The sequence below is a fragment of the Chimaeribacter arupi genome, assembly GCF_002858805.1.
Classification (GTDB): Bacteria; Pseudomonadota; Gammaproteobacteria; order Enterobacterales; family Enterobacteriaceae; genus Chimaeribacter; species Chimaeribacter arupi.
In genome coordinates this window covers 57,672-173,014 of the sequence record NZ_PJZI01000002.1, presented here as the reverse complement: position 1 = coordinate 173,014, position 115,343 = coordinate 57,672, and the positions used below count along the sequence as shown (strand labels likewise).

106 protein-coding genes, 7 tRNA genes and 1 pseudogene (2 of these 114 cut by a window edge) are annotated in these 115,343 nt (G+C 57.5%); 31 read left to right on the top strand and 83 right to left on the bottom strand.

Features of this window, described 5'->3' with window-relative positions:
- The 7 genes from dnaX to CYR52_RS02350 form a co-directional block, all read left to right on the top strand.
- Positions 1–343: the 3' portion of a DNA polymerase III subunit gamma/tau gene (gene dnaX, locus CYR52_RS02380; protein WP_101827886.1), read on the top strand. It extends 1,694 nt beyond the left edge of the window; only the last 343 of its 2,037 coding nucleotides appear in the window; its start codon lies beyond the left edge, outside the window; its stop codon occupies positions 341–343.
- A 50-nt stretch (positions 344–393) separates the two neighbouring features.
- Positions 394–723: a YbaB/EbfC family nucleoid-associated protein gene (locus CYR52_RS02375; protein WP_072926450.1), complete on the top strand. Its 330-nt coding sequence runs from the start codon at positions 394–396 to the stop codon at positions 721–723.
- Positions 723–1,328 carry a recombination mediator RecR gene (recR, locus tag CYR52_RS02370; RefSeq protein ID WP_072926449.1) on the top strand — a complete coding sequence of 202 codons (606 nt, stop codon included), beginning with the start codon at positions 723–725 and terminating at the stop codon, positions 1,326–1,328. Before CYR52_RS02375 ends, recR begins: the two co-directional genes overlap by 1 nt.
- Positions 1,329–1,502: 174 nt before the next feature.
- Positions 1,503–3,383 carry a molecular chaperone HtpG gene (gene htpG / locus CYR52_RS02365; RefSeq protein WP_079205156.1) on the top strand — a complete coding sequence of 627 codons (1,881 nt, stop codon included), beginning with the start codon at positions 1,503–1,505 and terminating at the stop codon, positions 3,381–3,383.
- A gap of 188 nt (positions 3,384–3,571) precedes the next feature.
- Positions 3,572–4,216 carry an adenylate kinase gene (gene adk, locus CYR52_RS02360; protein WP_072926446.1) on the top strand — a complete coding sequence of 215 codons (645 nt, stop codon included), beginning with the start codon at positions 3,572–3,574 and terminating at the stop codon, positions 4,214–4,216.
- 201 nt (positions 4,217–4,417) lie between these two features.
- Complete coding sequence (gene hemH, locus CYR52_RS02355; protein WP_072926444.1) at positions 4,418–5,380, top strand: ferrochelatase; 963 nt, start codon at positions 4,418–4,420, stop codon at positions 5,378–5,380.
- Between the two features lie 139 nt (positions 5,381–5,519).
- Positions 5,520–6,824 carry an inosine/guanosine kinase gene (locus tag CYR52_RS02350; protein WP_072926442.1) on the top strand — a complete coding sequence of 435 codons (1,305 nt, stop codon included), beginning with the start codon at positions 5,520–5,522 and terminating at the stop codon, positions 6,822–6,824.
- A gap of 71 nt (positions 6,825–6,895) precedes the next feature.
- Here CYR52_RS02350 and ybaL read toward each other — a convergent pair whose 3' ends face one another.
- The gene (ybaL, locus tag CYR52_RS02345) at positions 6,896–8,587 is read right to left on the bottom strand and encodes a YbaL family putative K(+) efflux transporter (RefSeq protein WP_101827885.1); all 1,692 of its coding nucleotides are present in this window, start codon (positions 8,585–8,587) and stop codon (positions 6,896–6,898) included.
- 208 nt (positions 8,588–8,795) lie between these two features.
- The gene (locus tag CYR52_RS02340; protein WP_101827884.1) at positions 8,796–10,010 is read right to left on the bottom strand and encodes an MFS transporter; all 1,215 of its coding nucleotides are present in this window, start codon (positions 10,008–10,010) and stop codon (positions 8,796–8,798) included.
- A 266-nt stretch (positions 10,011–10,276) separates the two neighbouring features.
- On the opposite strand from CYR52_RS02340, the gene ushA reads away from it, so the two are divergent.
- The gene (gene ushA, locus CYR52_RS02335) at positions 10,277–11,914 is read left to right on the top strand and encodes a bifunctional UDP-sugar hydrolase/5'-nucleotidase UshA (protein ID WP_241522377.1); all 1,638 of its coding nucleotides are present in this window, start codon (positions 10,277–10,279) and stop codon (positions 11,912–11,914) included.
- A gap of 40 nt (positions 11,915–11,954) precedes the next feature.
- Here ushA and ybaK read toward each other — a convergent pair whose 3' ends face one another.
- The 3 genes from ybaK to copA form a co-directional block, all read right to left on the bottom strand.
- Positions 11,955–12,437 carry a Cys-tRNA(Pro)/Cys-tRNA(Cys) deacylase YbaK gene (ybaK, locus tag CYR52_RS02330; protein ID WP_072926436.1) on the bottom strand — a complete coding sequence of 161 codons (483 nt, stop codon included), beginning with the start codon at positions 12,435–12,437 and terminating at the stop codon, positions 11,955–11,957.
- A 260-nt stretch (positions 12,438–12,697) separates the two neighbouring features.
- Complete coding sequence (locus CYR52_RS02325; protein WP_072926435.1) at positions 12,698–13,513, bottom strand: TraB/GumN family protein; 816 nt, start codon at positions 13,511–13,513, stop codon at positions 12,698–12,700.
- 113 nt (positions 13,514–13,626) lie between these two features.
- Complete coding sequence (copA, locus tag CYR52_RS02320) at positions 13,627–16,389, bottom strand: copper-exporting P-type ATPase CopA (protein WP_101827882.1); 2,763 nt, start codon at positions 16,387–16,389, stop codon at positions 13,627–13,629.
- Between the two features lie 106 nt (positions 16,390–16,495).
- Between copA and cueR the strand changes: the two genes are divergently transcribed.
- Positions 16,496–16,927 carry a Cu(I)-responsive transcriptional regulator gene (cueR, locus tag CYR52_RS02315; RefSeq protein ID WP_072926431.1) on the top strand — a complete coding sequence of 144 codons (432 nt, stop codon included), beginning with the start codon at positions 16,496–16,498 and terminating at the stop codon, positions 16,925–16,927.
- 3 nt (positions 16,928–16,930) lie between these two features.
- On the opposite strand, the gene CYR52_RS02310 is transcribed toward cueR, so the two are convergent.
- The 5 genes from CYR52_RS02310 to tesA all read right to left on the bottom strand — a co-directional run bounded on the left by CYR52_RS02310 (position 16,931) and on the right by tesA (position 20,872).
- A complete protein-coding gene (locus tag CYR52_RS02310; protein WP_101827881.1) occupies positions 16,931–17,386 on the bottom strand; it encodes an NfeD family protein in 456 nt (151 codons plus the stop codon).
- A gap of 2 nt (positions 17,387–17,388) precedes the next feature.
- Positions 17,389–18,294 carry an SPFH domain-containing protein gene (locus tag CYR52_RS02305; protein WP_072926428.1) on the bottom strand — a complete coding sequence of 302 codons (906 nt, stop codon included), beginning with the start codon at positions 18,292–18,294 and terminating at the stop codon, positions 17,389–17,391.
- Positions 18,295–18,497: 203 nt separating this feature from the next.
- A complete protein-coding gene (locus CYR52_RS02300) occupies positions 18,498–19,355 on the bottom strand; it encodes a co-chaperone YbbN (protein ID WP_072926426.1) in 858 nt (285 codons plus the stop codon).
- Positions 19,356–19,428: 73 nt separating this feature from the next.
- Positions 19,429–20,208 (bottom strand): SDR family oxidoreductase, encoded by a 780-nt coding sequence (locus CYR52_RS02295; RefSeq protein WP_072926424.1) that lies wholly within the window; start codon positions 20,206–20,208, stop codon positions 19,429–19,431.
- Between the two features lie 28 nt (positions 20,209–20,236).
- Positions 20,237–20,872, bottom strand: coding sequence for a multifunctional acyl-CoA thioesterase I/protease I/lysophospholipase L1 (gene tesA, locus CYR52_RS02290; RefSeq protein WP_165698446.1), 636 nt, complete (start codon positions 20,870–20,872; stop codon positions 20,237–20,239).
- On the opposite strand from tesA, the gene ybbA reads away from it, so the two are divergent.
- Positions 20,843–21,529 (top strand): putative ABC transporter ATP-binding protein YbbA, encoded by a 687-nt coding sequence (gene ybbA / locus CYR52_RS02285; protein WP_072926415.1) that lies wholly within the window; start codon positions 20,843–20,845, stop codon positions 21,527–21,529. The two genes, tesA and ybbA, sit on opposite strands and share 30 nt — an antisense overlap.
- A complete protein-coding gene (gene ybbP, locus CYR52_RS02280; protein WP_101827880.1) occupies positions 21,526–23,958 on the top strand; it encodes a putative ABC transporter permease subunit YbbP in 2,433 nt (810 codons plus the stop codon). The genes ybbA and ybbP overlap by 4 nt, the downstream gene beginning before the upstream one ends.
- 90 nt (positions 23,959–24,048) lie before the next feature.
- Here ybbP and purK read toward each other — a convergent pair whose 3' ends face one another.
- Both purK and purE read right to left on the bottom strand, forming a co-directional pair.
- Positions 24,049–25,113, bottom strand: a complete 1,065-nt coding sequence (purK, locus tag CYR52_RS02275) for a 5-(carboxyamino)imidazole ribonucleotide synthase (RefSeq protein WP_101827879.1) — start codon at positions 25,111–25,113, stop codon at positions 24,049–24,051.
- Entirely contained in the window at positions 25,110–25,619 is a 510-nt protein-coding gene (purE, locus tag CYR52_RS02270; protein WP_072926410.1) for a 5-(carboxyamino)imidazole ribonucleotide mutase, read from the bottom strand. The genes purK and purE overlap by 4 nt, the downstream gene beginning before the upstream one ends.
- A gap of 177 nt (positions 25,620–25,796) precedes the next feature.
- On the opposite strand from purE, the gene CYR52_RS02265 reads away from it, so the two are divergent.
- The gene (locus CYR52_RS02265) at positions 25,797–26,408 is read left to right on the top strand and encodes a MiaE family protein (RefSeq protein WP_072926408.1); all 612 of its coding nucleotides are present in this window, start codon (positions 25,797–25,799) and stop codon (positions 26,406–26,408) included.
- 1 nt (position 26,409) lies between these two features.
- Here CYR52_RS02265 and lpxH read toward each other — a convergent pair whose 3' ends face one another.
- Positions 26,410–27,132 (bottom strand): UDP-2,3-diacylglucosamine diphosphatase, encoded by a 723-nt coding sequence (gene lpxH, locus CYR52_RS02260; RefSeq protein WP_101827878.1) that lies wholly within the window; start codon positions 27,130–27,132, stop codon positions 26,410–26,412.
- Between the two features lie 15 nt (positions 27,133–27,147).
- The gene (gene ppiB / locus CYR52_RS02255) at positions 27,148–27,642 is read right to left on the bottom strand and encodes a peptidylprolyl isomerase B (protein WP_072926405.1); all 495 of its coding nucleotides are present in this window, start codon (positions 27,640–27,642) and stop codon (positions 27,148–27,150) included.
- Between the two features lie 259 nt (positions 27,643–27,901).
- On the opposite strand from ppiB, the gene cysS reads away from it, so the two are divergent.
- The gene (gene cysS / locus CYR52_RS02250; protein WP_072926403.1) at positions 27,902–29,287 is read left to right on the top strand and encodes a cysteine--tRNA ligase; all 1,386 of its coding nucleotides are present in this window, start codon (positions 27,902–27,904) and stop codon (positions 29,285–29,287) included.
- 77 nt (positions 29,288–29,364) lie between these two features.
- On the opposite strand, the gene ybcJ is transcribed toward cysS, so the two are convergent.
- Together ybcJ and folD are read right to left on the bottom strand one after the other, a co-directional pair.
- On the bottom strand, positions 29,365–29,577 hold the full coding sequence (gene ybcJ / locus CYR52_RS02245) for a ribosome-associated protein YbcJ (protein ID WP_072926402.1): 213 nt from the start codon (positions 29,575–29,577) through the stop codon (positions 29,365–29,367).
- 74 nt (positions 29,578–29,651) lie between these two features.
- Positions 29,652–30,518 (bottom strand): bifunctional methylenetetrahydrofolate dehydrogenase/methenyltetrahydrofolate cyclohydrolase FolD, encoded by an 867-nt coding sequence (gene folD, locus CYR52_RS02240; RefSeq protein ID WP_072926400.1) that lies wholly within the window; start codon positions 30,516–30,518, stop codon positions 29,652–29,654.
- Between the two features lie 255 nt (positions 30,519–30,773).
- Between folD and CYR52_RS02235 the strand changes: the two genes are divergently transcribed.
- Positions 30,774–30,850: transfer RNA gene (locus tag CYR52_RS02235), tRNA-Arg, on the top strand.
- Positions 30,851–30,871: 21 nt separating this feature from the next.
- Here CYR52_RS02235 and CYR52_RS22850 read toward each other — a convergent pair.
- The 5 genes and pseudogenes from CYR52_RS22850 to CYR52_RS22315 all read right to left on the bottom strand — a co-directional run.
- Positions 30,872–31,036, bottom strand: a pseudogene (locus CYR52_RS22850) (integrase); the annotation flags it as partial.
- A 404-nt stretch (positions 31,037–31,440) separates the two neighbouring features.
- Entirely contained in the window at positions 31,441–32,667 is a 1,227-nt protein-coding gene (locus CYR52_RS02225) for a hypothetical protein (RefSeq protein WP_101827877.1), read from the bottom strand.
- Positions 32,651–33,007, bottom strand: coding sequence for a hypothetical protein (locus CYR52_RS02220; RefSeq protein WP_146001320.1), 357 nt, complete (start codon positions 33,005–33,007; stop codon positions 32,651–32,653). The genes CYR52_RS02225 and CYR52_RS02220 overlap by 17 nt, the downstream gene beginning before the upstream one ends.
- Positions 33,008–34,074: 1,067 nt before the next feature.
- Positions 34,075–35,298: a hypothetical protein gene (locus CYR52_RS02215; RefSeq protein WP_146001319.1), complete on the bottom strand. Its 1,224-nt coding sequence runs from the start codon at positions 35,296–35,298 to the stop codon at positions 34,075–34,077.
- Positions 35,273–35,752 carry a hypothetical protein gene (locus CYR52_RS22315; protein WP_146000785.1) on the bottom strand — a complete coding sequence of 160 codons (480 nt, stop codon included), beginning with the start codon at positions 35,750–35,752 and terminating at the stop codon, positions 35,273–35,275. The genes CYR52_RS02215 and CYR52_RS22315 overlap by 26 nt, the downstream gene beginning before the upstream one ends.
- A gap of 760 nt (positions 35,753–36,512) precedes the next feature.
- Between CYR52_RS22315 and CYR52_RS02210 the strand changes: the two genes are divergently transcribed.
- The gene (locus CYR52_RS02210) at positions 36,513–37,049 is read left to right on the top strand and encodes a sterol desaturase family protein (protein ID WP_101827874.1); all 537 of its coding nucleotides are present in this window, start codon (positions 36,513–36,515) and stop codon (positions 37,047–37,049) included.
- On the opposite strand, the gene crtB is transcribed toward CYR52_RS02210, so the two are convergent.
- The 7 genes from crtB to CYR52_RS02175 form a co-directional block, all read right to left on the bottom strand.
- On the bottom strand, positions 36,982–37,911 hold the full coding sequence (crtB, locus tag CYR52_RS02205; RefSeq protein WP_101827873.1) for a 15-cis-phytoene synthase CrtB: 930 nt from the start codon (positions 37,909–37,911) through the stop codon (positions 36,982–36,984). The genes CYR52_RS02210 and crtB overlap by 68 nt on opposite strands.
- Complete coding sequence (locus CYR52_RS02200; protein ID WP_101827872.1) at positions 37,908–39,389, bottom strand: phytoene desaturase; 1,482 nt, start codon at positions 39,387–39,389, stop codon at positions 37,908–37,910. Before CYR52_RS02200 ends, crtB begins: the two co-directional genes overlap by 4 nt.
- Positions 39,389–40,555: a lycopene beta-cyclase CrtY gene (gene crtY, locus CYR52_RS02195; RefSeq protein WP_101827871.1), complete on the bottom strand. Its 1,167-nt coding sequence runs from the start codon at positions 40,553–40,555 to the stop codon at positions 39,389–39,391. Before crtY ends, CYR52_RS02200 begins: the two co-directional genes overlap by 1 nt.
- Positions 40,552–41,835 (bottom strand): glycosyltransferase, encoded by a 1,284-nt coding sequence (locus CYR52_RS02190; protein ID WP_101827870.1) that lies wholly within the window; start codon positions 41,833–41,835, stop codon positions 40,552–40,554. Before CYR52_RS02190 ends, crtY begins: the two co-directional genes overlap by 4 nt.
- Positions 41,832–42,875 carry a type 2 isopentenyl-diphosphate Delta-isomerase gene (gene fni / locus CYR52_RS02185; protein WP_072926386.1) on the bottom strand — a complete coding sequence of 348 codons (1,044 nt, stop codon included), beginning with the start codon at positions 42,873–42,875 and terminating at the stop codon, positions 41,832–41,834. The genes CYR52_RS02190 and fni overlap by 4 nt, the downstream gene beginning before the upstream one ends.
- A gap of 93 nt (positions 42,876–42,968) precedes the next feature.
- Positions 42,969–43,874, bottom strand: a complete 906-nt coding sequence (locus CYR52_RS02180) for a polyprenyl synthetase family protein (protein WP_072926384.1) — start codon at positions 43,872–43,874, stop codon at positions 42,969–42,971.
- Between the two features lie 292 nt (positions 43,875–44,166).
- Positions 44,167–44,730, bottom strand: a complete 564-nt coding sequence (locus tag CYR52_RS02175; protein ID WP_072926382.1) for a YtfJ family protein — start codon at positions 44,728–44,730, stop codon at positions 44,167–44,169.
- A 292-nt stretch (positions 44,731–45,022) separates the two neighbouring features.
- Here CYR52_RS02175 and manD point away from each other — a divergent pair, with 292 nt between their 5' ends.
- The 3 genes from manD to CYR52_RS02160 all read left to right on the top strand — a co-directional run bounded on the left by manD (position 45,023) and on the right by CYR52_RS02160 (position 48,686).
- Positions 45,023–46,237, top strand: coding sequence for a D-mannonate dehydratase ManD (manD, locus tag CYR52_RS02170; protein ID WP_072926381.1), 1,215 nt, complete (start codon positions 45,023–45,025; stop codon positions 46,235–46,237).
- Positions 46,238–46,251: 14 nt separating this feature from the next.
- Positions 46,252–47,271: a Zn-dependent oxidoreductase gene (locus tag CYR52_RS02165; protein ID WP_101827901.1), complete on the top strand. Its 1,020-nt coding sequence runs from the start codon at positions 46,252–46,254 to the stop codon at positions 47,269–47,271.
- Positions 47,272–47,399: 128 nt separating this feature from the next.
- The gene (locus CYR52_RS02160) at positions 47,400–48,686 is read left to right on the top strand and encodes an MFS transporter (protein WP_072926379.1); all 1,287 of its coding nucleotides are present in this window, start codon (positions 47,400–47,402) and stop codon (positions 48,684–48,686) included.
- Between the two features lie 66 nt (positions 48,687–48,752).
- Here the strand turns inward: CYR52_RS02160 and CYR52_RS02155 are convergent, their stop codons facing one another.
- The 11 genes from CYR52_RS02155 to gatZ form a co-directional block, all read right to left on the bottom strand.
- On the bottom strand, positions 48,753–49,850 hold the full coding sequence (locus CYR52_RS02155; RefSeq protein ID WP_072926377.1) for an NADH:flavin oxidoreductase/NADH oxidase: 1,098 nt from the start codon (positions 49,848–49,850) through the stop codon (positions 48,753–48,755).
- A gap of 179 nt (positions 49,851–50,029) precedes the next feature.
- A complete protein-coding gene (locus CYR52_RS02150) occupies positions 50,030–50,182 on the bottom strand; it encodes a DUF2474 domain-containing protein (protein WP_072926376.1) in 153 nt (50 codons plus the stop codon).
- A gap of 34 nt (positions 50,183–50,216) precedes the next feature.
- Positions 50,217–51,224: a cytochrome d ubiquinol oxidase subunit II gene (gene cydB, locus CYR52_RS02145; RefSeq protein WP_072926374.1), complete on the bottom strand. Its 1,008-nt coding sequence runs from the start codon at positions 51,222–51,224 to the stop codon at positions 50,217–50,219.
- 1 nt (position 51,225) lies between these two features.
- Positions 51,226–52,650 carry a cytochrome ubiquinol oxidase subunit I gene (locus tag CYR52_RS02140; RefSeq protein WP_072926373.1) on the bottom strand — a complete coding sequence of 475 codons (1,425 nt, stop codon included), beginning with the start codon at positions 52,648–52,650 and terminating at the stop codon, positions 51,226–51,228.
- Positions 52,651–53,068: 418 nt separating this feature from the next.
- Positions 53,069–53,947: a LysR family transcriptional regulator gene (locus CYR52_RS02135; RefSeq protein WP_072926371.1), complete on the bottom strand. Its 879-nt coding sequence runs from the start codon at positions 53,945–53,947 to the stop codon at positions 53,069–53,071.
- Positions 53,948–54,698: 751 nt separating this feature from the next.
- Positions 54,699–55,553, bottom strand: a complete 855-nt coding sequence (locus CYR52_RS02130; RefSeq protein WP_072926369.1) for a tagatose bisphosphate family class II aldolase — start codon at positions 55,551–55,553, stop codon at positions 54,699–54,701.
- Between the two features lie 60 nt (positions 55,554–55,613).
- On the bottom strand, positions 55,614–56,663 hold the full coding sequence (gatD, locus tag CYR52_RS02125; protein WP_101827869.1) for a galactitol-1-phosphate 5-dehydrogenase: 1,050 nt from the start codon (positions 56,661–56,663) through the stop codon (positions 55,614–55,616).
- Positions 56,664–56,710: 47 nt separating this feature from the next.
- Positions 56,711–58,087 carry a PTS galactitol transporter subunit IIC gene (locus tag CYR52_RS02120; protein ID WP_072926366.1) on the bottom strand — a complete coding sequence of 459 codons (1,377 nt, stop codon included), beginning with the start codon at positions 58,085–58,087 and terminating at the stop codon, positions 56,711–56,713.
- Between the two features lie 5 nt (positions 58,088–58,092).
- Positions 58,093–58,377, bottom strand: coding sequence for a PTS galactitol transporter subunit IIB (gatB, locus tag CYR52_RS02115; protein ID WP_072926364.1), 285 nt, complete (start codon positions 58,375–58,377; stop codon positions 58,093–58,095).
- Positions 58,374–58,874 carry a PTS galactitol transporter subunit IIA gene (gene gatA, locus CYR52_RS02110; protein ID WP_072926362.1) on the bottom strand — a complete coding sequence of 167 codons (501 nt, stop codon included), beginning with the start codon at positions 58,872–58,874 and terminating at the stop codon, positions 58,374–58,376. Before gatA ends, gatB begins: the two co-directional genes overlap by 4 nt.
- Entirely contained in the window at positions 58,861–60,162 is a 1,302-nt protein-coding gene (gatZ, locus tag CYR52_RS02105; protein WP_101827868.1) for a tagatose-bisphosphate aldolase subunit GatZ, read from the bottom strand. Before gatZ ends, gatA begins: the two co-directional genes overlap by 14 nt.
- A gap of 382 nt (positions 60,163–60,544) precedes the next feature.
- Here gatZ and CYR52_RS02100 point away from each other — a divergent pair, with 382 nt between their 5' ends.
- A complete protein-coding gene (locus CYR52_RS02100; protein WP_072926359.1) occupies positions 60,545–61,336 on the top strand; it encodes a DeoR/GlpR family DNA-binding transcription regulator in 792 nt (263 codons plus the stop codon).
- A gap of 42 nt (positions 61,337–61,378) precedes the next feature.
- Here CYR52_RS02100 and CYR52_RS02095 read toward each other — a convergent pair whose 3' ends face one another.
- The 3 genes from CYR52_RS02095 to CYR52_RS22310 form a co-directional block, all read right to left on the bottom strand.
- Positions 61,379–61,702, bottom strand: coding sequence for a hypothetical protein (locus CYR52_RS02095; protein ID WP_072926357.1), 324 nt, complete (start codon positions 61,700–61,702; stop codon positions 61,379–61,381).
- A gap of 413 nt (positions 61,703–62,115) precedes the next feature.
- A complete protein-coding gene (locus tag CYR52_RS22570; RefSeq protein ID WP_165698445.1) occupies positions 62,116–62,268 on the bottom strand; it encodes a hypothetical protein in 153 nt (50 codons plus the stop codon).
- 429 nt (positions 62,269–62,697) lie between these two features.
- A complete protein-coding gene (locus CYR52_RS22310) occupies positions 62,698–62,979 on the bottom strand; it encodes a hypothetical protein (protein WP_146001318.1) in 282 nt (93 codons plus the stop codon).
- A gap of 78 nt (positions 62,980–63,057) precedes the next feature.
- Here CYR52_RS22310 and cspE point away from each other — a divergent pair, with 78 nt between their 5' ends.
- Complete coding sequence (gene cspE / locus CYR52_RS02090; protein WP_139300255.1) at positions 63,058–63,267, top strand: transcription antiterminator/RNA stability regulator CspE; 210 nt, start codon at positions 63,058–63,060, stop codon at positions 63,265–63,267.
- A gap of 67 nt (positions 63,268–63,334) precedes the next feature.
- Here the strand turns inward: cspE and CYR52_RS02085 are convergent, their stop codons facing one another.
- Both CYR52_RS02085 and CYR52_RS02080 read right to left on the bottom strand, forming a co-directional pair.
- Positions 63,335–64,525, bottom strand: coding sequence for a multidrug effflux MFS transporter (locus CYR52_RS02085; protein ID WP_101827867.1), 1,191 nt, complete (start codon positions 64,523–64,525; stop codon positions 63,335–63,337).
- Positions 64,522–65,124, bottom strand: a complete 603-nt coding sequence (locus CYR52_RS02080) for a TetR/AcrR family transcriptional regulator (protein WP_072926354.1) — start codon at positions 65,122–65,124, stop codon at positions 64,522–64,524. The genes CYR52_RS02085 and CYR52_RS02080 overlap by 4 nt, the downstream gene beginning before the upstream one ends.
- A 210-nt stretch (positions 65,125–65,334) precedes the next feature.
- Between CYR52_RS02080 and CYR52_RS22565 the strand changes: the two genes are divergently transcribed.
- Entirely contained in the window at positions 65,335–65,532 is a 198-nt protein-coding gene (locus CYR52_RS22565) for a hypothetical protein (protein ID WP_072926352.1), read from the top strand.
- On the opposite strand, the gene crcB is transcribed toward CYR52_RS22565, so the two are convergent.
- Positions 65,510–65,893, bottom strand: a complete 384-nt coding sequence (gene crcB / locus CYR52_RS02070) for a fluoride efflux transporter CrcB (RefSeq protein WP_072926351.1) — start codon at positions 65,891–65,893, stop codon at positions 65,510–65,512. The two genes, CYR52_RS22565 and crcB, sit on opposite strands and share 23 nt — an antisense overlap.
- Before the next feature lie 252 nt (positions 65,894–66,145).
- Between crcB and CYR52_RS02065 the strand changes: the two genes are divergently transcribed.
- On the top strand, positions 66,146–66,949 hold the full coding sequence (locus tag CYR52_RS02065) for a deaminated glutathione amidase (RefSeq protein ID WP_072926349.1): 804 nt from the start codon (positions 66,146–66,148) through the stop codon (positions 66,947–66,949).
- 115 nt (positions 66,950–67,064) lie between these two features.
- Entirely contained in the window at positions 67,065–67,268 is a 204-nt protein-coding gene (gene tatE, locus CYR52_RS02060; protein WP_072926348.1) for a twin-arginine translocase subunit TatE, read from the top strand.
- Positions 67,269–67,412: 144 nt separating this feature from the next.
- Here tatE and lipA read toward each other — a convergent pair whose 3' ends face one another.
- The 14 genes from lipA to leuS all read right to left on the bottom strand — a co-directional run bounded on the left by lipA (position 67,413) and on the right by leuS (position 82,457).
- Entirely contained in the window at positions 67,413–68,378 is a 966-nt protein-coding gene (gene lipA, locus CYR52_RS02055; protein ID WP_101827865.1) for a lipoyl synthase, read from the bottom strand.
- A 335-nt stretch (positions 68,379–68,713) separates the two neighbouring features.
- A complete protein-coding gene (locus CYR52_RS02050; RefSeq protein ID WP_072926344.1) occupies positions 68,714–69,673 on the bottom strand; it encodes a YbeF family transcriptional regulator in 960 nt (319 codons plus the stop codon).
- 182 nt (positions 69,674–69,855) lie between these two features.
- Positions 69,856–70,524: a lipoyl(octanoyl) transferase LipB gene (gene lipB, locus CYR52_RS02045; RefSeq protein WP_072926342.1), complete on the bottom strand. Its 669-nt coding sequence runs from the start codon at positions 70,522–70,524 to the stop codon at positions 69,856–69,858.
- Between the two features lie 84 nt (positions 70,525–70,608).
- Positions 70,609–70,872 (bottom strand): DUF493 family protein YbeD, encoded by a 264-nt coding sequence (gene ybeD / locus CYR52_RS02040; protein ID WP_072926340.1) that lies wholly within the window; start codon positions 70,870–70,872, stop codon positions 70,609–70,611.
- 104 nt (positions 70,873–70,976) lie between these two features.
- Positions 70,977–72,188 carry a D-alanyl-D-alanine carboxypeptidase DacA gene (gene dacA / locus CYR52_RS02035; protein ID WP_072926338.1) on the bottom strand — a complete coding sequence of 404 codons (1,212 nt, stop codon included), beginning with the start codon at positions 72,186–72,188 and terminating at the stop codon, positions 70,977–70,979.
- 174 nt (positions 72,189–72,362) lie between these two features.
- The gene (gene rlpA / locus CYR52_RS02030) at positions 72,363–73,454 is read right to left on the bottom strand and encodes an endolytic peptidoglycan transglycosylase RlpA (RefSeq protein WP_072926336.1); all 1,092 of its coding nucleotides are present in this window, start codon (positions 73,452–73,454) and stop codon (positions 72,363–72,365) included.
- 11 nt (positions 73,455–73,465) lie between these two features.
- On the bottom strand, positions 73,466–74,578 hold the full coding sequence (gene mrdB, locus CYR52_RS02025; protein WP_072926335.1) for a peptidoglycan glycosyltransferase MrdB: 1,113 nt from the start codon (positions 74,576–74,578) through the stop codon (positions 73,466–73,468).
- A gap of 8 nt (positions 74,579–74,586) precedes the next feature.
- Positions 74,587–76,491 (bottom strand): peptidoglycan DD-transpeptidase MrdA, encoded by a 1,905-nt coding sequence (gene mrdA / locus CYR52_RS02020; RefSeq protein WP_072926333.1) that lies wholly within the window; start codon positions 76,489–76,491, stop codon positions 74,587–74,589.
- Positions 76,492–76,532: 41 nt separating this feature from the next.
- Entirely contained in the window at positions 76,533–77,003 is a 471-nt protein-coding gene (gene rlmH, locus CYR52_RS02015; RefSeq protein ID WP_072926332.1) for a 23S rRNA (pseudouridine(1915)-N(3))-methyltransferase RlmH, read from the bottom strand.
- A 3-nt stretch (positions 77,004–77,006) separates the two neighbouring features.
- Positions 77,007–77,324: a ribosome silencing factor gene (gene rsfS, locus CYR52_RS02010; RefSeq protein ID WP_072926330.1), complete on the bottom strand. Its 318-nt coding sequence runs from the start codon at positions 77,322–77,324 to the stop codon at positions 77,007–77,009.
- Positions 77,325–77,534: 210 nt separating this feature from the next.
- A complete protein-coding gene (nadD, locus tag CYR52_RS02005) occupies positions 77,535–78,206 on the bottom strand; it encodes a nicotinate-nucleotide adenylyltransferase (protein WP_101827864.1) in 672 nt (223 codons plus the stop codon).
- Positions 78,207–78,235: 29 nt separating this feature from the next.
- Positions 78,236–79,261, bottom strand: a complete 1,026-nt coding sequence (gene holA / locus CYR52_RS02000) for a DNA polymerase III subunit delta (RefSeq protein ID WP_101827863.1) — start codon at positions 79,259–79,261, stop codon at positions 78,236–78,238.
- Positions 79,258–79,860 carry an LPS assembly lipoprotein LptE gene (lptE, locus tag CYR52_RS01995; RefSeq protein WP_072926325.1) on the bottom strand — a complete coding sequence of 201 codons (603 nt, stop codon included), beginning with the start codon at positions 79,858–79,860 and terminating at the stop codon, positions 79,258–79,260. Before lptE ends, holA begins: the two co-directional genes overlap by 4 nt.
- Before the next feature lie 14 nt (positions 79,861–79,874).
- Positions 79,875–82,457, bottom strand: a complete 2,583-nt coding sequence (gene leuS, locus CYR52_RS01990; protein WP_101827862.1) for a leucine--tRNA ligase — start codon at positions 82,455–82,457, stop codon at positions 79,875–79,877.
- A gap of 302 nt (positions 82,458–82,759) precedes the next feature.
- Here leuS and CYR52_RS01985 point away from each other — a divergent pair, with 302 nt between their 5' ends.
- Entirely contained in the window at positions 82,760–83,239 is a 480-nt protein-coding gene (locus CYR52_RS01985; protein WP_072926321.1) for a zinc ribbon-containing protein, read from the top strand.
- Positions 83,240–83,297: 58 nt separating this feature from the next.
- Here CYR52_RS01985 and CYR52_RS01980 read toward each other — a convergent pair whose 3' ends face one another.
- The 9 genes from CYR52_RS01980 to miaB all read right to left on the bottom strand — a co-directional run bounded on the left by CYR52_RS01980 (position 83,298) and on the right by miaB (position 92,629).
- A complete protein-coding gene (locus CYR52_RS01980) occupies positions 83,298–84,023 on the bottom strand; it encodes an amino acid ABC transporter ATP-binding protein (protein WP_072926320.1) in 726 nt (241 codons plus the stop codon).
- Entirely contained in the window at positions 84,020–84,697 is a 678-nt protein-coding gene (gltK, locus tag CYR52_RS01975) for a glutamate/aspartate ABC transporter permease GltK (RefSeq protein ID WP_072926318.1), read from the bottom strand. Before gltK ends, CYR52_RS01980 begins: the two co-directional genes overlap by 4 nt.
- The gene (locus tag CYR52_RS01970) at positions 84,697–85,437 is read right to left on the bottom strand and encodes an amino acid ABC transporter permease (protein ID WP_072926317.1); all 741 of its coding nucleotides are present in this window, start codon (positions 85,435–85,437) and stop codon (positions 84,697–84,699) included. The genes gltK and CYR52_RS01970 overlap by 1 nt, the downstream gene beginning before the upstream one ends.
- A 135-nt stretch (positions 85,438–85,572) precedes the next feature.
- Positions 85,573–86,490 carry an amino acid ABC transporter substrate-binding protein gene (locus tag CYR52_RS01965; RefSeq protein WP_072926315.1) on the bottom strand — a complete coding sequence of 306 codons (918 nt, stop codon included), beginning with the start codon at positions 86,488–86,490 and terminating at the stop codon, positions 85,573–85,575.
- Positions 86,491–86,850: 360 nt separating this feature from the next.
- Positions 86,851–88,389, bottom strand: coding sequence for an apolipoprotein N-acyltransferase (lnt, locus tag CYR52_RS01960; RefSeq protein WP_072926313.1), 1,539 nt, complete (start codon positions 88,387–88,389; stop codon positions 86,851–86,853).
- 7 nt (positions 88,390–88,396) lie between these two features.
- Positions 88,397–89,281 carry a CNNM family magnesium/cobalt transport protein CorC gene (gene corC, locus CYR52_RS01955; RefSeq protein WP_072926312.1) on the bottom strand — a complete coding sequence of 295 codons (885 nt, stop codon included), beginning with the start codon at positions 89,279–89,281 and terminating at the stop codon, positions 88,397–88,399.
- A gap of 122 nt (positions 89,282–89,403) precedes the next feature.
- Positions 89,404–89,877 (bottom strand): rRNA maturation RNase YbeY, encoded by a 474-nt coding sequence (gene ybeY / locus CYR52_RS01950; protein ID WP_072926310.1) that lies wholly within the window; start codon positions 89,875–89,877, stop codon positions 89,404–89,406.
- Positions 89,874–90,956, bottom strand: coding sequence for a PhoH family protein (locus CYR52_RS01945; protein WP_175578985.1), 1,083 nt, complete (start codon positions 90,954–90,956; stop codon positions 89,874–89,876). The genes ybeY and CYR52_RS01945 overlap by 4 nt, the downstream gene beginning before the upstream one ends.
- A 248-nt stretch (positions 90,957–91,204) precedes the next feature.
- Positions 91,205–92,629: a tRNA (N6-isopentenyl adenosine(37)-C2)-methylthiotransferase MiaB gene (gene miaB, locus CYR52_RS01940; RefSeq protein ID WP_101827861.1), complete on the bottom strand. Its 1,425-nt coding sequence runs from the start codon at positions 92,627–92,629 to the stop codon at positions 91,205–91,207.
- Between the two features lie 181 nt (positions 92,630–92,810).
- Here miaB and ubiF point away from each other — a divergent pair, with 181 nt between their 5' ends.
- Positions 92,811–93,992, top strand: a complete 1,182-nt coding sequence (gene ubiF, locus CYR52_RS01935; protein ID WP_072926305.1) for a 3-demethoxyubiquinol 3-hydroxylase — start codon at positions 92,811–92,813, stop codon at positions 93,990–93,992.
- Positions 93,993–94,095: 103 nt separating this feature from the next.
- Here the strand turns inward: ubiF and CYR52_RS01930 are convergent.
- The 11 genes from CYR52_RS01930 to nagB all read right to left on the bottom strand — a co-directional run bounded on the left by CYR52_RS01930 (position 94,096) and on the right by nagB (position 101,129).
- Positions 94,096–94,170 (bottom strand) — tRNA-Gln (locus CYR52_RS01930).
- Between the two features lie 6 nt (positions 94,171–94,176).
- A tRNA-Met gene (locus CYR52_RS01925) sits at positions 94,177–94,253 on the bottom strand.
- A 111-nt stretch (positions 94,254–94,364) separates the two neighbouring features.
- Positions 94,365–94,439: transfer RNA gene (locus CYR52_RS01920), tRNA-Gln, on the bottom strand.
- 43 nt (positions 94,440–94,482) lie between these two features.
- Positions 94,483–94,557: transfer RNA gene (locus CYR52_RS01915), tRNA-Gln, on the bottom strand.
- Between the two features lie 24 nt (positions 94,558–94,581).
- Positions 94,582–94,666: transfer RNA gene (locus CYR52_RS01910), tRNA-Leu, on the bottom strand.
- 8 nt (positions 94,667–94,674) lie between these two features.
- A tRNA-Met gene (locus CYR52_RS01905) sits at positions 94,675–94,751 on the bottom strand.
- 226 nt (positions 94,752–94,977) lie between these two features.
- Positions 94,978–96,639 carry an asparagine synthase B gene (gene asnB / locus CYR52_RS01900; protein WP_072926303.1) on the bottom strand — a complete coding sequence of 554 codons (1,662 nt, stop codon included), beginning with the start codon at positions 96,637–96,639 and terminating at the stop codon, positions 94,978–94,980.
- A 308-nt stretch (positions 96,640–96,947) separates the two neighbouring features.
- Entirely contained in the window at positions 96,948–97,700 is a 753-nt protein-coding gene (locus CYR52_RS01895) for an HAD-IIA family hydrolase (RefSeq protein ID WP_072926301.1), read from the bottom strand.
- A gap of 165 nt (positions 97,701–97,865) precedes the next feature.
- Positions 97,866–99,086: a DNA-binding transcriptional regulator NagC gene (nagC, locus tag CYR52_RS01890; protein ID WP_072926300.1), complete on the bottom strand. Its 1,221-nt coding sequence runs from the start codon at positions 99,084–99,086 to the stop codon at positions 97,866–97,868.
- 21 nt (positions 99,087–99,107) lie between these two features.
- Positions 99,108–100,247, bottom strand: a complete 1,140-nt coding sequence (gene nagA, locus CYR52_RS01885) for an N-acetylglucosamine-6-phosphate deacetylase (RefSeq protein ID WP_101827860.1) — start codon at positions 100,245–100,247, stop codon at positions 99,108–99,110.
- A gap of 81 nt (positions 100,248–100,328) precedes the next feature.
- Positions 100,329–101,129 (bottom strand): glucosamine-6-phosphate deaminase, encoded by an 801-nt coding sequence (gene nagB, locus CYR52_RS01880; protein WP_072926296.1) that lies wholly within the window; start codon positions 101,127–101,129, stop codon positions 100,329–100,331.
- 325 nt (positions 101,130–101,454) lie between these two features.
- Between nagB and nagE the strand changes: the two genes are divergently transcribed.
- The 4 genes from nagE to CYR52_RS01860 all read left to right on the top strand — a co-directional run bounded on the left by nagE (position 101,455) and on the right by CYR52_RS01860 (position 109,819).
- Positions 101,455–103,410 (top strand): PTS N-acetyl glucosamine transporter subunit IIABC, encoded by a 1,956-nt coding sequence (gene nagE, locus CYR52_RS01875; RefSeq protein WP_072926890.1) that lies wholly within the window; start codon positions 101,455–101,457, stop codon positions 103,408–103,410.
- A gap of 167 nt (positions 103,411–103,577) precedes the next feature.
- Positions 103,578–105,248: a glutamine--tRNA ligase gene (gene glnS, locus CYR52_RS01870; protein WP_072926294.1), complete on the top strand. Its 1,671-nt coding sequence runs from the start codon at positions 103,578–103,580 to the stop codon at positions 105,246–105,248.
- 392 nt (positions 105,249–105,640) lie between these two features.
- Positions 105,641–107,086 (top strand): chitoporin ChiP, encoded by a 1,446-nt coding sequence (gene chiP / locus CYR52_RS01865; RefSeq protein ID WP_101827859.1) that lies wholly within the window; start codon positions 105,641–105,643, stop codon positions 107,084–107,086.
- A gap of 66 nt (positions 107,087–107,152) precedes the next feature.
- Positions 107,153–109,819, top strand: coding sequence for a beta-N-acetylhexosaminidase (locus CYR52_RS01860; protein WP_101827858.1), 2,667 nt, complete (start codon positions 107,153–107,155; stop codon positions 109,817–109,819).
- Between the two features lie 167 nt (positions 109,820–109,986).
- Here CYR52_RS01860 and fur read toward each other — a convergent pair whose 3' ends face one another.
- Together fur and fldA are read right to left on the bottom strand one after the other, a co-directional pair.
- Positions 109,987–110,430, bottom strand: a complete 444-nt coding sequence (gene fur, locus CYR52_RS01855) for a ferric iron uptake transcriptional regulator (protein ID WP_072926289.1) — start codon at positions 110,428–110,430, stop codon at positions 109,987–109,989.
- Positions 110,431–110,728: 298 nt separating this feature from the next.
- Positions 110,729–111,256: a flavodoxin FldA gene (fldA, locus tag CYR52_RS01850; protein WP_072926287.1), complete on the bottom strand. Its 528-nt coding sequence runs from the start codon at positions 111,254–111,256 to the stop codon at positions 110,729–110,731.
- Between the two features lie 451 nt (positions 111,257–111,707).
- Between fldA and CYR52_RS01845 the strand changes: the two genes are divergently transcribed.
- Positions 111,708–113,360 carry a methyl-accepting chemotaxis protein gene (locus CYR52_RS01845; protein ID WP_072926285.1) on the top strand — a complete coding sequence of 551 codons (1,653 nt, stop codon included), beginning with the start codon at positions 111,708–111,710 and terminating at the stop codon, positions 113,358–113,360.
- 84 nt (positions 113,361–113,444) lie between these two features.
- Here CYR52_RS01845 and ybfE read toward each other — a convergent pair whose 3' ends face one another.
- Positions 113,445–113,732 (bottom strand): LexA regulated protein, encoded by a 288-nt coding sequence (gene ybfE / locus CYR52_RS01840; RefSeq protein WP_072926284.1) that lies wholly within the window; start codon positions 113,730–113,732, stop codon positions 113,445–113,447.
- Positions 113,733–114,044: 312 nt separating this feature from the next.
- Here ybfE and CYR52_RS01835 point away from each other — a divergent pair, with 312 nt between their 5' ends.
- Positions 114,045–114,641, top strand: a complete 597-nt coding sequence (locus CYR52_RS01835) for a lipid-binding SYLF domain-containing protein (RefSeq protein WP_101827857.1) — start codon at positions 114,045–114,047, stop codon at positions 114,639–114,641.
- Positions 114,642–114,644: 3 nt separating this feature from the next.
- On the opposite strand, the gene ybfF is transcribed toward CYR52_RS01835, so the two are convergent.
- On the bottom strand, positions 114,645–115,343 hold the 3' portion of the coding sequence (gene ybfF, locus CYR52_RS01830) for an esterase (protein WP_101827856.1). Its footprint extends 81 nt past the window's final position; the window shows 699 of its 780 coding nt (coding positions 82–780); the start codon falls outside the window, past its right edge; it ends in the stop codon at positions 114,645–114,647.

Below are 115,343 nucleotides of genomic sequence, written 5' to 3'. Positions count from 1 at the left end.
GCTGCCGAAACTGGTGCAGCAACTGGCGTTAAACGCCTTCCGCGAAGTGGTGGGGCCGTCAGAATTGCGGTTGCATTTGCGCCCGGCGCAGCGCCACCTCAATTCGCCGTCAGCCCAAAAGGCACTGGCCGAGGCGATTTCCACCTGCGAAGGGCATCCGGTTGAATTGACAGTGATTGAAGACGATAATCCGGCGGTGCGAACGCCGCTGGAGTGGCGTCAGGCAATTTATGAAGAAAAACTGGCGCAGGCGCGTCAGTCGATTATCGCGGATAATAATATCCAGACCCTGCGCCGCTTCTTTGACGCGGATCTGGATGAAGACAGTATTCGCCCCCTTTAACTGCCGCGGTGCATGTTGCACAACGCGGCCCAGCGCAAAGAGAGATGACTATGTTTGGTAAAGGCGGTCTGGGTAACTTGATGAAACAAGCCCAGCAGATGCAAGAAAAAATGCAGCAGATGCAGGAAGAAGTCGCCAAGATGGAAGTAACGGGCGAGTCCGGCGCTGGCCTGGTTAAAGTCACCATCAACGGCGCGCACAACTGCCGCCGTATCGAGATCGATCCGAGCCTGATGGAAGATGACAAAGAGATGCTGGAAGATCTGGTGGCCGCAGCCTTCAACGATGCGGCCCGCCGTATTGACGAAGCATCGAAAGAGAAAATGGCCTCTGTTTCCAGCGGTATGCAATTGCCGCCGGGCTTCAAGATGCCGTTCTGATGCAGACCAGCCCGCTTCTCGAAACCCTGATGGAGGCGCTGCGCTGCCTGCCGGGCGTTGGCCCGAAATCGGCCCAGCGCATGGCATTCCAGCTGTTGCAGCGCGATCGCAGCGGCGGGATGCGCCTGGCACAGGCGTTGACGCGTGCCATGTCGGAAATCGGCCACTGTGCCGATTGCCGCACCTTTACCGAGCAGGAGATTTGCACCATCTGCGCGAACCCGCGTCGCCGTCAGAATGGGCAGATCTGCGTGGTGGAAAGCCCGGCGGACATCCATGCCATTGAACAGACCGGGCAGTTCTCCGGCCGTTACTTTGTGCTGATGGGCCACCTCTCGCCGCTGGACGGCATCGGGCCGGATGACATCGGCCTGGATCGCCTGGAGGAGCGTCTGGCCTCCGAGACGATTCAGGAGCTGATTCTCGCCACCAACCCGACGGTAGAAGGGGAGGCGACCGCCAACTACATCGGCGCGATGTGCGGGCAGTATGGCGTGGCCGCCAGCCGTATCGCACACGGCGTCCCGGTGGGCGGTGAACTGGAAATGGTGGACGGCACCACGCTGTCACATTCCCTGGCCGGCCGGCACCCGATCAAGTTCTGACCTCAAAAGGCGCGGGCATCCGCGCCTTTATTGTTTTACTGCACGTTTTCACACCACTTGTGCAATTTCCCTGTTGAATTCCCCCTGCGCTATCCCCATCTCCTCACCATTGTCGGGTTCGTCCCGCCGCATTCAGCCCAAACACTGTTTTTAGGATTGAGGTAGAACATGAGTATGAAAGGTCAAGAAACCCGCGGGTTCCAGTCTGAAGTTAAGCAACTGCTTCACCTGATGATCCACTCGCTCTATTCGAATAAGGAAATTTTCCTGCGTGAGCTGATCTCCAACGCCTCAGATGCTGCTGACAAGCTGCGCTTCCGCGCGCTGTCAGCACCTGAGTTGTACGAGGGCGACGGCGAACTGCGTGTGCGCCTCTCCAGTGACAAAGAGAAGCGCACGCTGACCCTCAGCGACAACGGCATCGGGATGCGCCGTGACGAGGTGATTGATAACCTCGGCACCATCGCCAAATCCGGCACCAAATCGTTCCTGGAATCCCTGGGTTCTGACCAGGCCAAAGACAGCCAGCTGATCGGCCAGTTCGGCGTCGGCTTCTATTCGGCGTTCATCGTGGCGGACAAAGTCACCGTACGCACCCGTGCAGCCGGTGCTTCCGCAGATGAGGGCGTGTTCTGGGAGTCCGCCGGCGAAGGCGACTACACCATCGCCGACATCACCAAAGCGGAGCGTGGCACGGAAATTACCCTGCACCTGCGTGAAGGCGAAGATGAGTTCCTCGACGACTGGCGCCTGCGTTCGATCATCGGTAAATACTCCGACCACATCGCGCTGCCGGTGGAGATCCTGAGCCGCACCGAAGGGGAAGGCGACGAAGGCAGCACCGAAAGCTGGGAGAAGATCAACAAGGCGCAAGCATTGTGGACCCGCAGCAAATCCGAGGTCACCGAAGACGAATACAAGGCGTTCTACAAACACATCGCCCATGACTTCACCGACCCGCTGACCTGGAGCCACAACCGCGTTGAGGGCAAACAGGAATACACCAGCCTGCTCTACATCCCGGCCCAGGCCCCGTGGGACATGTGGAACCGTGACCACAAGCACGGCCTGAAACTCTATGTGCAGCGCGTCTTCATCATGGACGACGCCGAACAGTTTATGCCGAACTACCTGCGTTTCGTACGCGGCCTGATCGACTCCAACGACCTGCCGCTGAACGTCTCGCGTGAAATCCTGCAGGACAGCCGCATCACCCAGAACCTGCGCGGCGCGCTGACCAAGCGTGTGTTGCAGATGCTGGAAAAACTGGCGAAAGATGACACCGAGGCTTACCAGAAATTCTGGCAACAATTCGGCCTGGTGCTGAAAGAAGGCCCGGCGGAAGACAGCGCCAACAAAGAGAGCATCGCCAAACTGCTGCGCTTCGCCACTACCCAGAGCGACAGTGCCGCGCAGACGGTGTCGCTGGACGAGTACGTCAGCCGCATGGTGGAAGGCCAGGAGAAGATCTACTACATCACCGCAGACAGCTACGCCGCCGCGAAAAGCAGCCCGCACCTGGAGCTGTTCCGCAAAAAAGGCATCGAAGTGCTGCTGCTCTCCGATCGCATTGACGAGTGGATGATGAGCTACCTGACCGAGTTTGACGGTAAGCAGCTGCAATCCGTCAGCAAGGCCGATGACGCACTGGACAAGCTGGCCGACGAGGAGAACGAACAGCAGAAAGAGGCCGAGAAGGCGCTGGAGCCGTTTGTGGATCGCGTTAAAACCCTGCTGGGTGACCGCGTGAAAGAGGTGCGCCTGACCCACCGCCTCACCGACACCCCGGCGATTGTCACCACCGGTGCGGATGAGATGACCACCCAGATGGCGAAACTGTTCGCGGCTGCCGGCCAGCAAGCCCCGGAAGTGAAATATATTTTCGAGCTGAACCCGGAGCATTCGCTGGTCAAACGCGCATCCGCCGTGAGCGAAGACGAACATTTTGCCGAATGGGTCGAGTTGCTGCTTGATCAGGCGCTGCTGGCCGAGCGCGGCACCCTGGAAGACCCGAACCAGTTTATCCGCCGCATGAACCAGCTGCTGCTGGCCTGATTGCGCAGATAACGCTAACAGCCTGTATTGCCTGTGCAATACAGGCTTTTTTATGGACGGAACAGCCGCAATGCCGGCTGGGCAAAAGTCTGCTATTGCCGCCGCTTCCTTGAGCCGCCGGGCCTGCAATGGTATGGTTGAGCGTTTTCGACATTTTATAAAAACTACATAGCAAGGGGATTTACGCGATGCGTATCATTCTGCTGGGCGCTCCGGGCGCTGGTAAAGGTACTCAGGCTCAATTCATCATGGAGAAGTACGGGATTCCGCAAATTTCCACGGGTGACATGTTGCGCGCAGCTGTGAAAGCAGGATCTGAGCTGGGCAAACAGGCCAAAGAAATTATGGACGCCGGCAAGCTGGTCACCGATGAGCTGGTGATTGCGCTGGTGAAAGAGCGTATTGCGCAGGAAGATTGCCGCAACGGTTTCCTGCTGGACGGCTTCCCGCGCACTATTCCGCAGGCGGATGCCATGAAAGAAGCCGGCATCAAGGTAGATTGCGTGCTGGAGTTTGATGTGCCGGACGAGCTGATCGTTGAGCGCATTGTCGGCCGCCGCGTACACCCGGGTTCCGGCCGCGTCTACCACATCAAATTCAACCCGCCGCAGCAGGAAGACAAAGACGACGTCACCGGCGAAGCGCTGATCACCCGTAAGGACGATCAGGAAGAAACCGTGCGTAAACGTCTGGTTGAGTACCATACCCTGACCGAGCCGCTGATCGCTTACTACCGTAACGAAGCGGACGCGGGCAACACCCAGTACCACAAAATCGACGGCACCCGCAGCGTAGCGGAAGTGCGTCAGGAGCTGGCTTCCCTGCTCGGGTAAGCGTGTTACCGCGTATCATGCCGGGCACCAGCCCGGCATTTTTTTATCCCTTATTCTCTTTGCCGGTATGCGTAGCCAGCGCCTGTTGCTGCTATCGGTGCCGGAGCGTCCCATTTTGGTTACAATGCTCAGCAAATTTTTAACCTGTTACCCTGAGGCCATAGCTGCATCACGGGGGCGGTTTTACAGAAGGAAAGGCTCATGGGGCAAGAAAAGTTAGGGGTTCTGATGGTGAACCTCGGTACGCCTGAGGCACCCACCCCGCAGGCAGTAAAACGTTATCTGGCAGAATTCCTCGGCGACCGCCGGGTGGTGGATACCGCACGCTGGCTATGGTGGCCGATCCTCAACGGCGCGATCCTGCCGTTCCGCTCGCCGCGCGTGGCCAAGCTCTATCAATCCGTCTGGATGGAAGAGGGCTCGCCGCTGATGGTCTTCAGCCGCCGTCAGGAGAAGGCGCTGGCGGCCCGGCTGCCGGGCGTGCCGGTGGAACTCGGCATGAGTTACGGCAAGCCAAGCCTGCCGGACGCCATTGAGAAGCTGCTGGCGCAGGGCGTGACCCGCCTGGTGCTGCTGCCGCTCTACCCGCAATACTCCTGTTCCACCAGCGCCGCCGTATTTGACGCGGTGGCCCGCCACCTCACGCAGTACCGTCGCCTGCCGTCGCTGCACTTTATCCGTGACTACGCCGAGCACCCGCAGTATATCGCGGCGCTGAAAGCCACGGTTGAGCGCTCGTTCGCCCAACACGGTATGCCGGACCGGCTGCTGCTGTCGTTCCACGGCATCCCGCAGCGTTACGCTGACCAGGGTGACGACTACCGCACGCGCTGTGAAGACACGGCCCGCGCGCTGTTTGCCGCGCTGGACCTGCCGCCGGGCGTCGGCATGATGACCTTCCAGTCGCGCTTCGGCCGGGAGCCGTGGCTCACCCCGTATACCGACGAAACCATGAAAGGGTTACCGGCGCAGGGCGTGAAGCATGTGCAGCTGATCTGCCCCGGCTTCGCCGCAGATTGCCTGGAGACGCTGGAAGAGATCAAAGAGCAGAACCGTGAAATCTTTATGGAAGCGGGCGGTGAGAAGTTTGAATACATCGACTGCCTGAATGATGAACCGGCCCATATCGACCTGCTCGAACAACTGGTCAGACAGCACGCCTGAGCCTGACCCTTTTCCGGCCACGGCGCGGTGGCCGGAGATAAAATCCCGGTTTCAGGCGGCGCGGTATCACGCAGGCCGTTTTTCAGCGTGAAAGTTGTGCTACTATCGCCCGCCTGTTTCCCAAGCTGTGCCAATCCCGATGAAATTCCCAGGCAAACGTAAATCCAAACACTATTTTCCCGTCAATGCGCGTGACCCGCTGCTGCAACCGGCGCAGGCCGAAAGCGAAACCGCCCGTTCTTACGTGGTGGGCATCGATCAGACGCTGGTGGACATTGAAGCCAAAGTGGATGATGACTTTATCCGCCGCTATGGCCTGAGCGTCGGCCACTCGCTGGTGATTGAGGATGATGTCGCGGATGCGATGTATCAGGAGCTGATGAGCGGCAACCTGATCACCCACCAGTTTGCCGGCGGTACCATCGGCAATACCCTGCATAACTACTCGGTGCTGGCGGATGACCGCTCGGTGCTGCTGGGCGTGATGTGCAATAACGTCCAGATTGGCGGCTACGCGTACCGCTACCTCTGCAACACCTCCAGCCGTACCGATCTCAACTACCTGCAGGGTGTGGACGGCGCGATCGGCCGCTGCTTCACCCTGATCGGGGAGCACGGCGAGCGTACCTTTGCCATCAGCCCCGGCCAGATGAACCAGCTGAAGCCGGAAAGCATCCCGGAAGCGGTGATCGCCGGTGCCTCCGCGCTGGTGCTGACCGCCTATCTGGTGCGCTGCAAGCCGGGCGAGCCGATGCCGGAAGCCACCATGCAGGCCATTGCCTATGCCAAAAAGCATGAGGTGCCGGTGGTGCTGACGCTCGGCACCAAATATGTGATTTCCGATAACCCGGAAGGGTGGCGCGAGTTCCTGCGTGAGCACGTCTCGATTCTGGCGATGAACGAAGAAGAGGCCGAAGCCCTGACCGGCCAGAGCGATCCGCTGCTGGCCTCGGACATGGCGCTGGAGTGGGTGGATCTGGTGCTCTGCACCGCCGGGCCGAACGGCCTCTATATGGCGGGCTACACCGAAGAGTCGAGCCGCCGCCAGACCCAGCATCCGTTGCTGCCGGGCGCGATTGCGGAATTCAACCTGTATGAGTTCAGCCGGGCGATGCGCCGCCAGCACTGCGAGACGCCGTTCCGTATCTACTCCCACATCGCGCCGTACATGGGCGGGCCGGAGAAGATCATGAACACCAACGGCGCGGGTGACGGGGCGCTCTCCGCCGTGCTGCATGACATCGCCGCCAACGGTTACCACCGCAACAACGTGCCGAACTCCAGCAAACATGCACGCAGTTTCCTGACTTACTCCTCCCTGGCGCAGGTGTGCAAATACGCCAACCGCGTCAGCTATCAGGTGCTGAACCAGCATTCCCCGCGCCTGACGCGCGGCCTGCCGGAGCGGGAAGACAGCCTGGAAGAGGCGTACTGGGAGCGGTAAGCCCCGGCTTTCGGACAAAAAAGGCACCTTTCCAGGTGCCTTTTTTTATAGGGGGATGGCTGCGGTGCCGGTCAGCGCAGGATCGCCGGCAGCGGTTCCTCATCTGCCGGCGGCGGGGTCTCCAGCATCGACATCATATTGTTGGCGATCTCCCGCTCACCCATCACCACCTGATTGGCCCCGCGGTCGAGGATGTAGCTTACCTCGTCATCATAGTGGGCGCGGGCGATGATCAGCATGTCCGGGCGGCGCGCGCGGGCGGCGGCCACAATCTCACCGGCTTCGTAGCCGTTCGGAATGGTCAGCAGCAGCCAGCGGGCGCAGTCCAGCCGCGCCAGATCGAGGATCTCCGGATTGGCGGCATTGCCCAAAATGGCGCTAATACCCTGTTCGCGCAGTGCCTCCACCCGCGGGCGGGCATTTTCAATCACCACCATCGGCACCCCGGCGGCCTGCAATTTCCCACCCAGCAAACTGCCGACCCGGCCATAGCCCACTAGCAGCGCATGGTTGCACATCTCCAGCCGCAGTTGGGACGCCTCCTCCTGCGTCTCTTCCGGGTTTTTCTCCTCCTGGGTTTCAGTGCGGGCGAGGAACTTCTCCAGCAGGCTGAACAGCAGCGGGTTGATCATAATCGAGAGGATGGCCCCGGCCAGCACCAGATTACGCCCATGTTCTGACAGCAGGTTCAGCGAAATGCCAAGCCCGGCGAGGATAAAGGCAAACTCACCAATCTGCGCCAGGCTGACGGAGATGGTCAGGGCGGTGCGCGTCGAGTGGCCGAACAGTTTCACCAGCAGGAAGGCAGCCGCCGATTTGCCGAACAGAATAATCGCCACCGTGGCGAGCACCGTCAGCGGCTCATTCAGCAGGATCATCGGGTCAAACAACATCCCGACGGAGACAAAGAACAGTACCGCAAAGGCGTCGCGCAGCGGCAGGGTGTCATGGGCGGCGCGCTGGCTCAGCTCCGATTCGTTCAGCACCATCCCGGCGAAAAACGCCCCCAGCGCAAACGACACATCAAACAGCTTCACCGCGCCGTAAGCGATGCCGAGCGCCAGCGCCAGCACCGCCAGCGTAAACAGCTCGCGTGAGCCGGTGCTGGCGGTTTTCGCCAGGATCCACGGCACCAGGCGGCGGCCCACCACAATCATCAGGGTGATAAAGGCGATCACTTTGCCGAGGGTAATGGCCAGCTCCAGCGCCAGTTCCTGGAAACTGGCATGGTGGCTTTCGATCATATTGCTGAACGCCGGCAGCAACACCAGCGTCAGCACCATCGCCAGGTCCTCAACAATCAACCAGCCAATCGCGATCTGCCCGCGCTGGCTCTCGATCAGTTGCCGCTCCTCCAGCGCCCGCAGCAGTACCACGGTACTGGCGGTGGAGAGGCAGAGGCCGAACACCAGCCCGGCCTGCAAATCCCAGCCCAACAGTTGTGACAGCCCGATGCCCAGCAGCGTCGCCACCACAATTTGCGCCACCGCGCCGGGAATGGCGATCGACTTTACCGCCAGCAGATCTTTCAGGGAAAAGTGCAGCCCGACGCCAAACATCAGCAGGATCACGCCGATTTCGGCCAGCTCGGGGGCCAGCGAGGTATCGGCCACAAAACCAGGGGTAAACGGCCCGGCCAGCACACCGGCCGTGAGGTAGCCGACCAGCGGGGAGATGCGCAGGCGGTTGGCCAGCATACCTAACAGGAAGGCCAGCACCAGCCCCCCGACGAGGGTAGTAATCAGTGGCGTAGAATGATGCATCCAGGCTCCTTCTTGTCTGCACGGGGGAAAAGAGGGCACGTATCAGTATGGTCAATGAATCAATAGATTGCATTCAGTAACAAAATAACACGTTTAGGCACAAGATGATCCCTGCGCGGGATTTATTACAAAAATTTCTCACAAAGAGGGGTGCAGAAGGGAAAACAGCGGCCGGAAACAGGGCTCCGGTCGCCGGGAAACGTGCGGTTTAACGGGAGTTAAGATCGGTATTTGGCAAAAACAGCGTCAAAATGCCGAGCAACGGCAGGAAGGCGCAAAGTTGGTAAACCAGTTCAATGCTGGTGTGATCCGCCACATAGCCCAGCACCGCTGCACCCAGCCCGCCCATACCGAACGCCAGCCCAAAGAACAGCCCGGACACCATCCCGACTTTGCCGGGGAGCAGCTCCTGGGCATACACCAGAATCGCCGAAAATGCCGAGGCCAGGATCAGGCCAATGATCACCGTCAGGATGCCGGTCCATTGCAGGTTGGCGTAGGGCAGCACCAGCGTAAAGGGTGCCACGCCGAGGATCGAGGCCCAGATGACCCGCTTGCGCCCAATCCGGTCGCCTACCGGCCCGCCGATAATGGTGCCCGCCGCCACCGCCAGCAGGAATGCGAACAGATGGTACTGGGCATTCTGCACCGACAGCCCGAATTTATGCATCAGGTAGAAGGTGTAATAGCTGCTCAGGCTGGTAAGGTAAAAATATTTCGAGAACACCAGCACCATCAGAATCAGCATGGCAAACGCCACGGTGCGCCCCGGCAGGCGGTTTACCGCAGCGGCCGGGCGCGCCTTGCTGACGCGGTGCTGTTGCTGGTACCAGCGGCTGATCTGCAACAGCATCACGATGGCCAGCAGCGCCGCCAGCGAGAACCAGGCCACATGGCCTTTGCCGTACGGGGCGATCACCAGCGCGGCCAGCAACGGCCCCAGCGAACTGCCGAAATTCCCGCCGACCTGAAACAGTGATTGCGCCAGCCCGTGCCGCCCGCCGGAGGCCATCCGCGCCACCCGTGACGATTCCGGGTGGAACACCGAGGAACCGGTGCCCACCAGCGCCGCCGCCAGCAACACCATGCCGAAACTGTGCGCCGCCGCCATCAGCAGCAGCCCGCACAGGGTAAAGCCCATGCCGATCGGCAGTGACCACGGCTGCGGGTGTTTATCGGTATAGAGGCCGATCACCGGCTGTAACAAGGAGGCGGTAAGCTGGTAGGTGAGGGTAATCAGCCCAATCTGGGTGAAGCTGAGGGCAAATTCATGTTGCAGCAGCGGGTAAATCGCCAGGATCAGCGACTGGATCATGTCATTCAGCAGGTGCGACACGCTGATTGCCGCCAGAATCGAGAACGCGGTGCGTTTGATGGCATCGCCGCTGGGTGCCTTGCCGGTCACCCCGGTTTGCTCGGTCATGCAGGGTCATCCTTATTCTTGTTACTTATTCTTGTGACGACAGGCGTTGCAGGGGGCGCCCGGCCGGTGAAAAAATCACCGTTATCTTAATCAGTCGCTTGCGTGAATACCACAACGGACATATTTTGACGTGATTGGCAATTTCCGGACATCAGCAGTGCTACCCTCAGCCCGGTAGTGGGGGAGAACAACAGACAGGGCGCGCAACGTGCCGCTGGCGCAGTTCCATTGATTATCATTAGGGAGTGTTCATGCGTTCATTGACAATGACGGCCGCCGCAGTGATGGCCGCCACGCTGGCGGCTCAGCCTGCCATCAGTTATGCCTGGGAAAAAGACAAAACCTACGACATCACCATCCTGCACACCAACGATCACCACGGCCACTTCTGGCAGAACGCCTATGGCGAGTATGGGCTGTCGGCGCAGAAAACCCTGGTGGATGCGATCCGCAAAGAGGTCGCAGAGCAAGGCGGCAGCGTGTTGCTGCTCTCCGGTGGGGACATCAACACCGGCGTGCCGGAGTCTGACCTTCAGGACGCCGAACCCGATTTCCGCGGCATGAAAATGATCGGCTATGACGCGATGGCCATCGGCAACCATGAATTTGATAACCCGCTGAGCGTGCTGCGCCAGCAGCAGAAATGGGCCGGCTTCCCGCTGCTTTCCGCTAATATCTACCAGAAAAGCACCAATACCCGGCTGTTCCAGCCCTATGCGATTTTCCAGCCGCAAGGGGTGAAGATCGCGGTGATCGGCCTGACCACCGATGACACCGCCAAAATCGGCAACCCGGAAAACTTCACCGACATCGTATTCCACAAACCGGCCGACGAGGCCAAAGTGGTGGTGGAGGAACTGCGTAAAACCGAGAAGCCGGACGTGATCATCGCCGCGACCCATATGGGCCACTATGACGACGGCAACCACGGCTCCAACGCGCCGGGCGATGTAGAGATGGCGCGCAGCCTGCCGTCCGGTTACCTCGACATGATTGTCGGCGGCCATTCGCAAGACCCGGTCTGCATGGCGGGCGAGAATAAAAAGCAGGTCGATTATGTGCCCGGCACCCCCTGCGCGCCTGACCGCCAGAACGGTACCTGGATAGTGCAGGCGCATGAGTGGGGCAAATATGTCGGCCGGGCTGATTTCACCTTCCGTAATGGCGAATTTACCCTTAAGCATTACCAGCTGATCCCGGTCAACCTGAAGAAAAAGGTTGAGAAAGCGGACGGCAGCAGTGAGCGCGTCTATTACACCCAGGAGATCGCGGAAAACAGCGACATGCTCAAATTGCTGACGCCGTTTGAAAACCAGGGCAAGGCGCAGCTGGAGGTGAAAGTCGGCAGCGTCAACGGCCACCTGGAAGGCGACCGCAGCAAAGTGCGCTTTGTGCAGACCAACCTGGCGCACCTGCTGCTGGCCGCACAGAAAGAGCGGGCAGGGGCGGATTTCGCGGTGATGAGCGGCGGCGGCATCCGTGATTCGATTGAATCCGGGGACATCACCTACAAAGACGTGCTGAAAGTGCAGCCGTTCGGCAACACGCTGGTGTATGTCGATCTCAAGGGCAGCGAGGTCGAGCGCTATCTGGCGGCGGTGGCCAATATGAAAGTTGATTCCGGTGCGTATGCGCAGTTTATCGATGTCAGCCTGACGGCGGACGGCAACGGGGTCAGTGATGTCACCATCAACGGCCAGCCGTTGCAGGCGGACAAAACCTACCGTATGGCGACGCTCAGCTTTAACGCCACCGGCGGTGACGGCTACCCGAAAATCAGCGATCACCCCAGCTACGTGAACACCGGCTTTGTGGATGCGGAAGTGCTGAAACAGTACATCCAGACCCATTCACCGCTGGATGCCGCCGCATATGCGCCGAAAGGCGACATCCTCTACAAATAACGGAACGCCCTGACCAGCCTGCGGGCGCAGGCTGGTCAGGTCAGGGCGACAGCCTGGCGATATCCGCAAATACGCCGTTCAGCAACCGTTGCAAATCCTGCGGGGCCAGCTCAATGTCCAGCCCGCGTTTGCCGCCGGAGACATAAATGGTGGAGAACTGCTGCGCCGGGCTGTCGATCACCGTAGGCAACCGTTTTTTCTGCCCCAGCGGGCTGATGCCGCCCAGCAAATACCCGGTGGTGCGCTGCGCCAGTTCCGGGTCCGCCATTTCTGCTTTCTTCGCGCCCAGCGCTTTCGCCACTTTCTTTAAATCCAGCTGGCCGGCCACCGGCGTCACCGCCACCGCCAGCGCTTTGGCATCGCCGTTCAGCGCCACCAGCAGCGTTTTATAGACCTGCCGGGCATCCAGCCCCAGTTTGCGCACCGCTTCATCGCCAAAATGAGTGTCATGGCTGTCATGCTCATAGGGGTGAAGGGTGAATTTCACTTTCTGTTTTTCGAGAAATTTAATCGCCGGTGTCATCGTCTCCTCCTGAGGGCCGGTGCCGTGAAAAACATGGCCTGGCGCGGGTAATAAAAAAGTGCAGGGTAATGGTTTGATTCGCCGCCGGAAATCAACCGGCATTCGGTCGCAGGGCCGGAAAGCGCATGAAGGCGGTTGCAAACCGCGTCATCGGGTTGATACCCTAGCGCCGCCGGTTCCGCCCCTGGGCGGGCCGAAGCCCATAATGAATAAAAAAGTCATTCCTCTTTGACGGCCAATAGCGATATTGGCCTCTTTTTTTAGCCCGCACCACTGCCCGCTTTCAACAAATCCGGCAAGTTCCCCTCGCCATACAGATGCAACGCCCCGACGGCCACCACATAGTGCCCGGCCGGAAGTGCCGCCAGTTGTTGCTGCCAGCGCTGGTTACGCTGGTGCATCAGCACGTCATACAGATCGTTGCTGAAGGTTGAAGGCAGCGCTTTACTCCGCGCCCTGGGGGAGTTGTCCATCCACCAGCCCATCATGGTCTGCAACAGCCGGGCATTGGTGTGCCAGTGGGTCAGGGTATCTTCCAGCAGCATCAGCCCGTCCTGCGGCAGTTGCAGCAACAGGTCCACCTGCTGCTGCGGCCCCTCCAGCTCAATAATGCGTGTGTGCTGGGTGTGGGCGGCAGCGATCAGCTGGTAGTCGACGCCATACTCCGGCCGCAGGCCGAGCTGTTGTGCCTGCCGGGCCTGCAACATCAGCGCCACCTGCCAGGCGGGCAGCGGGTCAAGCTGCGCCTCATTGGCGGAGAGGGTGTCACAAATGGCGAGGAAGCGCTGGTACTGGGCGGCCGGCAGGCGCTCGGCCAGCGGCGGTTGCGGCACCGGCTCGCCAAACGGCGACTCACTGCCGCTGATGTCCGCCTCCACAATCAGCGCATCCGCTGTTTTCAGCCGCGCCAGCAGGGTTTCCGGCAACGGGGACATGTCCATGGTGCCCATATGGATGCTGCCCACCAGATGCAAATGGCGATCGCCCGGCAGGCTGAGGTCAATGGCCGGATAGGCGTATGCCATCGGCGAAATCAGGCCGAGAAACGTGGCGAGACGGTACAGCATGTTACCCATACAACGAGGCTCCCAATCAATCAGGGTTCCATGCTACCCGCTCGCGCCGCGCAGGTGTAGGGGGATTAGGCTGAATTCGCAGGCCGGCCGGGCAGGGCGCCCGGCCGGAACCGCTATTTCTGCCGGGCAGAAGGTTCAGAGGGTGAGGTTTTGGGGGTGAAACGCAGCAGCCGGTTGGCGTTGGCCACCACGGTAATGGACGAGAGCGCCATCGCCGCCCCGGCAATCACCGGGCTGAGCAGCGCGCCGGTGAACGGGTAGAGCACCCCGGCCGCCACCGGGATCCCGAGGCTGTTATAGATAAACGCACCCAACAGGTTCTGCTTCATATTGCGCAGCGTGGCGCGGGAGAGTTCAATCGCGTCAGCCACGCCGGCCAGCGACGGGCGCATCAGGGTCATTGCGGCGGACTCTATCGCCACGTCACTGCCGCCGCCCATCGCGATGCCGACCTCCGCCTGCGCCAGCGCCGGGGCGTCATTGATGCCGTCACCCACCATCGCCACCCGGTGGCCCGCCTGTTGCAGGCGCAGGATGGCGTCAGCTTTGCCGTCCGGCAGCACCCCGGCGATCACCTGATCAATCCCGGCTTCGCGCGCAATGGCCGCCGCAGTGTGCGGGTTATCCCCGGTCAGCATCACCAGCCGGTAGCCTTGCTGGTGCAGGCGTTGCAGCGCCTGCGGGCTGTCGGCCCGCAGCGGGTCGCGCAGCGCAAACAAGGCGGCCGCTTTTCCGTTCACCGCCAGCAGCACCGGCGTGGCACCCTGCGTGGTGTGCTGTTGCAGGGCGGCCTCCAGCGCGGTGATGTCCACCTGTTGCTGCGCCATCAATGCCGGGTTGCCAAGCAACAGCGCATGGCCTTCCACTGTGCCTTGCAGCCCCAGCCCGCCCAGCGTGCGGAAATCTGTTGCCTCCGGCAGGGCCTGCTCACCGGCGCGTGCCAGGATCGCCTGCGCCAGCGGGTGATGGGACCCCTGCTCCAGTGCGGCTGCCCAGCGCAGCGCCTGAGCATCAGCGATGCCGTTTACCGTCTCAATGTCGGTGAGGGTGGGCTGCCCCTGCGTCAGGGTGCCGGTCTTGTCGAACACCAGCGTGTCGAGGGTGCTGGCTTTTTGCAGGGCGTCCGCATCACGGATCAACACGCCCAGCTCCGCCGCGCGGCCGACCCCGGCGATAATCGACATCGGCGTCGCCAGCCCGAGCGCACAGGGGCAGGCGATGATCAGCACGGTGGTCGCGACCACCAGCATATAGATGCCCTGCGGGGCGGGGCCGAACAGGTACCAGAGCAGTGCGCTGAACAGGGCAATCAGCACCACCACCGGCACAAATACTGCCGAGATCTTATCCGCCAGCTGGCCGATTTCCGGTTTGCTGCTCTGCGCCTGCCGCACCAGCCGGATAATGCGCGCCAGCGTGGTCTGGTTGCCGACGGCATCCGCGCGGAACACCACGCTGCCGTCAGTGACTTGCGTCCCGGCATGCAGGCGTGCGCCCGCGGCTTTGTGTTGCGCCACCGGCTCCCCAGTCAGCATGGCTTCGTCTACCCAGGCTTCGCCGCGCACGATGTCACCGTCTACCGGAACCCGGTCACCGGTGGTCAGCCGCAGCGCCATTCCGGGCTGTACCTCCGCCAGCGGCAGCGTGCGTTCGCCCTGATCGTCCACGACCCGTGCGGTGGGCGGGGTCAAGTCCAGCAGCCGCTCCAGCGCCTGGGAGGATCGCTGGCGCGCACGCTGTTCGAGGGCATGGCCGAGGTTAATCAGGCCGATGATCATCACGCTGGCTTCGTAATAGAGATGGCGCGCCTGCGGCGGGAAATGCTGCGGCCACAGGTTGACGATCATTGAGTAGATCCAGGCCGCGCCGGTGCCCAGCGCGATCAGCGTATCCATGGTGGCGCTGCGGTGGGTCAGGCTCAGCCAGGCGTTACGGTAGAAATGCCCGCCGGCGATGCACATCACGGCCAGCGTCAGCACCCCGACCATCAGCCAGTTGCTCTGGTTCTGCGCGGTGACCGACATCGTGCCGCCGAACAGCCCCCAGGCCATCAGCGGAATGCCCACAGCCAGCGCCAGCGCCGCCTGCCAGCTGAACCGCCGGAATGCGGCACGGCTGGTCTGCTGCTGGCGTTCGCGCCGTTCGGTATCATCTTCGATAATTTCCGCGCCATATCCGGCCGCGGCCACGGCAGCGATTAACGCCGCCTGATCAGGCTTACCGGTGACCAGCGCACTGCGATCGGCGAGGTTTACCCGCGCCTGCTCCACGCCCGGCACCTGTTGCAGGGCCTGATGGACTTTACTGACACAGCTGGCACAGCTCATGCCGCTGATAAGCAGAGGGTAGCTGTGTGTGTCTGCCGCCTGCGGCGCATCAGCCAGCGGGGCGGCTGGGGCCGGAACCCTGTTCTGAGCCGCCGCCGTGGGTTCCGGCAGGGAGGGTGCTGCATCGGGCAGCGGCTCAGTTTTTGGGTGGCTGCTCTCCGCTGCGTGATAACCGGCCTCCGTCACTGCGGCAATCAGCACTGCCGGGTCGGCCTCGCCAAACACCCGCGCGCGATCCAGCGTCACCTCTGCCATCTCCACGCCCGGCACGGCACTTAACGCTTTTTGCACCGCCCCGATACAGTGGCCGCAGCTCAGCCCGCTGAGGGTGAGCTCAGTGTCAGCCTGGTCAGCCAGCGTGGCGTGATACCCGGCCTGTTCGATGCTCTGGATCAGCTGCCCGGCCGGGGCCGTGCCGCTGACACGCGCATAATGCAGCCCGACATCGGCCGCCGTGACGTCCGGCAGCGCCTCCAGCGTGCTTTGCACGCGCTTCACGCAGTGTTGGCAGCTCAGCCCGTTCAGGGCGAGCAGGGTAGTGGTGGTCATAATCTCCTCCTCTCACCGGCCACCGGGCCGGTATGATAAGTGTACGGGTATGCCGACTTGTGACAGAATAAACCTTCCAGTAACAGGAAGGTCAAGGGGCAGCAAGATGAACATCAGTGACGTGGCGAAAAAAACCGGCCTGACCAGCAAGGCCATCCGTTTCTACGAAGAGAAAGGGCTGGTCACCCTGCCGGCGCGCAGTGAGAACGGCTACCGCAGTTACAGTGTAAAACATATCGAGGAGCTGACGTTGCTGCGGCAGGCACGGCAGGTCGGGTTCACGCTGGATGAGTGCCGGGAACTGCTGGCGCTGTTCCATAACCCGGATCGCCACAGTGCGGATGTCAAAGCACGGACGCTGGAAAAGGCCGCCGAGATTGGGCGGCACATTGACGAGTTGCAGAAAATGCAGGCGCGGCTGCTGGATCTGGCGGCGCAGTGCCCTGGCGATGCCGGGGCGAGCTGCCCGATTATTGACACCCTGATCGGCAACGATAGCGCGCCCGGCTGCTGCCGCCCCGCGGCCCCTCAGGCGTAGCGATCAGCGTGGCGGCACGCGGCGCACTTCAAGCGTAATGCCCTCGACCGCCACCACTTCGACGTCATCACCCGGCTGTAACGGCTGGGTGCAGTGCATCCGCCAGCTGCTGTCACCGATGGTGATGCGGCCATACCCATTCTCCAGCGGCGTATGCAGCGTGGCACGGGTGCCGATCAGCTGTTCGCCGCGCCGGTTAAGCGGCCGGGCAGGGCGGGAGGCCGTACGGCGGGAGAGCCAGTACCACCAGCTTACCGCCGCCAGCAGAGTCAGCAGGGCGAAAATCAGCGCCTGCATCTCCCAGCCCACCGGGATAATCCACACCAGCAGCCCGGTCAGCATGGCGGCCATGCCGCTCCAGAGCAGATAACCGCCGGCCCCCAGCATCTCCGCCACCAGCAGCAGGCCGCCCAGCGACAGCCAGAACCAATGGGGATGAATCACCAGCGTCTGCCACATCGTTATTTTCCTTTGGTTTCGCCCAGTAATTCCGCAATACCGCCAATCGATCCCATCAGGCTGGTGGCATCCACCGGCATCATGATCACTTTGCTGTTAGGCGCAGAGCCGATCTGTTGCAGCGCGTCGGTGTATTTCTGTGCGACAAAATAGTTGATCGCCTGGATATTCCCGGCAGCGATCGCCTCAGAGACCAGTTGGGTGGCCTGTGCTTCCGCCAGCGCCGCCCGTTCGCGCGCCTCAGCCTGTAAGAATGCTGACTGGCGCTCCCCTTCCGCTTTCAGGATCTGGGACTGCTTGTCCCCCTCGGCGCGCAGGATCGCTGCCTGCCGTACCCCTTCCGCCTCCAGAATATAGGCGCGTTTGGTACGTTCTGCCTTCATCTGCGCGTTCATGGAGTCAATCAGTTCAGCCGGCGGGCGGACATCGCGGATTTCAATGCGGGTGATTTTGATGCCCCACGGGTTGGTCGCCTCATCCACAATCTGCAACAGCCGGGTATTGATGTTGTCACGCTGCGACAGCATCTCGTCCAGCTCCATGGAGCCGAGCACCGTACGGATGTTGGTCATCGTCAGGTTCACGATGGCCAGCTCCAGGTTGCTCACCTCATAGGCGGCGCGCGCCGGGTCGATCACCTGGATAAAGCAGACCGCGTCAATCGAGACGTTGGCGTTATCACGCGAGATGATTTCCTGCGAAGGGATATCCAGCACCTGCTCCATCATGTTGATTTTACGCCCGATGCGATCCATAAACGGCACCAACAGGTTCAGGCCCGGCATCAGCGTTTTGGTGTAGCGGCCGAACCGTTCCACCGTCCACTGGTAGCCCTGCGGCACCGTTTTGACCCCGGCAAACACAATCACCAGCGCCAGCACCACAATAATCGGAATTACGGTAAACATAGTCACACTCCTGTCAGTCAGCCCGGGGGAACACCGGCGAAACCCTTTCGCCTTAGCCGGCGGATCATGAACCTGCCGTCAGGCACGGGCAAGCGCCCCGTGTTCACGGCGGAAAAAAACAGAAAAAGTGTATAAGAAGGGTGAGAACAGGGCAGGGAGCCGGCCGGAACAGCCGGCTCCGCGGATGATGGGACGGGGCGGAATCAGTAAAGCAGTGAATAGAGCTGACGACGGTATTTCGCCGCCAGCGCATCACCGGTGCCCAGCGCCGCGAGGATGTCCATCAGCGTTTTACGCGCGCCGCCGTTGGCTGCCGCCAGGTCTTTTTTCAGGAAGCCCATCAGCAGCTCCAGCGCCTCTTCATTGCGCCCGACCTGGTGCAGTTGCAGCGAAAGTTTCAGCGCCAGCTCGGCGTCTTCCGGGGCGTCAGCCATCTGCTGTTGCAGTTGCTGAATCTCCGGGGTGTCAGCCGCCTGCTTCAGCAGTTCGATCTGCGCCACCAGCCCCTGATAACGGGTGTCACGGTCCTGCAACGGCACCACCGCCAGCACCGCTTCGGCCTCGTCACTGCGGTTCAGCTGCAACTGGGTTTCCGCCAGCAGGAAGCCGATCTCGCTGTTCTGGTTGCTGAGCTGCCAGGCCTCTTTCAGCAGCGGCAGCGCCTCATTGTAACGCCCTTCCTGCATCAGCTCCGCCCCTTCGGCGGCTTTCAGCTCTTCCGGTTTCGGCAGCACTTTTTCCAGCAGGGCGCGTACCGCCTCTTCCGGCTGCGGCCCCTGGAAACCGTCTACCGGCTGGCCCTCTTTAAACAGGTAGACCGTGGGGATAGCGCGCAGGCCGAACTGGGAAGCGACCATCTGTTGTGCGTCACAATCCACTTTCGCCAGCACAAACTGCCCGGCGTAGTCGGCGGCCAGCCGGTCGAGCAGCGGGGTGAGCTCCTGGCAATGCGGGCTGCGCTCAGACCAGAAATAGAACAGCACCGGCACAGTCATCGACTGTTCCAGCGTCTGGTGCAGGTTGGCTTCGGTAATCTCTACAACTGTGGCTTGTGCTAGCATGGCATTCTCTCTCATCCGTTTTAACGGTAGATGGGGGCGGCCTGTGGCGCTTCAACCCCCCGGTCCGATTGATTTACCCGCCGCCGCCGCGCAGCAACATATCCAGCACCCGGCCCGGCAGCACCCGGCGCAGGAGGCCGAGCGCGTGGGCCACTAAGGTCACCGGGTAGCGCAGGCGGGCCGACGGACTCTCTAAAGCATGGCGCAATTTGGGCAATACCGCCTCCGGCGGCAGGGTGAAACGTGCGGCAATGCCCGGATTTTTGACCGGCTTATCGTGCTGTGACTGGTTGACGTTCTGGGTGAAGCGGGTGCTCAGCGGGCCGGGTTCAATCAGGCTGACCTGAATGCCGGTGCCGTGCAGCTCCATGCGCAGGGTGTCAGACCACGCCTCAAGCGCGTATTTGCTGGCGGCATAGGCGCCGCGGCCGGGCGTGCTGACCAGCCCCATCACCGAACTGGTCTGGATGATGCGCCCCTCGCCGTGCGGCAGCATCGCCGGCAGCAGGCGCATGGTCAGCTGGTGGACGCCGAACAGGTTGCTGGCGAACTGCCCCTCGAGCTGGCTGCGGCTCAGGGTGTTGAGCGGGCCGTACACGCCGAACCCGGCGTTATTGAACAGGCCATACAGCCGGTTGCCGGTCAGCGCGATCACCTCATCGGCCGCGCGATCAACGCAGGCCGGGTCATCCAGGTCCAGCGCCAGGCTCTCAAACCCGAGCTGGCGCAGGTTGTCGACATCCTCTTCTTTACGGCAGGCGGCCAGCACCCGGTAACCGTGGTTGCGCAGCGCCTGGGCGGCAATCAGGCCGATGCCGCTGGAGCAGCCGGTAATCAGTACCGCTTTTTGCATAACTTTACCTGTTAAAGGGCCCTATTTTTCAAGACGCATGATTTACTAAAGGATTCAGGCGCTCAGCCATCCAGCCGGCAATAAACGGCTGGGCATCCCGGTTGGGGTGGAGGCCATCTTCCTGCATCCATTGCGGTTTGATCGCGACCTGTTCCATGAAAAACGGCAGCAGCGGCACGTTGTACTGCGCTGCCAGTGCCGGGTAGATAGCGTAAAACGCATCGCCGTAACGGCGCCCGTAGTTGGGGGGCAAGCGGATCTGCATCAGCAACGGCTGGGCGTCCGCCTGTTTCACCAGGGTAATAATCTTACTCAGGGTTTGCTGAATGTCTTGCGGCGCAAAGCCGCGCAGGCCGTCATTCGCGCCCAATTCAATCAACACCCAGCGCGGCTGGTGTTTTTTCAGCAGGGCGGGCAGGCGCGCCAGCCCCTGGGTGGCGGTGTCGCCGCTGATGCTGGCGTTCACCACCCTGGGTGCGCCGGGCGAGTCCTGCCACTTGTCCGCCAGCAGTGACGGCCAGGCGTTCTCAAGGGGAATGCGGTAACCGGCGCTTAAACTATCGCCTAAAATCAACAGGGTATCGGCAGCGGCTGCCCGTACACTGAATAATCCCAACAGCAAAAGGAAGGGAAGATGCCAGCGGAAAACGTTCTTGAAGTTCATCATCTTAGTAAACACGTCGGTCAGGGTGAGCACAGGCTTTCCATCCTTACCGGAGTTGACCTGCTTGTCAAACCCGCGCAGACCCTGGCATTGATTGGCGAGTCCGGTTCCGGTAAATCCACGCTGCTTGGGATCCTCGCCGGGCTGGATGACGGCAGCGAAGGCGACGTGCGGCTGCTGGGGCACTCCCTGCCCGCGCTGGATGAAGAGGGGCGGGCCGCACTGCGGGCGCAGAATGTCGGGTTTGTGTTCCAGTCCTTCATGCTGGTGCCGACGCTGAACGCGCTGGAGAACGTGCAGCTTCCGGCGCTGCTGCGGGGCGACAGCGACGCCAAAAGCCGCGAACAGGCGGGCCAGTTGCTGGAGCAGCTGGGGCTGGGGCAGCGTCTGACCCACCTGCCGGCGCAGCTCTCGGGCGGTGAACAGCAGCGGGTGGCGCTGGCGCGGGCCTTTATCGGCCACCCGAAAGTGCTGTTTGCCGATGAGCCGACCGGCAACCTCGACCGCCAGACCGGCGACCGCATTGCCGATCTGCTGTTCTCCCTGAACCGCGACTACGCCACCACACTTATCCTGGTGACCCACGATGCGCAACTGGCGGCCCGCTGCCAGCGCCGCCTGCGGCTGCGTGACGGCAAATTGCAGGAGGAAGCATGATCTGGCGCTGGTTCTGGCGCGAGTGGCGCGCGCCCTCGCTGTTGATTGTCTGGCTGGCGCTGACGCTGGCGGTGGCGTGTGTGCTGTCGCTCGGCACCATCAGCGACCGGATGGAAAAGGGGCTGAGCCAGCAGAGCCGCGATTTCCTGGCGGCTGACCGGGTGCTGCGCAGCGCCCACCCGGTGCCGGAGGGCTGGTTGCTGGAGGCGCGCCGGCAAGGGCTGACGGTCAGCCAGCAGATGACGTTCATGACCATGACCTACGCCGGGGACAGGCCGCAACTCGCCTCGGTGAAAGCCACGGATAACGCCTACCCGCTCTACGGCACGTTGCAGACTGACCCGCTGGGCCGGCGGGTGACGCCCGGCGAGGTGCTGGTCGCGCCGCGCCTGCTGGCGCTGCTGGATAAAAAAGTCGGTGACGCGCTCGACGTCGGTGACGCTACGCTGCGCATTGCCGGCATCGTGGTACAGGAGCCGGACGCCGGGTTTAACCCGTTCCAGATGGCCCCCCGGCTTATCATGCACCTCAGCGACGCGGCGAAAACCGGCGCGATCCAGCCGGGCAGCCGCCTGACTTACCGCTACCTGTTTGCCGGTAACCCGGACGCGCTGGCGCGCTACGGCGACACCCTGAAGCCGCAACTCAAACCTGACCAGCGCTGGTACGGGCTGGAGGAGTCCGAGGGCGCGCTGAGCAAATCCCTGCAACGCTCCCAGCAATTCCTGTTGCTGTCGGCGTTGCTGACGCTGCTGCTGTCAGTGGCCGCAGTGGCGGTGGCGATGAGCCACTACTGCCGCAGCCGTTATGACCTGATCGCCGTGCTGAAAACCCTGGGTGCCGGGCGGCGCGCCTTGCAGAAACTGATTATCGGCCAGTGGCTCTCGGTGCTGCTGCTGGCGGCCGTGGCGGGCAGCGCCATCGGCAAACTGTTCGAATGGGGATTGATGCGCGCGCTGGCCCCGGTTCTGCCTGCGCAACTGCCGGCGGCGGGCGGCTGGCCGTGGCTCTGGGCATTGGGCGCGCTGGTGATGATCTCCCTGCTGGTCGGCCTGCGCCCTTACCGCCAACTGCTGGCGACCCAGCCATTGCGGGTGCTCCGGCGGGATGCGGTGTCCAATGTCTGGCCGCTGAAGTATTACCTGCCTGCCATTCTGCTGGTGGTGGTCGGCCTGCTGGCGTGGCTGGTGGGCGGCAGCCGGTTGCTCTGGTCGCTGCTGGCGGGCATCCTGGTGCTGTCGCTGCTGCTGGGCGTGATCGGCTGGGGCGGGCTGTTGCTGCTGAAGCGCCTTACGGTGCGGCAACTGGCGCTGCGGCTGGCGGTGAACCGCCTGCTGCGCCAGCCGTGGGTGACGCTGAGCCAGCTCGCGGCGTTTTCCATGTCATTTATGTTGCTGGCGCTGTTGCTGGTGATGCGCGGCGATCTGCTGGATCGCTGGCAACAGCAACTGCCGCCGGAAAGCCCCAACTTCTTCCTGCTGAACATGACGGAGGATCAGGTGCCGCCGGTGACGGCCTTCCTGCAACAGCATCAGGTGCAGCCTTCAACCTTCTACCCGGTGGTGCGGGTACGGCTGACCAAAATCAACGACGAGATCGCCACCGAACGGGTGAAAGAGAGCGATCCGGGCGGCGAGGCGGTGAGCCGTGAACTGAACCTGACCTGGCAGAAAGAATTACCGGCGCACAACCCGCTGGTGGCGGGGCAGTGGCCGCCGAAAGCGGGTGAAGTCTCGATTGAACAGGGGGTGGCAGACCGGCTGGGGCTGACGCTGGGCGACCGCGTCACCTTCAGCGGCGACACGCAGGACTTCTCCGCCACCATCAGCAGCGTGCGCAAAGTGGACTGGGAGAGTCTGCGCCCCAATTTTTACTTTATCTTCCCGCCGGGCGCGCTGGACGAGCAGCCGCAGACCTGGCTCACCAGCTTCCGCTACCAGGGCGACAGCCGGATGCTGACCCAGCTTAACCGCCAGTTCCCGACCCTGAGCCTGCTCGACATCGGCGCGATCCTCAAGCAGGTCGGGCAGGTGCTGTCCCAGGTGAGCCGGGCGCTGGAAGTGATGGTGGTGCTGGTGATGGTATGCGGCACCCTGCTGTTGCTGGCGCAGATTCAGGTCGGGATGCGCCAGCGGCGACAGGAACTGGTGGTTTACCGCACGCTGGGCGCGGGCAAACGGCTGCTGCGCGGCACGCTCTGGTGCGAGTTCACGGTGCTGGGGCTGGTGGCGGGCGTCGCGGCGGCAGTGGGCGCAGAAGCGGCACTGTGGCTGTTGCAGACGCAGGTCTTCGATTTCCCGTGGGAACCGGATTTCATGCTCTGGTGGCTGTTGCCGTTGCTGAGTGCGCTGCTGCTGTCACTGTGCGGCGGCTGGCTGGGCGTGCGGTTACTGCGGGGCCGGGCGCTGTTCAGGCACTATGAGGGGTAAAAAAGAAGGGTAAAAGAGAAGGTAAACGCCAGGATGAAAACCGCGCCCCGGCCCCCTGCCAGGCGGCAGAAGATGCCGGGGCGCGAACCGTTACAGCTTACTCTGCGCCCATTCAATGCCGCTCTGGTACTCAGGCGGCAGCATCGGCACCAGATCGCTCAGCGTCTGTTTGATCAGTTCCCAGCTCGGGTCACTGAGGTTAAGGTGGCCGACCTTACGGCCCGGCCGCACCTCTTTCTCATACCAGTGCAGGTTGACCAGCGGCAGGCTGAGCCAGTCGATGTTCACGCCTGTGCCGATCAGGTTCACCATCACCGACGGCGCACTCACCACCGGCACCGGCAGCGGCAGGTTGAGGATCGCCCGCAGGTGCAATTCGAACTGACTGATCGACGCGCCGTTTTGCGTCCAGTGGCCGCTGTTGTGAACGCGTGGTGCCAGTTCGTTGATCAGCAACCCGCCTTCCACCACGAAGCACTCCATCGCCATCACGCCCACATAGCCCAGTTCCTGCATGATGGCAGAGAGCATCGACTCGGCCTGCTGTTGCAGCGCGATGTCCGGCGTCGGCAGTGCCACGCTGGTACGCAAAATGCCTTCCTGATGCAGATTATGCGTCAACGGGTAGAACACCATGCTGCCGTCATGCGCGCGCGCGCCCACCAGTGACACTTCCCCGGAAAAGTTGATCCCCTGCTCGACAATGCACTCGCCGTAGCACTCTTCCGGCAGGGTGTGCGCCTCATCCGCGCGCAGTCGCCATTGGCCGCGGCCATCATAACCGCCGACGCGGCGTTTGACGATCGCCAGTTCGCCCAGCGAGGCAAACACCTGCGGCCACTCGTCGGCAGACGCCAGCAGTTGCCACGGTGCCGTCGCCAGGCCGAGCTGGTCCAGCAATTGCTTCTGTGTCAGGCGATCGGCCAGGCGTGGAAAAATGTCCCGGTTAACAAAAGCCGGGTGACCGGCCAGCTCGCGGGTGAGGGCGGTTTCCGGCCAGCGCTCAATCTCCGCAGTGATCACGCTCTGGCGGAACGGCACCGCTTCCGGCTCGGCGTCCAGCCCTACCGGGTAGACCGCAATGCCGAGCGGCTCCCCGGCCTGACGCAGCATCCGGCCCAGCTGGCCGTTGCCCAGTACGCAAACCGGCTTCATGCGTCCTCCCGCGGGTCAGGGTTATTCAGCACCTCATCAGTCTGTGCCTGACGCCAGGCGGCCAGGCGCGACGCCAGTTCCGCATCATGCAGGGCCAGGATCTGCGCGGCCAGCAGGGCGGCATTGGCGGCCCCGGCTTTGCCGATCGCCAACGTGCCGACCGGGATGCCGCGCGGCATCTGCACGATAGAGTAGAGGCTGTCCACGCCGCTCAGGGCCGCGCTCTGCACCGGCACACCCAGCACCGGCACCAGCGTTTTTGCGGCCAGCATACCCGGCAGATGCGCCGCGCCGCCCGCACCGGCGATAATCACGTCAAACCCATTGGCAGCGGCCTGCTCAGCGAAGCTGAACAGTTTGTCCGGCGTGCGGTGGGCAGACACCACCTCAACGTGGAACGCGACATTCAGCGAGGTGAGGATTTCAGCGGCAAACTGCATGGTAGCCCAGTCACTCTTGGACCCCATGACGAGGGCGACATTTGCCGGGGAAAGGTTGGATGACATGCCTGTAGTGCTCCTGTGAATAGACTGGCGTCGCCAGAGCGGTTGTATCTGGCGGAGAGGGCGCAAATAATAGCATGGCAAATCCGCAAGGAAAACGGTTGCGTCGCGGCCGGAGGCTGGGAAAGCCAGGGGTAATTTGTATAATCGCCACAAAACCATTAAGCAGGACAATACGTTATGACTGATGCCCTTCTGGCCCCGATTCACGCCTTTCTACACTGCACCACGCCGGCCCGCTGGATCGATGTAGCGTTGACGCAGCAGGATATTTTGTTGATCGACCACGCCAACTGCGAAAAGAAAGCGGCGGCCTCGGCGATGTCGCTGATGACCCGCTACCTCGACCGTACTGAGCTGTTGATCTGTGCGGCGCGGCTGGCGCGTGAGGAGTTGCACCACTTCGAGCAGGTGGTGGAAATTATGACCCGGCGCAATGTGGCCTACAGCGTGTTGTCGCCGTCACGCTACGCCAATGGGCTGTTGAAGCATGTGCGCCATCAGGATGAGCTGGGGTTGCTGGTGGACAGGCTGATCATTGGTGCCTATATCGAGGCGCGATCCTGTGAGCGTTTTGCGGCGATTGCCCCGCATCTGGATCAGGAGCTGCGGCGTTTCTACCTGTCGTTGCTGCGCTCTGAAGCGCGCCACTATCAGGATTACCTGTCACTGGCACAGCAATATGCCGGGAAAGATATCGGTGACCGGGTCGAGGAATTCGGAAGGATTGAAGCTGAACTGATCATGGCCCCGGATGAGCAGTTCCGCTTCCACAGCGGCGTGCCGGTCTGATTCAGAACGGGAACGTCACCAGATCAATACCCTGCGGGCCGACGGTGACCATCGAACCTTCCTGATGCCAGGCCCCCAGCACCGCGCGGTGCGCCTCGCCGTCCGGCAGGGCAAGGGTATGGATTGCCGGGCGATGGGTGTGGCCGTGGATTAACCAGTGCACCTGATGGCGGCGCATCGTGTCTGAGACGGCCTGCGGGTTGACATCCATGATCGCCATCGATTTCAGCTGGTTAGCCTGTTGGCTGTCAGCGCGCATCTTCCCGGCAATCTTCAGCCGCAGGCGTAACGGCAGGGCGAGGAACATTCTCTGAATCAGTGGGTTACGCACTTTTTTACGGAAGCGTTGGTAGCCTTCATCGTCCGTGCAGAGGGTGTCGCCGTGCATAATCAGCACCCGGCGGCCATACAGCGTCAGCACCTGTTCTTCCGGCAGCAACGTCATGCCGCTGGCGCGGGCAAAGCGCTTTCCGAGCAGGAAATCCCGGTTGCCGTGGATGAAGTAGCAGGGCACGCCGCGGTCGGCCAGCGCCTTCAACGCGGCGGCAATCTCCGCGTGCAGCGGCTGCGGGTCGTCGTCGCCGATCCAGGCTTCGAACAGGTCGCCCAGGATATACAGCGCCTCCGCCCGCCGCGCTTCACCGGCCAGAAAACGCAGAAAACCGGCAGTAATTGCCGGTTCCTGTACGCTCAGATGCAAATCAGCGATAAAAAGTGTGGTCATGCCGCAGGGCTAACCTTACTCGCTGACGGTAACGCGGGTGATCACCACATCTTCTTTCGGCACATCCTGGTGCATACCGCTGCGGCCGGTCGGCACAGCTTTGATCTTGTCAACCACGTCCAGGCCTTCCACCACTTCAGCGAACACACAGTAGCCCCAGCCCTGCGCGTTTTCACCGCGGAAGTTCAGGAAGTCGTTGTCTACCACGTTGATGAAGAACTGGGCAGTCGCGGAGTGCGGATCGTTGGTGCGCGCCATTGCCAGGGTGCCGCGGGTGTTTTTCAGGCCGTTGTTGGCTTCGTTATTGATCGGTGCGTCAGTGGCTTTCTGCTTCATGCCCGGCTCAAAGCCGCCGCCCTGAACCATGAAACCATTGATCACGCGGTGGAAAATGGTGTTGTCGTAGAACCCTTTACGGCAGTAGTTCAGGAAGTTTTCAACGGTTGCCGGCGCTTTGTCTGCAAAGGTATTGATGACGATGTCACCGTGATTAGTGTGAAAAGTAACCATAATAGTTCATCCTGCTTGATTGAAGGTGTGCGCCGCGGGGCGGCCCGCACAATAGAGGGCTTTTATAACATAAACCGGCGGCGGGCGTCAGCAGCGGGAGGATTAGCATGTTTGCTGATATGCTTAGGCAAGGGAAACCGGCCGGATGTTGCAAACACCGGACGTTCAAGGTTCAATACGCCTTTCGGTGAGGATCCCGGCGGATTTTTTCACCTTCTTTTAGATTGCCATCCACACATGTAAACCATGGAATGACCTGATGCTGAAAATTTATAACACCCTGAGTCGCCAAAAAGAGGAATTCAAACCTATCCATGCCGGAAGCGTCGGCATGTACGTGTGTGGCATCACCGTTTACGACCTCTGTCACATCGGCCACGGCCGTACGTTCGTCGCTTTCGACGTGGTGGCGCGTTACCTGCGTTACAGCGGCTATCGCCTGAAGTATGTGCGTAACATCACCGACATTGATGACAAAATCATCAAACGCGCCAACGAGAACGGCGAAAGCAGCGAAGCGCTGACCACGCGGATGATCGCCGAAATGCATGCCGATTTCGACGCGCTGAAGATCCTGCCGCCGGATGAAGAGCCGCGCGCCACCCGCCATATCGCCGACATCATCGAGCTGGTGACGGAGCTTATCGCGCGTGACCACGCCTATGTGGCTGCCAACGGTGATGTGATGTTCGCCGTAGACAGCGACCCGGACTACGGCCTGCTGTCGCGCCAGGATCTGGAGCAGTTGCAGGCGGGCGCGCGGGTGGAAGTGGCGGAAGTAAAACGCAACCCGATGGACTTCGTGCTGTGGAAAATGTCCAAGCCGGGCGAACCGAGCTGGCCATCGCCGTGGGGCGAAGGGCGCCCTGGCTGGCACATTGAGTGTTCAGCGATGAACAGCAAACAGCTTGGCCACCACTTCGACATCCACGGCGGCGGCTCCGACCTGATGTTCCCGCACCATGAGAACGAGATCGCCCAGTCCACCTGCGCCCATGACGGCCCGTACGTGAATTACTGGATGCACTCCGGCATGGTGATGGTGGATCGCGAGAAGATGTCCAAATCGCTGAACAACTTCTTTACCGTGCGCGATGTGCTGGCCTACTACGACGCCGAAACCGTGCGCTACTTCCTGATGTCCGGCCACTACCGCAGCCAGCTCAATTACAGCGAAGAGAACCTGAAACAGGCGCGTACTTCGCTGGAGCGTCTCTACACCGCCTTGCGCGGCACCGATACCACTGCCGCCCCGGCCGGGGGCGAGGCTTTCGTTACCCGTTTCCGTGAGGCAATGGATGATGACTTCAACACGCCGGAAGCCTATTCAGTGCTGTTTGATATGGCGCGTGAAGTAAACCGCCTGAAAGCGGAAGACATGGCGGCAGCCAATGGGCTGGCGGCAGAGCTGCGCCACCTGGCGGGCGTGCTGGGCTTGCTGGCACAAGAGCCGGAGCAGTTCCTCCAGAGTGGGGCGCAGGCAGACGAAGGCGATGTGGCGCAGATTGAGGCGCTGATCAAACAGCGTAATGACGCGCGTGCCGCGAAAGACTGGGCCATGGCGGACTCCGCCCGTGACCAGCTCAACGCGCTCGGCATCATTCTGGAAGATGGCCCGCAAGGCACCAGCTGGCGCCGTAAATAGCCGCAACGATTAGCAAAAAATCAGCACAAAAAAGGCGACGCAGAAGCGTCGCCTTTTTTATGGCTGCCACCACGGGGTCAGGGTTTGACCACCACGGTCGCGCCGTCAAACTCAACCTGCTGATCTGCCAAAATTTTACAGCGTTTGCGGGTTTCTACCTGGCCGTTTACTTTTACCAGCCCATCGGCGATCACCGCTTTTGCCGCGGCGCCGCTTTCGCACCAGCCCTGGAATTTCAGCAGATCGCACAGTTCAACGTGCGGGTGATTGTCGAGATTAAAAATGTCCATCGTGTTCCTGACTTAACGCGCCTGGCGCGCAGAGAGTGCATGAGTGCGCCGCCACAGGGGCGGCCGCATAAGGCTTAACCGGCGTTATTGTCGTGGTATTCCTCGCAGGCCTGCAAGGTATTTTGAATCAGCGTCGCCACCGTCATCGGGCCGACACCGCCCGGCACCGGGGTAATAAAGGAGGCGCGCTCAGACGCGGCCTCAAAATCGACGTCGCCGACCACTTTACCGCTCTCCAGCCGGTTGATGCCGACATCTATGACGATCGCACCCGGTTTGATCCAGTCACCTGGAATGAAATTCGGCTTGCCGACCGCCACCACCAGCAGATCGGCATTTTCCACATGGTGGCGCAGGTTTTTGGTGAAACGGTGGGTCACCGTAGTGGTGCAGCCTGCCAGCAACAGCTCCATGCTCATCGGACGGCCGACGATATTGGACGCCCCGACCACCACGGCATTCAGGCCGAAGGTGTCGATGTCATAACGCTCCAGCAGCGTCACGATGCCGCGCGGGGTGCAGGGGCGCAGCTTCGGCGCACGCTGGCAGAGGCGGCCGACGTTATACGGGTGGAAGCCGTCCACGTCTTTGTCCGGATGGATGCGCTCGAGCACTTTTACGTTATCGATGCCGGCCGGCAGCGGTAACTGAACCAGGATGCCGTCGATATCGCCGTCATTATTCAGTGTATCGATCAGTGCCAGCAGCTCAGCCTCAGAGGTGGTAGCCGGCAGATCGTAGGAGCGGGAGAGGAAGCCCACCTCTTCGCAGGCGCGGCGCTTGCTGCCGACATAAATTTGCGAGGCGGGGTTTTCACCCACCAGCACGACCGCCAGCCCCGGCGCACGTTTTCCGTCCGCCAGACGCTGTTTCACACGCGCTGCAACTTCGCTTCGAACCTGCTGCGCAATCGTTTTACCGTCAATAATTGTTGCTGCCATCAGTGGGAGAGTCCATCAAAAGTAATTATGCAGGGGAATGGCTCTATTTTGTCAGAAGCCGGGCGTGCTGTCAGGCGCTGTGTCGAGATAAAATGCCGCCGCCGGGTGCGAACCGCAGGGCGAACGCAACCATATCTTGTTGAGTTGTACATGGATTCGGCGCCTGACGGGATTCCGGTGTGATTTCGTTGACTCACCGGGACGGGTGCGTATAATTCGAGCCCACTGCCGCGCACCGGCAGCCGCATCCCCCATGCGCCCTTAGCTCAGTTGGATAGAGCAACGGCCTTCTAAGCCGTAGGTCACAGGTTCGAGCCCTGTAGGGCGTACCATTACGAATCAATCACTTACTCTCACCCGCTAACTTTCAATTTTCCTTCGTGGGACGGATTTGGGACGCGAGCGCCAAAAATCGCATCAATGTGACGTGCGTGCTCAGTCAAATGGTTGGGTGCCAAGTGAGCATATCGCTGCACCATCTCAATGCTTTCCCAGCCACCCATCTCCTGTAATGCAGAAATCAGCCGCTGTGATTCAACAGATTCGAGCCACCAAACCTGCTTATTCCTTTTTTAAGACACACTGAGCATCGGCGACTTCTTTATCCACTCTCGTTTCTTTTTTGCTGCCCGCATCAGGCCTTCATTAATGCCAGGTGTTTTGCTTTTGTCGAGATTGAAACTGAATCGGGCTTATACACACTCAGCTCGCTCTTTTTCTTTATGGTAGCGGTAGAATCAGGCACATTCACCAACGCTCAGATTATGCAAAAGCAACAGGTACAGCTACATGGCTGAAAGTTAAAATTTTTACATCAGATTTAGTGGTTACAATCGGCACTTACCCTTGTTATATCTCGGCTGACTCTATTAACCATATAATTATAAAAAAAAAAGCCCGCGAAAGCAGGCTTCTTTCATAATTATTTTTTCTGTACAATTCGCGAAATCATGTCGCAAGAAAATAATATTAAACTAACATCGAAAACAAAAAGGATGCGCTGGCCTGATTCATAAACAGTAGGAGACATACCGATCGCGACAGTTAAAATTACAGATAGCGATAGCGCCAAAAAAGATGTGTAACCATTGATATTCTCTTTAAGCGACATCCATAACATTGAGCAAATTGAAAACAGCGTAAAAGCAAATGAAGTATAGGAATAGAAGAGGGACCAGTTCTCTGGGCTGAATTGAAAAATACCATTGAGGTAGTTAAATTTTTCCGTGAAATACTGAGGAGGGGTAATAAAGAAGACTATTGACATGGCAAGTATTAAAATAGCTATTTTATCTTGCTTTATCATATTTCTTCTATTAATAAAACCAACACTCAGTGCAGCAAATAAGGAAATCAATAACGGTAAATTTGAATGACTATGGAGATGTGTATGCAACCTATCAATTCCAAAAGAAATTTTCTGGAAAAAGTCATAACCAAATATTTCCGGCATATATCTCGATGATTCAACTATAAATCTATTATGATTTCCTGGGCTTAAAAATAAAATTGTTGTCGCCGAAAAAGCTGAAAGTAAGAAAATTAACTTATAAATTGTTACTCGCTTCTCGCCAAGAGTGATGAGCATGAGGGCAATAAGGAGGCACATTGCGGGCTGCTCTGCTGAGCAAGCGATGAAAATGCACGGGATAGATAAAACCTTTTGCCACTTTAAAAGGGATTTTTGCCGAATAAATACATTAATGGCATAGAGTCCCAAAGCAACCGGCATCAGGTAATTATAAAATCCAGTAACCCACCACATTGCATCTGATGCCACTGACTGCTCTATCAATAGTAACATTGACACGGCGAGAGGAATACCAGCTTTATATGATAGTGAATTACGTAGCGTCATTGACCAGATGGAATAACCGGCAAGAAAAATACACGCTGGTATCGCTATGCGCCAGAATAATGAATGCTGAATGGTGGTTACCAGGATGGTTTCAAGCGCAACTCTGCCCGTCCAAACCGCATACCTATTTTTTAAGTAATCGATTAATGAAACATTATCTAGTGCATGAGTAAAGAAATAATCATCAAAATCAGTTGTTACGTTAACTCTTGAAGAAATTATGCAGAAGATGCTGGTTATAAATAAAATATAAGCAGTAAGGAACAATCTTTTTTTATTGTTGGCAGACATGGTACTTCCTTTTTATGGTGCCGTCCTTAATAATATTGACTGAGAACTTAGTGGCATTGATAGGAATTCTAATTTTCCTGATGGAAGCAGAGAAACCGTATCTTTCAAATTCCTGATTGAGCTTCAATGCGGTAGAAACGTCGCGTCTTAGTTCTGTCTTCACTGGAATGACATACTCATGATTGCCAGGCAACAGGGTAACCGTCAGCGTTCCTTCTTTGGGATACTTGTCAGAGTATATCCATCCACGAATCATCACTCGGCTTGAGTTGTTAATACAATTATCAATATGCATTGTAATATTGTCAGCGTTTTCCTCTTTTAAAGATGAGTAATCCACAATCTCCGCCCTGTTCCATGAGAAGAATATAATGAAACAGATTACAGCCACGCAAATAAGCATCACCCATAAAGCGTTTTTTTTAAGATATCAAACATATATTTTCCTCTTGCAGAAATATTAACTACTTCATTAATTTCAATTAACCTAATTAAATACAAATTATTTACATATTTACTAATCCTTAATTTTTTTATTTTTTACAATGATGTAAATCCATGGATGAAATTGACTAATTTTTTCATGATGTTTGATGAGGTTCGGGTTTTATAGGGTCGTAAAATCATTCATCAGTTTAATAATGACTTTGTTCATCTATAACTCAACCAATTTGCAGTAATTTTATTTTTCTGGGTTTAATCAATCCTATTGTTACGGAGATTGAGAATTAAAAATCTACCTATGTTAGGTGCTGTATTTTCGGTGCGCCAATTTGATTTTGCAAGTTCATTTAACCTTCAATAAAATTTTAGATGGAAAGAGCCGAGATTACTTTTTACTTTTACTTGTGATATTTATTGAATATCTTCTTAATTATTTTTTTTTGCTTTATTTTTAAGGGTAATTATTTTTATAATAAATGATTGGTTTTCTTTTATTTTAAACATCATAAGGTTATTTAAAAAATGATTAAAGTCGATTATGTGTATAACTTCCTTCCAAAAGATGAACTCAGAATGAATACGTAACAACAGTGTTGTGTAAAAAAAGCCGATGAGAATTAAAGCCGACAGAACCTTCTAAGCCGTAGGTCACAGGTTTGAGTCCTGTAGGGCGTACCATTATGAGTCAAGCGTTTAATGCCACCTCCCCAATTTCAATTTTCTTTTTTTTGGGGGGGTTAAAGAGTGTGTGAAAAATTGAATGAAACCAATATAACAGGCTACTTTAATTAAATCATGAGTTAAAATCTCTAAGTCTTGCTATTAAAAAACTTCCAATACGGTATTAAAGTTTATTATTTTTAACCTAATCCTAATGTAAGCGAGAAGTGCTTTAAAGCAGTTCCCGCTAATTTTAAAAATTGAATGCTAACACTAATGCAGTTAAATGCACTTAATGTATTTTTACTTAAAAGATATTTTAGCTATACATATAGTTGACAGTATGCACATCATTTCAAAAAACATATCAACACGGAGGCCTGAAGCGTAAACTGTCGGTGATAGACCCATCATTGTGACTGTCATAAAACCAATTAACATTGCTATTATGGGCGTTGAAGGGATTAGCTGCTGCAAGGCCATATCAAGCATGATAATATATAAGGAGGAAATAACCATCAATAGATATAGGTAAGAAATATATAACTTACCTGCCGACCAGGTTTCTGCATTCACAGGGTTACCATTGAAGAAAAAACCTCCATTGGGGATGCCTGTCAGACATTTAGCAATAGAAATAGAAATGAATGTTGCTAAGATGGCCATAGCTATTTTAAGTGTGTTAGTCATGGGCCCAACTATTAGTTTGACATAAAATAATGTAGCAGAAAATATTATTAATGGTAAATTATATCTCATACTCATCAACTGATGAAGTTTGTCATATCCTAGTGCAAGCCTATTCATTAAACCATAATTTTGATACTGCGGATACCATTTCCAAATTTCCTCATTAAAGCGGCGTTCATTTCCAGGCGCTTTTAAGCAAATAATTAAGTTGATGATTACTATAAATATGAGTAAATAATTGAAAGAGTTTCGTCCTTTTTTCCTGAAGAAAATTATAGCTACCATGGAAAAAACAAATGCGATGCCTGCTTGCTCCATATAAGGAAAATAAAAAGAAAACGTTAGGCATAATGCTTTTTCAAGTAAAGAATTGCTTTCCACATATACTATAGAGAAAGCATAGAGGCAGATAGCAATAGGTAAAAGGTAGTTATAAAACCCCGTCACCCACCAAGAAGCATCTGAGTTTATATCATAAGGAATAAGGGAAAATAAAAGAACTGTCATGGACAGGCTTGCCACGCTGCTTTTTAACCCGGCGATCCTGCAACATGACCAGCAAGCAAGGGTAATAGAGATTGGGATGCCAAATTTCCAGAACCAAGAATTGCCTATTGTTGATGTCATGACCCACTCAACAACAAACCTTCCACTCCATGTTTGATAACGATAAACAAGAGTTTTAATCATATCCTCAGAATCAAATATTGATAAAAATATCTTATCGTCATCGTAATCACGCAGTTTTAATCCATGATAAATGAAAAATAAATAAATGGCAGTTGTAAGAAATAAGCAAAGACTAACCCACTTATTTACAGGTGTATTTTGCTGCATGGCCTGCTCCTTCTTGGTCTATGGAAATAATTTCAATTTCCTTATTGAAAAGTTCTTCTGCTGAATTTTCTCGTCTGGTAGCAATGAATCCAGATTTATCATATAACGTACCTGAACGATACGCTTCGCTTACATCATTTCTTTGCTGAGTTGAACTCATTAATTCAACCTTTTCTCCATTGTTTTTTTTAGCGTATATTCTATTTAAAATTCTGCTGTTTCCAGGTAAAAAAGCCCAACCTCTTACCATGATACCATTGCTGTTATAAATACATTGATCTATATAGTAATTAGTTAAAGGGGGTTCTGTTGTTTTAGGAATATTGAGTGCCGGCCTATTCCAGGCATAGTAAAATGCAAATGCAGTTATAATGGATATGGCGAGCATCAGTAAAAATATAAGATCAAGGTTTATTTTTGCTATTTCCCTGACTTTTTCACTCCTGCATGACATGAGGCTTCCTTTGTTAATGATAATTTAAATTTTAATTTTTTTTGATAAATTTAGGCAGTATTATAGTTACATTTTCAGCGATTTAATCAGTTCTGAATTATCATCGAGCTTAGTTATTAATTATCTTTTGGTAGTGTACAGGAAAAGGGAAAGATATCTGATGAAGGAGGGCGAGGCAAGGTTAAGGGTGAGATGTGGCTAACTTTTTTCACTCCTGCATGACATAAAACTTCCTTTGTTAAGGATAATTTAAATTTTAATTTTTTTTGATAAATTTAGGCAATATTATAGTTACCTTTCCAGCGATTTAATCAGTTTTGCCTTATCATCGAGCTTGGTTATTAAGTGCTTTTTGGCAGTGTACAGAGAAAGGGAACAATATCTGATGAAGGAGGGCGAGGCAAGGTAAGGTTGAGATGTGGCTAACATATATAGCTCTGTCTCATTTCTAAGCTTTAGACGTCTCACGCAATTGAAGTCTGGTCACCTGAATAGTTAGTAAACTAATTTACTAAAAAAGAAAGATTAGTTCATGAACACAGGGCCGAGCCCTGTAGGGCGTACCATTTAGTCCTGCGCCTGAACCGTGCGCTTCCCGGCTTCTCTGCTTTCTTCGTCTGGTTTACGCTCTCTCTGTTTCCCCTCTGCCGTCCCCTTGTTGCTAACACTGCTATACTTTCCCTCGCCAATCCTGTTGGAACCACAGGAGATTTTCCGGCTGCCGGAAACACCCAGGAGCGGGAAACACCCAGGAGAATGTATGCTTGTGCTTTGGAATACCGGAATTGTGTTGTTAACGGTGGCGGCGATGGAAATCATTGCGGCATTGTCACATAAGTACATCATGCACGGCTGGGGGTGGGGCTGGCACCATTCGCACCATGCGCCGCATACGTCCTGGTTTGAATTGAATGATCTTTATGCGGTGCTGTTTGCGGTGCTGGCGATTGTGCTGATCGCACTGGGTACGGCAGGGTATTGGCCGTTGCAGTGGATAGGGGCGGGTATGACGCTGTACGGGCTGCTCTATTTCATCGTCCATGATGGGCTGGTGCACCAGCGCTGGCCGTTCCGTTACATCCCACGGCGCGGTTACCTGAAACGCTTATATCTGGCGCACCGGCTGCATCATGCGGTGCGGGGGCGCGAGGGCTGTGTCTCCTTTGGGTTCCTGTATGCGCCGCCGGTGGCCAAATTACAGGCGATACTGCGTAAACAAAAAAGCCGCGCTAACGTGGACGTTGCCAAAGGCCGGAAGGACGGGCGGCCGGGCGCGCGGCCACGCGGGAACGAATAGCCAGCCCGGCACCGGCAACCAGCAGGCCGAGTTTCTCCAGTTTGCTGGTGCCTTGCCGGCGGTCCCAGGCGCGCTCACCGGCGCGATCCACTTTCACCCCAATCTCCCGGTAGACACCGCGGGCGGTAGCAATCGCCCAGGCGGAACGTAACGGCAACCCGGCCAGCCCAGCGCGCGCCGAGGCGTAATAGGGTTCTGCCTCAGCCACCAGCCGTGACGCCAGCGGCACCAGGGCCGCCCGGTGCGCCGGGTCAGCGACCTTTGCCGGGTCGATACCCGCCGCTGCCAGCCAGTCAGCAGGCAGGTAACAACGGCCAACCTGCGCATCTTCCACAATGTCGCGCGCGATGTTGGTCAGCTGGAATGCCAGCCCGAGATCGCAGGCGCGATCCAGCACCGCCTCGTCACGCACGCCCATCACCCGCGCCATCATCAGCCCCACCACACCCGCGACGTGGTAGCAGTAACGCAGCGTATCGTGAAAGGTCTCATAGCGCTCGCCGCGTACATCCATCGCGAACCCTTCCAGATGATCAAACGCCTGTTGCTGCGGGATCGCATGGGCCAGCGCCACTTCCTGAAACGCCGCAAACGCCGGGTCTTCCATCGTGACCCCCGCATAAGCGCGGCGGGTCAGGGTTTTGAGCATCGCCAGCCGCTGTTCGGGGCTGTCAGGGGCGGCACCGGGCGAGGCAAACCCCAGCGTCTGGTCATCAATCACATCGTCACAATGGCGGCACCAGGCGTAGAGCATCAGCGCACTGCGACGGGTACCGGCATCGAACAGTTTGGAGGCAGTGGCAAAACTCTTGGAGCCGACCGCCATCGTTTGGGTCGCATGGTTCAACAGCGGTTGATTCATGGTGCCAGATCCTCCAGCATCAGGCCCGCCGTGGCTTTGGCAGAGCCGATCACCCCCGGGACCCCGGCACCAGGGTGGGTACCCGCGCCCACCAGATAAAGGTTCGGTATGCGGTCATCACGGTTGTGCGGCCGGAACCACGCGCTCTGGGTCAGCAACGGCTCGATGGAGAAGGCGGAACCCAGATGCGCGCCCAGTTCATCCCGGAAATCGAACGGGGTGAACATCCGGTGCGTGACCAGTTGCTCGCGCAGCCCCGGCATATAGTGCTGTTCCAGATACGCGAAGATACGGTCGCGCAGGCGCGGCCCCTCGACCGTCCAGTCCAGATCGGCGGTGCCGAGGTGCGGCACCGGGGCCAGCACGTAATAGCTGCCGCAGCCGGGCGGGGCGAGCGACGGGTCGGTCACGCAGGGGGCGTGGAGGTAAAGCGAGAAATCCTCCGACAGCGTGTCACGGTTGAAAATATCCTCAATCAGCTCCCGGTAGCGGGGGCCAAAACAGACGGTATGGTGCGCGAGCTGGGTATGCTGTTTGTTCAGGCCAAAGTAGAGCACAAACAGCGAGTTGCTCATGCGTTTGCGTTTCAGCGCCCCGGCCCGTGCCGCGCCCGCCGGGAGGTGGCCGAGCAGCGTGCCGTAGGTGTGCACCACATCGGCATTGGAGGCCACCGCCGGGGTGTCAAAGTGGCGGCCATCCGCCAGGTGCACGCTGCTGATGCGTGCGCCGGTGGTCTCCATGTGGCTGACCTTCGCGTTCAGTGCGATCTCGCCGCCCAAATCCTCAAACAATCGCACCAGCCCCTGCACCAGCGCGCCGGTGCCGCCGCGCGCAAACCAGACGCCCCATTCACGCTCCAGGGCGTGGATCAGCGTATAAATCGACGAGGTGGCGAAGGGGTTGCCGCCCACCAGCAGCGAATGGAAAGAAAATGCCTGCCGCAAATAGTCATCTTTAATGAACCGTGACACCACGTCATACACGCTGCGCCATGCCTGCAGGCGCGCCAGTTGCGGCCCGGCGCGCAGCATGTCGCGGAAAGAGAGGAACGGCACGGCCCCGAGCTTCAGGTAGCCCTCTTTAAACACCGCACGGGAGTAGTCGAGGAAACGCCGGTAACCCTCGACATCCTGCGGGTTGAATTGTTGGATCTGGCGCTCCAGGCTCGCCTGATCGTTGTCATAATCAAATACCCGGCCGGATTCCCAGCACAGGCGGTAAAACGGCGTGACCGGCATCAGGTCAACATAATCCGCCATGCGTTTACCGGCCAGGGTAAACAGCTCCTCAATGGCGCTTGGGTCGGTGATGACCGTCGGGCCGGCATCAAATTTAAACCCCTGATCTTCGTAGACATAGGCGCGGCCGCCGGGTTTGTCGCGCTGTTCAAGCAGCCGCGTGGGAACCCCCGCCGCCTGTAAGCGGATGGCAAGGGCAAGGCCGCCGAAACCGGCACCAATTACTATTGTTCGATTCATCAAAAAGCTCGCAGCCGGGGAGTGTGTTTCAGCACGGCTTTCAGGGCTTCCCCCACCGGCACCGGTGGTTTGCCCGTCAGGATCCGTGCCATATCGGCCGGGGTCAGGCGTCCGGCATAAAACCGGGCAATCAGGCCTTCACCCAGGCCATAAAAACGTTGCATAACCTGCCAGCGCTGCGTCGGGCGTCCTGCCAGAAACAGCATACGGTTAAGCAGGCGGAAAAAGCGCTGCCGCTGCCACTGCCGTGCGGCATAACGGTGAATCAGCGTAAACAGCGGGCCGTGCGTCAACGCAGGCTGGGCGGCAATCAGGTCTGCCAGCGCCACCGCCTGCGGCAGGGAATAGCCGGTTGTGGCATGGAACAGCCCGGCGCGCAGCCCGCTACAGGGCTGGCCCTGGTGCTGCCGCCAGAAGGCGGCCGGGTGGCCGGCCAGCGTAATCGGCAGGTTGCCCTGTTCCTCGCGTTGCAGCGTCTGTAACGCCCAACCCTGTGCCGCGGCATAGTCAGTGATGTTCTGCCGCGCCTGGGCCGGGGCCAGCGCCGCCTGGTCAAGGTAATGGGTATCCTCAATCAACAGCGTGTCGGCGGAGAGCGGCAGGGTGTAGACGAAACGGTACCCGTCCTGCTGGTCAACGGTGGCATCCATCAGTATCGGGCGTACCAGCCCATGCGGGCGTGACAACTGCCACTGCTGGCCTAAAAAGGCCTGAAAGCCGACCGCCAGATGCGGGCCGGGCTGGTAACCGCGGCCGTCAATCACCGCCCCGGCGTGCAGGGTCAGCCCGTTTTCCAGTTGCACTTCGGTGGGCGTCAGCCCGGCAACGTTGGTGCCGGTGAGCAACTGCCCGCCCAATTGTTGGGTCAGCACGGCAGCAAAGCGATCTGAGGTCATGCTCAGGTAACCGCCCGGCAGGGTGCGGGTAAGCTGAGGAAAGCGGACGTCATAACCCTGCCAGCGGTGCGCCACCAGCGGCGCGACCCACTCATGCTGGGCGTCTGTGAGGTCATCCTGATGGAATGACCAGGTATGGTTGCCGCCGGGATGCGGGGCAGATTCAATCACCAGTACGTTGAGGTGCGGCTGGCACTGGCGCAGGCGCAGGGCAATCAGCCCATTTGCCAGCCCACCGCCTACCAGAATCAGGTCATAGGGGCTGCTCACGACACGGCCTCCGCCAGCACCGGCTGCCGGGCATACAATGCCTGCTCGACAATCGCGGCGGCCCGCAAGGCCCCTCCGGCCTGCTGGATCTGGGCGCTCAGCGGGGCCATCTGCTGCCGGTAACCCGGCTCTTTCAGCAACAGGTGCAGGTTATCGGCCAGGGTAAAGCGGCAGGCAAAGCGCGACACCCGGCGGCCAATACCGTGGTACACCACCCGTGCCGCCACGCCCGGCTGGTCAAAGGCAATCGGGACAGCGAGGATCGGCGTCCCGCTGCTGACGGCATCCATCACTGTATTCAGGCCACCGTGGGTGATCACCGCCTGTGCCTGGCGCAGCACGGCCGGTTGGTCGGCAAAATCGGTAACATGGGTGGCACCGCAGGCGTAGAGGCTGTCGGCCTGCGCAGGCGTCAGGCCGCCGCAATGTGCCACCAGCAGTTGCGCATCCAGGCTGCGACAGGCGCGGGCCAGCGTGCGGAACAGGCCGTAGCGATGCCCTTGCAGGGTGCCGAGGGAAGCATAAACCAGCGGCCGGGCCGGGTCTGCCGGCCAGGCGTGTTCAGACGGCGCAGCCGTCGCCGGCGCACGCAGCGGCCCGACGGCGTGAAAGCCGGGCGGCAGCGCCTGCCGGGGGAAATCCAGCGCCGGTAACGTCTGGCTGATTTGCGCCAGCGGCGAGAGGCACTCATGCAACCCGTGGCGCGGCGGCAGGCCAAAGGCCCGGGCGTGGCGGGCCAGCACCCGCCCATGGCTGCGCATCATCCAGTCATAAATTTTCTGGCTTGAGGTGTACAGCGTCAGCGCGCGCTCATCGGTCGCATAATCAAACGGCATCACCGGCAGCGGCAGGCCCGGCTCACGGTTGAGCGGCAACGCACAGGCCACCGAGACAAACGGCAGCCCCAGCGCCTCCGCCACCAGCCCCCCGGCCGGCTCCATCTGGTCGGCAATCACACCATCCACCGCCAGCTGGTGGAAGGCGGCGGGAAGCGTCCGGCAGAGCATGTCAGTCGAGGCAGCCATGTCTTTGATCAGGCGGAGAATTGCCGGCCCGGCCGGGTTGGCCGCCAGCCGCAGGGTATGGGCCAGGCTGCCGGGCGGATGGCTGTCTGCACCGACCGGGTGGAAGGCGATGCGCGGGTCATTGAGCAGGCCGGCGGCATCGGCTTGCTGGATAAAGGTGATCCGGTGGCCGCGGGCCATAAGCGCCTGCGCAAGGGCCTGTAACGCCCGGACATGGCTGTAGAGCGGCGGGGCCACCACGGCATAGTGGCTCATGCCGTGGCCTCCGCGCTCAGCAACGGCGCGGCTTTCAGCGCGGTGAGGTTGGCGCTGCCGGTGCAGAAACAGACCACCCGCAATTGGTCGATAATCGTCTGGAAATGGGCGGTGACCGCCTCCGTTGAGGCTGTCGCACTGCCGAGTACCGCCGCCGCCTGGCCCACCAGATCGGCACCGAGGCGCAGTGCCTTGGCCGCATCAATGCCGTCGGTGATGCCACCGGAGGCGATCAGCGGCATCTCCGGGAGCTGTTGGCGCAGCCCGCGCAGCGCCTCAGCGGTCGGGATGCCCCAGTCGGCAAAGGCCATGGCCACGGCGCGCGCCTGGGGGGTGGCGGCGCGTTCGCCTTCCACCGCCGCCCAGCTGGTGCCGCCCGCCCCGGCCACATCCAGCATGGTCACGCCCACTTCCGCCAGCCGCTGCGCCACCGGGGCCGACAGCCCGGCACCGACCTCCTTGATCACCACCGGCACCGGCAAGGCTGCCACCACCTGGGCGATGGCCGCCAGCACGCCGCGCCAGTCGCGGTCACCGCCACTCTGCAACGCTTCCTGCAAGGGGTTGAGATGCACGATCAGCGCATCGGCATCAATCATCTCTACGGCGCGCCGCGCAAAATCCAGGCCGTCGCGGCCAATAATCTGTGCCGCGCCCAGGTTCGCCAGCAGGGGAATGTCCGGCGCGATATCACGCAGTTCGCGCGTCAGCCCGACATTGCTGTTGCCTTCCAGCGCCACCCGCTGGGAACCGACCCCCATTGCCAGCCCCAACGCCTGCGCGGCTTCCGCCAGGTGGCGGTTAATACTGCGGGCGCGGTTGGCCCCGCCGGTCATGGAGCTTATCAGCAGCGGGGCGTTTAACGGGCGGCCAAAGAGCGAGGTGCGCAGATCGATACGATCCAGATCCAGTTCCGGCAGGGCACAGTGTTCAAAGCGCCAGCGCTCAAACCCGGTGCGGACGCGGCTTACCGCGCGCGCCGGATGCAGCACAATATCCAGATGGTCGTTCTTGCGTTTGATGAGCTCCGCGTCCTTCATTGACACTCCGGTAAATAAATCCTGTTGAAACGTCCGATGTACAGTGGGGCACGCGGCAACAATGCCGTGCGCAAGCCCGTGACCGGCCTGTTCTCAGCCAATCAGGGCCAGTTTCTGGCCGAACCAGGCGTGCATAAAACGCCGGGTAGCCATGCCCTGATCGCAGGCGCAGGCCAGGTGCTCATCGGCCCGGCGAAGGTGGTGGTGCAGGCGTTGTTGCACCGCTTCGCTGCCGAGCATGGACACCAGGGTGGATTTCCCGGCGTCCTTATTCATGTCTTTGCCGGTGCCTGCCAGGCCATCGACCAGATCGTCAAGTAACTGAAAAGCCTGCCCCAGATCGAGGGCAAAACAGCGCAGCTTCTGCCGGACGTCCGGCGCGGCCCCGGCGGCGATAGCCGCCATTTGCAGGGTGGCACCAAACAACATGCTGGTTTTGAGTTCGTTGGTGGTAAAGATGGCATCCGCGCTGCGCACGTCATTGCCTTCAGTGAGATCCTGATACTGGCCCTGCACCAGCCCCTGGAGGCCGACTGCGGCAGACAACTCGGCCACCGCCTGGGTGCGGGCCTGGCTCGGCAGGTCGCTGGCAGCAGCCACCACGCCAAAGGCTTTGCTGAGCAGGGCGACAGCGGCCAGGATCGCCACGTTCTCACCAAACTGGCGGTGGATGGTAGGGCGGCCGCGCCGCAGTAACGCGTTGTCCATGCAGGGGATATCGTCGAGCATCAGCGAGGCGGCGTGGATCATCTCAACGGCGCAGGCCAGATCGAGCAGCCCAGGCTGCCCGGCATCACACCCCAGATCCTGGGCGGCCAGCATCAGCAGCAGCGGGCGGATGCGCTTTCCGGGTGCCAGCGTGCCTTCACGCATCGCCACATTCACCCGGTCACGCTCACCGCTTTCGGGCAGCAGTTGATCCAGGCGGGTTTCAAGCGCGGTGAGCAGTGCCGGGAGTTCACTGTCCAGGCTTGAGGGTTTATCGGCGTAGGCTGTCATGATAGCTGTCCCTGGTTGCCCGCGATGGCCGGCGTGAGTAACGGTAACCAAAAACGGCAACGGTTGCTGCGAGCAGCCGGCAGGCAGCGGTTGAGGTCTGCCATACCGGGCCGGCGATGACGTCTTTGATTAATCATACGATTGATTGTTCTATTAAATCTGGCTAAAAGTCCCTGTAGATCAGGATAGTTTATTATTTAAAAAAAGCCCGCGGGCGTGGCGAACAATCACGTTTTTCCCGTGATGCCGGGGTGAAAAAAGCCGGGGGCTTAACCGGTAAACGTAAATAAAATCAGGACGTTTTCAGCAGGTGCCGGAGCAGCGCCATCACCTGCTGAACCTCTGCCGGTGTCAGGGCGCCGTCCCGGACAAACTGCACGGTGCCGGCGGGGTCCAGCACCACCACGGCGGAGCCGCCATCCTCCAGTTGCCAGGCGCGTTTCGCCGCGCCCCGGCTGTCGATGATAAATTGCGACCACGGGAACGCTTTTTTGCTGGCCTCAATGCTGCGGCGGACGAACAGGGCGCTGCCGGTAATCGCATCGTCGGTATTGATAATGGTGGTGGTCTGGTAGCGGTCGGGCGGTAAACCGGCGCGGCTTATCGCCTCTGTCAGCGCTGCATTTTTGTCTTTTGCCGAGAGGCGGCCGGCGATATGCAGCATCACCCGCACTTTGCCGGTCAGCCGGGCGCTGTTCCACGGCTGGTAACGGCTCTCATCCTGCTGCTGAATCACCTCGCCCCGGTCAGCAATGCCCACCGGCGGCACCCGCTGCCCCTTAACAAAATCGTGCCCCGCCGCGAATAAAGGCAGCAACAGACCCACCAACCCTGCAATCCCTGAACGTACTCTCATGAGGTTCTCCACGTGTTGCCGCCGGACGGGCGGCGGGAAGGCCCGGTGCAAGGCAACGGGGTAAAAAGCCTGAGTGCGGGCGTAACTCTTTTGTATAGCATAGGTTGCTGAATAGTGATGAAAAGGGCGTAAACGGCCAGGTTACCCCCTTCATGTTACCGTGCGATGAGCGGGGCCTATTCCGTGATCAATCGTCCATTTTTTACACGTTATACTTGTATGGTAGTTATGTCAGATCTAGAGTCACTGCCTGATGTGCGCTGACACGGCGCTGGCTGATAAGGAACAGACGATGAAAATTGTGAAGGCAGAGGTCTTTGTAACGTGCCCAGGGCGGAATTTCGTCACGTTGAAAATTACCACCGATGAGGGGGTGACCGGGCTGGGTGACGCCACGCTGAACGGGCGGGAATTGTCAGTGGCCTCCTATCTTCAGGATCATCTTTGCCCGCAACTGGTGGGGCGCGATGCGCACCGCATTGAAGACATCTGGCAATTTTTCTACAAAGGCGCGTACTGGCGGCGTGGGCCGGTCACCATGTCCGCGATTTCAGCCATCGATATGGCGCTGTGGGACATCAAAGCCAAGGCGGCCAATATGCCGCTTTACCAGCTGCTGGGTGGGGCCTCGCGGGACGCGGTGATGGTCTATTGCCATACCACCGGCCACTCCATTGATGAAGTGCTGGATGATTACGCGAAACATAAAGAGATGGGGTTCAAGGCGATCCGCGTGCAGTGTGGCGTGCCGGGCATGAAAACCACCTATGGGATGGCGAAAGGCAAAGGGCTGGCGTATGAACCGGCGACCAAGGGCAACTGGCCCGAGGAACAGCTCTGGTCCACGGAAAAATACCTCGACTTCACCCCGAAACTGTTCGACGCCGTGCGCAGTAAATTCGGTTTTGAGGAGCACCTGCTGCATGACATGCACCACCGCCTGACGCCGATTGAAGCCGCACGCTTCGGCAAAAGTGTGGAGCAGCATCGCCTGTTCTGGATGGAAGACCCGACCCCGGCGGAGAACCAGGCCTGCTTCCGCCTGATCCGCCAGCATACCGTGACGCCGATTGCCGTGGGCGAGGTGTTTAACAGCATCTGGGATTGCAAACAGCTGATTGAGGAGCAGCTGATTGACTATATCCGCACCACGCTGACCCATGCGGGCGGCATCACCGGGATGCGCCGCATCGCCGATTTCGCCGCGCTTTATCAGGTGCGCACCGGCTCACACGGCCCGTCTGACCTGTCGCCTGTCTGCATGGCAGCGGCACTGCATTTTGACCTCTGGGTGCCGAACTTCGGCGTGCAGGAGTACATGGGCTACTCCGAACAGATGCTGGAGGTCTTCCCGCACCACTGGACCTTTGACCGCGGCATGATGCACCCCGGTGATAAACCGGGTATCGGCATTGAATTTGATGAGAAGCTGGCGGCCAAATACCCGTTTGAACCCGCCAACCTGCCGGTGGCGCGCCTGGAAGACGGCACCCTGTGGAACTGGTAACCGAGGATAAAACGATGAAAAGTGTTGTCATCCAACAGCCGGAACAGCTGGTGATTGAAGAACGGCCGCTGCCGGAGCCACAGGCGGGCGAGGTACGGGTACGGGTGGTCAGCGCCGGTATCTGCGGCTCAGACGTGCACATCTTCCGCGGCCATAACCCGTTTGCGAAATACCCGCGCGTGATCGGCCATGAGTTTTTCGGCCTGATTGATGCGGCAGGCGAGGGCGTTGACCCGGCCCGCCTCGGCGAGCGGGTAGTTATCGACCCGGTAGTGAGCTGCGGCCACTGCTACCCCTGTTCGGTGGGCCGCCCCAACGTCTGTACCTCGTTGCAGGTGATTGGCGTGCACCGGGACGGCGGCTTCAGTGAGTATGCCTGCGCCCCGGCCGGGAATGCCTACCGGGTGCCGGACAGCATTCCCGATCGTGAGGCGACGATGATCGAACCCTTCAGCATCGCGGCCAATATCTGCGCGCAACTGCGCCCCACGGAGCAGGATGTGGCGCTGGTTTACGGGGCCGGGCCGATGGGGCTGACGGTGATTCAGGTGCTGCGTGGCGTGTACGGGGTGAAACAGATTATCGTGACCGATCGCATCCCGGAGCGGCTGGCGATGGCGCAGGAGAACGGCGCAGACCAGACGATTCATAACGGGGAAACCGATCTGGCCGCCGCGCTTCAGGCCCAGGCGATCCGCCCGACGCTGATTGTGGATGCCGCCTGCCACCCGTCGATTCTGCCGGAGGCGATTGCGATCGCTTCCCCGGCGGCGCGCATCGGCATCATGGGGTTTTCTGCTGAGCCGTGCACCATCAACCAGCAGGCGATCACCGGCAAAGAGCTGTCTATTTTCAGTTCACGCCTGAACAGCGTGCGCTTCCCACAGGTGATCAGCTGGATGACGGAGCAGCGCATCCGGCCGGAGAAACTGATTACCCACGCGTTTGTGCTCCACCACGTCACCGATGCCCTGACGCTGTTTGAACAAAACCAAAAAACCTGCTGCAAGGTGTTGCTGACCTTCAGCGACTAGCGCCGGACATGGTCATACACAACAGAAAACAGGTGCCTGCATAAAACGGGTACCTGACTGACACAGAGGCGGCCACGCACCCGGCCGCCGGTGCACCCCTTACCCTGCAAAGACTACGTGGAGTACTTATGTTTAAGAACTTACGTTGGACCATCGTGTTCTTGCTGTTCCTGGTCTACATGATCAACTACCTCGACCGGGTGGCGCTCTCGATAACCCTGCCGATGATTGAGCAGGACCTCACCCTGAATGCCGAGCAGTTCGGCATTATTTTCGGCAGCTTCTTCTTTGGCTACGCGTTGTTTAATTTTGTCGGCGGGCTGGCCGTAGACAAATTCGGCCCGATGCTGGTGCTCGGCGTGGCGGTGGGGTTGTGGTCAATCTTCTGCGGCATGACGGCGCTGGCTTCCGGCTTCTATTCCATGCTGATCCTGCGCGTGCTGTTCGGTATGGCGGAGGGGCCGATCTGCTCCTCCGCCAATAAGATGATCAACGGCTGGTTCCCGCGGAAACAGGCGGCAACCGCGATGGGGCTGCTGAGCGCCGGTTCCCCGCTGGGCGGCGCCGTGGCCGGGCCGATTGTGGGCTACCTGGCCCTGGCGTTTGGCTGGCGGCCGGCCTTTATGATCATCTGTGCGGTGGGCATCGTCTGGATGCTGGTCTGGTTCTTTGTGGTGGCGGACTCGCCGGAGAAAAGCCGCCGCGCCGGTGAGCAGGAGCGCGCGCTGATCCGCGAGCTGAAAGCCGCTGACCAGGGCAGTGAAGAGGCGAATCAGCAGCCGGGCCATTCGCTGATGTTCTACCTGCGCCAGCCGATTATCCTGGTCACCGCGTTCGCCTTCTTCTGCTACAACTACATCCTGTTCTTCTTCCTGAGCTGGTTCCCGTCCTACCTGGTGCAGGCGCACGGGCTGAATATCAAAGAGATGAGCATCACCACCATGATCCCGTGGATTGTCGGCTTCGTCGGGCTGGCGCTGGGCGGCATTATTTCCGATGCGATTTTCCGCCTGACCGGCAAACTGCTGTTGTCGCGCAAAATCGTGCTGGTGGTCTGCCTGCTGGCGGCGGCGGCCTGCGTGGCGCTGGCGGGCACAGTCAGCCAGGTGGTGCCGGCGGTGCTGCTGATGTCGGTGTCGATCTTCTTCCTGTATGTCACCGGGTCTATCTACTGGGCGATTATTCAGGATGTGGTGCACACCTCCCGTATCGGCGGGGCCAGCGGCTTTATTCACCTGATCGGCAGTGTCTCCGGCATTATCGGCCCGATCGTGACCGGCTACATCGTCCAGAACACCGGCAAGTTCGACAGCGCCTTTATTCTGGCCGGGGCTGTGGCAGCGCTGGGGGCGATACTGGTGCTGTTTGTGGTGCGCCCGCAGCGCCCGGCCACCACACCCGCCGCCAGCCACTGACGCTGTGCGCATAAAAAAACAGCGTGCCCTTTTGCGGCACGCTGTTTTTTTTGGCGAAACAACACATTATTCGCCGCGATAACGTTCCAGCCAGTGGGCGTAAGGCGGCGGCATCACCCACGAGGGGTTGTCGACGCCGAGGCGACGCGCGGCCATATAAGGCCAGTGCGGATCGGCCAGCATCGGCCGCGCCAGCATCACCATATCCAACTGGCCGTCACGGATCATGGCATCGGCCTCTTCCGGCTTGCTGATGTTCCAGCTGGTGGCGCAGGGCAGGCCGGTTTCCGTGCGTACCCTGGCGGTGAGATCCGCCAGCATATTTGCCCCCCACGGGATGTTTGCCTCCGGCGTGGAGAAGCCCATGCTGACGTCAATGAAATCCAGGCCGGCCTCTTTGAATTTCTTGATCAGGGCGATGGCGTCGGCGGTGGTTTCTTCGTCACGCCCGTCAAACTCGATCACCCCAAAACGGGCGGTGAGCGGCAGATGGGCCGGCCAGACCTGGCGCACCGCTTCCAGCGTCTCTAACAGGAAACGCCCACGGTTTTCCGCACTGCCGCCATACTCATCATTGCGCTGGTTGGAGTGTGCCGAGAAAAAGCTCTGGCCTAAATAACCGTGGGCAAAGTGCAGCACCAGCCACTCAAAACCGGCATCACGGGCGCGGGCAGCGGCACTGACGAAATCCGCTTTCACCCGGCCGATGTCCTCCGGCGTCATCTCACGCGGCACTTTTTGCAGGTTGGCACCAAACGCCAGCGCAGAAGGCGCCAGCGTTTCCCAGCCGCGCGGGTCATCTTCCGCGATGTGATCATCCCCCTCCCACGGGCGATTGGCGCTGGCCTTGCGGCCCGCATGGGCGATCTGAATACCGGCCACGGCCCCGGCGGCTTTGATGTCACGCACAATCGGCACCAGCCGGTTCGCCTGCTCATCATTCCAGATGCCGAGGTCAGCCGGGGTGATGCGCCCTTCCGGCGCGACTGCCGTGGCCTCCACCACCACCAGCCCGGCACCGCCGCGCGCCAGCGAGGCGTAATGCGGCCCATGCCAGTCGGTGACCAGCCCATCTTCAGCCATGTACTGGCACATCGGCGAGACGGCAATGCGGTTGCGCAGCGTCAACCCTTTCAGTTGGAAGGGGGAAAAGAGTGAACTCATGGTGTCTCCTGGTTGCAGTAAGAAAATCGGTTGCGGTGAGGAAAACGCGCCCGGCGGGCAGAGAGATCAGTGTAATGGCTAACGGCAGGCTTTGCGTAAGGGAAGGGGGCAATAAAAAAGCCATCTCCGGGGAGATGGCTTAGGGTGTCAGCGTAAACGTATCCGCCGTGGGGGGACGTTTAGTGGGAGCGCATCCCGGCGGCGGTCATCATCAACCGGAACACCGTTGCCACGCAGCCCAGGGCCAGCACGCTGCCCGCGTAAATCGCGACCAGCCACAGCACACGTTTCCACAGCGGGGAAGGTGCCTGAGTATGGGTATTCTCAATCATCTGTTCTTCCTCAGTTATGCCAACAGGGGGATTATCAGTGGTAGCCTTCATCCGGGCTGATCTTCCCGCGGAACACGTAGTAGCTCCAGAAGGTGTAGACCAGAATGACCGGGATAATCAGCAGGCCGCCAACCAGCATGAAGCCCTGGCTCTGCGGCGGTGACGCTGCCTGCCAGATGCTGATGCCCGGCGGAATAATGTTCGGCCAGATGCTGATACCGAGACCGGTGAAGCCCAGGAACACCAGCGCCAGCGTCAGCAGGAACGGCGAGTAGTGCGCGTGGCGTTTCACGCTGCGCAGCAGGCCCCAGGCCGCCGCCACCACCAGTACCGGCACCGGCAGGAAGTAGAACAGGTTCGGCAGGGTGAACCAGCGGGTCGCGATGGCGCTGTGTTGCAGCGGGGTCCAGGCACTCAGTACCGCAATCGCCAGCAGCAGCAGGATAACCAGCGGTTTCACCAGCGCAGACATTTTACGGTGCAGCGCATGGTCGGTTTTCATGATGAGCCAGGTACAGCCCAGCAGCGCATACGCGATCACCAGACCGAAGCCACAGAACACGGTGAACGGCGTCAGCCAGTCCATCGCGCCGCCGGCAAAGGTACGGCCCTCGACCGGGAAGCCGTTGATGAACGCACCAACCACGATGCCCTGGCTGAAGGTCGCGATGACCGAGCCGGCGATGAAGGACTTGTCCCAGAAGGCGCGGTGCCCTTCGGTTGCCTTGAAACGGAACTCAAACGCCACGCCGCGGAAGATCAGGCCAATCAGCATGATGGTCAGCGGAATAGCCAGCGCGTCAGTGATGACGGCATAGGCCAGCGGGAAGGCGCCATACAGTGCCGCGCCGCCCAGCACCAGCCAGGTTTCGTTGCCGTCCCAGACCGGGGCGACGGTGTTAACCATCATGTCACGCTCAACCGCATCTTTGTTGAACGGGAACAGGAGGCCGATCCCCAGGTCAAAGCCGTCCATCACGATATACATCAGTGTGGAGAAGACGATGATGGTGAACCAGATAATAGAAAGATCGATACCCACGTTATTTACCTTCTTCCGGTTGGTTTAACGGTTCTTTCACCGCGGAGAGCGGACGGGCAGGGGTGTGTTTGGTCCCTGGGCCACCTTCCGGCGTATGGCTGCCTTCACCCATCTCCGGGCCTTTCTTGATCAGGTGGAACAGGTAGGTGTAACCCACGCCGAATACCGAGGAGTAGACCACGATAAAGGCGATCAGGCTGATGCTCATCTGCAGGTCACCGTGTGCCGACACCGCGTCTTTGGTACGCAGCAGGCCATACACGACCCAGGGCTGGCGGCCGATCTCCGTCGTGAACCAGCCTGCCAGAATCGCGATCAGGCCAGACGGCCCCATCAGCAGGGTGAACCACAGGAAGGCGCGCGAGGTGTAGAGACGGTCTTTAAAGCGCAGCCACAGGCTGATCACGCCCATCAGCACCATCAACATGCCGAGGCCTGCCATGATGCGGAACGACCAGAACACAATGGTGGAGTTCGGGCGGTCTTCTTTCGGGAAGGACTTCAGCGCCGGTACCTGGTCATGCAGGCTGTGCGTCAGGATCAGGCTGCCGAGATACGGGATCTCCAGCGCATATTTGGTCTTTTCCTGCTCCATGTCCGGGATGCCGAACAGGATAAGCGGCGTCGGTTCATTCGGCGGGTTTTCCCAGTGGCCTTCAATCGCAGCAATTTTTGCCGGTTGATGGTGCAGGGTGTTCAGGCCGTGCATGTCGCCCAGCATCGCCTGGATCGGCGAAACAATCAGCGCCATCCACAATGCCATAGAGAACATCTTACGGATTGCCGGGGTGTCATGCTTACGCAGCAGATGCCAGGCCGCAGACGCGCCCACAAAGAAGGCGCTCGCCAGGAAGGCGGCGGTGGCCATGTGCATCAGGCGGAACGGGAACGACGGGTTAAAGACGATCGCCATCCAGTCAACCGGGATCACCATCCCGTCTTTCAGCTCGAAGCCCTGCGGGGTTTGCATCCAGCTGTTGGACGCCAGGATCCAGAAGGTAGAAATGATGGTACCGAGTGCCACCATGCAGGTGGCAAAGAAGTGCAGGCCACGGCCTACGCGGTTCCAGCCAAACAGCATGACGCCGAGGAAGCCGGCTTCGAGGAAGAAGGCGGTCAGCACTTCATAAGTCAGCAGCGGGCCGGTGATGCTGCCGGCAAACTGGGAAAAACCGCTCCAGTTGGTGCCGAACTGATACGCCATCACCAGGCCGGACACCACGCCCATGCCAAAGTTTACGGCAAAAATTTTCGACCAGAAGTGGTAAAGATCGCGGTAAACCTCGTTCTTTGACTTCAGCCACAGCCCTTCCAGCACAGCCAGGAAACTGGCCAGCCCGATAGTGATAGCCGGGAAAATAATATGGAAGGAGACAGTAAAGGCGAACTGTATCCTGGCGAGATGAAAGGCGTCTAATCCAAACATTGCTTACCTCGATCTAGCATAGCATCCTCGTTTATTTTTTATTTACCAGCAATTAACAAGTGAGCTACATTTTTGTGCGGTTCAGATAATTAACTGCGGATTTCTTTCCTTCTTTGATCACAAAATCAAAGCCGGTGAAAGGGCAAGCACAATAATATTGATCTGCATCATGGCGGTTACGATTATTGATATGAATTGTTTCTGATGGAGGTTATTTAGACTTTGTTTCAATGTTACGGTTTTATCGGGTAATGATAATGGGATGTGAAATTGGTGTATTTTATGTGGCTATATTGGAATAAAATCCAAAAATAGTGCTCAGCATAATTGCCTGTGCATTTAGTTTAACGCAAAGGGAAATGTTGCCCTAATTCCTTAGGGCGAGGCGCTTTGCCACTGGAAAACCGGGGGCGTTGCATCAGGAGGTGAACAGGTTGCGGGTAAAATCGATAAAGCTTATCACCGTGGGTGACCGTTCCCACTTGCGGTAAATAATATTGATTTCAGAAGGAATAGCCGGCGCGGCCAGCGGCCGGTACACCACTTCCGGCAGAAACACCGTATTCGATAACACATCCGGCACTATGGCGACCCCCTCGTTAAAGGAGACGCGCGACAGGACATCCACCAGGCTGCCGGGGCTTTCACTTTTTTTAACTTTGAAGCCACCCCGGCGCGCGACCTCAATGGTGCCGTGGGGCTGCTCAGGAATAATGAATTTCTCATTGCGCAGCTCGAAGGGCTCTACCGGTTGCTGGCGGGCCGCCAGCGGGTGCGCGGCAGGCAGCGCGACGCAAAAAATATCTTGCTGAATATGCAGGCTTTTTATGTCATCCGGCAGGCGTATCGGGCTGCGGATAAAGGCAATATCCAGCTTGCCTTCGCTGACCATTACCGGCAATTCGTTCATAGGATATTCGCGCGGCGTAATGGTGACATTCAGGTTCTGCTTTCTGAACTGGGACAATAACTTACTTAAAATTCCTGACCAGAGCGCCGAACTGACGTAGCCCAACCCCAGATGCCCGACTTCTCCCCGGCTGGCTAAACGGCCGATCTCGCGCGCCCGCTCCGCCTGGGCCAGGGTCGCGTTGGCTTCCACCAGAAACAGGGCACCGGCCTGGGTCAGGCTCACACTGCGTTTGGTGCGGGTAAAGAGTTCGACGCCAATCGACTCTTCCAGTTGCTTGATCTGTACTGAAAGGGTAGGGGCCGCGATGCCTAATTTCTCAGCTGCCGCGCCAAAATGCAGCTTTTCTGCCAGAACCACGAAGTAATGAAGATGCCTGAGTTCCATGTGTTACCTATAATTAGTTTATACCTAATAGTAGCTAAAAAAATTTGCATGAGCAGTAACTAAAAGTTTTCACAGCATGAAAAATCTTGTTACATAGGTGCGTAAAATATCGCCTCTCAAAAAATAGCTGCGATAAAGCGGATAAATCACGCCATTAAAAATGTGTTAACACGAAGGCGCGAAAACAAAGGCGTGCCGGGCCGCGTTATTATTGAGCGGTATTGTCTGATAGCTCTTTATAACCTTTTCCCCTGACGTTTCAGGCTGGCGTATTTGTCACAGTATCGCGAACCTGTTAATGGAAATAATTCTCATTTAAGCAGGACGACAAATATCACAGCGTTTTCGCCCTCATGGTTATTATCTATTTTCTGTTGGATGGCCTGTTATTTATTCCCCGCCTGATTTATGACCCACTGCGTCTCTCCGTTCCTATATGGCCAGCGCCCTGCTATTGCCGGCGGCACAGGCTGCCGGTAATTGAAAATGGCAGTGACATAGGGTGCGGGTTCCTGAATGGCCAGGTATACAGACAGCCAGATACACGATTCATTCATTCGCCCGCTATTAGTTACAACGTACTTATGACTAGACGTCCTAGTGGCTTCCACATACAGCACCTCAGCAGCACCCGCTTTGCTGAAAGAACGGCTATCAGAACGGAAACAGCGCGTTCAGTCGGGCAGGGTAGGTGCATGAGTGTGTGATGAGGGTACCGGGCATCCCGGCCCCGGTACACGTGCCCCAAAAGTCAGAGTTTGTCTGCGCTGCCGCACATCAGGATCTTCTCTTCGACCACTTTACGCATGGCGTCTTTACCGGGCTGAATGTAATGGCGCGGGTCATTGGCCTCAGGATGGTGGCTGAAATAGGTTTTCACTGCATCAGCAAACGCCATCTTGAGTTCTGTCGCCACATTCACTTTGCAAATGCCGGAGGCGATGGCGCGTTTCACCATGAGGTCAGGTAACCCGGAGGCTCCGTGCAGCACCAGTGGGGTATCGGTGTGAGAGCGGATCTGCACCAGGCGGGCAAAATCCAGTTGCGGTTCGCCGTCGTACAACCCATGCGCTGAGCCAATCGCCACCGCCAGCGAATTAATACCGGTTCTGCTGATAAAGCCTGCGACACTGAGCGGGTCGGTAAAAAAGCTCTCTTTTTCTGACACGGTCAGATCATCTTCCTGGCCGCCCAGCCGGCCCAGCTCTGCCTCGACGCTGGCATCATAACCGTGGCAGAACTGCACCACGGCCGCCACCTGAGCAATGTTTTGCTCAAACGGGGCGTGGGAGGCGTCAATCATCACTGAGCGGACACCGGCGCAGACTTTATGCGCAATGTCAGCAGGGTCGTCATGGTGATCCAGATGTAATGCCAGTGGGCGTTGCGTGGTGCGTGCCGCCTCGCGGCAAATGGCGACCAGATAGTCCACCCCGGCATAGTTAAATGTGCCGGGCGTGCCCGCCAGAATCACCGGCGATCCCATGCGCGCTGCGGTGTCGGCCACCACCTGAATGGTTTCCAGATTATGGATATTAAAGGCAGGCACCGCGTAGCCTTCGCGTTGTGCTTTGCGGAGCATTTCCCGTGTTGATATCAGATACATACTTTTTTCTCGGCAAAACCGCAGCCGCCCGGTACACCCCACCGGAGGCTGCCGGAAAGGTTAGTGGGCAGTAAAATTCAACAGGAGTTTTCCCTGCATCGGCCGACCCTGCAGGGCGCTGACGTCCTGGGCAAATTGCGCAGCATCACCGATGTGGGCAATTAAAGGGGCCAGTGTCAGGGCACCTTTGCTGAACAGGGCTTGTGCCTGTTGCCACTCCACGCCCGGCCAGCCGGTGGAGTAGTTCATCCAACTGCCCAACAGCGTAAGTTCTTTGCGCAGGATCTGGCCGAATACCGGCGCAGTCAGCGTCAGGTCTTTATGTAGCGTACCGATTAATGCCAGTTGGGCGCGCGGCCCGGCAATCTCAATCGCCAGGGCGATGGTTTGCGGGGTGCCTGCCGTTTCGAGGATTAACTGATCAAAGCGCTGTTTATGCAGTTGCGCGGCAATCTCCTGCGCGTTCAGCGTTGCACTGTTAACTGTCAGGGTGGCTCCGCTGGTTTGTGCCTGCGTCAGGCGCCCGTCGTTGATGTCCAGCGCCGTGACGGACGCCGCCCCCAGCGCGCGGGCACATTGAATCACCAACTGCCCGATGGTGCCTGCGCCAATTACCACTACATGTTTGTTTTCACAACCACCGGCAAGATGCAGCGCATGCAAGCCGACTGTGACCGGCTCAAAGAACGCGCCCTGTAACAATGAGGCATCCGCCGGGAGTTTGAACAATGCCGGGCGCTTGACCACGATGTATTCGGCGTGTCCGCCTTCTGACCGTGAGCCGATAAACTGATAGTGTTTACACTGTGAATAGAGGTGCCGGCGGCACTCTTCACAAGTAAAGCAGGGTTGCAGCGGCACGCAGGCCACACGATCACCGGCCGCCAGATCGGTGATCGCGTGGCCGCATCGCACCACTTCGCCACTGAACTCGTGGCCCAGCGTGATCGGGTAGTAATGCGCGCCGGAGGCAAAAATACGGGGGATGTCAGAGCCACATAATCCGGAATAGGCGATGCGGACCAGTACGTCATCCGGCTGGGTAACAGAGGGCTGCGGCCGTTCTTCTACCGATACCTCGCCGTTTGCGTGAATCACAACAGATTTCATAACCAGCTCCTGAAAGGGGGCGTCCGCCCCCGTTGAATGAGAGGGCATCAGACTTTTGCCGCTTTTTGCAGGGCCGCCGCCTGGGCATCGGCACGCATAAACCCGCGGGCGCGCCGCCATGTCAGGAAGACCCCCAGTGCATAGATCACACCGATGACCAGCAGGCCTGTCAGGTTTTTCCAGGTCAGCAGTTCAACCAGCAGGTAGGTGATCGGGGAGCCGCCCTGATCCATTGAGGCGACTAACCCGCCTGCCTGTTTCAGGGTGCCGGCATTCGTCGCCAGTTGGGTATGCAGGCCAATGGTCTGGGTCGCTATCCACAGGGTCATGCTCATGATGAGGGTGCCTGAGATCAGCGTGCGGAACAGGTTGCCCTGATGCACGGCTACCGCAATGGCCACGAAGAAGCCGATGGTCGCCAGATCGCCGAACGGCAGCACCTGGTTTCCCGGCACCAGGACGGCGATCAGGATAGTCAGCGGAATAAAGATCAGGCTGGCAGAGACTACCGAGGTATGCCCCAGCAGCAGGGCAGGGTCGAGACCAATCAGGAACTCCTGCCCGCCAAACTTCGCCTGGAGCTTTGTGCGGGCATGGCGTGCAATCGGCGTCAGGCCATCCATGATCGGCTTGATGACCCGTGGCATCAGCAGCATGACGGCAGCGGTTTTTACGGCCAGTTGCAGCACGTTTTTGACATCGTACCCGGCCAGGAAACCAATCAGCAGCCCCATCACAAAGCCCACGGTGACCGGCTCACCGAAGGGGCCGAAACGCCGCTGAACATCATCCGCACTGAAATGGATTTTGTTCAGGCCGGGGATCTTGTCGATAACGGTATCAACCAGCACGGCAATCGGCCCGAGATAGGCGGAGGAGCCGTGAGGAATGGCGATCCCTTCCAGGGCGAAATAGTCGCGGGTATCTTTAGCAAACCAGTCGCCCAGTTTGTAGATGAACGCGGCATGTACCACTACGCCCAGGATCGCCAGCCAGTAAGAGCCTGTCGCGATATGCACCAGTGCGCCGGTAAAGGTCATGTGCCAGATATTCCAGATATCGACATTGACTACCCGGGTCATCCGGGTGACCAGCATCACAATATTGACCGCAATGGCAATCGGGATTGCCACCAGCGCAATCTGCGAGGCCCAGGTCATGGGGGAAGAGCCGGGCCAGCCGACATCCACCACGTGCAGGTTAATTTCAAAATGTTCGGCCATGGCTTTGGCCGCCGGGCCGATGGAATCAAGCATCAACCCGATGACCAGCCCTATGCCGACAAACCCGATGCCGATATGGATGCCGGACTTAAACGCATCGCCCAGTTTCATGCCCAGCAGCAGGGAGAACAGGATGATCACAATAGGCAGCATCACAGTGGGGCCGAGATCGAGGATGTAGCGCATGATGTCGGTAAACATGGCAATCACTCCTGCAGCAGCATCAGTATCTTCTGTTTAAGGGCATCAATGCCGACGCCTGACACAAACGGCATTCCATGCACCAGCGGAATCGTACCGAATTGACGATCCACCCTGGCCGTGGTGCAGATCAGGTCAGCTCCGTCCATATAGGTTTCAATTTCAGTGACCCGGCACTGCACCAGATCAAGCTGGATATGGTGTTCCGCGCACAACTCCTTGATCTCTTCTGCGGCCAAAGTGGATGTGGCGACCGCGCCGCCACAGGCCACAATAATTTTTCTTTTCATGGGAGAACTCCTTGCTGTTGTTGGTGTTGAGACGTAGGGGAGGAGGGCAGTGAAAACAGACGCCGGCGGAACAGTTCGCCCAGCGCCTCATCCGGTGCGGCTAATAACGCATCCAGAAAATCAGGCTCCTGTAACTGGCCAAACAGGGTGCGCAGCAATACCAGCTGCTGCTGGGGATCCGTCACAATCAGCGCAATGATCAAAGAGACAGTGAGAGTGCTCTCGTCATCAGCCTGCTGAAACGGCACCGGCTGAGCCGGGCGAATCAGATAAAGCGCGGGGCGGCGGGCATGTTCCGCGCTGCAATGGGGAATGGCGACCGCGTGCTTATCCAGGGCAATGCCGGTCGGGAACTCTGCTTCCCGCGCCAGCAGGGCGGCAGGATAACCGGGGTGAACCACGCCCTGGGCCAGCATCTCCTGGCCGATATGCACCAGCGCCTGTTCCGCATCAGCAAAGTGAAGGCCGGACGTGGCAAAAATTTCACATGGCTGCATGGGCAGGCTCCTCAGACGGGGAATAACCGGGCGCGCACCCTACGCGATACGCGCGCAGCACATCCTGGATTTTGTCGATGATCAGGGCATGGGGCGTGGCGGCCAGCTGCCCGGCCAGCACACGCTGGAATTGCACCGGCAGATGCTGGCTGAGCAGGCCAAGCGGCAGGTCAGTGTGCTGAAGGTTGGCAAGCAGGGTATCCAATGCGGCCTGAATACGGGGATGAGACCAGTAGTAGCGGATGCGGTCAGACAGGCTGAAATGCAGGTCGACCAGCGCCTGGCTGAACGTCGGGTGGTAATATTTTTTCCAATAATGGGGTTCATCCAGCATGACGCGGTCGATCACATCCAGAATCTGGCTGCGTGATTCCGGCGCAGTCAGCGTATGTTCCATTGCGGCCAGGGCAAAGATTGCCTCGCGCAAGGCAAACGTCAGCGCCGGGCCCACTTTGAGAATGGCGTAATGATCCCGCACCAGTTGTTGGTAAGCCTGCGATGTCTGGTAATCGGTGGAGTGCGCCTCGTACACCAGTGGGGTGGTAGTAATGAAATGGGTCAGTGCCTGGGCGGCCTCAGGCTGATAGTGCACGACGCGGGAGTGGTCAAACTCGACGCCCGGTTGCACGACCAGCGCAATAATACGGGAGATTGCGTCATCGAGCCCGGCTTGCTGAAAAGCCTGATAGTGCAGCTGAAGGGTGTCGGCGGCCGCTTCCGGAGTGGTGATATGCACCTGTTCGATGGTGGTGGCTTCGCCCCCCGGCACCGGCACTTCAGTGCCGATGACATACGTCAGGGCTTCCCGCTGGGCCAGGGTGGCCGCGGTTTCCGCCACGCGGCAGAGGCGCGCCGCACGCGCTGCCACCACGGCCGGCGGCAGCGGAACCGGATCATCTGCACAGGACATGGAGGCATCCAGATGGATCTTGCTGAACCCGGCGCGGACATAGTCCGCTATCATCACTTCCGCTTTTTGCATTGCACTTTCTGCAGGCTCATGTTGCCAGCAGTTCGGCCCAAGGTGGTCTCCACCCAGGATCAGGCGCTCCGCCGGAAAGCCAATACGCTGGGCCAGTGTCAGTACCGCCTCACGAAACGCTGCCGGGGTCAGGCCGGTATAGCCGCCAAGCTGATTGACCTGATTGGAGGTGGCCTCAATCAGCACTTTGCGCTGGCTGGTGAGATCAAAACGCAGGGCGGCTTCAATAACCCAGGGGTGTGCAGAGCAGACAGAACAGATACCGACAGCGTCGCCCTGCTTGTGTTGCTGGATAATTTCTTTCATTTTCAATCTCCGTTTGTTTTCGAATAACAATCGGTTTATTTCGAAATCACTGCAATCCTGCCCTGTTTGATTCGTGATATAGATCGAGTTTATTTTTACGTTTTCTTTCTTTTTGCTTTTTCTTTTCGAACGACTTCGCATGATGCAGGGGTAAGGCAGAACGTGAATCAAAACGCTGGTGAATGAATGCGTTATTTGTATAATTTGAGGTTATATATTGATTTTTAAGAAAATAATTAGCGTTGTTTCTATTGATTTTCATAAGCGCTGGTGCGGCATTCAGACGGCGGGGCAGAGAGCAAAGCGCGGATAAAAATTTTTCTCCCCTTTCGTATGGTGTTTGTTTACACTGGGAGAAATAGGGAAAAGCGGGCTGGACATTATGAACTCTTATGAGCGACGCCATAAAATAGTAGATTTGGTGAATCTTCAGGGCAGTGTATTAGTCACCGAGCTTTCAGACGCTTTCGATGTTTCGGAAGTGACGATCCGGGCGGATCTTCGCCTGCTGGAGGAGCGGGGCATGGTGCTGCGCTTTCACGGCGGCGCAGCCAGGCCGGGGGAAGCAGCAGACACCTGGCTGGCGGAGAGCAGTAAAGAAGCCGTTGAGGTGGTTCTGGAGGATCGTTACCGTTTGGCCAAGGATCCGAAAAAGCGGATTGCTCAGGCGGCTGCAGCGATGATTAACGTCGGGGATACGGTGATCCTCGACAGCGGCAGCACCACGATGCTGATTGCTGAAGAGTTGGTAAGCCGGTCAGACATCACGATTATTACCAACAATCTACCCGCGGCTTTTGTGCTTTCGGAAAATAAAGATATCACGCTGGTGATCTGCGGCGGCACCCTGCGCCATAAAACCCGGTCTATGCACGGCACAGTTGCGGAGTCAGCATTACAAGGGATTTCTGCCAATCTGATGTTTGTTGGTGCAGATGGGCTGGATGCGGTTAACGGCATCACGACGTTTAATGAGGGTTATTCAATCAGTGGCGTGATGGCAAAGGCTGCCAAACGGGTTATTGCCGTGACGGATGCCTCGAAATTTGGCCGGCGCGGTTTTAACCAGGTTCTTCCCCTGACGCAAATCGATACGGTGATTACGGATAACGGCATCGGCGACGATGAACAACAGGCACTGACCCAGAGCGGGATACAGGTTGTTATCGTATAAGGGCAATAGAAAACAAGAAGCCCCGAAGGGCTTCAGAAGAGGCTATTTCGCTGATGGCGCGGGCGGCATCGGAGGCAGTTCAACCACTGACACCCGGACTTCATAATGGCCGCCGCTTTTTTGCGGCATAACAGAAAGCAACTTGTTCAGCCCTTCCGTTGGGTTGTCTGTTTGCAGCGACGCCTGATAGAGCGGGATCAGCGGTGGGGGCATTTTGCCTGGGAAGCCATCATGCGGCCCCCTGCCTTCATTTATTGAAGGTGGCGCGTCATGCGCTTTCTCTGCCGGGGCGGCTGTCGCTGAAACGCTGGATGCAGTCAGGGCCAGTGCCAGCAGGCCTGCCGCCGTTAAACCGATCTTCTTCATAAAAACCTCCAGTAACCGGGCAACATCGCCCGGCCCCTTATCAAACGCTTTCCCACAGAGGCGCTCAAGGTGCTTTACGCAACCTTTTCTCTGCTAACGCAAACCTGAATATTGAGAAACATTTTAGTTCCCCGCAGGATTTATATAACGTGACTTTTTGATAATTAAGAGGTTTACGGCTTAACACTGTTTTCATGCCTGGCAGCGGCAGAAAAGCGGGGGGGAATCCTACTGGGGAAAACATGAAACCCAGTAATGCTCCTGTCACTGCTATAGCTGGAGGGGGTATGGCTTACATCGCCATCCGGTCAGCGCAGCAGGCTGTTTTTTATTTTTCCCAGGCAAAGGTGATGACACCTTTTGGGACAGGCTAAAGAAGGAGGAGCGGCCTGGTCAAAAAATGACGCTAAGGCTTAAAAAATCTGGGAAATCAGGGCAATAACCGCGACCCAGAACAGTGCACACCCGCCCAGGATCAATTTCCAGGCTACAGGGCTGCTGACAGAATCGATGTTGAAAACCGGTTGCTGCTGCTGTTGCTTGATAACGTGCTGATGGCTGTTCATGATGCTCGATCTCGCAGTGAAATTTAGGATTAATCGTACACGATGGCGTAACGGAGCGTGAATATAAACTATACAAACTGATAATGCATTCTAAAAAATGAGATTAAAGAATGTAATTTCTTCTAAGAATAGTCCTATCCATGAATAATAGTGGTTTAGCAACCAGTAGTTTTGAGTTTCCGTAAGAATATTTTTATTAACTTATTGATTTTTAATATTTTTATTAAGTTGTAAACAAAAAGTAAGAGAGAAGTGATGGCGATCACATATCGCGTTCTGCCTGTCCAGAGGCCTTTTTTACAAAAAAATGCCCTGTTTGCGAGGAGGTAGGTTAGTAAAAATAGGTCAATAAAAATGATACATAGAGCCAATTAAAGAAATTGTAAAAAAAGAGTTTTTCAAAAAGGAAATTATATAGAACTTAAATGATTAGCTTGTTATATATTTGCCGCCTCTTTGATTGCCATACCCTGCCGGCTTTTTAAAAACCCATGATATATATCCGGCGCGTGCTTTTCTTATGATAAATGATAAAAAACAAAAGGTTATGAAGAGGTGGCGGAGGGCGGTAAGCGCATAGAGGCATAAAGGAAAATATCGGGCGTTTATAAATTCCGGCAAGAGAGAAAAGCGGGCGTCCAGCTTTTTTTGCAGTAATTGCGAGGTAAAGAAGAAATTTGCGACATTTATCGCTTTATCGTCTTCTGCCACTGGACAAACCTCCGGCTAATTGCTGTACTGTTACCCGACACACATTTTGTGTCGTTCATTCACGTAAAGGTAAGTTTGATGTCTAAGATTAAAGGTAACGTTAAGTGGTTCAATGAGTCCAAAGGCTTTGGTTTCATTACTCCTGAAGATGGCAGCAAAGATGTATTCGTACACTTCTCCGCTATCTCCAGCAATGGTTTCAAAACCCTCGCTGAAGGTCAGCGTGTAGAGTTTGAAATCACTAACGGTGCCAAAGGCCCGTCAGCTGCTAACGTTGTTGCGATCTAATCGCCCCAATTCTGAAAAAACCCGCCTCGGCGGGTTTTTTTATGTCTGCTGATGGCGAAATTGCCTGTCAGAGGCGCTGCTTGCGCACTAACAACGTAAAGCAAAGAATCGCCAGCAGGTAACAGCCAAAGATCGTGTACGCCATAGAGAACGCCGACGTACCATGCAGCCCAGTCAGCGGCACACTGATCGCACCCAGCGTAAACATCGTCATACCTATCAGGGCAGAGGCACTGCCTGCGCTTTTATCTTGTGACTGCATCGCCAGGGAAGAGGCGTTTGGCCCGACCACCCCAATGGTAAATACCGAGAAGAATAACGGAATCAACAGCATAAACAGCGGGGCATGAAGATAACCGGCAATCATCAGCAGGAAGGAAGAGGTCGCCGCGATAACCAGGCCCAGTTTCACCACTTTCAGCTCACCCCATACCAGGCTCAGGCGGGTTGAAAGCTGGGCCGCTATGACCAGCCCAATGCCGTTAAGCGCAAAGCAAAAGCTGAACATCTGGGGCGTGAGATGATAAATCTCCTGCAATACAAAAGGAGAGGCACCAATATAAGCAAACATCCCGGCGGTGATACAGCCTTGCGTCAGGCACAGTCCCATGAACTGCCGTTGACGCAGTAACCGGCCAAGGTTACCCAGCAGGGAACCTACTCCCCCTTGTGCGCGGCGTTCCACCGGCAGGGTTTCATGTAGCCGCCAGCGGGAGATGATGATCAGCACCGCCGCGATGGCCGCCAGTACCACGAAAATTCCGCGCCAGTTCATGATGCTCATCAGCCCACCGCCCAGCACCGGTGCCAGAATCGGGGCCAGCCCATTGACCAGCATCAAAAGCGCAAAGAAACGGGTCAGCTCATGGCCGGCATAGAGATCGCGGGCAATAGCGCGCGACAGCACCGCCCCGCCGGCACCGGCCAGCCCCTGCAACAACCTGGCAGCAATCAACTGGTGGATGTCCGGCGCGACAGCACACCAGACCGAAGCGGCCAACAACAGCAATAATGAAAACAGCAGTGGCCGCATCCGGCCGAGGTTGTCACTCAGCGGGCCGAAGATCAGCTGCCCAAGCCCGAGGCCAAATAGACCGGCTGTCAGGCTAAGTTGGGTCAGGGCAGTGGCGCTGTGTAATTCAACGGAGAGTTGCGGCAGGGCCGGCAGGTAAAGATCGGTACAAAGAGGGCCGAGGGCGGCCAGGGATCCTAAAGCCAGCGCATAACCTAAACGCTGACGGGCGATGTGTTTACTCATGGGTCTTCCGAAGCAGGGAGAATTGTTGTGAATAGCGACAAATAAAACGTGTTCAGTAACGAAGGATTGGCTTTCTGATGGTTTAACCGGCGAAACGCCGTGCCTTCACACATCACTGCCATAAATTCAACCCACACGGCGAGCTGTTCCTGGTTCAGTTCGGGCCGCAGCCCGGTCAACATATCCATTGCCTGACCGAACAGCCTGTCGTCCGCCTCGCGCAGGATACGGGCGACCGTAGGATTGCGGGTGGCTTCTGCGGCCACCTCCAGCATCAATGCGTGATCAATTTCCCGTTCTTGTGGGTCACCTGCCAATAACCGGTGAGACAGCATGGCGGCTGTCTCCTGCACATCGCCTTTTTTGAACTGCATGTGGTTTACTTTCGTTTCCACAATACGGCGGACGATCTCTTCGATAATGGCATCTTTATTGGTGAAATAACGGTAGATCTGGCCCACGCTCAAGGCTGACATCTGGGCAATTTCTGCCATGCCGGCACCATGAAATCCATGATTCCGAAAGCAAATGCGTGCAGCAGTGATGATTTGATCGCGCCGCAGACGGGCACGCTCCTCTTTATTGAGCGGCTGATTCATCGCATGTTCCGGGTCAGTATGGGCAAGCACTCTCATGCCGGAGCAAAGGTTGCAGGCAAATGAGAACGAACGTTCACAGTGAATTGTATGACATTAGCCTACACAGGGAAATAACAAATTACCGGCCGCAGACAGGCCAGGCCGGGGGGAGGGCAGCAGAGAAGGGCATGTTACCGGCGCGCCGGAAGCGCGCTGCCGGAGGTGTTAAAGATGAAAATATTGATAGAAAAAACTGACCACAACCGCCAGACAAAAAAGAAGGGTCAGGCATTCAACAGAGGTTTTTGGCAGGGTGAACATCATCAGTATCTCTGGCAGGCCTACGAGAAATTGATTATTACCCACCAAGATGAAGGAAACATGAAGGGGCGTCTCTTTACTGCACTCAACGCCCGCTGTACGCACTGACAATCAGGAAGGCCAGGCTGGTCATCAGCAGTGAACCGGCAAGGTTCAGCACGATATTCAGGCCCGCGGCTGCCAGCCGTCCCTCTTGCAGCTGATAAACCACTTCCAGTGAGAAAGTGGAAAAGGTCGTCAATCCGCCACAAAAACCGGTGGTGATTAACATTTTCCATACCGGATCAATTTGCGTCAGCCGGGCCAGCGTGGCGATCCCCAGCCCGATAATAAATGCCCCGACCAGATTAACCGTCAGGGTACCGAGCGGCAGCACCGCAGAGAGGGGATTCATTTTCAGGCTGACGTACCAGCGGGTGACGCTGCCCAGACCACCACCAATAAATACGGCAAGAAGTGTAGCGAACATAAAAAACCTGTCTGTAGAAAGGGAGAGGCACGGAGGCGAACCTACGCACCCGGCGACGCAGGCATCATCAGCCCTGAGGCGTTTAGGGGGAGTAGCATCCCCGTAGCGCGGCAAGCGTAACGTATTTTTATGTGGCCCGTCATCTTCCTCAATAAAACGTGTGTTAAAAAAGCGTGTATTGTACGTAATAACCATGATCTGTTTTATCCATTAACGCCGCGCGCAGCTGTGCACACCAGCAAGGAGTGAATTATGAAGGTTGCCCTGGGTCAGTTTGTCATCTCCTCCCAATGGCAGAATAACGCGGAAACGTGCCAGATTCTGATGGCGCGGGCAGCGCATGACGGGGCCGATTTACTGGTCTTGCCGGAAGCCTGTATGGCGCAGGACGGCAGCGATGCCGATGGCGTGTTGCGCCTGGCCCAACCGCTGGACGGGCCGTTTGTCAGCCAGTTGTTGTCGGCCAGCCGCGGCAGTTCGTTAACAACCATTGCCGGTATGCACACCCCCAGTGGCGACGGGCTGGTCTATAACGTGCTGGTGGTGATACGTGATGGCCGGCTTATCGCCCATTACAATAAGCTGCACCTGTATGATGCCTGGGAAATGAAAGAGTCGAAAAACGTTAAGCCGGGCAATACGCTGCCGCCTTTGCTGGAGATCGCCGGTTTTAACATAGGGCTGATGACTTGCTACGACGTGCGATTCCCGGATATGGCGCGCCGCCTGGTGATGGACGGGGCCGACGTGCTGGTGGTGCCTTCTGCCTGGGTGAAAGGCCCGCTGAAAGAGAAACACTGGGAAGTGCTGAATACGGCAAGGGCGCTGGAAAATACCAGTTACCTGATTGGGGTCAGTGCCTGTGGCGGGCGCAATATCGGCAATAGCCTGGTAATTGACCCGATGGGAATGGCCATTGCCCGCGCCGCGGAGGAACCCGCGCTAATTTTTGCCGAACTGGACAAAGCGCGGTTAGCGCAGGTTCGCCAGGCCTTGCCGGTGCTGGCAAACCAACGTTTCGTCAGGCCGGTACTGCGTGATGAACAGGACGCCTGAAAAAATCTCACTCTGTTACATATTGTCATTGAGTTGCCGCCCGGAATAACAGTAAATGAGCCATCGCTGTTTTCTGCTGATTCATGCAGCATGTTAGATAAACGAGAAGGTGTGTATGGAAGGTATCAGTATTACGAAATTGTTGGTGGTGGGCGTTCTTATTGTGCTGCTGTTCGGCACCAGTAAACTGCGTACTTTGGGTGGCGATTTAGGTGCCGCGCTGAAAGGCTTCAAAAAAGCCATGAGCGATGATACTGCGCCGGCGAAAGCCACGGCTGAAGAGAGTGCCACCGCACCGCGTGTAGAAAACAAAGACTGACGTTTCCGCGCCGGGCGTTTAACGGCAGCCACCCGGTGGCAAAAGGTAACGAATAAAAAACGGATGCTCGTGAGAACATCCGTTTTTAGTGTGTCCAGCCAGGATTAAGTAACAAAATGTGTCACTTTTCAGCGGGCAGGCGCGTTACTTCACTTCCAGGCCTTTTGCCTGCAGGTCAGCATGGTAAGACGAGCGAACAAACGGCCCGCACGCAGCATGGGTAAAGCCCATTGCCAGTGCTTCTTCTTTCATCTCATCAAATTCTGCCGGGCTGACATAACGCTGAACCGGTAAATGGTGGCGGCTGGGTTGCAGGTACTGACCAAGCGTCAACATGGTGACGCCATGACGGCGTAAATCGCGCATCACTTCAATAATCTCTGCATTGGTTTCACCCAGGCCAACCATCAGCCCCGATTTGGTCGGGATCTCAGGATGAAGCGCTTTAAACTGCTCCAGCAGCTTAAGCGACCACTCATAGTTGGCGCCCGGACGAACCTGGCGGTAAACACGCGGCACGTTTTCCAGGTTATGGTTGAACACATCCGGTGGGGTAGCATTCAGGATCTCAAGTGCGCGATCCATCCGGCCGCGGAAATCCGGCACCAGTGTCTCAATTTTAATGGTGGGGCTTTTCTCACGGATGGCGCTGATGCAGTCTGCAAAGTGCTGGGCACCGCCATCACGCAGGTCATCGCGGTCAACCGAGGTAATCACCACATAACGCAAGCCCATATCGGCAATGGTTTGCGCCAGTTTGGCCGGTTCGTTGGCATCCGGCGTCAGTGGGCGGCCGTGGGCCACGTCACAGAACGGGCAGCGGCGGGTACAGATGGCACCCAGGATCATAAACGTCGCTGTGCCGTGGTTAAAGCACTCGGACAGGTTCGGGCAGGAGGCTTCCTCACACACCGAATGCAGGCCATTTTTACGCATGGCCGCCTTGATACCCTGTATCCGGCTGGAATCCGCAGGAAGTTTGATTTTCATCCACTCGGGTTTGCGCAACAGCTCCTGGCGTTCGGTGACCACTGTTTTCACCGGAATCAGGGCCATCTTGTCCGCATCGCGGTATTTCACACCGCGTTCCATCTGAATTGGTTTACTCATAGTCGTGCAGGTTCCAGTTTTGACGCTTTCCGGGCAGGAAGGCCAGTGAATTCAACGAACTACATGATTATTCAAATAAATTTGAAAATTATCTCAAAATTATATCATCTTTACCGGTACGCATTCAGCCCTTGAATCGATTTTGATGCGCGGCGGTGAGTGATTTTTGAGCATTTTAGTAGGGGTTCAAACAAGAAAGGTCAGCGGAAAACATAAATTATGAAGAATAAACAATAGGATAGCGCTGTGGGCAGAGTGCGGAATTGTGTTGTAAAAATGTTATTTATTCGTGCTTTGTTAATGATGCCCACAGCATCGGCAGCGTGAAAACCCGCTTAAAGTGTGGCTTCTGATGGAGGTTCGAGGTAGGTGATGTTGTCCCCACTGAAGGTTGTGATAATGGTGTTGATCAGCTGCATCAGGGTCTTGTCTTTTTTTGAGGCCCGGTTGTAGTAAAGGTAAATATCCAGGTCACCAAAGGAAAAATCACTTTGGATTTTTTTGATCGGATAAGCGCGTTTATACATTTCGTACAGGCTTTCAGGAACAAAGCCAATCAGCTCACTGCCGGCCACGATATTCAGAATATTCAGGGCGCTATAGGTAGTAAAAGCAAAGTTCCGGTTGAATTCATTCATATCCAGAGATTGTTTTTTTTGCCTGAGTAAAAGGTCATTAATCTCTATAAAGGTAAATTTCTCATCAACGGCATTTTCTAATGATAAATAGTCCGTAATGCGGGGGTGATGGCGGTGACAAACGCAGACAATTTTTTCTGCAAAGACTTTAACGCCAACGATAGATTTACTATATATCGCTTTGGCATCAATCACGATATCCGCATTAAATTGATTTAACGCATCATAATTATCAGGAATGTCCTGGTGTTTTAACACATAGTTGGGGTTGACCCTGATAAGTTCCTGATAAATACGCGGCAGCACTTCACAGCCGATATGCGGCCGGCAACTGACCGTGATAAAGCGCGTTTTGTGGATGTCCTGGCTGAAGTCCAGCCCGGTGATGATGGCACCCAGGCCCTCACTGATGTGGTTATGCAGGTTCCTGGCGTAGGCCGTAGGGGTGATCCCTTTGCCGGAGCGAATAAACAGCGGGTCAGGGAAGGTATTCCGCAGTTTCTGGATCGACTGGCTGATAGACGAAGGCGTGAGATTTAACGCTTTGGCGGCATTAACAATTCCTTTATGCAAGTAAACCGCCTCAAATACTGTTAACAAGTTGAGGTCGATGTTTCTTAATTTATTTAAACTTGCCGATATATTATTTTCATCCATAAAATTATCTCGCTATTGGTTGTTAAGTGCTGTTTGGCATAACCGGCGGCATTCCTTGCAGGCGCCCCGTAAGCACGCTCACGGGGGTTAACTATAACTTAATTTAGTATAAAGTAGCGATTTAATTCGTGATCTGACTTTTATATTGATGGGAATTATATAAAGAGTCTTTATATTGATATTTAAAGATAATTTATTGCATCCCACGCCTGGTGTTCAAGGGCGTCATAGCCGGTGAGCCGGGCAAAGGTTTCCAGCAATACCGGTTGCACATCCGCAACGGTAACGCCGGGGCGTAAGGCGCTGAGCTGAGTCATTTGCATCCCGGCATAGCCACACGGATTAATACGCAGGAATGGCGCAAGATCCATCGCAATATTTAATGCCAGCCCATGAAAAGAGCACCCTTTACGGATACGCAGGCCCAGCGAACAGATTTTTTGTTCACCCACATACACACCAGGCGCATCCGGGCGGGCATGGGCCGGAACATCGAAATGCGCCAGGGTCTGAACCACGGTTTCTTCAATAGCGGTCACCAGCTGGCGCACGCCCATTTTATTGCGCTTGATGTCCAGCAGCACATACATCACCTGCTGGCCCGGCCCGTGGTAGGTGACCTGGCCCCCACGATCGCTTTGGATAACCGGGATATCGCCCGGCATCAGCACATGTTCTGCTTTACCGGCCTGACCTTGTGTAAAGACCGGGTGATGCTCCACCAGCCAGATCTCATCCGCGCTTTCGCCGGTACGGCGGTCAGTAAACGTGTGCATGGCCTCGGAGACCAACAGGTAGGGTTGCAGGCCAAGCTGCCGTACGATCAGGTTATTGTGTTGCAAATCAGTCATCACAAAGTAAAGAAATTATTGCAGTAGTATAACCAGCGGCCTGCACACCTGCCAGCCATGCTGATTCCCTTCGATGGCAGGGTGTTACAACACCATCCGGACAATCTCAATATTGCCCAGCTCTTCATACAGCGTTTCCACCTGGTCAATGTGGGTGGCGGTAATGGTGATAGACACGGAGTGGTAGTTGCCTTTGCTGCTCGGTTTCACCTGCGGTGAATAGTCGCCCGGAGCATGGCGTTGCACCACTTCAATCACCTGGTCAACCAGCTCGGGCTGCGCCAGGCCCATCACTTTATAGGTGAATGAGCAGGGGAATTCGAGCAGTTCGTTCAGTTTGGTTTTCATGTGTGCTCCAGAAAAAACGGAAGGGAGTAGAAAGTATAACTCCCGCCGCGGCGGGAGTTAACGAGTGATTATGATATGGGGGCAGAATGCCCGCTTGCAAGGCCTTAGCCGAACCAGTGATGGAACATCAGTTTGATGTAATCGATCAGGCGGCCGACAAACCCGCCTTCTTTCACTTCATTCAGAACCACCAGCGGGCGCTGGTCAATGGTCTTGCCATCAAGCTGGAAATTGATGCTGCCGACAACCTGGTTTTTCGTCAGCGGCGCATGGATTTCCGGGGTCGTCAGCACATAGCTGGCTTTCAGATCTTTCATGCGGCCCCGCGGGATGGTCAGGAACACATCTTTATCCACGCCCAGTTCAACGCGATCGGCATCACCGAACCAGACCGGTTCAGAAGCAAACTCTTTGCCGGCTTTCAATGGCGAAACGGTTTCAAAGAAGCGGAAGCCCCAGGTCAGTAATTTCTTGCTTTCGGTTTCGCGGCCTTTATACGTGTGGCCCCCGAGCACGGCAGAAATCAGGCGCATCTGGCCTTCGGTCGCCGAGGCCACCAGGTTGTAACCCGCGGCTTCGGTATGGCCGGTTTTGATGCCGTCCACATTCAGGCTGGTATCCCACAGCAGGCCGTTACGGTTAACCTGGCGGATCTTGTTAAAGGTGAACTCTTTTTCGTGATAGGTCGCGTACTCGTCCGGCACGTCACGGATCAGCGCCTGGCCAATCAATGCCATGTCACGTGCGGAGCTGAACTGGCCGTCAGCATCCAGGCCGTGGACGGTCTTGAACTGGGTATTTTGCAGGCCGAGGGCTTTCACGTAGTTGTTCATCAGGCCGACGAAGGCGTCCTGGCTGCCGGCGACGTAATCCGCCATTGCCACACAGGCGTCATTGCCGGACTGCAGAATAATGCCGCGGTTCAGTTCGGAAACCGGTACGCGATCGCCCGGTTTCAGGAACATCAGGGACGAGCCTTTGAATTCCGGGTTTCCGGTTGCCCAGGCATCTTTCCCGATGGTGACCACATCAGTCGGCGTGATTTTGCCTGCCTTGATCGCCTGCCCGATGACGTAACTGGTCATCATTTTGGTCAGGCTGGCCGGGTTGCGGCGGGCATCAGCATTCATCTCTGCCAGCACTTTCCCGGAGTTGTAGTCGATCAGGACATACGCTTCCGCATCAATCTGCGGCACGCCAGGGATCATTGTTTTGAGATTAACGTCATCGGCGTTGGCGACAGAAGAGAGGCCAAATGCCAGGACGGTGCCGAGAGTAAAGCTCTTCAGTAAGCGCGAGGTAGTTACAGGTTTCATGATCGGGACTACAACATCCGTGAAAGTAAGTTAAAAAACGTGCCACACTATAGCAGATGCAAGATCGCCCGGCATCAGCCAATCAAGAGGGTAACCGGCGTTTACATAGATTTACCTTATAGATAAGGCATGCTGTCTCTATAACAAACACCGGGTTGGCAGCCTGAAAAGGCGTTACTCCCCTGCGGGCAAGGCGGTAATAAAGGATTGTTGCTGCGCTTCGCTCATCAGGCGTTGCTGGATCTCACCCGCCTGCTGGCGGCTGCTGAAGGGCCCAAGCTGAACGCGGTAAACCCCGCTGCCGGCGCTCACTTTCCCCGGCACGCCAAAGCGCCGGCTCAGTGTTTGCTGGAAGCTCTGCGCCCTGGCGGCATCACTCAGGGCACCCACCTGCACCATATAGCCGCCGCCCTGGGCCGCAGGGGCAGAGGAAACCGGAGGTGCCGCCACCACGGCGGCCGGTGCACTGACCGCCGCCACTACCGGGACAGCCGGTTCATCACTCTCCAGAACACCTTGCGGCACCGGCGTCGGGGCATTCAGGAACCCGCCGCGGGCATTGCCCGGTTCAGCCATGCTGCCGTCACTGAGTGCGCTGTTATCAATCGCACGGACCGGCGCACTGACCGGGGCACTTTCGCCTTGCACCGGAGTGCCGAGGCCGCTGGTACCGAGGTCAGGGCGCGTCGGCAGCGCATAGCTCTGCTTGGCGATGGTGGTCCCGAGGGTACCCGGCCCGGAAAGGGTGCCGTCCTGCGCGACGTTGATGAAGTCTACTTTTACTTTGGTATTGTTGGAAATGTTCAGGCGTTCAGCGGCGGCCGTGGAGAGGTCGATAATCCGCCCCGGCTGGAAGGGGCCGCGATCGTTGATGCGGACCACAATACGCCGCCCGTTGCTGAGGTTGGTCACCCGCACATAGCTGGGGATCGGCAGGGTAGGGTGGGCCGCGCTCAGTGCATTGGGATCAAACGTCTCGCCCATGGCCGTGGTATTGGTGTTTGTTTCGGCCCCATAGGTGCTGGCCAGCCCGGTCTGGCTGAAGTTTTCCGGATTGCGCTCAATGGTGTAGGTTTTGCCGTTAACGCTGTAATCCTGATTCGCCGTGGCGCTGTAAGGTTCATACTGCGGCTCCACGCCGCCAATCTCTTCGACCGGGCCGGAGTAGGCCGGCTGCGGTTGCGGTGCCTGTTGTTGTGGTGTTTCCAGTGTACAGGCGCTCAACAACGCCCCCATGATGCCAACCCACAGCCACTGTTTACGCATTGCTCACCCTCTTATAAATTTTTAGACAACATTTTGCGATGAGTATGTATCGACATCACGATACCAAACCCGGCCATCAGAACGATTAATGCCGATCCACCATAGCTGACCAGCGGCAGCGGCACGCCCACCACCGGCAGGATACCACTCACCATGCCGATGTTGACGAACACATACACAAACAGGATCAGCATCAGCCCGCCGGCCATGACCCGGCCAAAGGTGGTTTGCGCTTTCGCGGCGATCACCAGCCCGCGCATGATCAGGCAGAGGTAGAGCGCAAGCAGGATCAGCACGCCCACTAACCCCAGCTCTTCTGCCAATACGGCAAAAATAAAGTCGGTATGGCGCTCCGGCAGGAATTCCAGCTGTGACTGGGTGCCGTGCAGCCAGCCTTTCCCTGACAACCCGCCGGAACCAATGGCGATTTTTGACTGGATAATGTGATACCCGGCCCCAAGCGGATCGGATTCCGGGTCAAGCAGCATCATGACGCGGTCGCGCTGGTAGTCATGCATCAGGAAGAACCAGAGCACCGGGATAAAGGCCGCCAGCAGCAGGGCTGCCACGCCAATCAGTTTCCAGCTCATACCGGACAGGAACAGCACAAACAGCCCGGACGCAGCAATCAGGATAGACGTACCGAGATCCGGCTGGGCGGCCACCAGCAGCGTCGGCAGGAAAATCAGTACCAGCGCAATGCCGGTATTTTTCAGCGAAGGCGGGCAGACGTCACGGTTGATAAAGCGCGCCACCATCAGCGGCACGGCAATTTTAGCGATTTCAGAGGGCTGGAAGCGTACCACCCCCAGATCCAGCCAGCGCTGCGCGCCTTTACTGATCTGGCCGAAGGCATCCACCATCACCAGCAGGATCACACAGACAACGTAGAGGTAGGGCGCCCAGCTTTCATACACCCGCGGCGGGATCTGCGCCATCACCAGCATGATGATCAGGCCCATCGCGATCTGGCCGATTTTGCGCTCCATCATGCCCATGTCCTGGCCGCTGGCGCTCCAGATCACGAACGCGCTGTAGGCCAGCAGCGCCATGATCACCAGCAGCAGCGGCATATCGATGTGGAGCTTCGCCCACCAGGAGCCTTTTTGTTGGCTTTCAGTCATGGTTTACCTTATTCACCTTCAGTGCCGGGCGGCAGGGGGGCAGCCACCGGCAACTCTGTATTGTTGTCACCCAGCAGGATGTGGTCGAGGATCTGGCGGGTAATCGTACCCACTGCCGGGCCTGCGCCGCCGTTCTCCAGGATGACGATCACCGCCACCGTGGGTTTGTCATACGGGGCAAACGCGGTCATCAGTTTGTGGTCGCGCAGCCGTTCGGCGATTTTATGGGCGTTATAGGTTTCGTTTTCGCGCAGGCCAAAGACCTGGGCCGTACCGGATTTGGCGGCCGCCTTGTACGGGGCATCGGCAAAGCTTTTGCGCGCGGTGCCGTTTGCCCGGTTGGCTACGCCGTACATCCCGTCTTTGGCGATTTCCCAATAGCCGGAGTGAATATCGCCGATATGGCCGTTCTCTTCCTGCACATACGGCACCTGCTTGCCCTCTACCTGGGTGCTGTGCAGCAGGTGCGGGGTTTTGATTGCGCCGTCGTTAATCAGGATCATCATCGCCTTGATCATCTGAACGGGGGTGGCCGTCCAGTAACCCTGGCCGATGCCGACCGGAATGGTGTCACCCTGATACCAGGGTTTTTTGAAGCGCTTGAACTTCCATTCGCGGTTCGGCATGTTGCCTGCCCGCTCCTCGGAAAGGTCAATCCCGCTGTAGTGGCCGTAACCAAATTTGGTCATCCATTCCGACAGGCGGTCAATGCCCATGTCATAAGCGACCTGGTAGAAGAAGGTATCCGCGGACTCTTCCAGTGAACGGGTCACGTTCAGGCGGCCGTGGCCCCATTTTTTCCAGTCACGGAAGCGCTTTTCTGAGCCGGGGAGTTGCCACCAGCCGGGGTCAAACAGGCTGGTATTACGGGTAATCACCCCGGCCGTCAGGGCCGATACCGCAATATAGGGTTTAACCGTGGAGGCCGGCGGGTAAACACCCTGGGTCGCGCGGTTAATCAGCGGTTTGTTCGGATCTTCCAGCAAATTTTTGTAATCCTTGCTGGAAATGCCGTCCACAAACAGGTTGGGATCGTAACTGGGGTTAGACACCAGCGCCAGGATGCCGCCGTCACGCGGGTCAGTCACCACCACGGCGGCGCGGCTGCCGGTCAACAGTTTCTCGATGTACATCTGCAGGCTCAGGTCCAGCGTCAGGTAAATATCTTTACCGGCCTGGGGCGCCTGCTCATGTAACTGACGGATTACACGCCCACGGTTATTGACCTCAACCTCTTCATAGCCGGTTTTGCCGTGCAGCACATCTTCGTAATAGCGTTCAATGCCGAGTTTGCCGATGTCATGCGTGGCCGCATAGTTGGGCAATATCCCGGCCTTATCCAGCCGTTCGACGTCACGATCGTTGATTTTCGACACGTAGCCGATGACATGGGTCAGGGCAGAACTGTAGGGATAGTAACGGCGCTGGTAACCTTTGACTTCCACACCGGGAAAACGGAACTGGTTAACCGCAAAGCGCGCCACCTGCACTTCGGTCAGGGCAGGTTTAACGGCAATGGAGGTAAAGCGGCGTGAGCGCTTGCGCTCTTTCTGGAAGTTCGCAATGTCCTCATCCGTCAGGTCAACCACTGGGCGCAACTGTTCCAGCACCGCCGTCAGGTTATCTACTTTTTCCGGCACCAGCTCCAGCTGATAAATGGTGCGGTTAAGCGCCAGCGGTGTGCCGTTCCGGTCATAGATAATGCCGCGGCTGGGCGCAATCGGCACCAGCTTGATACGGTTTTCATTGGATCGGGTACGGTAATCTTCAAACCGCATGATTTGCAGATTATAGAGGTTGGCGACCAGAATGCCGCTGAGGAGCAGAATGCCTGCGAATGCCACCAATGCGCGGCGGACAAACAGGGCTGATTCAGCCGAATAGTCGCGAAAAGGGTTACGGTCTATTTTCATCCCACTACTTATGGTTCATTCTGCTGACATTCACCGACCGTTTATTCGCGGTGGTAAGGATGATTGGTGGTGATACTCCAGGCACGATAGAGGCTTTCAGCAACCAGTACCCTGACCAGCGGGTGCGGCAACGTCAACGGCGAGAGCGACCAGCTCTGCTCCGCTGCCGCCTTGCAGGCGGGTGCCAGCCCCTCCGGGCCACCAATCAGCAGGCTGACATCACGGCCATCCTGCTTCCAGCGCTCCAGCTGTTGCGCCAGGTGCGGCGTTTCCCACGGGGTGCCGGGAATATCCAGCGTCACCACGCGGTTACCTTTGCCGACCGCGGCCAGCATCAGCTCGCCTTCTTTTTCCAGAATGCGTTTGATATCCGCATTTTTCCCGCGCTTTCCCGCCGGGATCTCTACCAGTTCAAACGGCATATCTTTTGGAAAACGGCGCAGGTAATCCATGAATCCGGTCTGCACCCAGTCCGGCATTTTTGTGCCGACCGCCACCAGTTGCAGCTTCACCGCTTAACTCCAGAGCTTTTCGAGTTCGTAGAGCGTGCGGCTCTCTTCCTGCATGACATGGACAATGATTTCGCCCAGGTCAACCACGACCCAGTCAGCATCGGTGATGCCTTTCACGCCCAGCGTATGCAGGCCGATCGCCTTGACTTCTTCGACCACGTGGCCGGCAATCGACATCACATGGCGGCTTGAGGTACCGGTGCAGATGATCATGCAGTCAGTGATGCTGGATTTGCCGGTGACATCCAGGGCGATAATGTCCTGACCTTTCAAATCATCAATTTTATCAATAACAAATTCTTGGAGCGCTTTACCTTGCAAAGGTTCCCCCTCGGGTATGGTTGGTTTGGGACAGGGTTCACATCGTGGCAACCTGAAGGCCGCGATCGACAGTGTTACCCCATGCCGTAACAGGTTTTCTGGCCGGGTGTCAGTTAGCGAAAAATATTTCTGGAATCAACAGCTTGGTTAAAAAGACATGCTGGCTGAGCGGACACCCGAAATTAAGCGGCGCAGTATAACATGGGTGTTCTACTCGCGATATAAACCCTGTGAATCGATATAGTGTTGTACGGCCGGCGGCAGCAGGTGGTCACAATCCTGCCCGGCGTGCCGCCGTTTACGGATTTCCGTCGCGGAGACATTCACCAGCGGTGTATCCGCCAGATAAATAAACCCTGCCGGTTTTTCGCTCAACCGCCCGGCGCAGGAGACCGCATGTTCTTCAAACCAGGCCTGAAGTTGCGGGGTATCCAGTTGCTGCCGATAACCGGGCCGGGCACAAACCAGCAGGTGACACACCGCCAGCAACGATTCCCAGCGATGCCACTTATAAAGGTTGAGTAATGAATCCTGGCCAATGATAAACGCCAATGATGCCTTTGCGCCACGTTCTTTACGCAACGTTTCAAGTGTCTCAATCGTGTAGGAGGGCGTTTCCCGCTGGAGTTCGCGGTCATCGACCCGGAAAAGCGGGTGGTCTGCAATCGCCAGCTTGACCATCTCCAGCCGCTGTTGCGCCGTGGCCTCCGGCTGGGGACGGTGGGGCGGCACATTATTGGGCAGTAACGTCACACTGCTCAGCCCAACCTGTTGCGCCAGCGCCTCGACCGGTTTCAGGTGCCCATAATGCACAGGATCAAAGGTGCCGCCGAAAAAGGCATCGACGGTAGCAAGGTGACGCGCAGTGAATGTATCAGGCATGAGAAACCCGTCTCCAGGCGAAAGGGTAATCAATAAAAGATAGCAGGCAGGGCTTTACCGCACAGCAGCAATGACAGGCTTTCCAGTTCCGGCCAGACAGACTGACCATAATCCTGCTTCAGCGTCAGTTCAGCCCGCGTCAGCAATTGAACCGCCTGGTGAAGCTGGGGCAGGGAGAGGCGTTGCAACGCCTGCGTCAGCAAAGGCCGGCGGTTTTGCCAGACTTTGTGCTGGTCAAACAGCGCACGCAGCGGTTGTGAGGTGCCGGCCCGTTTCAGGGTCAGCAGCAATAACAATTCCCGTTGCACCGTCCGCAACAGGATCACCGGTTCGCTCTCTTCCAGCCGCAATTGGTGCAAAATATGCAGCGCACGTTTGCTTTTGCCTGCCAGCAGCGCATCCAGCCAGTGGTAGGGCGTAAAGTGGGCGGCATCATTGACGGCCTGCTCTACCCGCGGCAGCGTCAGTTTACCGTCTGGAAACAGCAGTGACAGCCGTTCGAGGGCCTGGGCTAGCGCCAGCAAATTGCCTTCATAGCAGTAACAGAGCAGCTGATTGGCCGGTTCATCCAGCGTCAGTTTCAACGATGTCGCACGTTGCGCCACCCAACGCGGCAATTGCGCCTGCTCCGGGGTCTGGCAGGTCACCCAGACGCCTTCCCGGCTCAGTGCCTTGAACCAGGCGGCGTTCTCTTGCCCCTTGGTCAGACGCTGGGCGCGCAGGATCAACAAAATATCCGGGTGCAGCAAGCCGGTCAGTTTCAGCAATTGCTCACTGATGGCGGCATTCGGGCCATTATCCGGCAGAACCAGCATCAGCGTCTGGCGGCTAGCAAACAGACTCAGCGCCTGGCATACACTGAAGATGGCATCCCATTCGGTGTGGTTGTCCAGCGTAAAGCTGTAATGCTCGCTGAAGCCCGCCTGCTGGGCAGCCGCACGGATATGATCCTGGCTCTCCTGAAGCAGCAAGGGATCATTCCCGCATAATAAATAACAAGCGCGCAGCCCCTCACGGAGCTGCGCGGCAAGTTGTTCAGGATAGAGCCGGATCATTGTGCGCTGACGCTGGCCGGCAGGGCAGTGCCGGTGGTGGCCGGCGGCGGGGTACTTTCCGCGCCGTCATCACTCAGGCTGACCTGCGGCTTCTTGCTTTCTTCTGACGCGTGAACCGCCAGCAGCTTGCGTACCAGCTGTTGTGCAGCCTGCTCGCGCATCTCCTGCAAAATAATGTCCTGCTCGGCATCTTTGGCCAACGCCGTCAGTGGGTTGTCAAAGAAGGAACGGAACACTTTTGCCTGCACCGGGTAGAGATCATGCCCCGGCAGCAACACCTGGGCATTTACCACCATCACCAGCTGATATTCCGCGGTTTTGCCGTCCTGGAAGATCGAGACAGTGTCCTGTCCCTGGGTCGCGCTGACAATGCGCAGCGACGGCAGATCCTTACGGGCTGACTTCTCCACAACGCTCACGTTGTTCAGGCGCAACTGCTGCCGAACTGCCCGCGTCAGCGGGCCGTAAGGATCGTAGCTGTCCAGCATCATGGTTTTCAGTTCTTCCGGCACCTGGGTGGTGCCGCGAAGGTGAAAGCCGCATCCCGAGGTCACCATCACGGCGACCCCCAGCAGCAGCATCATCAAACGATGTCGCACAACGCCTCCTTGGCTCAACCTACTACCAGGTTAAGCAGTTTTCCGGGCACATAGATCACTTTACGGATGGTCACGCCATCTAAGTATTTTGCGACCAGATATTCCTGACCGGCGCGCTCGCGCACCTGTTCTTCGGTAGCATCTGCCGGCACGGTGACTTTACCGCGGACTTTGCCGTTAACCTGCACCACGACCAGCTTGGACTCTTCCACCATCGCGGCTTCATCCGCTACCGGCCACGGCGCGGTATCGATGTCACCTTCGCCGCCCAGTGCCTGCCACAGGGCAAAGCAGACGTGCGGGGTGAACGGATAGAGCATCCGTACCACGGCCAGCAGGGCTTCCTGCAGCAGCGCGCGATCCTGCTCTGTCTCCTGCGGAGCACGGGCCAGCTTGTTCATCAGCTCCATCACGGCGGCAATCGCGGTGTTAAAGGTCTGGCGGCGGCCGATATCATCGGTGACTTTCGCGATGGTTTTGTGCAGATCACGACGCAGTTCTTTCTGTGCATCGTTGAGGGCGGCCACATCCAGCGGCTGTACAGCCCCTTTCTCACGGTGTTCAAAGGCCAGTTTCCAGACGCGTTTCAGGAAGCGGTTCGCCCCTTCCACCCCGGATTCCTGCCACTCCAGCGTCATCTCTGCCGGTGAAGCAAACATCATGAACAGACGTACGGTATCCGCGCCATATTTCTCTACCATGACCTGCGGGTCGATGCCGTTGTTTTTCGACTTCGACATTTTGCTCATGCCGGCGTAAACCAGCTCACGGCCCTGCGGGTCAGTGGCTTTGGTGATACGGCCTTTCTCATCACGCTCAACGGTCACGTCAACCGGGGAAACCCAGTTACGCTCACCATTGGCACCGCTGTAGTAGAAGGCGTCAGCTAGCACCATACCCTGGCACAGCAGGCGTTTGGCCGGCTCGTCAGAGTTGACCAGGCCCGCGTCGCGCATCAGCTTGTGGAAGAAGCGGAAATACATCAGGTGCATGATCGCGTGTTCAATGCCGCCGACATACTGGTCAACCGGCAGCCAGTAGTTGGCCGCGGCCGGGTCCAGCATCCCCTGGTCATACTGCGGGCAGGTGTAGCGCGCGTAGTACCAGGAGGACTCCATAAAGGTGTCGAAGGTGTCGGTTTCACGCAGTGCCGGCTGGCCGTTCACGGTGGTTTTGGCCCACTCCGGGTCAGCCTTGATCGGGCTGGTGATGCCGTCCATCACCACATCTTCCGGCAGCAACACCGGCAGCTGGTCTTCCGGCGTCGGGATAACCGTGCCGTCTTCCAGCGTGACCATCGGGATAGGGGCGCCCCAGTAGCGCTGGCGCGAGACGCCCCAGTCACGCAGGCGGTAGTTCACTTTGCGCTGGCCACGGCCGATAGCCACCAGCTTGTCAGCGATGCCGTTGAAGCCCGCCTGGAAATCCAGGCCGTCGAATTCACCGGAGTTGAACAGGACGCCTTTTTCCGTCATCGCCTGTGCGCTGAGGTCCGGCTCGGTGCCGTCAGCGTTCAGAATCACCGGTTGGATCGGCAGGCTGTATTTGGTGGCGAACTCCCAGTCACGCTGGTCGTGCCCCGGTACTGCCATGACTGCGCCGGTGCCGTACTCCATCAGGACAAAGTTAGCCACCCAGACCGGGACTTTATCGCCGGTCAGCGGGTGAATGGCCACCAGACCGGTGTCCATGCCTTTCTTCTCCATCGTCGCCATCTCTGCTTCGGCCACTTTGGTGTTACGGCATTCGGCGATGAAATCAGCCAGGGCCGGGTTACCGGCCGCCGCCTGCAGGGAGAGCGGGTGACCAGCGGCAACGGCCACGTAGGTCACGCCCATAAAGGTGTCCGGGCGGGTGGTGTAAACCGTCAGCGTTTCTTCACTCTCTTCGACGTCAAAGGTGATTTCCACGCCTTCAGAACGGCCAATCCAGTTGCGCTGCATGGTTTTGACCTGCTCAGGCCAGCTCTCCAGCGTGTCCAGGTCGTTCAGCAGCTGATCCGCATAGGCGGTAATTTTGATAAACCACTGCGGGATCTCTTTGCGCTCAACTTTGGTGTCGCAGCGCCAGCAGCAGCCTTCAATCACCTGTTCGTTGGCAAGGACGGTCTGGTCATGCGGGCACCAGTTCACCGCAGAGGTCTTCTTATAGACCAGGCCTTTTTCATACAGCTTGGTGAAGAACCACTGCTCCCAACGGTAGTAGTCAGGATCACAGGTCGCGATTTCACGATCCCAGTCATAGCCGAAGCCCAGCAGTTTCAGCTGGTTCTTCATGTAATCGATATTTTCGTAGGTCCAGGGGGCCGGCGCGGTGTTGTTTTTTACCGCGGCGCCTTCAGCCGGCAGGCCGAACGCATCCCAGCCGATAGGCTGAAGCACGTTTTTGCCCAGCATACGCTGGTAGCGGGAGATGACATCGCCGATGGTGTAGTTGCGCACGTGGCCCATATGCAGGCGGCCTGACGGGTAAGGCAGCATTGAAAGGCAGTAGTACTTCTCCTTGCCGGCCTCTTCAGTCACCTTAAAAGTTTGCTTCTCTTGCCAGTGAAGCTGGACGTTTGACTCTATATCTTCTGGGCGGTATTGCTCTTGCATGGCGGCCGATGGTCCTATAGTGAAAAACAGCTACGCCTGTAGCCTTTTCTGATTCATATAAAGAGATCCGCATAGCATAGCTGATAAGCGCCTGAGGCAACAACACTCAGCGCCCGCGGCAGGCGTATTTCTCCGGAGGAAGCGGCGAATTTTGCGTAAGGTTACGCAAAGCCGGACTATTCCTTAAATCACATCAGTGATTTAGGGCTAAACTGGAGGGGTAAGCTCAAAAAAATGGAGCGCCGTAGCGGCAGTGCCGGGCGGCAGGCCGTGTGATCTCATCAGCGCATTGCGAGGATTGTATGAGTAACGTTGCAGACTATTACCGTGAGCTGGTTGCCTCCCTGACGGAACGCATCCGGGCCGGCGATCACGACATTGACGCGCTGGTGCGCAGCGCCGAGGCCCGGCTGAAAACGGCCGGGGACCTGACAGATGCTGAAATCCGGCAGGTGACGCTGGCGGTACGGCGTGACCTGGAAGAGTTTGCCCGCAGCTATCAAGAGCAGGACGACATCACGGACAGCGTGTTTATGCGGGTGATTAAAGAGAGCCTGTGGCAGGAGCTGGCAGACATCACGGATAAAACCCAGCTGGAGTGGCGGGAAGTGTTTAAGGATGTCACCCATCACGGGGTTTACCACAGTGGGGAAGTGGTGGGGCTCGGCAACCTGATCTGCGAAAAATGCCATGCCCCGATGCCGGTGTATACGCCGGAAATCCTGCCGCTCTGCCCGAAATGCGGGCATGACCAGTTTAACCGCCAGCCTTTCCAGCCTTAACGCACAGGCAGGAAAGGCAAACGCGCCGCCTGTGGGGCGGCGCATTTCCTTTTGCCGGTCAGTGCAGGATTTTTGCCAGAAAATCGCGTGCGCGATCGGATTGTGGATTGTCGAAAAACGCGTTCTTCTCGCGGTCTTCCACTATCTTGCCCTCGTCCATAAAGATCACGCGGTTGGCCACTTTGCGGGCAAAGCCCATCTCATGGGTGACGACCATCATTGTCATGCCTTCCTGCGCCAGCTCTACCATCACGTCCAGCACTTCATTGATCATTTCCGGGTCCAGCGCGGAGGTCGGTTCATCAAACAACATGGCGACCGGGTCCATGCAAAGCGCACGGGCGATGGCGACGCGCTGCTGCTGGCCGCCGGAGAGCTGGCCGGGGAATTTATTGGCATGGGCCGCGAGGCCGACCCGATCCAGCAATTTCAGCCCCTTGTCCCGCGCGGCGGCTTTATCCCGTTTCAGCACCTTGATCTGGGCCAGCGTCAGGTTATCGATGATGGAGAGATGCGGGAACAGCTCAAAATGCTGGAACACCATCCCTACCTTGGCGCGCAGTTGCGCCAGATTGGTTTTCCGGTCATTCACCGGAATACCGTTCACCACGATCTGGCCTTTCTGAACCGGCTCCAGGCCGTTAACGGTTTTAATCAGGGTGGATTTGCCGGAGCCTGAGGGGCCGCATACCACCACAACTTCCCCTTTTTTCACTTCAGTGCTGCACTCCGTTAATACCTGGAAATGCCCATACCACTTGGAAATACTCTTCAGGGAGATCATGAAACGGTCCTTTTCTTCAATACGCTGACCACCAACGAGGCCGCGATGCTAATAACAAAGTAAACCAGCCCGGCAAACAGCACCATTTCCACCTGGGTGCCGTCGCGCTCGCCAATCGTGGTGGCGGTGCGGAAAAAGTCCGCCAGGCTCAGCACATACACCAGGGACGTATCCTGGAACAACACAATGCCCTGGGTCAGCAGCAGTGGGATCATCGCCCGGAACGCCTGCGGCAGGATCACCAGCTTCATGGATTGCCACGGCGTCATGCCCAGCGCCAGTGCAGCGGCACCCTGGCCGCGGGCGACGCTGAGAATACCGGCGCGGATAATCTCGGAGTAATAGGCCGCTTCAAACAGCGCAAACGCCACCATCGCCGAAATCAGGCGGATATCAGCATGTGGGGAGAGGCCCAGCCCTTTTTGCAGCAGGCCCGGCACCACCAGATAGAACCACAGCAACACCATCACCAGCGGCACCGAGCGGAACAGGTTGACATACAGCGTGGCAAACCAGCTGATCACCTTGATGCTCGACAAACGCATCACCGCCAGCAGCGTGCCCCACAGGATGCCGAACACAATCGCCGTCAGGGTGATTTTGAGGGTTATCACCATGCCGTCCAGCAGGTAAGGGAAACTGGGCGGAATTGAACTCCAGTCAAATTCGTACATTATTTACCCCCCGTATGGCCCGGCAGCCTGACTTTGGATTCGACCAGCCGCATAAACACCATAATCACTGCGTTAATCAGGATGTAGGCCAGCGTGATGGCGGTGAATGACTCATACGCATGGGCCGAATAGTCGAGCAGTTTGCCGGCCTGCGCAGCCATATCCACCAGGCCGATGGTGGAGGCGATAGCCGAGTTTTTCACCAGGTTCAGCATCTCTGATGTCATCGGCGGCACAATCACCCGGTAGGCATTCGGCAGCAGCACATAGCGGTAGGTTTGCGGCAGGGTCAGCCCCATCGCCAGCCCGGCGGCTTTCTGGCCGCGCGGCAGGGACTGAATGGCCGCCCGTACCTGCTCACACACGCGGGCCGCGGTAAACAGCCCCAGGCAGATCATGGAGGAGAGGAAAAACTGAATGTTCGGGTCCAGTTCGGATTTGAACCACATGCCGAGATCCGGCGGTAACAATTCCGGCACCACCAGATACCAGATGAAAAACTGAACAATCAGCGGCACGTTCCGGAACAATTCCACGTAGCAGGTACCGAGCCCGGCGAGTAACCGGTTAGGTACCGTACGCAGAATGCCAAACAGCGAGCCGACAAAAAACGCGATAATCCAGGCACAGAATGAAAGTGCAATCGTGACCTGAAAACCAGACCAGATCCAGCCAAGATAGGTGGTATTACCAAACGGGGCTTCTTGCAGGAAAATGCCCCAGTTCCAGTTGGTTGACATAAACAACTCCATACAACGGATCGCAGTGATCCGGGAGAGAACGCCTGACAGGCGCGGCACACCATGAAAAAAGCGGGGTGGGGAACGGCCACCCCGCTTCCTGTCTGTCCTGCATGTTGCCGTTATCCGGGCAGGTTACGGCTTATCGTTTGGTGCTTTAAACAGGGCTTTCATGTCGTCTGACAGGGCAAAGTTCATGTTGAGGTTTTTTGGCGGAATTGGCTTCTGGAACCAGGTCTCATACCATTTCGCCGCTTCGCCTGACGTCTGGGCCTGGGCGATGGTGTCATCCATCAGTTTCTTAAAGCTGGCGTCGCCTCGCGGCAGCATACAGCCGTAAGCTTCATGGGATTGCGGCGTGCCGACGATGTCCCATTGATCCGGTTTTTTCGCTTTGGCGCGTTCGCCGGCCAGCAGGGCGTCATCCATCATAAAGGCCACGGCGCGGCCGCTTTCCAGCGTACGGAAAGAGTCCCCGTGGTCTTTGGCGCTGATGATGCGCATCTCCATCTTTTTCTCTTCATTGAGCTTATTAAGCAGCACTTCAGAGGTGGTGCCGGAGGTGACGACCACCGTCTTGCCTTTCAGGTCCGGGAAGTCTTTTATCGGCGAGCCTTTTTTCACCAGCAGGCGGGTACCTACCACAAAAATACTGTTGGAGAAGGCAGCCTGTTGCTGGCGCTCAAGGTTATTGGTGGTGGAACCACATTCGAAATCAAAGGTGCCGTTTTGCAGCAGCGGGATGCGGTTCTGTGAGGTGATCGGCAGCAGTTTTACCTTCAGGTCCGGCGCATTCAGTTGTTTTTTAATCGCCTCAACAATCAGGTTGGAATAGTCCTGGGAGTAACCCACGACTTTCTGAGTATTATCGTAATAGGAGAACGGCACCGAAGATTCACGGTGGCCCACGACAATCACGCCGTTTTGTTTGATTTTTTGCAACGTGTCGGGGGCAGCCTGATTACCGGCAGCGGCGGTGGGCTGGGCCGCATGGGCGGCGCCTGTGGCAATGCCGGCGAGCAGCAGCGATAACGCCAGTTTGCGCATTTGCATGGTCCTACTCCTTGCTGTTGTTATGATTCTGACGTGTGACGTCGAAATCAAAAAAGAGACCGCATCGGAACGCGGCAAGAGGCCGGGAGGCCTGTCTGAACATAGCTGAATGTAAATATATTGATACCAGAACGTTTCTTTTTTGCGACCAACGCCGCACCAAATAGAGGCAAAAAATCTGCCCTGCACGTTTGTTGTGCAGCAGGCGCGCAAAGGCGGTGCAGGTTAATGCGAAATGTCCGGATGGGTGACGTTTTCAGCTAAATCCCAGCAATATCAAGCAAACGCTGTGCCAAAACGGGGAAGAGGAAATAAAAAAGCCGGGAGAAATCTCCCGGCTTCAGGCCATGATGCGGCTGTTTACACTGCGCGTGAGCGGCGCAACGTGGCGATAAGGGCGGCACCGCCGGCCAGCAGGGTGAGGAGCCAAACCGGCAGGGCGCCGAGACGGGCATAAGGGGTCAGCCCGGTGGTCGGGGTCACCTGTACCTCCAGCACCTGACGGGTAAATTGCGGGATCTGCTTAATCACGTTGCCTTTCGCGTCTACCGCGGCCGTCACGCCATTATTGGTGCTGCGCAACAAGGGGCGCCCTAATTCCAGCGCGCGCATACGGGCCATTTGGAAATGCTGCCACGGCCCAATTGAGTGGCCGAACCAGGCATCGTTAGAGATGGTCAGCAAAAAGTCCGTATCCGGCCGCAAATTGGCCCGCACCTGTTCACCGAGCACAATCTCATAGCAGATGGCTGCCGTGAGGTTAAAGCCCGCCGCCTGTAACGGTGGCTGCACATAGCCGCCGCGGCTAAAGGAGGACATCGGCAAATCAAAGAAGGGGGCCAGCGGGCGCAGCAAACTTTCCAGCGGCACAAACTCGCCAAACGGCACCAGATGGTGCTTATTAAAGCGGTCCTGATTCAGGTAGTGGTAGGGCGTTTGTTCACCCAGCACAATCATGCTGTTGTAGTAGTCATAACCCTGCTGAGTCTGGCGCGCGTCCACGATGCCGGTGATCAGGCTGCTGTGGTGCGAACGCATCAGGTCATCCATCATACCGAGGAAAGGCTGCTGATCGCGCTCGATATCCGGAATCGCGGATTCCGGCCAGATGATCAGCGAAGCCTTGCCGGCATAAGGGCGGCTCGCATCCAGATAAATTTGCAGTGTCTGCTCAAGGACTTTCGGGTCCCACTTCATGGACTGCGGAATATTGCCCTGTACCATCGCCACATTGGCTGTTTTTTGCGGCTCCGGGGTGAACCAGGTCAACTGGCGCAACGGCCACGGCAGCAGCAGCATCGCCAGCGCCACCACGGCCGGCAGGGGCTTGCGCTGGAACAGCGCATACACCAGCAGCCCGCTCAGCGACATCAACATAAAGGTGATGGTTTCAACGCCCAGCAGCGGCGCGATGCCTTTCAACGGGCCGTCAATCTGGCTATAGCCAAATTGCAGCCAGGGGAAGCCGGTCAGCACCCAGCCGCGCAGGAACTCCGTGACCTGCCACAGCGCAGGCGCAGCCAGCGCCACCCGCCACACCGTCAGGCGCGGCCACAGGCGCGTCAGTACACCGGCGAACAATGAGGTATAGAGCGAGAGATAGGCGGCCAGCAGTACCACTAAAAACAGGTTAACAGGCTCCGGCATCCCGCCGAACTGGGCAATACTGACGTACACCCAGTTGACCCCGCTGCCGAACAAACCCAGCCCCCAGAAGAACCCTACCCAGGCGGACTGGCTGGCGGTGCGGTTGAGCGTCAGCGCCTGCAGGCCACACAGCGAGACAATGGCTGCGGGCCAGATATCATACGGGGAAAACGCCAGGGTGCCGCAGGCACCAAACAAGAGCGCCAGCGGCAGGCGTAGCCGCTGGCGTTGCAAAAGTAAGGCAAGGGTCATGGATGTTTTATTCTTCCAGTTCCAGTTTGGGTTGCGGTGCGTCGTCCGGAATTTTGACATGAACCTGGATAATACGTCGGCTGTCGGCCATCGCAACTTTAAATACGTAACCGTCAATTTCGATGGTTTCACCCCTGGCCGGGAGGTGACCAAATGCCTGCATCACCAGGCCGCCAATGGTATCCACCTCTTCATCACTGTAGTGCGTCTGGAACACCTCATTGAAATCTTCAATCGGTGTCAGCGCCCGGACAGTGTAGGTATGGCGGCTGAGCTGACGGACGTCACGATCTTCTTCATCGTCATATTCGTCCTCAATTTCACCCACAATCAGCTCCAGAATATCCTCAATGGTGACCAGGCCGGAGACACCGCCAAACTCATCAATGACAATCGCCATGTGGTACCGCTGGGAGCGGAACTCCTTCAGCATCCGGTCAACCCGTTTGCTTTCCGGCACCACCACCGCAGGGCGCAGCACTTTGTCGATGCTGAACGGCTCGGACGTGGTGCGCATAAACGGCAGCAGGTCTTTGGCCATCAGGATGCCTTCAATATGATCCTTGTCTTCGCTGATCACCGGGAAGCGGGAGTGGGCGGATTCAATGATCACATCCAGGCACTCTTCCAGCGGCTGGTTCCGTTTCAGGGTCACCATCTGCGAACGCGGGATCATGATGTCACGCACGCGCTGATCGGCGATATCCATCACGCCTTCCAGCATGTCACGGGTATCAGGGTCAATCAGGTCGTTCTGTTCGGAGTCGCGGATCAGCTCGACCAGGTCGCCACGGTTTTTAGGCTCGCCGTGGAATAACTGGCTGAGGATAAGGGAGAAAAAGCCCTTCTTGGGACTGGGGCTGTCATTGCTCTGTGAATGGTCGTCGCTCATGGCGGTCTGGTTAATATTACTCGTATTGGGAGGAAAGGTTATTATTAGTGATGCTGCGGCATTTGTCGCGGCCTTCTTTTTCAGTCCGGCCACAAAAAAACACCGCAGATCATCAACTAATATCAGAGGTCATCTTTTTCAGAAAGATAGGGGTCAGGATAACCCATACCCTGCATGATGTCTGTTTCCAAAGATTCCATCTCTTCGGCTTCTTCGTCAACAATATGATCGTACCCTAGCAGATGGAGGCTGCCGTGAACAACCATATGTGCCCAGTGCGCCATCAACGGTTTGCCTTGCTCGCCGGCTTCGCGCTCCACGACCTGGCGGCAGATGATCAAATCACCCAGCAGCGGCATCTCCATACCCGGCGGTGCCTCAAACGGGAAAGAGAGCACGTTGGTCGGTTTGTCCATGCCCCGGTAGGTCAGGTTCAGGTCATGGCTTTCGGCTTCATCCACCAGTCGGATGGTCACTTCCGACTCTTCCTGAAACTGCGGCAACACATGGTCGAGCCAGCGCTGGAAGTCCGCCTCAGCCGGCAGGCCGGACGGCGCTTCACAGGCGATCTGCAAATCAAGGATCACGTTGCTCACGGCGCCTCCTGCGGGGCAGAGGCGGCATGTTGCAGCGCGTCACGCTTACGCTGTTCCGCGGCGGCATCTTTGCGTTTCTGCTCTTCGGCTTCCCAGGCCTCATAGGCCACTACGATACGGGCGACCACCGGGTGGCGCACCACGTCTTCGCTGTGGAAGAAGTTAAAGCTTATCTCTTCCACATCTGACAGCACCTCAATGGCGTGCCGCAGGCCCGATTTCTGGTTACGCGGCAGGTCAATCTGCGTGACGTCGCCGGTAATCACCGCCTTGGAGTTAAAGCCGATACGGGTCAGGAACATCTTCATCTGTTCGATGGTGGTGTTCTGGCTCTCATCCAGAATGATGAACGCGTCATTCAGGGTACGGCCACGCATATAGGCCAGCGGGGCCACCTCAATCACATTGCGCTCAATCAGTTTTTCCACCCGCTCAAAGCCCAGCATTTCAAACAGGGCGTCATACAGCGGGCGCAGGTACGGGTCGACTTTCTGGCTGAGGTCACCCGGCAGGAAGCCCAGTTTTTCACCCGCCTCTACCGCAGGGCGGGTGAGCATGATGCGGCGGACTTCCTGGCGCTCCAGGGCATCTACGGCCGTTGCCACGGCCAGGTACGTTTTCCCGGTCCCGGCAGGGCCGATACCGAAGGTAATGTCGTTGTCCAGAATATTGGCAATATACTGGGCCTGATTAGGGGTACGGGGTTTCACCATGCCGCGTTTGGTGCGGATGGTCACGGCTTTGCCATAGTCGGGCACGCTTTCGGCGGTCTGCTCCAGCACATGGCTCTCTTTGATAGCGAGATGGATTTGCTCCGGATCGATATCGGCGATTTCACCGCGCAGCGGCGCCGTTTCTACATAGAGATGGCGCAGGATGTCAGCAGCAGCCTGAACAACCAGGCTCTTGCCGACCAGCTTAAAGTGGTTGTCGCGGCGGTTAATCTCGATGCCTAACCGGCGTTCAAGATGTTTGATATTGTCATCAAACGGCCCGCACAGGCTCTGTAAGCGCTGGTTATCGGCGGGTTCTAGCAGGAGTTCTTGTGTCTCGACGTTCAAACTGTTCCTCTGGGTCACATAGGGCCTGTTGATAGCGATAAGGTCTGTTCTGCCGGGAAGGCAGCATACCGTAAGCATACATGCCATTGTCCGCTTCTTCCTCTTTCTGGCAAGAGATGCTGCGGACCCGGAGTATGAATATGCGGCACAAATCGAAAAATTAAATGGCCTGCTGCAAGATAGTTTCAGTTGCGGGGAAGAAGTGCGGCAAATCGCTAAAAAAATAAAGGGCGCCTCAGGCGCCCTGCAGCCTGGCCAGCGCCTTATCAGGGCTGGTAGATCCCGACGCCCAGCGCATTTTCCTTACGGGTACGGGCAATCACCGCTGACGGTGACTCGTGAATGCGCAGATCCATCTGCGCTTCGGTGCGTACCACCACGCCGCGCAGTGAGTTGGCATACACATCGACAATCTCAACATCCACGAATTTGCCGATCATATCCGGGGTGCCTTCGAAGTTAACCACACGGTTATTTTCTGTGCGGCCGCTCAGCTCCATCAGGCTCTTGCGTGACGTGCCTTCAACCAGAATACGCTGCACGGTGCCGACCATCTGGCGGCTGAACTGCATCACCTGCTGGTTGATGCGCTCCTGCAGAATATGGAGGCGCTGTTTTTTCTCGTCTTCACTGACATCGTCCACCATGTCTGCCGCCGGTGTGCCGGGGCGGGCAGAGTAGATAAAGCTGTAGCTCACATCAAAATTGACTTCAGCAATCAGCTTCATGGTCTGTTCAAAGTCAGCGGCGGTTTCCCCCGGGAAGCCCACAATAAAGTCGGAGCTGAGGTGGATGTCCGGCCGCGCCTGGCGCAGCTTACGGATGATCGCCTTATACTCCAGCACCGTATGCGCGCGTTTCATCATCATCAGCACGCGGTCAGAGCCGCACTGCACCGGCAGGTGCAGGAAGCTGACCAGCTCCGGCGTGTCGCGGTACACATCGATGATGTCATCGGTGAATTCAATCGGGTGGCTGGTGGTGAAACGCAGCCGGTCAATGCCGTCAATGGCAGCGACCAGGCGCAGCAGCTCGGCAAAGCTACAGACCGAACCGTCATAATTCAGCCCGCGGTAAGCATTGACGTTCTGCCCCAGCAGGTTGACTTCACGTACGCCCTGCGCTGCCAGCTGTGCCACTTCAAACAGGATGTCGTCACTCGGGCGGCTGACCTCTTCACCACGGGTGTAAGGCACCACACAGAAGCTGCAATATTTGTTGCACCCTTCCATGATGGAGACAAAAGCGGTGGGGCCATCGGCCCGCGGTTCCGGCAGGCGGTCAAACTTCTCGATTTCCGGGAAGCTGACGTCCACCACCGGGCTGCGGGTGCCGCTGACCTGGTTGATCATTTCCGGTAAACGGTGCAGGGTTTGCGGGCCGAACACGATATCAACACAGGGCGCACGCTGGCGGAGATGTTTCCCTTCCTGCGATGCCACACAGCCACCCACCCCGATAATCAGGTTGGGGTTGGTTTCTTTCAGTAATTTCCAACGGCCGAGAAGGTTGAAGACTTTTTCCTGCGCCTTTTCACGGATGGAACAGGTATTCAGCAACAGAAGATCGGCCTCTTCGGCATGTTCTGTCAGCTCATAACCATGAGTGCTTCCCAACAGGTCAGCCATCTTGGATGAATCGTACTCATTCATCTGACAGCCCCAGGTTTTAATATGCAGTTTTTTTGTCATTGACTTGCCATTACTCAATGCAGAAGAAAAAGCTTCCCGAATAAGCTCGGTGTGCAGGGCGCCTAGTGTAATCGCTCACTGCGGTGGTGACCAGCAGAGGAAAACCGCCTTGCGCCTGATGCTAACAGAAAAATCCGGTACACTTCGTGCAGACGCGATCACAAACGGGTATTTGGCCTTTATGAACAATTCAGATAAGCATTCCGACATTACCGTTGTCGGTGGCGGCATGGTCGGCGCCGCGGCGGCCCTTGGGCTGGCTGAGCAGGGGTTTAGCGTGGCATTGCTGGAACACGCAGCCCCGCCTGAGTTTGACCCGCAGAGCGCCCCTGATTTGCGCATCTCCGCGCTGGGCTGCACCTCGGTCGCGCTCCTGACCCGGCTGGGTGCCTGGCAAAACGTGGCACAGATGCGCAGTGCGCCTTACCGCCGGCTGGAAACCTGGGAGATGCCGGGGTCAGAGGTGATTTTCGATGCCGCGGCGCTGGGCTTGCCGGAGCTGGGGTATATGGTGGAAAACACGGTGCTCCAGCGGGCGCTCTGGCAGCAGGTGGAACAGCAGCCGGCTATCCGGTTGCATTGCCCGGCCAGCTTAAAAAGCATGGAGAAAACCCCGCACGGCTGGCAGCTGACGCTACAGGATGGCCAGACGCTGACGACGCAGCTGGTCATCGGCGCGGACGGCGCGAATTCACAGGTGCGGCAACTGGCCGGTATCGGCATTAACGGCTGGCAGTATCGCCAGTCCTGTATGTTGATCAGTGTGAAAACCGCCGCGCCGGATCAGGATGTCACCTGGCAGCAGTTTTTCCCCAGCGGCCCACGCGCCTTTCTGCCGCTGTCCGGCCACTATGCGTCATTGGTCTGGTACGACAGCCCGGCCCGCATCCGGTATTTACAATCGCTGCCGATGGCCCAGCTCAGCCGGGAGATCCAGCAGGCCTTCCCGGAGAGGGTCGGCAATGTCACTGCGCTGGCGGCCGGTGCGTTCCCGCTGGTCCGCCGCCACGCCCAACACTATGTCCGCCCCGGCGTCGCCCTGATTGGGGATGCAGCGCATACCATTAATCCGCTGGCCGGGCAGGGCGTGAATCTCGGTTACCGCGATGTGGAGGCATTGATTGACGTGCTGGCGGCAGCGCGTGAACGGGGCGAAGCGTGGGCCGGTGAGCCGGTGTTGATGCGCTATCAGCGCCGCCGCAAAGTCGATAACCTGATGATGCAAAGCGGTATGGATCTGTTCTATACCGCCTTCAGTAACGATCTGGCCCCGGTGCGGATGCTGCGTAACGCTGCGCTGATGGCGGCGCAGCGTGGCGGCAGCCTGAAAAATCGCGCCTTGCGTTACGCGCTGGGACTCTGACAGCAGGGCAGGCCGGGAAGCGTCCCGGCTTTCTGCCTGAGCCATTTCCTTGCTGAGCGCAGAAAAGCAAAAAGCCCGCCGAAGCGAGCTTTTTACTTTTTTTTGGCTGGGGTACCAGGATTCGAACCTGGGAATGCCGGAATCAGAATCCGGTGCCTTACCGCTTGGCGATACCCCAAAAATTTGGTGGCTACGACGGGAATCGAACCTGTGACCCCAGCATTATGAGTGCTGTGCTCTAACCAGCTGAGCTACGTAGCCAAATTGTATTGCGTGTTCTGTTACTGCGTTGAAACTGTTTCAGATAAAAACAACTTCTACTATAACAATGACTTACTATTTCATAATCACAACATAATTGCAAGTGTTGTATGGCTGGGGTACCTGGATTCGAACCAGGGAATGCCGGTATCAAAAACCGGTGCCTTACCGCTTGGCGATACCCCAACAGGAGTTAACAACACAAATTATGCTTCTTCCGAAGAAGAAATGGCTGGGGTACCTGGATTCGAACCAGGGAATGCCGGTATCAAAAACCGGTGCCTTACCGCTTGGCGATACCCCATCCGTTACAACGCCTGGATAGAAATGGTGCGGGAGGCGAGACTTGAACTCGCACACCTTGCGGCGCCAGAACCTAAATCTGGTGCGTCTACCAATTTCGCCACTCCCGCAAAAAAGATGGTGGCTACGACGGGATTCGAACCTGTGACCCCAGCATTATGAGTGCTGTGCTCTAACCAGCTGAGCTACGTAGCCATCTTTTTTCGCGTTACCTTCGTCGGCGTTGCGGGGCGCATTATGCGGATATGACCGAATTGCGTCAACAAGTTTTTTAACGAAAAACGGCATCCCGCTTCTGTTTGTCTGGCTTATGAACAGTCTGCGGAGAAAATCGGCAAAAAGTGTCATTTATCACGCAATTGTGCCATAAAAAACGGGCCGTAAGCGGCCCGTTATTGGAAATTCCCGGCGGGTTTACCCCTTAATAGGCTGACTGGTGAACACCTACTGCACGGCCGGAAGGATCGTCCATCTTTTTGAAGGATTCATCCCATTCAATCGCCTTGGCAGACGAACAGGCCACCGACGGGCCGCCCGGCACACATTCCGCGGCGCTCGGCACCGGGAACAGCTCTTCAAAGACCGTACGGTACAGGTAAGCCTCTTTGGACACCGGCGTGTTGTACGGGAAGCGGAAGCGGGCGGTTTCCAGCTGTTGGTCCGTGACCTGTTGCGCCGCTACTTCTTTCAGTGTGTCGATCCAGCTGTAACCCACGCCGTCGGAGAACTGCTCTTTTTGCCGCCAGGCAACGCTTTCCGGCAGGTAAGATTCGAAACACTCCCGCAGGATATGCTTCTCCATCTTGCCGTTACCGCACATTTTGTCTTTCGGGTTGATGCGCATCGCCACGTCCAGGAATTTCTTGTCCAGGAACGGCACGCGGGCTTCAACGCCCCAGGCAGACATCGCTTTGTTGGCGCGTGCGCAGTCATACATATGCAGCGCCAGCAGTTTGCGCACGGTTTCTTCATGGAACTCTTTAGCGTCCGGCGCTTTATGGAAGTAGAGGTAGCCGCCGAAGACTTCATCGGCCCCTTCGCCGGAGAGCACCATTTTGATACCCATCGCCTTGATTTTACGTGACATCAGGTACATCGGCGTGGACGCGCGGATGGTGGTGACGTCATAGGTTTCGATGTGGTAGATAACATCGCGGATCGCATCCAGCCCTTCCTGCACGGTGAAATGGATCTCATGGTGCACGGTGCCGAGGTGGCGGGCCACGTCTTTGGCTGCGCGCAGATCCGGCGATCCTTCCAGGCCGACGGCGAAGGAGTGGAGCTGGGGCCACCAGGCCTCACTGCGGTTGTCATCTTCTACCCGGCGGCCGGCGAATTTCTTGGTAATCGCCGAAATAATGGACGAGTCCAGCCCGCCGGAGAGCAGCACGCCGTACGGCACATCAGACATCAGGTGGCTTTTCACCGATTCTTCCAGTGCGTTACGCAGGGCAGCGGCATCGGTGGTGTTGTCTTTGACGTTGTCGAACTCGAACCAGTCGCGACGGTAATACTCCTGCACTTTCCCGTCCTGGCTCCACAGGTAGCTGCCCGCTGGGAACTCCTGGATGGTTTTGCAGACCGGCACCAGAGATTTCATCTCAGAGGCAACAAACAGGTTGCCGTGCTCATCATGGCCCATATAGAGCGGGATGATGCCGAGGTGGTCACGGCCCACCAGATAAGCTTCTTTTTCGGTGTCATACAGAATGAAGGCGAACATCCCCTGCAATTCGTCGAGGAATGCCGGCCCTTTTTCCTGATACAGCGCCAGGATCACTTCGCAGTCAGAACCGGTCTGGAAGGCGTAACGGTCGCCCAGCTCCTGACGCAGTGCCTGATGGTTATAGATCTCACCGTTTACCGCCAGAACATGGGTGTGTGCTGCGTTATAGAGAGGTTGTGCGCCGGTGTTGACGTCCACAATAGAGAGACGCTCATGCGCCAGAATGGCTTTTTCACCTGCATAGACGCCGGACCAGTCCGGGCCACGGTGACGCATCAGACGGGACAGCTCCAGCGCTTTTTTACGCAGTTCAGCCGCGTCAGTTTTGATATCGAGCACACCAAAAATAGAACACATATAACTCTCCTAACGCATTTCTCGGGCGGTAATGATGTTGTGAGGCAGCCGGTTATCAGGGGGGTGTTGCGTGGCAGACACCCTGGCTGCGGGTCTGATAAAGAACATGCGCCAAAACCCGCAGGGTATGCAAGAGATTTAGCGTCAGAGGGAAAAATAGTTCATCGGCCACCCTGAATTTTTAGCGGATTATGATTTTTAAGGCAGATAAATTATCGATTATGCAATTTTTGGCAGGGCAAGGCGGGAAGCGGCAAAAAAGGGGGAAAAGAAAAAGTGCGGCCTGGCCGGCGGGCCAGACCCAGCGGTTAAATCACATCAATCTCTGCGACAGACGGGTAGATCCAGGTTGGCCGGAAGGGCATGGCATCAATATCACTCAGGGTGGAAACGCCGGAAAGCACCAGAATGGTTTCCAGCCCGGCCTGAAAACCGGCCAGAATATCGGTACGCAGGTTATCGCCGACAATTACCGTTTCCTCAGAGTGCGCCTGCATCTGGTTCAGGGCCGAGCGGATAATCCACGGGCTGGGTTTCCCCACATAAAAAGGCTGGCGGCCGGTGATTTTTTCAATCGGCGCGCACAGCGCCCCACACGCCGGGAAAAAGCCGCGCCCGTGGGTATCCGGGTTGGTGGCGATAAAACGTGCTCCATTCGAAATGAAGTAGGCGGCTTTATGGATCATATCGAAGTTATAGGAGCGGGTTTCCCCCACGATGACGAAATCGGGGTTGATGTCAGTGATGGTGAAACCGGCTTTATACAGCTCATGAATTAAGGCGCCTTCCCCAATAACGAAGGCTTTTTTCCCCTCCTGGCGGCGCAGAAAATCAGCGGTGGCCATAGCCGAGGTGAAAAAGGCGGTGTCAGGCACTTCAATGCCGGCAGCCAGAAAGCGGTTCGACAAATCCTGCGCTGTCTGTGACGGGTAGTTGGTCAGGATCACCAGCGGCATTCCCTGTTCCTGTATGCGCGCCAGAAAAATATCTGCACCGGGTACGGCGGTATTGTCGTGCATCAACACGCCGTCAATATCACAAATCACATTTTTTATCGTCATAGGCTTGCGTACTCATAGGAAGTTGAAGGCAATACGGGTTGAAAGCTCCAGGGTTAACCGCGATACGGTCAAACGTGCCCGGCCTGAAAAAAACGGCCCGCACACGGCGAGTCGTATTCAGGCGTGAAGGTCAACAGTATAGGCCAGCGTGGCGTTCTGGGAGCATCAGGACTCCAGCAGACGTTGCAGCAGCACCCCATTCAGCATGGCGCGCTTTGCCAGCGCAAAGGCACCAATAGAGGAACGGTGGTTAAGCTCAGAGGTGACAATCGGGAGATTCTTGCGGAAATCTTTCAACACCTGGGTATTGATGCACGCCTGAATCGCCGGCAGCAACACCTTCTGTGCCTCGGTAATCTCCCCGGCAATCACCACTTTTTGCGGGTTGAATAAGTTGATGGCAATCGCGATCGCTTTGCCCAGATAACGGCCCACATTTTCAATCACTTCAGTAGCCAGCGGATCGCCGCGGTTGGCGGCTTTGCAGATGGCACTGATGCTGTAATCGTCCAGCGTCAGTTTGCTGGGGTAGCCCTGGGTCAGCAGGTTGCGCACCCGGTTCTCAATCGCGGCGTTGGCTGCGATGGTTTCCAGGCAGCCAAAATTGCCGCAATGGCAGCGCTCACCCAGCGGGTCAACCTGAATATGGCCGATTTCCCCTACGTTACCGTTACTGCCGAGGAAAATCTGGCCATTGACCAGAATGCCTGCGCCGGTGCCGCGATGCAGCCGGACCAGCAGGGAGTCCTCGCAGTCGCGCGTTGCACCAAAGTAGTGCTCGGCCAGTGCCAGGCTGCGGATGTCATGGCCCACAAAGCTGGTCACGTTGAAGCGCTGTTGCAGGGTGTCCACCAGCCGCCAGTTATGGACGCTGATGTGCGGCATATAGCGCACCACACCTTTTTCCGGGTCCACCAGGCCGGGCAGGATCACCGCAATCGCAATCAGCTCACGCATTTTGCGCTGGTACTGGTCGATAAAGGCGGCAATCGCCTCACACAGCGCCTCTTCCAGCGTTTCCTGTGTGCGTTGGGGCAGGGCAGAGTGCGTTTCGCCCAGCGCCTTGCCGCTCATGTCATACAGGGTCAGGGTGGCGTCGTGGCGGCCCAGCCGGACGGCCAGGGTGTGGAAATGGCGGGTTTCAGTGATGATGGAGATAGCGCGGCGGCCGCCGGTGGAGGCTTGCTGATCCACTTCGCGGATCAGCCCGCGCTCCAGCAGCTGGCGGGTAATTTTCGTGACACTGGCCGGGGCCAGCTGGCTCAGCTCCGCAATCTGGATGCGTGAAATGGGCCCTTGCTGATCGATCAGGCGGTAGACCGCGGCGCCATTTAATTGCTTAACCAGATCAACATTTCCGATTTGTGTCTGTCCGCCGGTGGTCATCTACACATTACCCGCTCATGGTTACACTTCGTTGCCGTTGACGAAGGTCTTGGTGATATGGAAATCACGATCGAATGCGGTGAGGTTAGCGACCTTGCCCGCCTCCAGCGTGCCTAACGCAGAGTCCATGCCAATCGCCCGCGCCGGATACAGCGTGGCCATTCGCAGGGCCTCATCCAGGGCGATGCCTGCATGTTCAACGCTGTTCTGCACGGCTTCAATCATGGTCAATGCAGAACCGCTCAGCGTGCCGTTGTCATCCACGCACAGCCCGTCGCGATAGTATATTGTTTTACCGGCAAAAATGAACTGATCAATATTGCCGCCCGCCGGGGCGGTGGCATCTGTGACCAGCACCAGTTTGTCACCTTTCAGCCGTTTGGCATTACGGATACTGGCCCACGCCACATGTAACCCATCAGCAATAATGCCGCTGTAAACGTCCGGGGTATCAAAAATCGCCCCCATCAGGCCCGGCTCACGGCCGGTCAGGTATGGCATGGCGTTATACAGGTGGGTGGAGAACGTCACCCCCGCGGCAAAGCCTTTGCGCGCCTCATCGTACGTCGCATTGGAGTGCCCGGCAGACACCACAATACCGGCCGCGGAGAGGCGGCGGATCACCGCATCATCAACCCGTTCCGGTGCCAGCGTGACTTTGGTTATCACATCGGCGTTGTCACACAGGTAGTCGATCATCGCGTCATCCGGGGTGCGGATGAAATCCGGGTTGTGGGTGCCTTTTTTCAGCGGGTTAAGGTACGGCCCTTCCAGATGCAGGCCCAGCGCCTGATTCTGGTGGGTTTGCAGGTAAGCGCGCATCACGGCGATACCATGCTTCATATAGTCATCACTGCAGGTGATGAGGGTCGGCAGGAAACTGGTGCAGCCGGAGCGCTCATTGGCTTTCTGCATGATCTCCAGTGTCTTTTCGGAAATGGCGTCCAGCGAATCGTTGAACTGCACACCGCCGCAGCCGTTGAGTTGCAGGTCGATAAAGCCGGGAGCCAGGTTCGCGCCGCCCAGGTCGCGGGTTTCAATGCCTGCCGGCAACTCCGCTTCCGGGCATACCCGGCTGATCAGCCCGTTTTCAACCACGACAGCATGGCCATCAAGAACATCGTGGCCGGTATAAAGCCGCCCGTGAATTAACGCGTACATCTGTGCCCCCTGATTACATTCTTTCTACTGATTACTGTCTGCACTGCCGCAGGCGGGTATCGCCGGCGGCCGTCGCAGAGATTACAGATCTTTCATGTTTTCCGCTTCCAGCTCGCGGAAATATTTCACGGTTTTTACTTTCAGCTCCATGGTGGACGGCTCATCACACACCATAACCGCTTTCGGGTGCAGCTGCAGGCAGCTGATGGTCCACATGTGATTGATGTTGCCTTCTACTGCCGCCTGAAGCGCCTGGGCTTTCAGATGACCGGTAACCAGAATCATCACTTCCTCGGCATCCAGCAGCGTGCCGACGCCCACGGTCAGGGCATATTTCGGCACCTGGCTGACGTCGCCGCCAAAGAAACGGGAGTTGGCAATGCGCGTTTCTTCCGTCAGCGTTTTGATGCGGGTGCGGGACGCCAGGGAAGAGGCCGGTTCGTTGAAGGCGATATGGCCGTCATTGCCGACGCCGCCCATAAACAGGTTGATCTTGCCGTAAGACTTAATTTTCGCTTCGTAATTGCGGCACTCTTCCTCTACGTCGTCTGCATTGCCGTTGAGCAGGTTGATGTTTTCGTGCGGGATGTCAACGTGGTCAAAGAAGTTGCGGTACATAAAGGTGTGGTAACTCTCCGGGTGTTCCTGCGGCAGCCCGACATACTCATCCATATTGAAGGTGACCACATGTTTAAAGCTCACCTGGCCTGCTTTATGCATTGCAATAAGGTGTTTATAGGCTTCAAGGGGGGTACCGCCGGTCGGCAGGCCGAGGATGAACGGACGATCGGCCGTGGGTTTGAATGCGTTAATACGGGTAACAATATGCCGTGCCGCCCATTTGCCCACATCAGCCGTTGATTTCAGGGGGATCAGTCTCATCATTCACCTCTTAAATGCTTGAAATAAAGATATACTAGCGCGAAAGCCGGAAGGCCGGCCAAACCGGCTCCGGTGCGTAAGTACCGGTACAGCCTCAGGCTGCCTTGATTTTTTGAATCATAAAATAAGTTTTCAGGCATGACCAGCATTTTGCCGGGCGGAATGTGATTTAAGGTGATTATTATCACAAAATCCCTGCTTTTAATTTGCGATACGAATTAATTTTTTTACACTCCGCGTAGCAGTTGCTTTAACCAGATTAAGAGTAGTCGTTGCGTGCTGACACTGCTTGCATCGTCCGGCAGCGGACATATAGGGGGAAATGGTGAATATTCTAGGGTTTTTTCAACGTTTAGGTAGGTCGTTACAGTTACCTATCGCCGTGTTGCCGGTTGCCGCGCTGTTACTGCGTTTCGGCCAGCCGGACTTACTCAACATGCCTTTTATCGCCCAGGCGGGCGGGGCAATCTTCGATAACCTGGCACTGATTTTCGCCATCGGTGTGGCGTCCACCTGGTCCAAAGACAATGCCGGTTCTGCGGCGCTGGCCGGTGCGGTCGGTTATTTTGTCCTGACCAAAGCGATGGTCACCATCAACCCGGCGGTGAACATGGGGGTGCTCTCCGGCATCATCACCGGGCTGGTGGGCGGGATGGTCTACAACCGCTGGTCTGACATCAAGCTGCCGGATTTCCTCAGCTTCTTTGGCGGCAAACGCTTTGTGCCGATTGCCACCGGGTTCTTCTGCCTGATCCTGGCCGCCATTTTCGGCTACGTCTGGCCGCCGGTGCAGGATGCCATCCGTGCCGGTGGGGAGTGGATCGTCTCTGCGGGCGCGCTGGGGGCCGGTATCTTCGGGTTCGTCAACCGTTTGCTGATCCCGACCGGGCTGCATCAGGTGCTGAACACCATCGCCTGGTTCCAGATTGGTGATTTCACCAACGCGGCCGGGACGGTATTCCACGGGGACATCAACCGCTTCTACGCCGGTGACGGCACCGCCGGGATGTTTATGTCCGGCTTCTTCCCGATCATGATGTTCGGCCTGCCGGGTGCGGCGCTGGCGATGTACCTGGCGGCCCCGAAAGCGCGCCGCCCGATGGTGGGCGGGATGCTGCTCTCTGTAGCGGTCACGGCTTTCCTGACCGGCGTCACCGAGCCGCTGGAATTCCTGTTTATGTTCCTGGCACCGCTGCTCTATTTACTGCATGCGCTGCTGACCGGTATCAGCCTGTTTGTGGCCACCACGCTGGATATCCACGCCGGGTTCTCCTTCTCTGCCGGGGCCATCGACTACGCGCTGATGTATAACCTGCCGGCCGCCAGCAGCAATGTCTGGATGTTGCTGGTGATGGGGCTGGTGGCGTTTGCCATCTATTTCGTGGTGTTCAGCGCGGTGATCCGCATGTTCAACCTGAAAACCCCAGGGCGTGAAGATGAGTCCGCGATCGCCCGCCCGACCACTAACAGCAATACAGAAGAGGGGTTAACGGATCTGTCCCGCAGCTACATCAGCGCGATTGGCGGTTCCGATAACCTGAAAGGGATTGATGCCTGTATTACCCGCCTGCGCCTGACTGTAAAAGATGCGGGCCGGGTGAATGATGCCGAATGCAAACGCCTGGGTGCATCCGGTGTGGTGAAACTTAACAAACAAAGTATTCAGGTGATTGTCGGGGCGAAAGCGGAGTCCATCGCGGACACCATGAAACGTCTGGTGGCGGCCGGCCCGGTCGCTGCCTCTGCCGGGGGCGCCACCGGTAATGAGCCGGTCGTGAACGTGGTCAAACAGCCGCAGGCGACGCCGAACCTCAAAGCCGTGGTAGACAGCCTGGTTTCACCGATCACCGGTGAGGTGGTGATGTTGTCTGATGTGCCGGATGAAGCGTTTGCCAGCGGTGCCGTGGGCGACGGTGTGGCAATCCGCCCCACGGGCAGTACCGTGGTGTCACCGGCGGCCGGTACCGTGGTGAAGATCTTCAACACCAACCATGCGTTCTGCCTTGAAACCGCATCCGGTGCGGAAATTGTGGTGCACATGGGGATCGACACCGTGGTACTGGGCGGCAAAGGCTTTACCCGCCTGGTGGAAGAGGGCGCGGTAGTCACCGCCGGGCAGCCGGTGCTGGAACTCGACCTGGCCTATCTGAACGCCAATGCGCGCTCCATGATTAGCCCGGTGGTGGTCAGCAACGCGGATGATTTCTCCGCCGTGGTAACGCTGGCCAGCGGCCAGGTGGTGGCAGGCCAGACTAAACTGATTGATCTGCAAGGCAAGTAAACACCCGCTTTTTCAGCAACGTGAAAACGGGAGGGGAGCAATCCTCTCCCGTTTTTTTGTTTGTGGCCGCGCCCGCCGGTTTTTCTGCAACAAACGGTTGTGTCCCAGCGTGGCTTGTTGGAACATAAGCGGTTATCAGTAGTGCTTTCGCATAGAGGAATGAAGAGATGAGTGAGGCTGAAGCCCGCCCAACAAATTTTATTCGTCAGATTATTGACGAAGATCTGGCATCCGGTAAACACAACACTGTGCATACCCGTTTTCCGCCTGAGCCGAACGGCTATCTGCATATCGGCCACGCCAAGTCGATCTGCCTGAACTTTGGCATTGCGAAAGATTATCAGGGCCAATGCAACCTGCGGTTTGATGACACCAACCCGGTCAAAGAAGACATCGAGTTTGTGGAATCCATCAAGCGTGACGTGCAATGGCTGGGCTTTGAGTGGAGCGGCGCGGTGCGTTACTCCTCTGACTATTTTGACCAGCTGCACGCCTATGCGGTGGAGCTGATCGGCAAGGGTCTGGCCTATGTGGATGAACTCTCACCGGATGAAATCCGTGAATACCGCGGCACCCTGACGTCGCCGGGCAAAAACAGCCCGTACCGCGACCGCAGCGTCGAAGAGAACATGGCGCTGTTTGAGAAGATGCGCAACGGCGGTTTCGCGGAAGGCAAAGCCTGCCTGCGTGCCAAAATTGACATGGCCTCGCCGTTCATCGTGATGCGCGACCCGGTGCTGTACCGCATTAAATTTGCAGAACACCACCAGACCGGCAAAAAGTGGTGCATCTACCCGATGTATGACTTTACCCACTGCATTTCCGATGCGCTGGAAGGCATTACGCACTCGCTGTGTACCCTGGAATTCCAGGACAACCGCCGCCTGTATGACTGGGTGCTGGACAACATCACCATCCCTTGCCACCCGCGTCAGTACGAGTTCTCGCGTCTCAACCTTGAGTACGCCATCATGTCCAAGCGTAAGCTGAACCTGCTGGTGACGGAGAATATCGTGGAAGGGTGGGACGACCCGCGTATGCCGACCATCTCCGGCCTGCGCCGCCGGGGTTACACGGCCGCCGCAGTGCGTGAGTTCTGCCGCCGTATCGGCGTCACCAAGCAGACCAACAACGTCGAGATGATGGCGCTGGAGTCCTGCATCCGTGACGAGCTGAACGAAGACGCGCCGCGTGCGATGGCCGTCATTAACCCGGTGAAAGTGATCATTGAAAACTTTGACGCCGGCACCGAAGTGAACGTCACCATGCCGAACCATCCGAATAAACCGGAGATGGGCAACCGCGACGTGCCGTTCAGCCGTGAAATCTACATCGATCAGGCTGATTTCCGCGAAGAAGCCAACAAACAGTACAAGCGTCTGGTGCTGGGCAAAGAAGTGCGCCTGCGTAACGCCTATGTGATTAAAGCGGAACGCATTGAGAAAGATGCACAAGGTAATGTCACCACGATCTTCTGCAGCTATGACCCGGAAACCCTGAGCAAAGACCCGGCAGACGGCCGCAAAGTGAAAGGCGTGATCCACTGGGTCTCCGCGGCGCACGCGGTGCCGGCGGAATTCCGTCTCTATGACCGCCTGTTCAATGAGCCGAACCCAGGCCTGGCGGAGGATTTCCTCTCCACCATTAACCCGGAATCCCTGGTGATTGCCCACGGGTTTGTTGAGCCGTCACTGGCGACAGCACAACCGGAAGTGGCGTATCAGTTCGAGCGTGAAGGCTACTTCTGCGCCGACAGCCGTTACTCCAGCGCGGAGCACCTGGTGTTTAACCGCACCGTGGGCCTGCGTGATACCTGGGCGGCGAAAGCCACTGCCTGACGGGTAACCCTGTGTCTGAAAAGCGTGGCGTCAGCCGCGCTTTTTTTACCTGACATTATTTTCATCAGAAATTAAGCGGCAGGAAATGCCCGTTTCCCCGTGAGATCACATTTCTCAGTGAGCCTGTTTCCCCCTTATCCATTACCCTGAACTATATCTTCAATCCCACCTATATTGTTGAAGTGATAAGCCATTTCAGGCACAGCGTGCGTTGGCACTGTTTTTGTGCCGCCTGTCATAAACCTACACATTCCCTCATAAACTGCATTGATAATTCGCGATGCGAAAAATAGATTAACACCTGTCTGAACGCTTCAGACAAGCCACATTACGGCCTGTTTACCGGTTGATTTTCAGCCGGTTTATCTATTTTTTGTCAAAGAGGAATTGCTATGGTAACGCCAACCAGACAGCGCAGGGGGCCGGCAATCGTGATCGCCAGCCTGATGGCGGGCAGTGCCGGGGGATATGCCCCGGCGGTGAGCGCGGCAGGGTTTATCGATGATTCAACCCTGTCCGGCGGCCTCTATTACTGGCAACGTGAACGCGACCGCAAAGATCTCAGCCCGACAAAGACCGTCACCCAGCCGGATGGCTCGGTCACTACCCTCAACAACCCTGATTACGATCGCTACGCCACTAACCTGTCACACGCGACGGCCAATTTTAACCTCGATTTCAGTTCCGGCTACGCCTGGGACATGTTCGGCCTGGATTTGGCCGCCTTCACCGCCGTCGAGCTGGCAGAAAGCAGCGCCAGCGGGCACCCCAACGAAATCGCGTTTTCAACCAGCAACCGCGCTTATGAAGAGGATTACAGCGGTGACAAAAGCGGCGTCAGTATTTACCGGGCGGCCGCCAAGTTCAAATCCCACGGGGTCTGGGCGCAGGCCGGTTATATCCAGCCAAAAGGGCAGACGCTGCTGGCCCCGCACTGGAGTTTTATGCCGGGCACCTATCGCGGCATTGAAGCGGGGTACAGCCGGGATTTCCAGCAGACCGGTGAACTGAGCTTCTCCTACATGTGGGCGGATGAATACAAAGCGCCCTGGCATCTGGAGACTGACGGTTTCCGTCAGGCGGATCAGCAAACCCCGGTGGATTACCTGCACTCCATCGGTGCCAAATATGATTTCAAAAACGATTTCATCCTGGAGGCGGCCTATGGGCAAGCGGAAGGCTATGTCGATCAATACTTCCTGAAAGGATCTTACAAGATCGATATCGCCGGCAGCCCGCTCACCACCAGCTACCAGTTTTACGGTGCGGAAGATCGCCTCGGCGATAAAAACGATCCCAACAGCCTGTATGACGGGCTGGCGTGGTTACAGGGGCTGACATTCGGTTATGACACCGGCCCGGCGACCTGGCGGCTGGAGGGCACCTGGGTAAAAGCGGAAGGGAACCAGGGCTACTTCCTGCAACGTATGACGCCGACGTACGCCACCTCAAACGGCCGGTTGGATATCTGGTGGGATAACCGCTCAGACTTCAACGCCAACGGCGAAAAAGCGCTGTACGCCGGGGTGATGGTTGACCTGAAAACATGGCAACTGCCGGGGCTGTCGGTGGGCGGCTCCTACGTCTACGCCTGGGACGCCCGCCCCAGTACCAACCCGGTGTATGACCAGAGCCAGCGGTTGAAAGAGAGCGCCTGGAGCCTGGATGCGGTCTACACCGTGCAGGATGGCCGCGCGAAAGATACCCAGATCAAGCTGCATTACACCCAATACAACAACCACTCAAACCTGCCGAGCTGGAGTGGCGGCTACGGCAACATTTTCCAGGACGAAAAAGACATCAAATTTATGGTGATCGCACCGTTCACCGTATTTTAACCGCGCGGCTGTGGCATGAATGCCCTGCCGGGCGACATGCCTGCCCGCTAATGGATGAGGTTCAGCATGAAAACACATTTCTTACGTACCACCCTGGCGGCCACGGTGGCCTCGCTGATGGTCGCCGCACCGGCACAGGCGAGCCAGCAAACGGTCGATGATATCAGCCGTTTCACTCTGAATTATCAGATAGAGGACAACCAGGCCAACCGCCACGGCACGGATTGCCGCGCCCTGGGGGCGGACTGGGCCTCCTGCAACACCGTGACGCTGACGCTGACCAACCCCGGCGAGGCGGTGAATGACCACAACTGGGCGATCTACTTCCACAGCATCCGGCAGGTGCTGCAAGTCACCGATCCGCAGTTTTCCGTCACCCGCCTGACCGGCGACCTGCACCGCCTGACGCCAACGGCGGCCTTCAAGGGTTTCCCGGCCGGCGGCCGCACGGCCATCCCGATGGTGGTCGAGTACTGGCAGGTCGCCAACAGCGACATTATGCCGCGCTGGTATGTCACCGCTGACGATGCCGAACCGAAAATCATCCGTAATACCGATACCGAAGACGTCTCGCAGTTTGTCGGCGAGATCACCCCGGCGAACCTGAAGCGCGCACCGGAAGATAACAATATTGCGATGACCCCGGATACCCGCTTTGTGAAAAACCGTGATGTCGCGCCGATGGCCGCCGCCTCGCTGCGCGGGCAGATTATCCCGACGCCGTTACAGGTGAAGATCAACAAAGGCGATGTGCTGCTGAATAACGGGCTGGCGGCTGACCTGGCGGCGCTGCCGGTGCCGTCGCAACAGGCGTTACGCGCGCGTATGGCGCTGCTGGGCCTGCCGGCGCAGCCCGGCGGCTACCCGCTCCGCACCCGCATCGACAGTACGGCCTTCAGCGGCAAACTGGCGGTGGCAGGCGCTTACCGGCTGACCATTGGTGAGGGCGGGGTAGACGTGGTGGGCTTTGATCACAGCGGCGTCTTCTATGGTGTGCAGTCGCTGCTGTCGCTGGTGCCGGTGGAGGGCGAAAAACGCATCGCCCAACTCACTGCCGCGGACGCACCGCGTTTCCCTTACCGCGGTATGCACGTGGACGTCGGCCGCAACTTCCACAGCAAAGCCGCGGTATTGCGGCTGCTGGATGAGATGGCCGCCTATAAGCTCAACACTTTCCAGTTCCACCTGACGGATGATGAAGGCTGGCGCATTGAGATCCCTGGTTTGCCGGAGCTGACAGAGATCGGCAGCAAACGCTGCCATGACCTGACGGAGACGCGTTGCCTGTTGCCGCAACTCGGCTCCGGCCCCTACAGCGACAATAACGGCAGCGGCTATTTCAGCCGGGCGGACTATATCGAGATTGTGAAGTATGCGCAGGCACGGCAGATTAACGTCATCCCGGAGATAGACATGCCTGCCCACGCCAGGGCGGCGATTGTCTCCATGGAGGCGCGCTACCAGCGGCTGCAACAGGCCGGTAAACCTGAAGAGGCGGGGGCTTACCGGTTGCTCGACCCGACGGACACCTCCAATACCACCTCCGTGCAGTATTACGATCGCCGCAGTTACCTCAACCCGTGCCTGCCGTCGTCGTTGCGCTTTGTGGATAAAGTGGTAAGCGAAATTGCTGCGATGCACCAGGAAGCGGGGCAACCGCTCACCACCTGGCACTTTGGCGGGGATGAGGCGAAAAACATCCGCCTTGGGCCGGGGTATCAGGACCTGAATGCCCCGGCAGACCCGGCGAAAGGGGCCATCGACCTGAGTAAAGAGGATCAGCCGTGGTCAAAATCCACTGTCTGTCAGGCGCTGGTGAAATCCGGGAAAGTGGCGGCGTTTGATCACCTCTCCAGCTATTTTGCCGTAGAGGTCAGCAAGCTGGTCAAGGCGCGCGGCATTGACCGGATGCAGGCCTGGCAGGATGGCCTGAAAGATGCGAAAGATGCCCGCGCTTTCGCCACGTCGCGGGTGGGGGTCAATTTCTGGGACACCCTCTACTGGGGCGGTGCGCAGAGCGCCGGGGAATGGGCAGCCAAAGGGTATGAAATTACGCTCTCCAACCCGGATTACCTCTACTTTGACAAACCCTATGAGGTCAGCGCGCGTGAGCCGGGCTACTACTGGGCCACGCGCGCCAGCGATGAGGCCAAGATCTTCAGCTTCGCGCCGGACAACCTGCCGCAGAACGCCGAAACCTCCGTTGACCGTGACGGCAACGCCTTTACCGCCCGCGGCGATGCCCCGTGGCCGGGCGCGCACGGCATGTCCGGGCAGGCCTGGAGCGAAACCATCCGCACCGACAGTGACCTGGAATACCGTATCTATCCGCGCCTGATGGTGCTGGCCGAGCGCGCCTGGCACCGTGCAGACTGGGAACTGCCGTACAAAGCCGGGCGGGAGTACCAGGGCGGCAAAACCCATTGGGTTAACCGCGATAAGCTGGCGGCGGACTGGCAGCGTTTCGCCAACCTGATGGGGCAGCGCGAGATCGCGAAGCTGGATCGTCACGGCGTCGCCTATCGCCTGCCGGTACCCGGCGCACGCATCGTAAACGGTAAGCTTGACGCCAATGTGTCACTGCCGGGCCTCACCATCCAGTATTCACAGGACGGCGTAAATTGGCAGACATACCGGGCAGAGGCCAAACCGGGCGTGGAAAAAGGCGTCTGGGTGCGTACCCTCAGCCCGGACGGCAAACGCAGCGGGCGCAGCGAGCAGGTCGGGCTCTGACGTAACGCCGCATAACGCGACAGTGCAGCGCAATATTATGGCCCCGGCAAACCGGGGCTTTTTTATCGCCACAGGGCGGGGCCGCCGGAAAAAGGGCGAAAAAAAACCGCATCAATGCGGTTTTTCGGCTGCAACGGCAAAAGGGCACCGGGTGCCCCAGGCAGCGATTACTTCTCGTGCAATCCTTCGTTTTCGCGGCAATCGCCCGCTTCACAATGACCATAGAGGTAGAGGCTATGGTTGGTCAGCTTAATGCCGTGTTTCTTGGCAATTTCACGCTGACGAATCTCAATGGATTCATCGCTGAACTCGATCACTTTTCCGCAATCCAGGCAGATCAGGTGATCGTGGTGGTGCTGCTGAGTCAGTTCGAACACTGACTTACCGCCTTCAAAATTGTGGCGGGTGACAATGCCGGCGTCATCAAATTGGTTCAGCACGCGGTATACCGTGGCCAGGCCAATCTCTTCGCCCATGTCGATCAACTTCTTATAAAGATCTTCCGCACTGACGTGGTGGCAGGTCGGATCTTGTAACACTTCCAGGATCTTGAGTCGCGGAAGCGTGACTTTCAGGCCGGCCTTTTTTAATGCGGTGTTGTTGTCAGTCATGCGGATTCTGTCCTGTTACTATGCTATTCACGTTTAGGCATACAGCCTATGACATCGGTCGGCGCAAAGGTTTTAGTTGCGTCTCATTATAGAACTGAGCCGCTCAAAATGAAAACGCCGCCTGCTTGCGTTGTGCGGGTTGCGGGCTACTTTTGCAACACGTTGATGGATAGGAAATACGCGGGGCCCAGTGTACCCCGATACTGGATAAAGTTACAAACTTGTAGCCAATATTTCGGTGCCGGGCAGGGGAAACAGGGCCCTTTTGGTTGAAAATCAACCGCCGGGGCCGGGGGTATTAACCGAGGATTTCCGCCAGGCTCAGCTCCTGAGTAATCTGCTTGACCCACGCGTCAACGCGTTCGTTGGTCAGCTCCGGCTGACGGTCTTCGTCAATGGCCAGGCCGATAAAGTGGGTGTCATCGGCCAGCCCTTTGGAGGCTTCGAAATGGTAGCCTTCGGTTGGCCAATGGCCGACCAGTACCGCGCCGCGCGGTTCAATGATGTCACGCACGGTGCCCATCGCATCACAGAAATACTCGGCGTAATCTTCCTGGTCACCGCAGCCAAACAGGGCCACCAGTTTGCCTTCGAAATCGATCTCTTCCAGCGTCGGGAAGAAATCATCCCAGTCACACTGCGCTTCGCCGTAGTACCAGGTCGGGATGCCCAGCAGCAGGATGTCGAACTTTTCCAGATCTTCCTTGCTGCTTTTGGCGATGTCGTGCACCTCGGCAACATCGTTGCCCAGTTGCTTCTGGATCATTTTGGCGATGTTTTCCGTGTTTCCGGTATCGGACCCGAAGAAGATTCCCACTACGGCCATATGCTTCTCTAACCTCTTGTTCTTAATAAGTAAACCTGCCACTGACAGGCGCTGATGCTGCTGATGATAGCAAAGTCACCGCCGGGTGAACATCATCACGCCGTCCGGCCTGCACTTGCCGGTGCCGGCAACCCTCACCGGCAGACAGAATGGTGAAATATTCTATCGGCCAAAAAACAGAGGTGTTATCGCCTTTGTGTGCTGAAAGTAACTTCATTGTGATATCAAGCGCCTGACCTCCCGCAGCGGGCCGCAGGTAATTTCCCTGCGTGAATATTTTCCTCCAAGGCTAAACGTTGCTTCCGGTCTGCCGATATCAGACACATGAGGGGGGATCATCCTCATTTTATCTGGCAGGAACCCCGGTTCCGCCATACCAACCTTGTATCAGGGAGCGAGTACCCGGATCCACGTTGTTCAGCCTGAAACATCCTGTTTCGAGAGAGGAAATGTGCAGTTTTTAAAAAACATCACCATCCGTGCCGCCCTGTTGTGGGTGCTGGGGATATTTTGCGTCCTGTGGGGCGGGGTTGCGGCCTATACCGTCATCTCTCTGAATAAACTCACTGACACAACCGAGGCCAGTGCGCTGCTGGTACAGAATATTGACCTGATTAACCACGGCAACGACCAGTATTTCCGTACGGTGACCCGCCTGGCGCGTGCCGTCGACAGCGTTGCCTCCAATGAGCCGAACCCGGATTTCGATTCCGTGGCCAAGGCGCTGGCGAACCTGCAAGGCGCATACAGTGAATTTAAAAAGATCGGTAATGCCAGCATTGAGCCGGACACCGTCAAACAGGTGACGGATGACTGGGAAGCGCTGATCGAGCAGGGTGTCAACCCGCTCTATCAGGCCGCCAAACGGGGCGACATGGCAAGCTACCGCCAGCTGTCCAAAGTGACGGTGCCGGCCCTGAGCCGCCAGTTCTCCGCTTCCAACGCCCGGTATACCAAACAGGCCACGGCGAAGATTGACGCTTCCAAGGCGGATTTCCACAGCATCGCCTCCACCAGCAAAGTGATCCTGATCGCGGCGCTGACCTTCGGCATCCTGTTGCTGATTGCCACTGACCGTTACCTGGTGATGGCGGTCGTGAAACCGCTGGACACCCTGCGCGGGCAGTTCGCGGCGATTGCCAACGGCGATCTCGGCAAAGAGCTGCATGATTTCGGCAGCAACTGCGTCGGCAGGTTGATCCCGCTGCTGCGTGATATGCAAAACAGCCTGGCGAAAACCGTGCTGGCGATCCGCTCCTGTACCGATAACATCTATCAGGGGGCGTCTGAAATCTCTGCCGGCAACAACGATCTCTCCTCCCGTACCGAAGAACAAGCCTCGGCGCTGGAAGAGACGGCCGCCAGCATGGAGCAGCTGACCGCCACGGTGAAACACAACGCCGACAACGCGCACCACGCCAGCCAGCTGGCCAGCACCGCCTCCGTCACCGCCCAGAAAGGCGGGCAGATTGTGGCCGATGTGGTCCGCACCATGCAGGAAATCTCCGGCAGCTCGAAGAAAATTGCTGAAATCACCACCGTGATCAACAGCATCGCCTTCCAGACCAACATCCTGGCACTGAACGCCGCGGTAGAAGCCGCGCGGGCCGGTGAGCAGGGCCGCGGCTTTGCGGTGGTCGCGAGCGAAGTGCGCAACCTGGCACAGCGCAGCGCGCAGGCGGCGAAAGAGATTGAAAACCTGATCAGCGAATCGGTAAGCCGGGTGGACAGCGGGTCCAAACTGGTGGCCAGCGCAGGCCAGACGATGGGCGACATCGTGCAGTCCATCACCCACGTTACGGACATCATGGGCGAAATCGCCTCTGCGTCAGACGAGCAGAGCAAAGGCATCAGCCAGGTGGCCCTGGCGGTGACAGAAATGGACAGCGTGACGCAGCAGAACGCCGCGCTGGTGGAGCAGGCGTCGCAGGCAGCCTTGTCGCTGGAAGAGCAGGCGGCCGTGCTGAACCAGACAGTGGCCACCTTTACCCTGCGGGACGGCGCAGTGCGCACCCCGGCCGTGGCTGCGGCCCCGGTGAAAAGCGTGGCGGTCGTCAGCGCACGCACCCCGGCGTCCGGCCAGGACAACTGGGAAACGTTCTAATCTGAGGACGCCCTAAAACAAAACCGGTGGTGAACTGGGTTCACCACCGGTCTGGGGGAAGGGCAGGGCGCAAACAGCAGGCCGTCAGGATTCAGCCTGTTGTTTGCGCAACTGTTCCAGCAACATCTGTTCAATCAGTTCGCTGCGGCTGATGTTCTGCTGCTCAGCAAGCTTGTTGAGCGCATCCACCGCGTCCGCATTAATCTTCAATTCCACCCGCCGCAAACCGCGGACTTTATCGCGCCGTAATTGATTCCGCTTATTGATTCTCAGCTGTTCATCACGGGAAAGCGGGTTGGTTTTGGGGCGGCCGGGACGACGGTCATCTGCGAACAGATCCAGCGTAGTGCGATCCGTTTGTTCTTTTGCCATATAGGTAGCGGTACAACTAAGGGATAAACATCTGCCTGCGCCAGCGCAGCCGGATGGCTCGGTGAATATACGTTCAGGTCAATCAACCTTAACCCACATTACCCCGTTGCGCAGCAGCGCGGACGGCGGCAAAACAATAGCGCGCCATAATACCCCAGCCCGCGCCGCCGGAACAATGCCTAACTGCCTGTCCTGGTTCATCTGTTGGCGTTTCAGCCCATTTTTCATTTTGTGCGGTAAGCCGCTTTGACCGGCGCTTTCAGGGTAAAAACCTGACAAAATGCGCGGTTTATCGGTCAGGATTAACCATAAATGTTTGATATAATTAATTTTAAATCATTTGTCTGGATTATTTTTACTGTCATGCTGAGCGGCTGTGGTGCCCAGGGCGATAACCCGGCGCAGCAGCGCCGTTCGATTCACGCCATGCAGCAAACCACGTTGAAAGAGGTGTGTACCCGTTACCCGGCAGCAGAGCAGGCGCTGAAAAAGGCGGCGGGTTACGGGGTGTTTGCCCTGCAAAGCAATAAAATCATGGTGGTCGGGATCGGAAACGGGTACGGCGTGGTGCATGACAACCACAGCGGCAAAGAGACCTACATGCGGGTGGCGCAGGCGGGAACCGGGGTAGGGCTGGGGGTCAACCAGATCCGCTTTCTGATGGTGTTCCCGACAGCGAAAAGCCTGAGCGATTTCATCGAACATGGCCTGATGCTGAGCGCAGACACTCATGCCTCTGCCAAATATAAAGACAAGGGCGGCGCCACCCCCAGCCGCACGCTGAGCACCCAGGCCGCAGTGGAGCAGGGGGTGTCCGGCATCAGCATCTATCAGCTCACCGACAACGGCCTCTCCGCCCAGGCGATGCTGTACGGCTACAAATACTGGCCGGACGACGCCCTGAACTAGCGGTTACGCCTCGCCGAGGAACCGGTTAATGGCACGCAGCACGGCCTCGGGTTTCTCGGCATGCACCCAGTGGCCGGTACCGGCCACCACATGGGCGCGCGCCTGCGGGAACTGGCGCGCAATCTCTTCGCGGTAGCTCTCCTGAACATAGGGGGAGTGACCACCGCGGATGAACAGCGCCGGGTGCGGCCAGGCAGGCACCGGCTCCCAGCCGGTGATGTGCGCGTACTGGTCCCACAGCACCGGCACGTTGAAGCGCCATTCGCCCTCATGGAACGATTTCAGCAGGAACTGGATCACACCCTCTTCGTCCAGATAATCCCGCATGATGCCGGCGGCGGCGCTGCGCACTGTTGCCCCGGCCTCCGTGACGGCGCGGATCGCGGCAAAAATCTCATCGTGGCGGCGGGTCTGGTAATCCACCGGCGCGACGTCAATCACCACCAGTTTCTCAATTTTCTCCCCGGCCACGGCCGTCAGCGCCATCGCCGCTTTGCCGCCCATCGAGTGGCCGATAACAATCGCCCGCTCAATCGCCAGATCGTCGAGCAACTCCTTCAAATCCGCCGCCATCTCCGGGTAGGTCATGCCCGGCGCCCGCGGTGACAGCCCGTGGTTGCGCATATCCACCTGCACCACCGGGTGGCGGTCACGCAGGTCGCGCGCCAGCACGCCGAGGTTATCCAGGCTGCCGAACAGCCC

Coding starts and splice junctions, on each gene's coding strand:
- CYR52_RS02375 (WP_072926450.1), top strand. CDS start 394: ATGTTTGGTAAAGGCGGTCTGGGTAACTTGATGAAACAAGCCCAGCAG.
- recR (WP_072926449.1), top strand. CDS start 723: ATGCAGACCAGCCCGCTTCTCGAAACCCTGATGGAGGCGCTGCGCTGC.
- htpG (WP_079205156.1), top strand. CDS start 1,503: ATGAAAGGTCAAGAAACCCGCGGGTTCCAGTCTGAAGTTAAGCAACTG.
- adk (WP_072926446.1), top strand. CDS start 3,572: ATGCGTATCATTCTGCTGGGCGCTCCGGGCGCTGGTAAAGGTACTCAG.
- hemH (WP_072926444.1), top strand. CDS start 4,418: ATGGGGCAAGAAAAGTTAGGGGTTCTGATGGTGAACCTCGGTACGCCT.
- CYR52_RS02350 (WP_072926442.1), top strand. CDS start 5,520: ATGAAATTCCCAGGCAAACGTAAATCCAAACACTATTTTCCCGTCAAT.
- ybaL (WP_101827885.1), bottom strand. CDS start 8,587: ATGCATCATTCTACGCCACTGATTACTACCCTCGTCGGGGGGCTGGTG.
- CYR52_RS02340 (WP_101827884.1), bottom strand. CDS start 10,010: ATGACCGAGCAAACCGGGGTGACCGGCAAGGCACCCAGCGGCGATGCC.
- ushA (WP_241522377.1), top strand. CDS start 10,277: ATGACGGCCGCCGCAGTGATGGCCGCCACGCTGGCGGCTCAGCCTGCC.
- ybaK (WP_072926436.1), bottom strand. CDS start 12,437: ATGACACCGGCGATTAAATTTCTCGAAAAACAGAAAGTGAAATTCACC.
- CYR52_RS02325 (WP_072926435.1), bottom strand. CDS start 13,513: ATGGGTAACATGCTGTACCGTCTCGCCACGTTTCTCGGCCTGATTTCG.
- copA (WP_101827882.1), bottom strand. CDS start 16,389: ATGACCACCACTACCCTGCTCGCCCTGAACGGGCTGAGCTGCCAACAC.
- cueR (WP_072926431.1), top strand. CDS start 16,496: ATGAACATCAGTGACGTGGCGAAAAAAACCGGCCTGACCAGCAAGGCC.
- CYR52_RS02310 (WP_101827881.1), bottom strand. CDS start 17,386: ATGTGGCAGACGCTGGTGATTCATCCCCATTGGTTCTGGCTGTCGCTG.
- CYR52_RS02305 (WP_072926428.1), bottom strand. CDS start 18,294: ATGTTTACCGTAATTCCGATTATTGTGGTGCTGGCGCTGGTGATTGTG.
- CYR52_RS02300 (WP_072926426.1), bottom strand. CDS start 19,355: ATGCTAGCACAAGCCACAGTTGTAGAGATTACCGAAGCCAACCTGCAC.
- CYR52_RS02295 (WP_072926424.1), bottom strand. CDS start 20,208: ATGCAAAAAGCGGTACTGATTACCGGCTGCTCCAGCGGCATCGGCCTG.
- ybbA (WP_072926415.1), top strand. CDS start 20,843: ATGCCAGCGGAAAACGTTCTTGAAGTTCATCATCTTAGTAAACACGTC.
- tesA (WP_165698446.1), bottom strand. CDS start 20,872: ATGAACTTCAAGAACGTTTTCCGCTGGCATCTTCCCTTCCTTTTGCTG.
- ybbP (WP_101827880.1), top strand. CDS start 21,526: ATGATCTGGCGCTGGTTCTGGCGCGAGTGGCGCGCGCCCTCGCTGTTG.
- purK (WP_101827879.1), bottom strand. CDS start 25,113: ATGAAGCCGGTTTGCGTACTGGGCAACGGCCAGCTGGGCCGGATGCTG.
- purE (WP_072926410.1), bottom strand. CDS start 25,619: ATGTCATCCAACCTTTCCCCGGCAAATGTCGCCCTCGTCATGGGGTCC.
- CYR52_RS02265 (WP_072926408.1), top strand. CDS start 25,797: ATGACTGATGCCCTTCTGGCCCCGATTCACGCCTTTCTACACTGCACC.
- lpxH (WP_101827878.1), bottom strand. CDS start 27,132: ATGACCACACTTTTTATCGCTGATTTGCATCTGAGCGTACAGGAACCG.
- ppiB (WP_072926405.1), bottom strand. CDS start 27,642: ATGGTTACTTTTCACACTAATCACGGTGACATCGTCATCAATACCTTT.
- cysS (WP_072926403.1), top strand. CDS start 27,902: ATGCTGAAAATTTATAACACCCTGAGTCGCCAAAAAGAGGAATTCAAA.
- ybcJ (WP_072926402.1), bottom strand. CDS start 29,577: ATGGACATTTTTAATCTCGACAATCACCCGCACGTTGAACTGTGCGAT.
- folD (WP_072926400.1), bottom strand. CDS start 30,518: ATGGCAGCAACAATTATTGACGGTAAAACGATTGCGCAGCAGGTTCGA.
- CYR52_RS02225 (WP_101827877.1), bottom strand. CDS start 32,667: ATGTCTGCCAACAATAAAAAAAGATTGTTCCTTACTGCTTATATTTTA.
- CYR52_RS02215 (WP_146001319.1), bottom strand. CDS start 35,298: ATGCAGCAAAATACACCTGTAAATAAGTGGGTTAGTCTTTGCTTATTT.
- CYR52_RS22315 (WP_146000785.1), bottom strand. CDS start 35,752: ATGTCATGCAGGAGTGAAAAAGTCAGGGAAATAGCAAAAATAAACCTT.
- CYR52_RS02210 (WP_101827874.1), top strand. CDS start 36,513: ATGCTTGTGCTTTGGAATACCGGAATTGTGTTGTTAACGGTGGCGGCG.
- crtB (WP_101827873.1), bottom strand. CDS start 37,911: ATGAATCAACCGCTGTTGAACCATGCGACCCAAACGATGGCGGTCGGC.
- CYR52_RS02200 (WP_101827872.1), bottom strand. CDS start 39,389: ATGAATCGAACAATAGTAATTGGTGCCGGTTTCGGCGGCCTTGCCCTT.
- CYR52_RS02190 (WP_101827870.1), bottom strand. CDS start 41,835: ATGAGCCACTATGCCGTGGTGGCCCCGCCGCTCTACAGCCATGTCCGG.
- fni (WP_072926386.1), bottom strand. CDS start 42,875: ATGAAGGACGCGGAGCTCATCAAACGCAAGAACGACCATCTGGATATT.
- CYR52_RS02180 (WP_072926384.1), bottom strand. CDS start 43,874: ATGACAGCCTACGCCGATAAACCCTCAAGCCTGGACAGTGAACTCCCG.
- CYR52_RS02175 (WP_072926382.1), bottom strand. CDS start 44,730: ATGAGAGTACGTTCAGGGATTGCAGGGTTGGTGGGTCTGTTGCTGCCT.
- manD (WP_072926381.1), top strand. CDS start 45,023: ATGAAAATTGTGAAGGCAGAGGTCTTTGTAACGTGCCCAGGGCGGAAT.
- CYR52_RS02165 (WP_101827901.1), top strand. CDS start 46,252: ATGAAAAGTGTTGTCATCCAACAGCCGGAACAGCTGGTGATTGAAGAA.
- CYR52_RS02160 (WP_072926379.1), top strand. CDS start 47,400: ATGTTTAAGAACTTACGTTGGACCATCGTGTTCTTGCTGTTCCTGGTC.
- CYR52_RS02155 (WP_072926377.1), bottom strand. CDS start 49,850: ATGAGTTCACTCTTTTCCCCCTTCCAACTGAAAGGGTTGACGCTGCGC.
- CYR52_RS02150 (WP_072926376.1), bottom strand. CDS start 50,182: ATGATTGAGAATACCCATACTCAGGCACCTTCCCCGCTGTGGAAACGT.
- CYR52_RS02140 (WP_072926373.1), bottom strand. CDS start 52,650: ATGTTTGGATTAGACGCCTTTCATCTCGCCAGGATACAGTTCGCCTTT.
- CYR52_RS02135 (WP_072926371.1), bottom strand. CDS start 53,947: ATGGAACTCAGGCATCTTCATTACTTCGTGGTTCTGGCAGAAAAGCTG.
- CYR52_RS02130 (WP_072926369.1), bottom strand. CDS start 55,553: ATGTATCTGATATCAACACGGGAAATGCTCCGCAAAGCACAACGCGAA.
- gatD (WP_101827869.1), bottom strand. CDS start 56,663: ATGAAATCTGTTGTGATTCACGCAAACGGCGAGGTATCGGTAGAAGAA.
- CYR52_RS02120 (WP_072926366.1), bottom strand. CDS start 58,087: ATGTTTACCGACATCATGCGCTACATCCTCGATCTCGGCCCCACTGTG.
- gatB (WP_072926364.1), bottom strand. CDS start 58,377: ATGAAAAGAAAAATTATTGTGGCCTGTGGCGGCGCGGTCGCCACATCC.
- gatA (WP_072926362.1), bottom strand. CDS start 58,874: ATGCAGCCATGTGAAATTTTTGCCACGTCCGGCCTTCACTTTGCTGAT.
- gatZ (WP_101827868.1), bottom strand. CDS start 60,162: ATGAAAGAAATTATCCAGCAACACAAGCAGGGCGACGCTGTCGGTATC.
- CYR52_RS02100 (WP_072926359.1), top strand. CDS start 60,545: ATGAACTCTTATGAGCGACGCCATAAAATAGTAGATTTGGTGAATCTT.
- CYR52_RS02095 (WP_072926357.1), bottom strand. CDS start 61,702: ATGAAGAAGATCGGTTTAACGGCGGCAGGCCTGCTGGCACTGGCCCTG.
- CYR52_RS22570 (WP_165698445.1), bottom strand. CDS start 62,268: ATGAACAGCCATCAGCACGTTATCAAGCAACAGCAGCAGCAACCGGTT.
- cspE (WP_139300255.1), top strand. CDS start 63,058: ATGTCTAAGATTAAAGGTAACGTTAAGTGGTTCAATGAGTCCAAAGGC.
- CYR52_RS02085 (WP_101827867.1), bottom strand. CDS start 64,525: ATGAGTAAACACATCGCCCGTCAGCGTTTAGGTTATGCGCTGGCTTTA.
- CYR52_RS02080 (WP_072926354.1), bottom strand. CDS start 65,124: ATGAATCAGCCGCTCAATAAAGAGGAGCGTGCCCGTCTGCGGCGCGAT.
- CYR52_RS22565 (WP_072926352.1), top strand. CDS start 65,335: ATGAAAATATTGATAGAAAAAACTGACCACAACCGCCAGACAAAAAAG.
- crcB (WP_072926351.1), bottom strand. CDS start 65,893: ATGTTCGCTACACTTCTTGCCGTATTTATTGGTGGTGGTCTGGGCAGC.
- CYR52_RS02065 (WP_072926349.1), top strand. CDS start 66,146: ATGAAGGTTGCCCTGGGTCAGTTTGTCATCTCCTCCCAATGGCAGAAT.
- tatE (WP_072926348.1), top strand. CDS start 67,065: ATGGAAGGTATCAGTATTACGAAATTGTTGGTGGTGGGCGTTCTTATT.
- lipA (WP_101827865.1), bottom strand. CDS start 68,378: ATGAGTAAACCAATTCAGATGGAACGCGGTGTGAAATACCGCGATGCG.
- CYR52_RS02050 (WP_072926344.1), bottom strand. CDS start 69,673: ATGGATGAAAATAATATATCGGCAAGTTTAAATAAATTAAGAAACATC.
- lipB (WP_072926342.1), bottom strand. CDS start 70,524: ATGACTGATTTGCAACACAATAACCTGATCGTACGGCAGCTTGGCCTG.
- ybeD (WP_072926340.1), bottom strand. CDS start 70,872: ATGAAAACCAAACTGAACGAACTGCTCGAATTCCCCTGCTCATTCACC.
- dacA (WP_072926338.1), bottom strand. CDS start 72,188: ATGAAACCTGTAACTACCTCGCGCTTACTGAAGAGCTTTACTCTCGGC.
- rlpA (WP_072926336.1), bottom strand. CDS start 73,454: ATGCGTAAACAGTGGCTGTGGGTTGGCATCATGGGGGCGTTGTTGAGC.
- mrdB (WP_072926335.1), bottom strand. CDS start 74,578: ATGACTGAAAGCCAACAAAAAGGCTCCTGGTGGGCGAAGCTCCACATC.
- mrdA (WP_072926333.1), bottom strand. CDS start 76,491: ATGAAAATAGACCGTAACCCTTTTCGCGACTATTCGGCTGAATCAGCC.
- nadD (WP_101827864.1), bottom strand. CDS start 78,206: ATGCCTGATACATTCACTGCGCGTCACCTTGCTACCGTCGATGCCTTT.
- holA (WP_101827863.1), bottom strand. CDS start 79,261: ATGATCCGGCTCTATCCTGAACAACTTGCCGCGCAGCTCCGTGAGGGG.
- leuS (WP_101827862.1), bottom strand. CDS start 82,457: ATGCAAGAGCAATACCGCCCAGAAGATATAGAGTCAAACGTCCAGCTT.
- CYR52_RS01985 (WP_072926321.1), top strand. CDS start 82,760: ATGAGTAACGTTGCAGACTATTACCGTGAGCTGGTTGCCTCCCTGACG.
- CYR52_RS01980 (WP_072926320.1), bottom strand. CDS start 84,023: ATGATCTCCCTGAAGAGTATTTCCAAGTGGTATGGGCATTTCCAGGTA.
- gltK (WP_072926318.1), bottom strand. CDS start 84,697: ATGTACGAATTTGACTGGAGTTCAATTCCGCCCAGTTTCCCTTACCTG.
- CYR52_RS01970 (WP_072926317.1), bottom strand. CDS start 85,437: ATGTCAACCAACTGGAACTGGGGCATTTTCCTGCAAGAAGCCCCGTTT.
- CYR52_RS01965 (WP_072926315.1), bottom strand. CDS start 86,490: ATGCAAATGCGCAAACTGGCGTTATCGCTGCTGCTCGCCGGCATTGCC.
- lnt (WP_072926313.1), bottom strand. CDS start 88,389: ATGACCCTTGCCTTACTTTTGCAACGCCAGCGGCTACGCCTGCCGCTG.
- corC (WP_072926312.1), bottom strand. CDS start 89,281: ATGAGCGACGACCATTCACAGAGCAATGACAGCCCCAGTCCCAAGAAG.
- miaB (WP_101827861.1), bottom strand. CDS start 92,629: ATGACAAAAAAACTGCATATTAAAACCTGGGGCTGTCAGATGAATGAG.
- ubiF (WP_072926305.1), top strand. CDS start 92,811: ATGAACAATTCAGATAAGCATTCCGACATTACCGTTGTCGGTGGCGGC.
- asnB (WP_072926303.1), bottom strand. CDS start 96,639: ATGTGTTCTATTTTTGGTGTGCTCGATATCAAAACTGACGCGGCTGAA.
- CYR52_RS01895 (WP_072926301.1), bottom strand. CDS start 97,700: ATGACGATAAAAAATGTGATTTGTGATATTGACGGCGTGTTGATGCAC.
- nagC (WP_072926300.1), bottom strand. CDS start 99,086: ATGACCACCGGCGGACAGACACAAATCGGAAATGTTGATCTGGTTAAG.
- nagA (WP_101827860.1), bottom strand. CDS start 100,247: ATGTACGCGTTAATTCACGGGCGGCTTTATACCGGCCACGATGTTCTT.
- nagB (WP_072926296.1), bottom strand. CDS start 101,129: ATGAGACTGATCCCCCTGAAATCAACGGCTGATGTGGGCAAATGGGCG.
- glnS (WP_072926294.1), top strand. CDS start 103,578: ATGAGTGAGGCTGAAGCCCGCCCAACAAATTTTATTCGTCAGATTATT.
- chiP (WP_101827859.1), top strand. CDS start 105,641: ATGGTAACGCCAACCAGACAGCGCAGGGGGCCGGCAATCGTGATCGCC.
- CYR52_RS01860 (WP_101827858.1), top strand. CDS start 107,153: ATGAAAACACATTTCTTACGTACCACCCTGGCGGCCACGGTGGCCTCG.
- fur (WP_072926289.1), bottom strand. CDS start 110,430: ATGACTGACAACAACACCGCATTAAAAAAGGCCGGCCTGAAAGTCACG.
- fldA (WP_072926287.1), bottom strand. CDS start 111,256: ATGGCCGTAGTGGGAATCTTCTTCGGGTCCGATACCGGAAACACGGAA.
- ybfE (WP_072926284.1), bottom strand. CDS start 113,732: ATGGCAAAAGAACAAACGGATCGCACTACGCTGGATCTGTTCGCAGAT.
- CYR52_RS01835 (WP_101827857.1), top strand. CDS start 114,045: ATGTTTGATATAATTAATTTTAAATCATTTGTCTGGATTATTTTTACT.